General features: G+C 62.8%; 107 protein-coding genes, 2 tRNA genes and 2 pseudogenes (1 of these 111 only partly in view). 60 read left to right on the top strand and 51 right to left on the bottom strand.

What is annotated here, in order from left to right:
* On the bottom strand, positions 1-231 hold a 231-nt coding region (locus tag NCHOL11_RS18595), incomplete at its 3' end, for a hypothetical protein (RefSeq protein ID WP_255254807.1).
* Positions 232-469: 238 nt separating this feature from the next.
* On the opposite strand from NCHOL11_RS18595, the gene NCHOL11_RS10700 reads away from it, so the two are divergent.
* From NCHOL11_RS10700 to NCHOL11_RS10715, 4 genes are all read left to right on the top strand, one after another.
* The gene (locus NCHOL11_RS10700; RefSeq protein ID WP_097092292.1) at positions 470-1,087 is read left to right on the top strand and encodes a ribonuclease D; all 618 of its coding nucleotides are present in this window, start codon (positions 470-472) and stop codon (positions 1,085-1,087) included.
* An 18-nt stretch (positions 1,088-1,105) separates the two neighbouring features.
* Entirely contained in the window at positions 1,106-1,753 is a 648-nt protein-coding gene (locus tag NCHOL11_RS10705; protein ID WP_097092293.1) for an LPS export ABC transporter periplasmic protein LptC, read from the top strand.
* Positions 1,753-2,295 (top strand): LptA/OstA family protein, encoded by a 543-nt coding sequence (locus tag NCHOL11_RS10710; protein WP_097092294.1) that lies wholly within the window; start codon positions 1,753-1,755, stop codon positions 2,293-2,295. Before NCHOL11_RS10705 ends, NCHOL11_RS10710 begins: the two co-directional genes overlap by 1 nt.
* A 285-nt stretch (positions 2,296-2,580) precedes the next feature.
* On the top strand, positions 2,581-3,255 hold the full coding sequence (locus NCHOL11_RS10715; RefSeq protein WP_255254808.1) for a hypothetical protein: 675 nt from the start codon (positions 2,581-2,583) through the stop codon (positions 3,253-3,255).
* Positions 3,256-3,409: 154 nt separating this feature from the next.
* On the opposite strand, the gene NCHOL11_RS10720 is transcribed toward NCHOL11_RS10715, so the two are convergent.
* From NCHOL11_RS10720 to NCHOL11_RS10735, 4 genes are all read right to left on the bottom strand, one after another.
* Positions 3,410-4,000: a histidine phosphatase family protein gene (locus NCHOL11_RS10720; protein WP_097092295.1), complete on the bottom strand. Its 591-nt coding sequence runs from the start codon at positions 3,998-4,000 to the stop codon at positions 3,410-3,412.
* 4 nt (positions 4,001-4,004) lie between these two features.
* Positions 4,005-4,799 carry a 3-deoxy-manno-octulosonate cytidylyltransferase gene (gene kdsB, locus NCHOL11_RS10725; RefSeq protein ID WP_441339501.1) on the bottom strand — a complete coding sequence of 265 codons (795 nt, stop codon included), beginning with the start codon at positions 4,797-4,799 and terminating at the stop codon, positions 4,005-4,007.
* 8 nt (positions 4,800-4,807) lie between these two features.
* Complete coding sequence (locus NCHOL11_RS10730; RefSeq protein ID WP_097092889.1) at positions 4,808-5,815, bottom strand: KpsF/GutQ family sugar-phosphate isomerase; 1,008 nt, start codon at positions 5,813-5,815, stop codon at positions 4,808-4,810.
* Between the two features lie 289 nt (positions 5,816-6,104).
* On the bottom strand, positions 6,105-7,103 hold the full coding sequence (locus tag NCHOL11_RS10735; RefSeq protein ID WP_097092297.1) for an NAD-dependent epimerase/dehydratase family protein: 999 nt from the start codon (positions 7,101-7,103) through the stop codon (positions 6,105-6,107).
* A 191-nt stretch (positions 7,104-7,294) separates the two neighbouring features.
* Here NCHOL11_RS10735 and NCHOL11_RS10740 point away from each other — a divergent pair, with 191 nt between their 5' ends.
* Both NCHOL11_RS10740 and NCHOL11_RS10745 read left to right on the top strand, forming a co-directional pair.
* Positions 7,295-8,425: a GNAT family N-acetyltransferase gene (locus tag NCHOL11_RS10740; RefSeq protein WP_097092298.1), complete on the top strand. Its 1,131-nt coding sequence runs from the start codon at positions 7,295-7,297 to the stop codon at positions 8,423-8,425.
* Positions 8,422-9,282 (top strand): cupin-like domain-containing protein, encoded by an 861-nt coding sequence (locus NCHOL11_RS10745; RefSeq protein ID WP_097092299.1) that lies wholly within the window; start codon positions 8,422-8,424, stop codon positions 9,280-9,282. Before NCHOL11_RS10740 ends, NCHOL11_RS10745 begins: the two co-directional genes overlap by 4 nt.
* Here NCHOL11_RS10745 and NCHOL11_RS10750 read toward each other — a convergent pair.
* The 3 genes from NCHOL11_RS10750 to NCHOL11_RS10760 all read right to left on the bottom strand — a co-directional run bounded on the left by NCHOL11_RS10750 (position 9,260) and on the right by NCHOL11_RS10760 (position 11,787).
* On the bottom strand, positions 9,260-10,330 hold the full coding sequence (locus tag NCHOL11_RS10750; RefSeq protein WP_097092300.1) for a GNAT family N-acetyltransferase: 1,071 nt from the start codon (positions 10,328-10,330) through the stop codon (positions 9,260-9,262). The two genes, NCHOL11_RS10745 and NCHOL11_RS10750, sit on opposite strands and share 23 nt — an antisense overlap.
* 36 nt (positions 10,331-10,366) lie before the next feature.
* Positions 10,367-10,753: a DUF962 domain-containing protein gene (locus NCHOL11_RS10755; protein WP_097092301.1), complete on the bottom strand. Its 387-nt coding sequence runs from the start codon at positions 10,751-10,753 to the stop codon at positions 10,367-10,369.
* Between the two features lie 62 nt (positions 10,754-10,815).
* Positions 10,816-11,787: a serine hydrolase gene (locus NCHOL11_RS10760; RefSeq protein WP_097092302.1), complete on the bottom strand. Its 972-nt coding sequence runs from the start codon at positions 11,785-11,787 to the stop codon at positions 10,816-10,818.
* A gap of 84 nt (positions 11,788-11,871) precedes the next feature.
* Between NCHOL11_RS10760 and ung the strand changes: the two genes are divergently transcribed.
* Positions 11,872-12,564, top strand: coding sequence for a uracil-DNA glycosylase (gene ung / locus NCHOL11_RS10765; RefSeq protein ID WP_097092303.1), 693 nt, complete (start codon positions 11,872-11,874; stop codon positions 12,562-12,564).
* A 270-nt stretch (positions 12,565-12,834) separates the two neighbouring features.
* Here ung and NCHOL11_RS10770 read toward each other — a convergent pair whose 3' ends face one another.
* Positions 12,835-13,506 carry a spermidine synthase gene (locus NCHOL11_RS10770; protein WP_176502228.1) on the bottom strand — a complete coding sequence of 224 codons (672 nt, stop codon included), beginning with the start codon at positions 13,504-13,506 and terminating at the stop codon, positions 12,835-12,837.
* A gap of 141 nt (positions 13,507-13,647) precedes the next feature.
* Between NCHOL11_RS10770 and NCHOL11_RS10775 the strand changes: the two genes are divergently transcribed.
* On the top strand, positions 13,648-14,094 hold the full coding sequence (locus NCHOL11_RS10775) for a hypothetical protein (RefSeq protein ID WP_097092304.1): 447 nt from the start codon (positions 13,648-13,650) through the stop codon (positions 14,092-14,094).
* 368 nt (positions 14,095-14,462) lie between these two features.
* Here NCHOL11_RS10775 and rpoZ read toward each other — a convergent pair whose 3' ends face one another.
* A complete protein-coding gene (gene rpoZ, locus NCHOL11_RS10780) occupies positions 14,463-14,807 on the bottom strand; it encodes a DNA-directed RNA polymerase subunit omega (protein WP_066526813.1) in 345 nt (114 codons plus the stop codon).
* Between the two features lie 87 nt (positions 14,808-14,894).
* Between rpoZ and NCHOL11_RS10785 the strand changes: the two genes are divergently transcribed.
* Positions 14,895-16,133, top strand: a complete 1,239-nt coding sequence (locus tag NCHOL11_RS10785) for a phospholipase D-like domain-containing protein (RefSeq protein WP_097092305.1) — start codon at positions 14,895-14,897, stop codon at positions 16,131-16,133.
* Positions 16,134-16,163: 30 nt separating this feature from the next.
* Here the strand turns inward: NCHOL11_RS10785 and NCHOL11_RS10790 are convergent, their stop codons facing one another.
* A complete protein-coding gene (locus NCHOL11_RS10790; RefSeq protein WP_097092306.1) occupies positions 16,164-16,994 on the bottom strand; it encodes a sulfite exporter TauE/SafE family protein in 831 nt (276 codons plus the stop codon).
* A gap of 205 nt (positions 16,995-17,199) precedes the next feature.
* A complete protein-coding gene (ald, locus tag NCHOL11_RS10795; protein WP_097092307.1) occupies positions 17,200-18,315 on the bottom strand; it encodes an alanine dehydrogenase in 1,116 nt (371 codons plus the stop codon).
* A 228-nt stretch (positions 18,316-18,543) separates the two neighbouring features.
* Here ald and NCHOL11_RS10800 point away from each other — a divergent pair.
* A tRNA-Ser gene (locus NCHOL11_RS10800) sits at positions 18,544-18,634 on the top strand.
* A 762-nt stretch (positions 18,635-19,396) separates the two neighbouring features.
* On the opposite strand, the gene NCHOL11_RS10805 is transcribed toward NCHOL11_RS10800, so the two are convergent.
* Positions 19,397-19,885 carry a MarR family winged helix-turn-helix transcriptional regulator gene (locus NCHOL11_RS10805; protein WP_097092308.1) on the bottom strand — a complete coding sequence of 163 codons (489 nt, stop codon included), beginning with the start codon at positions 19,883-19,885 and terminating at the stop codon, positions 19,397-19,399.
* Between the two features lie 151 nt (positions 19,886-20,036).
* On the opposite strand from NCHOL11_RS10805, the gene NCHOL11_RS10810 reads away from it, so the two are divergent.
* The 5 genes from NCHOL11_RS10810 (at position 20,037) to NCHOL11_RS10825 (ending at position 25,643) form a co-directional block, all read left to right on the top strand.
* Positions 20,037-21,452 (top strand): MmgE/PrpD family protein, encoded by a 1,416-nt coding sequence (locus NCHOL11_RS10810; protein WP_097092309.1) that lies wholly within the window; start codon positions 20,037-20,039, stop codon positions 21,450-21,452.
* A gap of 33 nt (positions 21,453-21,485) precedes the next feature.
* A complete protein-coding gene (locus tag NCHOL11_RS10815) occupies positions 21,486-22,268 on the top strand; it encodes an SDR family NAD(P)-dependent oxidoreductase (protein WP_097092310.1) in 783 nt (260 codons plus the stop codon).
* Entirely contained in the window at positions 22,246-22,566 is a 321-nt protein-coding gene (locus NCHOL11_RS18600) for a hypothetical protein (RefSeq protein ID WP_255254771.1), read from the top strand. Before NCHOL11_RS10815 ends, NCHOL11_RS18600 begins: the two co-directional genes overlap by 23 nt.
* 129 nt (positions 22,567-22,695) lie before the next feature.
* Positions 22,696-22,971 (top strand): transposase, encoded by a 276-nt coding sequence (locus NCHOL11_RS18605; protein ID WP_255254809.1) that lies wholly within the window; start codon positions 22,696-22,698, stop codon positions 22,969-22,971.
* A gap of 374 nt (positions 22,972-23,345) precedes the next feature.
* Positions 23,346-25,643, top strand: a complete 2,298-nt coding sequence (locus NCHOL11_RS10825; RefSeq protein WP_097092311.1) for a TonB-dependent receptor — start codon at positions 23,346-23,348, stop codon at positions 25,641-25,643.
* Positions 25,644-25,743: 100 nt separating this feature from the next.
* Here the strand turns inward: NCHOL11_RS10825 and NCHOL11_RS10830 are convergent, their stop codons facing one another.
* Positions 25,744-26,622 (bottom strand): SDR family NAD(P)-dependent oxidoreductase, encoded by an 879-nt coding sequence (locus tag NCHOL11_RS10830; protein WP_097092312.1) that lies wholly within the window; start codon positions 26,620-26,622, stop codon positions 25,744-25,746.
* A gap of 250 nt (positions 26,623-26,872) precedes the next feature.
* Here NCHOL11_RS10830 and NCHOL11_RS10835 point away from each other — a divergent pair, with 250 nt between their 5' ends.
* Entirely contained in the window at positions 26,873-27,304 is a 432-nt protein-coding gene (locus NCHOL11_RS10835; RefSeq protein WP_097092313.1) for a VOC family protein, read from the top strand.
* A gap of 34 nt (positions 27,305-27,338) precedes the next feature.
* Here NCHOL11_RS10835 and NCHOL11_RS10840 read toward each other — a convergent pair whose 3' ends face one another.
* From NCHOL11_RS10840 to NCHOL11_RS10855, 4 genes are all read right to left on the bottom strand, one after another.
* Entirely contained in the window at positions 27,339-28,307 is a 969-nt protein-coding gene (locus NCHOL11_RS10840; protein ID WP_141397850.1) for a helix-turn-helix transcriptional regulator, read from the bottom strand.
* Complete coding sequence (locus NCHOL11_RS10845; RefSeq protein WP_097092315.1) at positions 28,304-29,518, bottom strand: helix-turn-helix transcriptional regulator; 1,215 nt, start codon at positions 29,516-29,518, stop codon at positions 28,304-28,306. The genes NCHOL11_RS10840 and NCHOL11_RS10845 overlap by 4 nt, the downstream gene beginning before the upstream one ends.
* Positions 29,519-29,688: 170 nt before the next feature.
* Entirely contained in the window at positions 29,689-31,047 is a 1,359-nt protein-coding gene (locus tag NCHOL11_RS10850; RefSeq protein WP_097092316.1) for an MFS transporter, read from the bottom strand.
* Positions 31,044-33,221 (bottom strand): acetate--CoA ligase family protein, encoded by a 2,178-nt coding sequence (locus NCHOL11_RS10855; RefSeq protein ID WP_097092317.1) that lies wholly within the window; start codon positions 33,219-33,221, stop codon positions 31,044-31,046. The genes NCHOL11_RS10850 and NCHOL11_RS10855 overlap by 4 nt, the downstream gene beginning before the upstream one ends.
* 155 nt (positions 33,222-33,376) lie before the next feature.
* Here NCHOL11_RS10855 and NCHOL11_RS10860 point away from each other — a divergent pair, with 155 nt between their 5' ends.
* Positions 33,377-34,330 carry a phytanoyl-CoA dioxygenase family protein gene (locus tag NCHOL11_RS10860; RefSeq protein WP_097092318.1) on the top strand — a complete coding sequence of 318 codons (954 nt, stop codon included), beginning with the start codon at positions 33,377-33,379 and terminating at the stop codon, positions 34,328-34,330.
* Positions 34,331-34,541: 211 nt separating this feature from the next.
* Here NCHOL11_RS10860 and NCHOL11_RS10865 read toward each other — a convergent pair whose 3' ends face one another.
* The 5 genes from NCHOL11_RS10865 to NCHOL11_RS10885 all read right to left on the bottom strand — a co-directional run bounded on the left by NCHOL11_RS10865 (position 34,542) and on the right by NCHOL11_RS10885 (position 41,410).
* On the bottom strand, positions 34,542-37,127 hold the full coding sequence (locus NCHOL11_RS10865) for a TonB-dependent receptor (RefSeq protein ID WP_097092319.1): 2,586 nt from the start codon (positions 37,125-37,127) through the stop codon (positions 34,542-34,544).
* Positions 37,128-37,397: 270 nt separating this feature from the next.
* Positions 37,398-37,844, bottom strand: a complete 447-nt coding sequence (locus NCHOL11_RS10870) for a nuclear transport factor 2 family protein (protein WP_097092320.1) — start codon at positions 37,842-37,844, stop codon at positions 37,398-37,400.
* The gene (locus NCHOL11_RS10875; protein ID WP_097092321.1) at positions 37,841-38,905 is read right to left on the bottom strand and encodes a hypothetical protein; all 1,065 of its coding nucleotides are present in this window, start codon (positions 38,903-38,905) and stop codon (positions 37,841-37,843) included. The genes NCHOL11_RS10870 and NCHOL11_RS10875 overlap by 4 nt, the downstream gene beginning before the upstream one ends.
* The gene (locus tag NCHOL11_RS10880) at positions 38,902-40,662 is read right to left on the bottom strand and encodes an N-acyl-D-amino-acid deacylase family protein (RefSeq protein ID WP_097092891.1); all 1,761 of its coding nucleotides are present in this window, start codon (positions 40,660-40,662) and stop codon (positions 38,902-38,904) included. The genes NCHOL11_RS10875 and NCHOL11_RS10880 overlap by 4 nt, the downstream gene beginning before the upstream one ends.
* Complete coding sequence (locus NCHOL11_RS10885) at positions 40,649-41,410, bottom strand: TetR/AcrR family transcriptional regulator (protein ID WP_217991066.1); 762 nt, start codon at positions 41,408-41,410, stop codon at positions 40,649-40,651. Before NCHOL11_RS10885 ends, NCHOL11_RS10880 begins: the two co-directional genes overlap by 14 nt.
* Positions 41,411-42,413: 1,003 nt before the next feature.
* Between NCHOL11_RS10885 and NCHOL11_RS10895 the strand changes: the two genes are divergently transcribed.
* The 6 genes and pseudogenes from NCHOL11_RS10895 (at position 42,414) to NCHOL11_RS10920 (ending at position 51,009) form a co-directional block, all read left to right on the top strand.
* Positions 42,414-43,484: a hypothetical protein gene (locus NCHOL11_RS10895; protein WP_097092323.1), complete on the top strand. Its 1,071-nt coding sequence runs from the start codon at positions 42,414-42,416 to the stop codon at positions 43,482-43,484.
* A 33-nt stretch (positions 43,485-43,517) separates the two neighbouring features.
* Positions 43,518-45,464: a flavin-containing monooxygenase gene (locus NCHOL11_RS10900; protein ID WP_255254772.1), complete on the top strand. Its 1,947-nt coding sequence runs from the start codon at positions 43,518-43,520 to the stop codon at positions 45,462-45,464.
* A gap of 104 nt (positions 45,465-45,568) precedes the next feature.
* The gene (locus NCHOL11_RS10905; protein WP_097092324.1) at positions 45,569-46,876 is read left to right on the top strand and encodes an MFS transporter; all 1,308 of its coding nucleotides are present in this window, start codon (positions 45,569-45,571) and stop codon (positions 46,874-46,876) included.
* 180 nt (positions 46,877-47,056) lie between these two features.
* Positions 47,057-47,513: pseudogene (locus NCHOL11_RS18870) on the top strand (hypothetical protein).
* 408 nt (positions 47,514-47,921) lie between these two features.
* Entirely contained in the window at positions 47,922-49,667 is a 1,746-nt protein-coding gene (locus tag NCHOL11_RS10915) for a type I secretion system permease/ATPase (protein WP_097092325.1), read from the top strand.
* Position 49,668: 1 nt separating this feature from the next.
* Positions 49,669-51,009: an HlyD family type I secretion periplasmic adaptor subunit gene (locus NCHOL11_RS10920; RefSeq protein ID WP_097092326.1), complete on the top strand. Its 1,341-nt coding sequence runs from the start codon at positions 49,669-49,671 to the stop codon at positions 51,007-51,009.
* Positions 51,010-51,077: 68 nt separating this feature from the next.
* Here NCHOL11_RS10920 and NCHOL11_RS10925 read toward each other — a convergent pair whose 3' ends face one another.
* Positions 51,078-51,929 (bottom strand): SDR family NAD(P)-dependent oxidoreductase, encoded by an 852-nt coding sequence (locus NCHOL11_RS10925; protein ID WP_097092327.1) that lies wholly within the window; start codon positions 51,927-51,929, stop codon positions 51,078-51,080.
* Between the two features lie 309 nt (positions 51,930-52,238).
* Between NCHOL11_RS10925 and NCHOL11_RS10930 the strand changes: the two genes are divergently transcribed.
* Positions 52,239-53,543 carry an NtaA/DmoA family FMN-dependent monooxygenase gene (locus NCHOL11_RS10930; protein ID WP_097092328.1) on the top strand — a complete coding sequence of 435 codons (1,305 nt, stop codon included), beginning with the start codon at positions 52,239-52,241 and terminating at the stop codon, positions 53,541-53,543.
* 266 nt (positions 53,544-53,809) lie between these two features.
* Entirely contained in the window at positions 53,810-54,256 is a 447-nt protein-coding gene (locus NCHOL11_RS10935) for a nuclear transport factor 2 family protein (protein WP_097092893.1), read from the top strand.
* Between the two features lie 6 nt (positions 54,257-54,262).
* On the opposite strand, the gene NCHOL11_RS10940 is transcribed toward NCHOL11_RS10935, so the two are convergent.
* The 4 genes from NCHOL11_RS10940 to NCHOL11_RS10955 form a co-directional block, all read right to left on the bottom strand.
* Positions 54,263-56,131: an ABC-F family ATP-binding cassette domain-containing protein gene (locus NCHOL11_RS10940; RefSeq protein WP_097092329.1), complete on the bottom strand. Its 1,869-nt coding sequence runs from the start codon at positions 56,129-56,131 to the stop codon at positions 54,263-54,265.
* A gap of 290 nt (positions 56,132-56,421) precedes the next feature.
* Positions 56,422-58,701 carry a beta-glucosidase BglX gene (gene bglX, locus NCHOL11_RS10945; RefSeq protein ID WP_097092330.1) on the bottom strand — a complete coding sequence of 760 codons (2,280 nt, stop codon included), beginning with the start codon at positions 58,699-58,701 and terminating at the stop codon, positions 56,422-56,424.
* A 70-nt stretch (positions 58,702-58,771) separates the two neighbouring features.
* Positions 58,772-59,092, bottom strand: coding sequence for a DMT family transporter (locus NCHOL11_RS10950; protein WP_097092331.1), 321 nt, complete (start codon positions 59,090-59,092; stop codon positions 58,772-58,774).
* 112 nt (positions 59,093-59,204) lie between these two features.
* A tRNA-Tyr gene (locus tag NCHOL11_RS10955) sits at positions 59,205-59,291 on the bottom strand.
* A gap of 106 nt (positions 59,292-59,397) precedes the next feature.
* Between NCHOL11_RS10955 and NCHOL11_RS10960 the strand changes: the two genes are divergently transcribed.
* Positions 59,398-60,138 carry a TrmH family RNA methyltransferase gene (locus NCHOL11_RS10960; RefSeq protein ID WP_097092894.1) on the top strand — a complete coding sequence of 247 codons (741 nt, stop codon included), beginning with the start codon at positions 59,398-59,400 and terminating at the stop codon, positions 60,136-60,138.
* 49 nt (positions 60,139-60,187) lie between these two features.
* The gene (locus tag NCHOL11_RS10965; protein WP_097092332.1) at positions 60,188-60,922 is read left to right on the top strand and encodes a hypothetical protein; all 735 of its coding nucleotides are present in this window, start codon (positions 60,188-60,190) and stop codon (positions 60,920-60,922) included.
* Between the two features lie 21 nt (positions 60,923-60,943).
* Here NCHOL11_RS10965 and NCHOL11_RS10970 read toward each other — a convergent pair whose 3' ends face one another.
* On the bottom strand, positions 60,944-61,261 hold the full coding sequence (locus tag NCHOL11_RS10970; RefSeq protein WP_097092333.1) for a 2Fe-2S iron-sulfur cluster-binding protein: 318 nt from the start codon (positions 61,259-61,261) through the stop codon (positions 60,944-60,946).
* Between the two features lie 77 nt (positions 61,262-61,338).
* On the opposite strand from NCHOL11_RS10970, the gene NCHOL11_RS10975 reads away from it, so the two are divergent.
* From NCHOL11_RS10975 to NCHOL11_RS10985, 3 genes are all read left to right on the top strand, one after another.
* Positions 61,339-61,956 (top strand): DNA-3-methyladenine glycosylase family protein, encoded by a 618-nt coding sequence (locus NCHOL11_RS10975; RefSeq protein WP_097092334.1) that lies wholly within the window; start codon positions 61,339-61,341, stop codon positions 61,954-61,956.
* 4 nt (positions 61,957-61,960) lie between these two features.
* Positions 61,961-62,188 carry a DUF2188 domain-containing protein gene (locus tag NCHOL11_RS10980; protein ID WP_097092335.1) on the top strand — a complete coding sequence of 76 codons (228 nt, stop codon included), beginning with the start codon at positions 61,961-61,963 and terminating at the stop codon, positions 62,186-62,188.
* Positions 62,189-62,256: 68 nt separating this feature from the next.
* Entirely contained in the window at positions 62,257-62,694 is a 438-nt protein-coding gene (locus tag NCHOL11_RS10985; protein WP_097092336.1) for a response regulator, read from the top strand.
* On the opposite strand, the gene NCHOL11_RS10990 is transcribed toward NCHOL11_RS10985, so the two are convergent.
* Together NCHOL11_RS10990 and murA are read right to left on the bottom strand one after the other, a co-directional pair.
* The gene (locus NCHOL11_RS10990) at positions 62,639-64,162 is read right to left on the bottom strand and encodes a sensor histidine kinase (protein ID WP_097092337.1); all 1,524 of its coding nucleotides are present in this window, start codon (positions 64,160-64,162) and stop codon (positions 62,639-62,641) included. The genes NCHOL11_RS10985 and NCHOL11_RS10990 overlap by 56 nt on opposite strands.
* Entirely contained in the window at positions 64,155-65,438 is a 1,284-nt protein-coding gene (murA, locus tag NCHOL11_RS10995; RefSeq protein WP_097092338.1) for a UDP-N-acetylglucosamine 1-carboxyvinyltransferase, read from the bottom strand. Before murA ends, NCHOL11_RS10990 begins: the two co-directional genes overlap by 8 nt.
* A 215-nt stretch (positions 65,439-65,653) precedes the next feature.
* On the opposite strand from murA, the gene NCHOL11_RS11000 reads away from it, so the two are divergent.
* A complete protein-coding gene (locus tag NCHOL11_RS11000; RefSeq protein ID WP_097092895.1) occupies positions 65,654-66,388 on the top strand; it encodes a Crp/Fnr family transcriptional regulator in 735 nt (244 codons plus the stop codon).
* Between the two features lie 30 nt (positions 66,389-66,418).
* On the opposite strand, the gene NCHOL11_RS11005 is transcribed toward NCHOL11_RS11000, so the two are convergent.
* On the bottom strand, positions 66,419-66,985 hold the full coding sequence (locus NCHOL11_RS11005; RefSeq protein ID WP_097092339.1) for an HNH endonuclease: 567 nt from the start codon (positions 66,983-66,985) through the stop codon (positions 66,419-66,421).
* A gap of 96 nt (positions 66,986-67,081) precedes the next feature.
* Here NCHOL11_RS11005 and gluQRS point away from each other — a divergent pair, with 96 nt between their 5' ends.
* The 5 genes from gluQRS to egtD all read left to right on the top strand — a co-directional run bounded on the left by gluQRS (position 67,082) and on the right by egtD (position 71,137).
* The gene (gene gluQRS, locus NCHOL11_RS11010; RefSeq protein WP_097092340.1) at positions 67,082-67,993 is read left to right on the top strand and encodes a tRNA glutamyl-Q(34) synthetase GluQRS; all 912 of its coding nucleotides are present in this window, start codon (positions 67,082-67,084) and stop codon (positions 67,991-67,993) included.
* 9 nt (positions 67,994-68,002) lie between these two features.
* Positions 68,003-68,236 (top strand): twin transmembrane helix small protein, encoded by a 234-nt coding sequence (locus NCHOL11_RS11015; RefSeq protein ID WP_097092341.1) that lies wholly within the window; start codon positions 68,003-68,005, stop codon positions 68,234-68,236.
* A 7-nt stretch (positions 68,237-68,243) separates the two neighbouring features.
* Positions 68,244-68,813, top strand: coding sequence for a cob(I)yrinic acid a,c-diamide adenosyltransferase (locus tag NCHOL11_RS11020; protein ID WP_097092342.1), 570 nt, complete (start codon positions 68,244-68,246; stop codon positions 68,811-68,813).
* Between the two features lie 92 nt (positions 68,814-68,905).
* Complete coding sequence (gene egtB / locus NCHOL11_RS11025) at positions 68,906-70,174, top strand: ergothioneine biosynthesis protein EgtB (RefSeq protein ID WP_097092343.1); 1,269 nt, start codon at positions 68,906-68,908, stop codon at positions 70,172-70,174.
* Between the two features lie 3 nt (positions 70,175-70,177).
* Positions 70,178-71,137 carry an L-histidine N(alpha)-methyltransferase gene (gene egtD, locus NCHOL11_RS11030; RefSeq protein WP_097092344.1) on the top strand — a complete coding sequence of 320 codons (960 nt, stop codon included), beginning with the start codon at positions 70,178-70,180 and terminating at the stop codon, positions 71,135-71,137.
* Between the two features lie 3 nt (positions 71,138-71,140).
* On the opposite strand, the gene NCHOL11_RS11035 is transcribed toward egtD, so the two are convergent.
* Complete coding sequence (locus tag NCHOL11_RS11035) at positions 71,141-72,193, bottom strand: DUF1176 domain-containing protein (RefSeq protein ID WP_097092345.1); 1,053 nt, start codon at positions 72,191-72,193, stop codon at positions 71,141-71,143.
* A 128-nt stretch (positions 72,194-72,321) separates the two neighbouring features.
* Positions 72,322-74,139, bottom strand: a complete 1,818-nt coding sequence (gene typA / locus NCHOL11_RS11040) for a translational GTPase TypA (RefSeq protein ID WP_097092896.1) — start codon at positions 74,137-74,139, stop codon at positions 72,322-72,324.
* A 191-nt stretch (positions 74,140-74,330) separates the two neighbouring features.
* Here typA and NCHOL11_RS11045 point away from each other — a divergent pair, with 191 nt between their 5' ends.
* Genes NCHOL11_RS11045 through NCHOL11_RS18195 form a run of 3 tightly spaced genes read left to right on the top strand, consistent with a single transcriptional unit; the run spans position 74,331 to position 76,434 of the window.
* Positions 74,331-75,545 (top strand): toxic anion resistance protein, encoded by a 1,215-nt coding sequence (locus NCHOL11_RS11045; protein WP_097092346.1) that lies wholly within the window; start codon positions 74,331-74,333, stop codon positions 75,543-75,545.
* Positions 75,546-75,549: 4 nt separating this feature from the next.
* Positions 75,550-76,260 (top strand): hypothetical protein, encoded by a 711-nt coding sequence (locus NCHOL11_RS11050; protein ID WP_097092347.1) that lies wholly within the window; start codon positions 75,550-75,552, stop codon positions 76,258-76,260.
* Between the two features lie 18 nt (positions 76,261-76,278).
* Positions 76,279-76,434, top strand: coding sequence for a hypothetical protein (locus NCHOL11_RS18195; protein WP_176502231.1), 156 nt, complete (start codon positions 76,279-76,281; stop codon positions 76,432-76,434).
* A gap of 3 nt (positions 76,435-76,437) precedes the next feature.
* Here the strand turns inward: NCHOL11_RS18195 and NCHOL11_RS11055 are convergent, their stop codons facing one another.
* The 6 genes and pseudogenes from NCHOL11_RS11055 to NCHOL11_RS11080 all read right to left on the bottom strand — a co-directional run.
* Positions 76,438-76,749 carry a PilZ domain-containing protein gene (locus NCHOL11_RS11055; protein WP_097092897.1) on the bottom strand — a complete coding sequence of 104 codons (312 nt, stop codon included), beginning with the start codon at positions 76,747-76,749 and terminating at the stop codon, positions 76,438-76,440.
* A 101-nt stretch (positions 76,750-76,850) separates the two neighbouring features.
* A complete protein-coding gene (locus tag NCHOL11_RS11060; protein ID WP_097092348.1) occupies positions 76,851-77,585 on the bottom strand; it encodes a class I SAM-dependent methyltransferase in 735 nt (244 codons plus the stop codon).
* Positions 77,585-78,712 (bottom strand): peptide chain release factor 2, encoded by a 1,128-nt coding sequence (gene prfB, locus NCHOL11_RS11065; RefSeq protein WP_097092349.1) that lies wholly within the window; start codon positions 78,710-78,712, stop codon positions 77,585-77,587. Before prfB ends, NCHOL11_RS11060 begins: the two co-directional genes overlap by 1 nt.
* Positions 78,713-78,922: 210 nt before the next feature.
* Entirely contained in the window at positions 78,923-79,267 is a 345-nt protein-coding gene (locus NCHOL11_RS11070; RefSeq protein ID WP_097092350.1) for an endonuclease domain-containing protein, read from the bottom strand.
* A gap of 141 nt (positions 79,268-79,408) precedes the next feature.
* Positions 79,409-81,925 carry a penicillin-binding protein 1A gene (locus NCHOL11_RS11075; protein ID WP_097092351.1) on the bottom strand — a complete coding sequence of 839 codons (2,517 nt, stop codon included), beginning with the start codon at positions 81,923-81,925 and terminating at the stop codon, positions 79,409-79,411.
* Between the two features lie 82 nt (positions 81,926-82,007).
* Positions 82,008-82,844: pseudogene (locus NCHOL11_RS11080) on the bottom strand (N-acetylmuramoyl-L-alanine amidase family protein); the annotation flags it as partial.
* 573 nt (positions 82,845-83,417) lie between these two features.
* On the opposite strand from NCHOL11_RS11080, the gene NCHOL11_RS11085 reads away from it, so the two are divergent.
* The 8 genes from NCHOL11_RS11085 (at position 83,418) to yihA (ending at position 91,788) form a co-directional block, all read left to right on the top strand.
* The gene (locus NCHOL11_RS11085) at positions 83,418-86,087 is read left to right on the top strand and encodes an Rne/Rng family ribonuclease (protein WP_255254773.1); all 2,670 of its coding nucleotides are present in this window, start codon (positions 83,418-83,420) and stop codon (positions 86,085-86,087) included.
* A gap of 148 nt (positions 86,088-86,235) precedes the next feature.
* Positions 86,236-87,585, top strand: coding sequence for a M48 family metalloprotease (locus tag NCHOL11_RS11090; protein ID WP_097092898.1), 1,350 nt, complete (start codon positions 86,236-86,238; stop codon positions 87,583-87,585).
* Positions 87,582-88,352, top strand: a complete 771-nt coding sequence (locus tag NCHOL11_RS11095) for a DsbA family protein (protein WP_097092354.1) — start codon at positions 87,582-87,584, stop codon at positions 88,350-88,352. The genes NCHOL11_RS11090 and NCHOL11_RS11095 overlap by 4 nt, the downstream gene beginning before the upstream one ends.
* Positions 88,353-88,537: 185 nt before the next feature.
* Positions 88,538-88,672: a 50S ribosomal protein L34 gene (gene rpmH, locus NCHOL11_RS11100; protein WP_007683189.1), complete on the top strand. Its 135-nt coding sequence runs from the start codon at positions 88,538-88,540 to the stop codon at positions 88,670-88,672.
* Between the two features lie 32 nt (positions 88,673-88,704).
* Entirely contained in the window at positions 88,705-89,163 is a 459-nt protein-coding gene (rnpA, locus tag NCHOL11_RS11105) for a ribonuclease P protein component (RefSeq protein ID WP_097092355.1), read from the top strand.
* The gene (yidD, locus tag NCHOL11_RS11110) at positions 89,160-89,372 is read left to right on the top strand and encodes a membrane protein insertion efficiency factor YidD (RefSeq protein ID WP_097092356.1); all 213 of its coding nucleotides are present in this window, start codon (positions 89,160-89,162) and stop codon (positions 89,370-89,372) included. The genes rnpA and yidD overlap by 4 nt, the downstream gene beginning before the upstream one ends.
* A gap of 37 nt (positions 89,373-89,409) precedes the next feature.
* A complete protein-coding gene (gene yidC, locus NCHOL11_RS11115; RefSeq protein WP_097092357.1) occupies positions 89,410-91,110 on the top strand; it encodes a membrane protein insertase YidC in 1,701 nt (566 codons plus the stop codon).
* 30 nt (positions 91,111-91,140) lie between these two features.
* A complete protein-coding gene (gene yihA / locus NCHOL11_RS11120) occupies positions 91,141-91,788 on the top strand; it encodes a ribosome biogenesis GTP-binding protein YihA/YsxC (protein WP_097092358.1) in 648 nt (215 codons plus the stop codon).
* Between the two features lie 236 nt (positions 91,789-92,024).
* Here yihA and NCHOL11_RS11125 read toward each other — a convergent pair whose 3' ends face one another.
* Positions 92,025-92,582, bottom strand: coding sequence for a 2'-5' RNA ligase family protein (locus tag NCHOL11_RS11125; protein WP_255254774.1), 558 nt, complete (start codon positions 92,580-92,582; stop codon positions 92,025-92,027).
* Between the two features lie 114 nt (positions 92,583-92,696).
* Here NCHOL11_RS11125 and NCHOL11_RS11130 point away from each other — a divergent pair, with 114 nt between their 5' ends.
* The 4 genes from NCHOL11_RS11130 (at position 92,697) to NCHOL11_RS11145 (ending at position 95,879) form a co-directional block, all read left to right on the top strand.
* A complete protein-coding gene (locus NCHOL11_RS11130) occupies positions 92,697-93,131 on the top strand; it encodes a pyridoxamine 5'-phosphate oxidase family protein (protein ID WP_097092359.1) in 435 nt (144 codons plus the stop codon).
* A complete protein-coding gene (locus NCHOL11_RS11135; protein ID WP_097092900.1) occupies positions 93,109-93,582 on the top strand; it encodes a DoxX family protein in 474 nt (157 codons plus the stop codon). The genes NCHOL11_RS11130 and NCHOL11_RS11135 overlap by 23 nt, the downstream gene beginning before the upstream one ends.
* A 66-nt stretch (positions 93,583-93,648) precedes the next feature.
* Positions 93,649-95,697, top strand: coding sequence for a carbon starvation CstA family protein (locus tag NCHOL11_RS11140; protein WP_097092360.1), 2,049 nt, complete (start codon positions 93,649-93,651; stop codon positions 95,695-95,697).
* Positions 95,694-95,879 carry a YbdD/YjiX family protein gene (locus NCHOL11_RS11145; protein WP_097092361.1) on the top strand — a complete coding sequence of 62 codons (186 nt, stop codon included), beginning with the start codon at positions 95,694-95,696 and terminating at the stop codon, positions 95,877-95,879. The genes NCHOL11_RS11140 and NCHOL11_RS11145 overlap by 4 nt, the downstream gene beginning before the upstream one ends.
* Before the next feature lie 9 nt (positions 95,880-95,888).
* Here the strand turns inward: NCHOL11_RS11145 and NCHOL11_RS11150 are convergent, their stop codons facing one another.
* Both NCHOL11_RS11150 and NCHOL11_RS11155 read right to left on the bottom strand, forming a co-directional pair.
* The gene (locus NCHOL11_RS11150; protein WP_097092362.1) at positions 95,889-96,806 is read right to left on the bottom strand and encodes an XdhC family protein; all 918 of its coding nucleotides are present in this window, start codon (positions 96,804-96,806) and stop codon (positions 95,889-95,891) included.
* Positions 96,807-96,961: 155 nt separating this feature from the next.
* A complete protein-coding gene (locus NCHOL11_RS11155) occupies positions 96,962-97,636 on the bottom strand; it encodes a S24 family peptidase (RefSeq protein WP_097092363.1) in 675 nt (224 codons plus the stop codon).
* A gap of 115 nt (positions 97,637-97,751) precedes the next feature.
* On the opposite strand from NCHOL11_RS11155, the gene NCHOL11_RS11160 reads away from it, so the two are divergent.
* Together NCHOL11_RS11160 and NCHOL11_RS11165 are read left to right on the top strand one after the other, a co-directional pair.
* On the top strand, positions 97,752-97,937 hold the full coding sequence (locus NCHOL11_RS11160) for a hypothetical protein (protein WP_097092364.1): 186 nt from the start codon (positions 97,752-97,754) through the stop codon (positions 97,935-97,937).
* Positions 97,934-98,299: a hypothetical protein gene (locus tag NCHOL11_RS11165; protein WP_097092365.1), complete on the top strand. Its 366-nt coding sequence runs from the start codon at positions 97,934-97,936 to the stop codon at positions 98,297-98,299. The genes NCHOL11_RS11160 and NCHOL11_RS11165 overlap by 4 nt, the downstream gene beginning before the upstream one ends.
* Before the next feature lie 10 nt (positions 98,300-98,309).
* Here the strand turns inward: NCHOL11_RS11165 and NCHOL11_RS11170 are convergent, their stop codons facing one another.
* Both NCHOL11_RS11170 and NCHOL11_RS11175 read right to left on the bottom strand, forming a co-directional pair.
* Positions 98,310-99,125, bottom strand: coding sequence for a hypothetical protein (locus NCHOL11_RS11170; protein WP_097092366.1), 816 nt, complete (start codon positions 99,123-99,125; stop codon positions 98,310-98,312).
* 35 nt (positions 99,126-99,160) lie between these two features.
* Positions 99,161-100,390, bottom strand: a complete 1,230-nt coding sequence (locus NCHOL11_RS11175; RefSeq protein WP_097092367.1) for a TIGR04063 family PEP-CTERM/XrtA system glycosyltransferase — start codon at positions 100,388-100,390, stop codon at positions 99,161-99,163.
* A gap of 200 nt (positions 100,391-100,590) precedes the next feature.
* Between NCHOL11_RS11175 and NCHOL11_RS11180 the strand changes: the two genes are divergently transcribed.
* From NCHOL11_RS11180 to NCHOL11_RS11195, 4 genes are all read left to right on the top strand, one after another.
* On the top strand, positions 100,591-101,958 hold the full coding sequence (locus NCHOL11_RS11180) for a putative O-glycosylation ligase, exosortase A system-associated (protein WP_097092368.1): 1,368 nt from the start codon (positions 100,591-100,593) through the stop codon (positions 101,956-101,958).
* Complete coding sequence (locus NCHOL11_RS11185; RefSeq protein ID WP_097092901.1) at positions 101,958-102,668, top strand: hypothetical protein; 711 nt, start codon at positions 101,958-101,960, stop codon at positions 102,666-102,668. The genes NCHOL11_RS11180 and NCHOL11_RS11185 overlap by 1 nt, the downstream gene beginning before the upstream one ends.
* Positions 102,669-102,882: 214 nt before the next feature.
* Entirely contained in the window at positions 102,883-104,055 is a 1,173-nt protein-coding gene (locus NCHOL11_RS11190; RefSeq protein WP_097092902.1) for a mechanosensitive ion channel family protein, read from the top strand.
* 89 nt (positions 104,056-104,144) lie between these two features.
* Positions 104,145-104,543: a hypothetical protein gene (locus NCHOL11_RS11195; protein WP_097092369.1), complete on the top strand. Its 399-nt coding sequence runs from the start codon at positions 104,145-104,147 to the stop codon at positions 104,541-104,543.
* Here NCHOL11_RS11195 and dgcA read toward each other — a convergent pair.
* A complete protein-coding gene (gene dgcA / locus NCHOL11_RS11200) occupies positions 104,537-105,514 on the bottom strand; it encodes an N-acetyl-D-Glu racemase DgcA (protein WP_097092370.1) in 978 nt (325 codons plus the stop codon). The genes NCHOL11_RS11195 and dgcA overlap by 7 nt on opposite strands.
* Before the next feature lie 104 nt (positions 105,515-105,618).
* Between dgcA and NCHOL11_RS11205 the strand changes: the two genes are divergently transcribed.
* Complete coding sequence (locus NCHOL11_RS11205; protein ID WP_097092371.1) at positions 105,619-106,905, top strand: class I SAM-dependent methyltransferase; 1,287 nt, start codon at positions 105,619-105,621, stop codon at positions 106,903-106,905.
* Positions 106,906-106,963: 58 nt separating this feature from the next.
* Entirely contained in the window at positions 106,964-108,751 is a 1,788-nt protein-coding gene (locus NCHOL11_RS11210) for an ABC transporter transmembrane domain-containing protein (RefSeq protein ID WP_097092372.1), read from the top strand.
* A gap of 24 nt (positions 108,752-108,775) precedes the next feature.
* Here NCHOL11_RS11210 and NCHOL11_RS11215 read toward each other — a convergent pair whose 3' ends face one another.
* The 5 genes from NCHOL11_RS11215 to NCHOL11_RS11235 form a co-directional block, all read right to left on the bottom strand.
* On the bottom strand, positions 108,776-109,093 hold the full coding sequence (locus tag NCHOL11_RS11215) for a PilZ domain-containing protein (RefSeq protein WP_097092903.1): 318 nt from the start codon (positions 109,091-109,093) through the stop codon (positions 108,776-108,778).
* A 191-nt stretch (positions 109,094-109,284) separates the two neighbouring features.
* Entirely contained in the window at positions 109,285-109,707 is a 423-nt protein-coding gene (locus NCHOL11_RS11220; RefSeq protein WP_097092373.1) for an ExbD/TolR family protein, read from the bottom strand.
* Positions 109,708-109,726: 19 nt separating this feature from the next.
* The gene (locus NCHOL11_RS11225; protein ID WP_097092374.1) at positions 109,727-110,215 is read right to left on the bottom strand and encodes an ExbD/TolR family protein; all 489 of its coding nucleotides are present in this window, start codon (positions 110,213-110,215) and stop codon (positions 109,727-109,729) included.
* A gap of 112 nt (positions 110,216-110,327) precedes the next feature.
* On the bottom strand, positions 110,328-111,086 hold the full coding sequence (locus tag NCHOL11_RS11230) for a MotA/TolQ/ExbB proton channel family protein (RefSeq protein ID WP_176502232.1): 759 nt from the start codon (positions 111,084-111,086) through the stop codon (positions 110,328-110,330).
* Positions 111,087-111,157: 71 nt separating this feature from the next.
* The gene (locus NCHOL11_RS11235) at positions 111,158-111,817 is read right to left on the bottom strand and encodes an energy transducer TonB (protein ID WP_097092376.1); all 660 of its coding nucleotides are present in this window, start codon (positions 111,815-111,817) and stop codon (positions 111,158-111,160) included.
* A gap of 267 nt (positions 111,818-112,084) precedes the next feature.
* Between NCHOL11_RS11235 and NCHOL11_RS11240 the strand changes: the two genes are divergently transcribed.
* Positions 112,085-112,142 carry the beginning of a hypothetical protein gene (locus tag NCHOL11_RS11240; protein WP_255254775.1) on the top strand. It continues 782 nt past the right edge of the window, so the window shows 58 of its 840 coding nt (coding positions 1-58); its start codon is at positions 112,085-112,087; its stop codon lies off the right edge, out of view.

Raw genomic sequence — 112,142 nt, forward strand, 5'->3', positions numbered from 1 at the left:
ACCGCCGCCGCCGCCAAAGCCGCCGCCGCCGCTGCGGAAACCACCGCCGCCACCGCCGCCGCCGAAGCGGTCACCGCCGCCGAAACCACCGCGATCGCCACCGAAACCACCGCGATCAAAACCACCGCCGAAACCGCCACGATCATTACCGCCGCCGTAAAAATTGTCGTCGCCGAAACCGTCGCGCTTATCCTTGCCGCGCCCGCCGCGGCGACCTCTATCAAAACTCATGCCCTGTTGGTCACTTTCGCTTCGCCCAGACTATACCGGATAAACATGCCGGGCGAATGACATGAAGAATCCACCGCAGATATGCGGGTTTGAGAATCACTATATCAACTTTTCAGCCATGCGCGAATGATTTTAGCCCGATTGCCGCCACAATTCGGGATTGCCCCGTAATGAGGCTTTTCGTTCACGGCCAAAAGGGTCGATTGAGTTGCCGCCGCTTTCGCCATAGAGGGGTCGAATGACCGTTCACTTTCATGAAGAGGACCTGCCCGCAGACGTCCTCGCTCCCGGCCCTGTCGCCGTCGATACCGAAACCATGGGCCTCATCACGCCGCGCGACCGCTTATGCGTCGTTCAGATCAGCGATGGACAGGGCGACGAGCATCTGGTGCGCTTCATGCCCGGCAGCGATTATGCCGCGCCCAACCTGCGCGCGGTGCTGGCGGACCGGGCGCGGTTGAAGCTCTATCATTTCGGGCGTTTCGACATAGCGGCGATCCGCCACTATCTGGGCGTGGTGGCAGCGCCCGTCTATTGCACCAAGATCGCGTCGCGCCTGATCCGCACCTATACGGACCGGCATGGACTGAAGGAGCTGGTGCGCGAAATGCTGGGGCAGGAAATCAGCAAGCAGCAGCAGTCGAGCGACTGGGGCGCGCCCACCCTGTCCGACGCGCAAAAGGAATATGCGGCGTCGGACGTGCGCTACCTGCACGCGCTGAAGGCCGAACTCGACAAGCGGCTGATCCGCGAAGGGCGGATGGAACTGGCGCAGGCCTGTTTCGATTTCCTTCCTCACCGGGCGGAGCTCGACCTGGCGGGATGGCCGGAGATCGACATCTTCGCGCATATGTGAGGGACGTAGCGCTTTTCCATGTCCATACAGGCCGATCAGCAACGTCATGCCAGGCGCGATTGGGCGCGGCCAGGCGGCAGCCATGACAGGCTGGTCGCGCGGCTCAAGAACTGGTTGCCGGTGTTCGTCGGCGTGCTGGCGGCCTTGCTGGTGATGGCGCCCTTTACCGGCGGGGACAAGGTGAGCTTCGTGCTCGACAAGAACAAGGTCGAGGTGGCGAAGGAGCGCATGCGGGTGAGCGAGGCGCTGTATCGCGGCGAGGACAGCAAGGGGCAGCCCTTTTCCCTGCGGGCGGGCAGCGCGGTGCAGAAAAGCTCGCGCGAGCCGATCGTGGACCTCAATGACATGTCGGCGCGCGTGCTGCTGTCCGAAGGGCCCGCCGTGCTGAACGCGCGCAAGGGGCGCTATGACATGGAGAAGGAGCGCGTAGCGGTGGACGGGCCGGTGCAGTTCGAAGCGGCGGGCGGATACAGGCTGACGACGCGGGACGTGGGCATCGACCTCAAGACTCGGCGCATGCGCAGCGCGGGCCGCGTGGACGGGCGGATACCGATCGGCACGTTCAGCGGCGACCATCTGGAAGCGGACCTCGCCGCTCGCACGGTGACGCTGAATGGCAGGGCGAGCTTGCGCATCGAACAAAATGGCATCAAAGGGCGGAAGTGATGAAGAGATCGCTGATCCTGCTGTCGAGCGCTGGCGCCCTTTGCGCGGCGATGGTCTTTGCTGGCGCCGGGGCGCAGGTGCTGAAGAATCATGACAGCAACGCGCCGGTCAACTTCACCGCCGACCGGATAGAAGTGCAGGACCGCGCCGACCGGGTGGTCGTGTCCGGCAATGTCGAAGTGACGCAGGCGGGCATGAAGCTGAATGCCGCGCGGATGACGGTGGCCTATCGCAACGGCGCGGGCAGCGGCGTGGAGGTCGATCGGATCGATGCTTCGGGCAATGTCGTCGTGACCAAGGGCAATGAGACGGCGCGCGGCAATGTGGCGATCTACGACCTTAACAGCCGCCTGATCACGATGCTGGGCAATGTGACGCTGACGCAGGGCAGCAATCGCTTGTCGGGCGGGCGGCTGGTGATCGACCTGACGAGCGGGCGGTCGACCGTGGACGGGCGGTCCTCTGGCGGCGCTCCGGGTGTGTCGGGCGGATCGGGAGGCCGTGTGTCGGGCACCTTTACCGTGCCGCAGCGGAACAACTGAGCCTTTTTTCGAAAAGCTTTGCAGTGGGTTGGAGGCGTGGGTTTCCGCGCGGGAAGCTGCACGGCTGCATCAATAAATATGGCGTTTTGAAGGCAAAATGTTACAATGTATGCAGCGGGGTCGTCTCTCGATTCTGCGAGGTCCATCATGTCACGCTTGCTGATGGCGGCGACAGCTGCCTGTTGTTTTGTTGCGCTTTCTTCCGGTCAGGTAGCCGCCTCCGGTCCAAATCAGTGCTGGCAACCTTATGAAATCGAAGCCGCGAAAGTCCGGGATCTGCACGTGATGCTGATGCTGGGGACTTTGCGATGCAAGGCGGTGAACAAGGAGATCGAGGCGAAATATTCCGCCTTTGTCGACAAGAAGATCGGACTGCTGAGCAGTTACAATAATGTGCTCAAGACACGGTTCATGCGGGTCAATGGCATCGCCGAAGGGCAGCGGGTGTATGAACAGTTCAACACGAAGTTGGGCAACGGCCATTCTGGAATGGCGCAGGCGGGGAGCTATTGCCAGACGATCGAGACGCTGCTGACGCTGGCGACCGAGGCGCAGGATAAGGAACTGCCGCAACTGGCGACGACCTTTTCCGAAAGCGCGATGGGCATCGACGCGGTGTGCGAGGCGCCGCCGGTGGTGACGGCGGCTGCTCCGGCGGCGTCGGCTCCGGTGGTGGCGTCGGCTCCAGCAACGGGGACCGGCGAGGTGGCGCAGGTCAATGCGCCGCATGAGGCAGTCACGGCTCCCGGCGTGGCCGTCACGGCAGAGGCGACGGTCGGCCAGTCCAGGTCCGCAGCGGCGGCGCTGGAGGCGGCGGCAGTGGCGTTGCAGAATGCCGCGGCGAGCCTGAAGGCACAGGCTGCGGCTCCGGAGGCGGTGCCGGACAAGCCTGCCGCGGCGCCCGAGGCGAAGCCGGCCGTGCTGCAACCCATAACAGCGAGCGCGGCACCGGTGGGATGAGGAGCAATCGGGGGTCCCCTCCCCTGAAGCCAAGACGCTTTCAGCTAGAGCGCGCTGCGTTTAATCGGACGCAGGTCGCGCGCTCTAGCTTTTTATTATCGCCTCGTTTTAGGCGCAAAACCGGTTCCCACTTTTGCGCACGATGCTCTAGCCCTCAGGGCCGTTGATCCCAATGTCGCAGCATGACCTTGCCGTCCGCAGCGATGGTGAGTTCGCCAAAGGCGCCCGTGCGCAGCTTGAGCGACGCGGGTGAGAGGCCGAGCGCGATCAGGGCGAAGCGGGCCGCGCCGTTGCTGGTGACGAGAAGGTCCGTGCCCTCCCCACCTTGCGCGAAATAGCTTTGCCAGGCGGCGATGCGGGAAGGCGCGTTGACGATCCAGCCGGGGGGCGGAAGGGCCTGCTCGTCCCATGCGCCAAGCGCCTGTGCGCCGATGCGGGCAAGGACTTCGGCCTCCGGGCGGCCTTCGTCCGGGCCATGGTCGATCTCGTCGAGCCAGGAGAGCGTGCCTGTCACCGACTGGTCGAGAGCGGCGGCGATGCGGCTTGCGGTCTCGCGGGCGCGGCTGAGCGGGCCGCTCTGGATGCGGGACGAGGCGAGGCCTTGCGCGGCGAACCATTGGCCGAGGCGGTCAGCCTGGGCGCGGCCGCTTTCGACGAGCGGCAGGTCGGTGCGCGCGCCGATGCGGCAAGCGGCGGCGCTGCTTTCGAAGGTGTTGCCATGGCGAATGATGAAGATGCGGCGCATGGAATCAGGTGGGTGTAGGATCGCCGTGCGTAGCGATGAGGGCCTCTACGCGCTGGATGTCGGCTTCGGTGTCGATGCCGGAACTGTCGAAGATCGGCGGATCGATAGCGACGGTGGTGACCGGGATGCCGAGTTCTAGGAGGCGAAGCTGCTCCAGCCCCTCCAGCTGCTCAAGCGCGGTGGGGGACGCAGCCTCGAAACGGGTGAGCGCGTCCAATGTGTAGCCATAGAGGCCGACATGGCGCCAGACCGGGGAGAGCCGCTGGGTGACGCGCAGCGCCTGCTCGTCGCGGATGGCGGGAATGATTGTCTTCGAGAACCAGAGAGCGCGGCCATCGGGAGCGCGGGCGCAGGTAGTGCCGCTGAAAGGCGAGCGCAGCTTGTGATCGCGGAGTGCGTCGAGCGCGCTCCAGTCGAGGGCGATGACCGGGGTCGCGACTTCAGCGCCCGAATGAAGCGCGGCGACGACGGCGCGCAACGCCCCTTGAGGCTGGAAGGGGGAATCGCCCTGCAGATTGACGATAAAGCGCGGGGATTCCGGACGCTGGAGCGCGGCAGCGAGCGCTCGGCCGGAGCCGGTCGCGATGGCGCTTTCCGTTATGGCTGCGGCACAGCCAACAGCGTTGGCGTGATCGGCGATTTCACTGTCGTCGGTCGCCACGACCAGCTCAGCATCCGCGATGCCCGCGATGGCGGCGCGGGCCATGGCGATGGTCCGGTGCAGCAGCGTGCGCCCGGCGATCAGGCGCAGGGGCTTGCGCGGCAAACGGGACGATCCCGCCCGCGCCGGAATGACGATGAGGCTATTCAGGCGACCCCGGCGTGCAACAGGTCGTGCATATGGACCGCACCCATCAACCGCCCGCCTTCGCAGACGAAGAGCAGGGTGATGTTGTGCATGTGCATGAGCCGCAGCGCTTCGGATGCCAGTTCGTCGGGACCGACCGACAGCGGCGGCACGGTCATGAACTGGCCGACCGCTTCGGTCAGTTGCCGCGTACCGGTGAGCGTGCGCCGCAGGTCACCATCGGTGAAAGCGCCGATCAGTTCGCCGCTGCTGTTGACGATCGCCGTGCCGCCAAGACGCGCGCGGGTCATTTCGATGGTGGCGTCGAGCAGCGAGGCGTCTTCGGGCACACGGGGCACATTGTCGCCCGAGGCCATGAGGTCCCGCACCTTCAGCAGTTGCGCGCCAAGACGGCCGTTGGGGTGGAATTTGTGGAAGTCGTCGGCGGAGAAACCGCGCATCTCCATGAGCGCGATGGCCAGCGCATCACCGAACGCCATCTGGACCGTGGTGGAGGTCGTGGGCGCCAGTTCGTTGGGGCAAGCTTCGCGCACGGCAGGCAGGAGCACGCACACGTCCGATGCCGTCGCGACGGTGCTTTGCGCACGTGCGGTGAGGCCGAGCAGAGGTATGCCGAAGCGCTTGCAGTACTGGATGATGGGGCCGAGTTCGCTGGATTCGCCCGAGTGAGACAGCATGAGCACGATGTCGTCAGGCGTCACCATGCCAAGGTCGCCATGGCCCGCGTCGGCCGGGTGCATGAACAGCGCGGGCGTGCCCGTGGAAGTCAAGGTCGCGGTCATCTTGCGCGCGACGATCCCGCTCTTGCCCATGCCGGTGACGATCAGGCGGCCCCGCACGCTCATGATCATGCTGACGACGCGGAGGAATATCGCGGAAAAATCCCGGTCGGCGAACTTCGCTTCCAGCGCGTTCAAGCCATGGGACGCGACAGACAAGGTCCTGCAGGCTGTTTCCACAATCCGGCTGCCAGAACCAAAAGGCACAATTTTCGTTACTGTCGACACAAGTTCGCCCTTTTTTCCATGACGTCCAGCCAGGTTTTCCTGATCCGTGCAGCATGGCAGCAGCCGCCCTATCAGCGTACTGCCCTCCAATTCATTAGCGACCCATCCGGCTGCAAGCCGGCCCGGCGAAGCAGATAGGATAGTTGACAGCTGAATGGCAATTTAATTTGCCAAGAGGTGCGAAAATTTGCGCGCCTTTATTGCCACATGCGGCACAAATCGATGCTTCTTTGTAGGTAGCCGGAACTTTACGCCAAGCCACGCGTAGTGCGGCGAATTTTCGACCGCTTCAGCTTGCGTGATAGTCGCGATACCATGACACGAAGCGCGGTACGCCCACCTCTATGCCGGTCGTCGGCGCAAAGCCGATATCCTCCGCGATCGCGCTGATATCGGCAAAGGTAGCGGGAACATCGCCGGGCTGCATGGGCTGGAAATCGATCTCCGCCTTGCGCCCGATCGCCTGTTCCAGCACCGAAATGAGGTGCATCAATTCTTCGGGCCGGTTGTTGCCGATATTGTAGAGCCTATGGGGCGAACGGCTGCCACCTGCCTTGGGCGCTCCATCGTCGGCCGGGGCATGGTCGAGGCAGCCGATCACGCCGCTGACGATATCGTCGATATAGGTAAAGTCGCGCTGCATGCGGCCATGGTTGAAGACCGGGATGGGATCGCCCGCGAGGATCTTCTTCGTAAAGATCCACATCGCCATGTCAGGCCGTCCCCAAGGGCCATATACGGTGAAGAAACGCAGGCCGGTCATCGGTATGCGGAAGAGGTGGGCGTAGGTCTCGCTCATCAATTCGTCGGCGCGCTTGGTGGCGGCATAGAGCGATACGGGATGATCGGCGCGGTCCTCGACGCGGAAAGGCAGGCTGTCATTGCCGCCATAGACGGACGAGGAGGACGCATAGACGAGGTGCCGCACCCGCCTTTCGCGCGCCAATTCCAGCATGTTTACATGACCCGCGAGGTTGGAGCGCACATAGGCATGCGGGTTGATGAGCGAATAGCGAACCCCCGCCTGCGCGCCCAGATGGATGATCGCTTCCACCGCCTGATCGGCAAGCGCCCGGTTCAGCGCATCAAGATCGGCAAAGTCGAGTTCGGCGAAGGTGAACAGCTTGCCATGCCGCTGTTGCAGCGCGGCGATCCGGTCGCGCTTCAACGAGACCTGATAATAGTCGTTCATATTGTCGATGCCGATCACCGCCCGTCCGGCGGCGAGAAGCTGATCAGCGACGGCCATGCCGATGAAGCCCGCGGCCCCCGTGACGAGGATGGTCATGCGGCCACCATGGAGCGTGACTGGATGGAGGAGGTCGCCATGGGATTGTCTTTCAGCCGTCGAAGGTTAGCCGCCTGTAAACAGACAATCCGGCGGGCGATGTAAAGGGCTTTCCCCCAAAGAGGCGGTCTGCTGCCCCAAATGAGGCAGTTTAGTCTTTCCCTAATCATTGAAGATTATGCGCTTGTGTCATGGACATGGCATCGCATCCCCTGCCCAGCGGCACCCGTGCCTATGGCCCAGCCCAGCGCGCGCGCTGGACCGCATTGGCGGCGGAGGCGGCGGAGGCCAACGCCTTTTACGCGCCCGACATGCTGTGCGCCGCGCTGGACCATCTGGCGGGGACGCCGGGCGTGCGCATCATCGAGGCGCAGGCGGGAGGCGAACTGATCGGCTTGTTGCCGGTGACGGTGGCTGCCCGTCACGGCCGCCTGCCGCTTTCCTGCGTCACCAACTGGATGCATGAGCATTGTTTCTTTGGCGCGCCGCTGATCCGGCGGGGTGCGGAGATGGCGGCCTGGCGCGGGTTGCTCGCGCAGTTGGATGACGCGCATTGGGCGGCGGGATTCCTGTACCTGCGGGGGCTGGACGCAGCGGGGGCCAATGCCGCTGCGCTGGAGGCCTTGTGCGTCGAGCAGCGGCGTGGGCGGCGCGAGGTGCATCGCTATGACCGCGCCATGCTGCGGTCCGATCTGGACGCAGACGCCTATTGGGAAACTCACGTGCGCGCGAAGAAACGCAAGGAGATCAGGCGGCTGCAGAAACGGCTGGCAGACCTTGGCGCGGTGGAGCAGCGTCTGTTGGCGGACAGGGCCGAACTGCCGCACTGGTGCGCCGATTTCCTGGCGCTGGAGGCTTCGGGATGGAAGGGGCGCGAAGGGTCGGCGCTTGCCTGCTCACCACGCGACGCAGCCTTTTTCCGAGCGGCCTGCGCGGCGGCTTTCGACGCGGGGCTGCTGCATTTCCTGCGCATCGACCTTGATGGACGGCCGATCGCGATGCTGGCGAATTTCCGTCACGGCGATGGCGCCTTTTCGTTCAAGATCGCCTTTGACGAGGAAATGGGCCGCTTTTCGCCTGGCGTGCTGATCGAGCTGGCGAACCTGCATGCGGTGCAAGGCGATCCGGCGATCGGCTGGATGGACAGCTGCGCCGCGCCAGATCATCCGATGATCGACAGCCTGTGGGCCGAGCGGCGGACGATCGTGCAATATCGCGTGGCGCTGCATGGCCGGGGGTTGGGCCGGGTGGGGCGCGCGGCGTCCTTCGCTATCGCCAATGGCATAGAGGCGATCGCGAGCCATATGAAAGGACAAGGATGACCGCTCACTCAGCCATCAGCGCGCAGATTTTCGATGAGGACGCGCAGCGGATATTCGCGGGCGCCTATCCCGACGTGCCGGTGAAGCTGCATCATGGGCTTGCCGGGCATCCGCTGCTGGCGATCGAGGCGCTGGCGGGGCTTGCCGAGCGGATGCCGGCGGCGTCGGTCGAATATAATCTGGGCAAGCTGCCGCTGGGCGTCCGGCCGGAGGATACGCCGTCCAATGGGCTCAGCCTGGGCGAGACGATCCGGACGATCGAAAGCAATGGCAGCTGGGCGGTCTTGAAGAATGTCGAGCGGGATGCGGCCTATGGCGCTCTGCTGGACGCGGCGCTGGCGGAGCTCGCCCCGATCGTTGATGCGCGGACGGGGGCGATGCTGAATCGGGAAGCCTTCATATTCCTGTCATCGCCGGGCAGCGTCACACCATTTCACATGGACCCGGAGCATAATATCCTGCTGCAGATCATGGGTGAGAAGGTCATGACCGTCTTTCCGGCGGGGGACGAGGAGTTGGTGCCTGCGGTGCAGAGCGAGGCCTTTCATGCGGGCGGGCATCGCAACCTCCATTGGCGGGAGCATTTTCGCGAGCGGGGGACGGCGGTGAGGCTGCTACCCGGTGACGCGATCCATGTGCCGGTGAAGGCGCCGCATTTCGTGGAAAATGGCGCGGGTGTGTCGATCAGCCTGTCGGTGACCTGGCGGTCTGAGCGGAGCGTTGCCGAGAGCGAGTTGCATGGGCTGAACGCGCTGCTGCGGCGGCGGGGACTGCCGGTGGGGCGGATCGGCACTGCGCCGGAGCGGCAGGGCGCGCGGCGGCTGGCCTACCGAATCATGCGGAAGCTGGGCGTTTAAGCAACCGGCGGAGCAGCGCTTCGGCTTCAAGGGCAGGCGAGAAGCGTTCCAATATCACCCATTCCAGCGCCTCTTCGCAGGTGGCGAGGCTTTGCTTGTAACGGTCCTTGCCTGCGAGGAGCGAATAGAGGTTGAGGCCCTTGCCCGCATAATGGGCGACGGCGGCGGTGTGGCAGAGCAGGCCAGGCTTGTCCTTGGCCGTGCGCGGGGCGGCAAAGCCGGACTGATAATTCATCGCCTGGCCGCGATGGATGAAATTGACGAGCAGGCCGACGGTGCCGCCTTCGTCGGTGAAGCGGAGCAGTTCGACCTCGCCGGTTAAAATGCCCTTTTGCGTGAGAGTCAGGAGGAAGCGGCGGAAGGCTGGGTCTGCCCAGGCATTGTCCGCGTGCCGGCCTTCGTTCAAGGCGCGCATGTCATCGAGCCATGCGGCGGCTTCGTCCGGAGTGGCGGCGGCGGTGACGGTGGGCAGGCCGCCATGATCCTTCATCGCGCGGCGAATCTGGCTGCGGGTGTTGGCACTGAGGAGCGAGAGATAGCCGCTATTCGCGGCGCGGACGGCGGCGAGATCAATCTGGTAGACGGGCGAACTGTCGACGCGGGTGGCGCGGCGAATGGGCAGGCTGAGCAAGGGTGAGCCGGGGGCAATGCCGCTGAGGCGAAGGGCGCGCCAGTCGGTGCGGCGCTGGAGAGCGGCGTGGAACGCTTGGGCCGACTGCGTCTCCGCACCGCGCCGAGCGAGCAGGCCATTATATTCGACATAGGGCCGATCGGCGGCCGGATCGCCCGACTGGTTGAGAGAGAGGGTGGCGCAGCGGCCGAGCAGGCGCGGCTGCAGTGCATGGCCGGTGAGTGCGAGCGCGATGTCCCTGCCCCCCTCATCGGTGACGCACAGCAGGTCGGGGCGGACGCCGTAGCTTTCGAGCCAGCTGCTGGTCCAGGTCCAGCCGAGGAAGAAGGAGGCGTCCGATGCCGCCTCAAGCGCCTGCCAGCGGGGAGCGAGCGCGGCGAGATCGGGCAAGGGGGAGAAGTGGGCGGAAAGAGCCATCGCCGCCCTTGTGACAGAGCTGCAAGGGCGGTCAAGTCAATGGCGCGGAGAGACGCCTAGAAGGGTGAGGCGCTTGGCCGGGTCGATCGATCCATCCGGGCGCACGCCTGCATGGGCGAGATCACGGCGCATGCGTCCTGTGAGAAAGCGGAACCACATGCGGAAATCGGCGCGCAGGGACCAGAGCGGATGGCGAAAGGTGGCGGGCCTGTTGCGCTCGATCAGGGCATGCGCCGCCCAAGCGAAGCCATAACCGGCAACGGGTAGTGCTGGAAGCAGCCACCAGCGGCCGGTCAGGGGCATGGCGGCGAGCAGCAGGATGACGGCGCTCGTCCCCGCATAATGCAAGGCTCGCGTCCCAGGACGCGCATGTTCCTGAAGATAATATGGCCAGAACTCGCTGAACAGTGCGATGTTGCTCATGCCAGGTCCCTTTCAGGGCTGCACAGCTAAAGACAGGCTTGCTCCAAGTTAAGCCAGATGCGTCAGACCGTGTGCGATTCAGGGGCAAAGAGGAAATAGTCGTAAGCCGCACGGGCCACTTCAGCCATGATGCGGTCACGCGCGGCATGGCCGCGATGATCCTTCATGACGAAGACCGAGATGGCGATCGGGCGGCCATCGGGCAGGGTGATGATGCCGGTGTCATTGCCCAGGCCATTCAATGTACCCGTCTTGTGCGCGACCGGCGTGCCGGGCGGGAGCATGCCGACGAGGCGCGCCTTGCCCGTCTTGCAACGCGCCATGATGCCGAGCAGCATGGCCGTGCTGTCCCTCTTCAACGCCTTCCCATGCTGGATGGTCGATAGGAGGTCGTTCATCGCGCGGGGCGTCGACGTATCGCGCGGATCGGCGGCGAAGGCGATGTTGGGCATGTCCATCGCATCGCGCGCCCGCGCCGAAATGGGGGTTTCGGCCTCATCCCCTGCCCCGCCTGCTCCCACCTTCGCGCGGGCGAGAAGTTGGGCGGTGTTGCTGTCCACCCGCTGGCCACGGATGCCGAGCGACTGGAGCCAGCCATTCACCGCCTGCGGCCCGCCCGCGCGGGCGACGAGCGCATCGGTCGCTTCATTGTCGCTGCGGGTGAGCATCAGGTCGAGCAAGGCCGTGACCGGCATCGCCGTGCCGAGCCGTGGCAGCTTCTCATCGAAGCGCAGCATGCCCGCATCGGCGAGCGACAAGATCTTCCCCGCCACCGCGACCTTGTAGGTGCTGGCCATCGGGAAAAGCGTGTCGCCATTCAGTTCCAGCGTCTCGCCGCTGCGCAGATCGCGCACGGCTATGCCGACGGTGCCGTCGCTGAGGCTTGCGAAACGGGAGAACTCGCCGAGCAGGCGCGATTGCGCCGTTTGATGCACCACATTGGGCTGAGGACCGAAGGCGTCAGCGGTTGGCAGGGGCGCGAGAAACAGGCCAAGGCCCGCCACGAGGGCGGTGGTGAAGGAAAGGCGCGGCATGATTGCCCTTTCCCTCATTTGCGGACGCGGAGCAAGACTGCCGTGCGGTTGACAGGCTGTTGCCGGGCAGGTCATCACGCGGGCATGACCGCAACGATCAAGCTCGACGAAAGCTGGCGCGCGCCGCTGCGCGAGGAGTTCGACCGCCCCTATATGCAGGCGCTGAAAACATTCCTGGAAGAGGAAAAGCGGCAGGGAAAGCGCATCTTTCCCAAAGGCAGCGAATATTTCCGCGCGCTCGACCTGACGCCGCTCGGCAATGTGAAGGCGGTCATATTGGGGCAGGACCCCTATCATGGCGAAGGGCAGGCGCATGGGCTGTGCTTCAGCGTACGGCCGGGGGTGCGGACGCCGCCGTCGCTGGTCAATATCTACAAGGAGCTTAAGAGCGACCTTGGCATCGATCCGCCGCGCCATGGGTTCCTGGAACATTGGGCGCGGCAGGGCGTGCTGCTGCTGAACAGCGTGTTGTCGGTCGAAATGGGCCGCGCCGCGTCACATCAGAAGCGCGGTTGGGAGGAATTTACCGATGCCATCATCCGGCTGGTCAATGGCCAGGAGGAACCGGTCGTGTTCCTGCTGTGGGGCGCCTATGCACAGCGCAAGGCGGCCTTTGTGGATCAGACGCGGCATCTGGTTTTGAAGGCGGCGCATCCTTCGCCGCTGTCGGCGCATAATGGGTTTTTGGGGTGCCGCCATTTCTCGCAGGCGAACGCGTTCCTGGAAGCGAAGGGGCGTGGGGGGATTGATTGGGCTTTGCCGGAATGTGGAGTTTGATCGGGCGCGATTTGTCGTCATGCCAGCGGAGGCTGGCGTCTGTGTCGATGGCGTTCAGCCCGGCGGCATGAGATTCCAGCTTTCGCTGGGATGACGGGATGAGATGGGCACTTCTAGCCCTCGCCCGTTTACGGGAGAGGGAGGGGCCCGCCGCGACAGCGGTGGGAGGGTCAAGGTTGGGTGGCCGCCCTCATCCAATTTCGCCTAGCCAGCGAGCTGGCAAGGCTGCGCCTCCTTCTCACGCCAGCGGGAGAAGGAGGCTGGCATTCATTACCGCTTCTGGGCGAACCAGATGACGTGGCGGGGGCCTTTGCCGTTGTCCCGGGCTTTGACCGCCACCTCATCGACCAGAAAGCCAGCGTCGCGCAGGCGGCGGGTGAAGGCCGCGTCGGGGGCGGCGGACCAGATGGCAAGGATGCCGCCCGGCTTCAGCGCGGCCTTGGCGGTGGCAAGGCCAGCCGACGAATAGAGCCGGTCGTTGGCGGGAGCGGTAAGGCCGTCGGGGCCGTTGTCCACGTCAAGGAGGATCGCGTCGTAGGCTTGTCGGCTCGCGGCGATCTCCGCCGCGACATCGCCTTCGATCAGGGTGACGCGCGGGTCATCAAGGCAACCGGCCGCCAGTTCCGCCATGGGACCCCGCGCCCAGTCGATAATCTTGGGCACCAGTTCGACGACCGTGGCGCGCCCGTCCTGCCCCATGCCCGCCAGCGCCGCGCGCAGGGTGAAGCCCATGCCGTAGCCGCCGATCAGCAGATGCGGCGCTTTTCGCCCCCTCAGCCGCTCAAGCGACATGATCGCAAGCGCCTTTTCCGAACCGCTCATGCGGCTGCTCATCAACTCGTTCCGGTCGAGCACGATCATGTGATCGCTGCCCCGCCGATAGAGTTTCAATTCCTGTCCGCCCGGCACGGCGGCGGTGTCGATGAGTATACGAGGGGTCACTGGCAGGTCCTTATATGGGCGCCCCGCATGGCAGCTTGCTTCACGCGGCGCAAATCTTCAAAGGCTGGCGCAAGTGACGCCCTGCCCCTATGTCGCGAGCAGCCCCCTCCCCTCCTCTTCCAGCAGGCAGTCCGTTCGTCCATGCGCTATTTCCTCGATACTGAGTTCAACGGATTTGCAGGCGCGCTGATCAGCGTGGCGCTGGTGCCGGAATTTGGCGACGATGAATTTTACGTCTCGCTGCCCTTGGATGAGGAGCCGCATGGCTGGGTCCAGCGCAACGTCATCCCCTATCTGCGCCACGTTCCTCCGGGTATCGACATGGAATTGAGCCGCGTCGAGGCGGCGCATCATCTGGCGGATTATCTGGCGGGCGATTCCGACCCGGTGATCGTCGCCGACTGGCCGGAGGACCTGGCCCATTTCTGCGCGCTGTTGGTCACTGGCCCGGGGCAGATGGTCGACATGAACGGGTTGCAACTGCAGCTGGTCAACGCGGCGGGATTCAGCGCGGCGGCGAATAGCAGGATTCCGCATAATGCGCTGCATGATGCGCGGGCTTTGCGGGATTTCTGTTTGGGGAATTGAGGGAGTGAGATGTTCCCTCTCGCCTTCAGGGAGAGGGGAGCGAGGGTTGCCTGTTTACAGTCCCCTCTTCCGCCGTCGCTTCGCTCGGCCCCCTCTCCCCTGAAGGAGAGAGGGGATGGCATTCTCGCCTTTGCTTCGCTTGGCACCTCCGCCAGAGTCACATGCCTTTGGCCGACCCCTGAAGGGAAAAGGGGATAAACAATTCTCGTCATCCCAGCGAAAGCTGGGATCTCGTGAGGTTGGGCCACGCGTATGGCATGAGATGCCAGCTTCCGCTGGCATGACGAAATCTACCCCTAAAAACGGATCGAGGCCCGGTCCTGCTTGCGCAGGCCGAGCCTCATTCCCTCTCCAAACCGATGGACGGATCAGCCGTCGTAGTCGCCGCCGACATTCTGGTTGCGCGGCGGGGCTGCGGCGGTGAGGCGCAGGGCCTCTGCCGACTGGGCGATCGATCCGATTTCGTCCGGCGTATCGTCGTCGTCGATCTGCACCTTCTGCAGCGAACCGACGAGCGAATCATGCAGATCCGCCGGGAGAACGGTTTCTTCAGCGATCTCGCGCAGGGCGACGACCGGGTTTTTATCGCGGTCGCGGTCAAGCGTCAGTTCGGCGCCACCGGAAATTTCACGGGCGCGCTGCGCCGCAAGCAGGACGAGGTCAAAACGGTTGGTAACCTTGTCGACGCAATCTTCGACGGTAACGCGGGCCAAACGGGCGCTCCTGGCAAAAGGATGGAAATTATGAGGTTCGCGCCTATCAGCGGCTGGGAGAGGAGTCAATGAAAAGCCCATAAATCCATGGCGCGTCACGGCAATTGGGGGCATGAACGGGATATGGCGACGAACCGGCAGCCCCCAGAAAAGAGCGGCGAAGCCGGAATCAACCTTTCGATCCGGGGCCATCGGCTGGGTGTGATAGAGAATGGGCCAGCCCTGCGGGACGCCCTGATCGCCCTGATCGATGGCGCGCGGGAAAGCCTGAAGCTCTATTATTATATCTTCGCCGACGACCAGAGCGGGCGGATGGTGCTGGACCGGCTGATCGCTGCTCGAGGACGGGGCGTTGCGGTGACACTGATGATCGATGCGTTCGGATCGGCCGACACGCCCGCCGCCTTCTTTGACCCCCTGATCAGCGCAGGAGGTCGGTTTGGCCGATTCGGGGCGCGCCGTTCGACCCGCTATCTGATCCGCAACCATCAGAAGATGACCATCGCGGACGACCGGCGGCTGCTGCTGGGCGGCTTCAACGTGGAGGATGCCTATTTCGGATTGCCGGAGGATGATGCCTGGGTGGACCTGGGCCTTCTGATCGACGGACCTCAGGTCGCGGCGATGACCAACTGGTATGGACAACTGTGGCGCTGGGTATCGACCAGGCATCAGCGTTTCCGGACATTGCGGCGCATGGTGCGGCATTGGCACCCGCCGCTTCACCATGGCGCCGATGAGCCGATGCGATGGCTGATCGGCGGACCGACCCGGCGGCTGAGCCCCTGGGCACAGGTGGTGAAGCATGACTTGGAACATGCCCGGCGGGTGGACATGGTGGCCGCCTACTTCTCGCCGGGGCGCGGCATGCTGAAGCGCATCGCGCGCGCGGCGCGGCGGGAGGGCGCGCGGCTGATCCTGCCGTCCCGGTCCGACAATGGCGCGACGGTTGCGGCAGCGCGGCTGCTGTACGGACCGCTGCTGCGACGCGGCGTTGAGATATGGGAATATCAGAAGTGCAAGCTGCACATGAAGCTGATCGTCATCGATGACGCCGTCTTCATCGGTTCAGCCAATTTCGACATGCGCAGCCTTTTCCTGAACCTGGAGATCATGCTGCGGATAGAGGACAAGGCGCTGGCTGATGAAGCAAGGGCGTTCATCAGCCGCCGGGCCGGGGAAAGTCGGCAGATCACGCTGGAGCGATACAAGGCCCAGCGCGGCGTGCTGACCCTGGTGAAGCAATGGATCAGCTATTTCCTGGTCGGGGTGCTGGATTACACCGTGACCCGGCGGCTGAACTTCCGCAATCCCGATGCGGACTGACCGGCGATCCATCCGTCCGCCCGGCCCCGATCACATGTGGATGGCATTGCGGAACATGATGAAGGCGATGATGACCAGATAGACGCCGAAGACGCGCTTCAATAGATGCGCGGGCAGGCTGTGCGCGGCCGCCACGCCCAGTGGCGCGGTGAGGATCGACATCGAAGCGATCGCCAGCGTCGCGGGCATGTTGACGAAGCCCAGCGATCCCCACGGCAGGCCCGTTTCTTTAAGACCGATCAGGGCGAAACCGATGGCGCTGGGAATGGCTATCAGCGTGCCTACGCCCGACGCCGTGGCGATCGCCCGGTGGATCGATCGGCCGCACAAGGTCATTACCATGATCGCGATCGTACCACCGCCAATGCCGAGCAAAGCCGAAAAAGTGCCAAGCCCGCCCGCTATGCCGACACGCGCGATGCCGGACGGCATGTCCTCGCTGATCACCTTGCCGCCGACCTTCGGCAGTAGGAAATTGAGCGACATGAGGAACACGCCCGACGCGAAGATCATCGTCAGCACCCGGCCGTCCACATGCCCTGCGAGCAGCACCCCTACCCCATCGCCCAATATGATCCACGGCGCCCAGGCGCGCAGCACTTCAAATTCCACCGCGCCGCGCTTGGCATGGGCCAGGAGAGAGCGGATCGAGGTCACGATGATTGTCGCGGCCGATGTGCCGATGGCAACATGGGCGATCGCCTCATGCGTGCCGCCCAGCAGCGGCAGCACAACGAACAGCGCTGGCACGACGACGAAGCCCCCGCCGATGCCGAAAATGCCCGCTGCGAAACCGGCGAACAGCCCCGCTCCCAGCACGGCGATCAAGGGCACGAGCCAAGTCATGAGATCGCCATGCATCACAGCGCCTCCCTGCTGCTGGAATGAAGCGCACGCGGCAGCACGGCGGCAAAGCGGATAGGATGGACCATGACGTGAACCTGGGCCTCTCTTCGACGGATGTGTTTGTCTGGGGGCAGGGAACCAACTGCCCCCGGCAAACAAGACGAACGAGGCCGGGGAACCCGCAGGGGGTCCGGACAAGATTACAGGATGCGAGCCGACGTCAGCCCAGCGCTTCTTCCGCTGGGCTGAATGGCAGGCCCAGCGCCTGGGCGACGGCCTGATAGGTCACCTTGCCGTCCCAGACATTGAGCCCCGCCAGAAGATGCGGATCGGACTGCAGCGCCTTCTTCCACCCAAGGTCTGCGATACGCAGGGCGTGCGGCAGGGTGACGTTGTTGAGCGCATAGGTGCTGGTGCGCGCGACCGCGCCCGGCATGTTTGCGACGCAATAATGGACGACGCCATCGACCACATAGGTGGGCTCCGCATGCGTGGTGGGGTGGCTGGTTTCGAAACAGCCGCCCTGATCGATCGCAACGTCCACCAGTACGGAGCCCTTCTTCATGCTCTTGAGCATGTCGGCGCTGACCAGCTTGGGCGCGGCGGCTCCGGGGATCAGCACGGCGCCGATGACAAGGTCAGCCTCCGCCACGCATTCGGCGAGATTGGCCCGGTTGGAAAAGCGCGTCTTCGCTCGCGCTTCGAAGTAGATGCCCAGCCGTTCTAGCACTTCGGGGCTGCGGTCGAGGATGGTGACGTCGGCGCCAAGGCCCGCCGCCATCTGTGCTGCATTGAAGCCGACGACGCCGCCACCGATGACGCAGACCTTGGCCGGAAGCACGCCTGGGACGCCGCCCAGCAGCACGCCCCGGCCGCCATTCGCCTTTTCCAGCGCAGTCGCGCCTGCCTGGATGGACATGCGTCCGGCAACCTGGCTCATGGGCTTGAGCAACGGGAGGCCGCCGCTTGCGTCGGTGACGGTTTCGTAGGCGATGCAGACCGCGCCCGACGCCATGAGGTCGCGCGTCTGGTCCGGGTCAGGCGCGAGGTGGAGGTAGGTATAGAGTATCTGGCCGGGGCGCAGCATGGCGCGCTCCTCCGGCTGTGGCTCCTTCACTTTCACGATCATTTCGGCGGCTTCGAACACCTCGGCTGCGCTTGCCACGATTTCGCCGCCTGCGCCGGCGTACAGCGCGTCATGCGCGCCAATCCCCTCCCCCGCGCCGCTTTCCACCAGCACGCGATGACCATGGGCTGCCAGTTCATGCACGCTTTCAGGCGTCAGGCCGACGCGATATTCGTGATTCTTGATTTCCTTTACCGTGCCTACGATCATGTTCAGCCTTTCCGTCCCAAGCAATCACGCCGAGGACATGGCATCGCCCGACATGCGGCGATTGTTCCGAAAATGCGCTGCCGACCCTGACAATCTATCCGCGAAAGCCCGTTGGAAGGCAACCATGGCGGGGCGTCTTGGGAGGGCGGACGATATTGCAAAGGAAAGTCCCGCCACCCCTTGCCACCCGCCGCGCGCCGCGATAGGGAGCCGCCTTCCAGTGCATGCGGAGCGGTGGCCGAGTGGTCGAAGGCGCTCGCCTGGAAAGTGAGTATACGTCAAAAGCGTATCGAGGGTTCGAATCCCTCCCGCTCCGCCACCTAGTCTCAGCTGATTGCAAACGTTAGGGAATCTGCCGGAAAGCGGCGTAAATTCGCGCGCCTTCAGTTCAGTTCGGTACTGCAGAGAGTCAGATGCGAACCAAAGATACGGAATTTGGCCCCGCTTTCTCTGCTGCTACTCCCCGCACTACGGAATGCACTTTTGCATCAAAAGCATATTGATGGTTTGGAATCCATTCCGCTCCGCCAGCTAGTCTCAAGATGCCACTCTGTTATGAGATTCCGCCGAAATCTGGCGCGAACCCGTGTGCATTCACTTCGATTCCGTAGTGCAGAGAGTCCGATCAGGACGAACATAGGCAAATTCTGCGCCACATTCTCTGCTGCCCAGCCCACCACTACCGAATGCTGACACTCCCTTGCAGCAGGCCGCGCCGTGGGCCTTGTGCGGGTCTGACGGCAAGCGCGTTGCCAAGAGCCGCCCCGGTCGGATGATCAATATGGTTCAGGCGGTTGTCGGTGGCGGTAGATCACGCTTTAGAACGTCATGGAACTCAGTGGGACTCGAATTTGGCGCAGGCGTATTCAGATACACTCAGTAGGCAGGAACTTTCGGCTCACCGAGCTCTCTGAGTGGCATTTGCGGCGAGCTGATCCCGTACCCTTGCGGGTCTGCATCTGGCGGAGATGATCTGCTCAAGGCGCGACGCGCCGCGTTACTGCGAGATCGTAGATTCATTATGCAATATCTGTATGATGCAATCTTCTATTCTGAATATCTCGGTTGGCGCTGGTCCTGGTCAGTGGCCGTGTTCATTCATCTTTAGAAGCGCGCGCCCTGCAGTGCTGACGGCAGCGATATATTCCTCCAGCAGCTCCGCAAACATTTCCATACGCTCTGGCGTAAAATGGCTCTGCACCTCACGCATCATCGCCTCGCGGGAGTCGACTATAGTCTGAGCCTGCCGGAGCCCCGCAGACGTTGGGAACAGCCGCATCATCCGTCGGTCCTGCTCCCCGGGACGACGCTCAATCAGCTGGAGGTTGAGCAAGGGAACGACCGTGCGGCTTACCGTTGAGGCGTCGACGCCCAGCGTTTGGGCCAGTTCGTTCATGCGCTGACCGGGCCTGGCCACGACGACCTCAAGGATATCCACCTGCACCGGGGTCAGCTCATGGTCACCGACGGAATAGATTTTGCGCTGGATCGCGCGATTCTGAGGGTTGCGCCGCAGGTCGATAAGCGCCTTGCCGATCCGCTGGGCGGCTTGGGAGGGACGTTTTTTCATACCTCCCTCTGCCCGCTTCGAGCCGGCTTGGCCAGGGATACATGCACCATACAAACTTTTCGTTGCCACCTATATGAGTGTATTATACAAGCAGTTGCTCAAGCGAGACAATTCCGTTCACAGTTCACCCAAACCCTAGGCGGGAATTTCCATGACACTATCGCCGATCCCTCCGCTGGAAGACGCAGCTTTCACCTTTGCCCGACACGCCGCTCGGCTTTCCTACGAAGATATTCCAGCTGACGTGGTCGATATGACCAAGAAGGCCATCCTCGATACCGTTGGCGTTATCATTCCCGCCAGTACGACCTCTCCCGAAGCGCGCGAACTAGTCGATCTGATGCTCGACGCTGGTGGCAAGGAAGAGGCGACCATCCTTGGCTTCGGCCGCAAGTTGCCCGCTTGGCATGCAGGCTATGTCAACGGAGCCATGGCTAATTGTCAGGATTTTAGCGACCTCCACCCGGACGCCGCCCATATTTCCTCGCCCGTGATGCCCGCCGCCATCGCCATGGCTGAGCGGCTCGGCAACATCGATGGCAAGGCGTTCATCACTGCAGTGGCGCTGGGCGTCGATCTGCAATGCCGCATGACCTTGGCGGCGGGCAAGCCAGGCGGCAAGATGGCCCCGTGGCACCCCGCGCCCGTGTTCGGCGTGTTCGCGGCAACACTGGCCTGTTGCAAGTTGCTGGGTCTCGACTGGGACAGGACGGTCAATGCGCTTGGCCTCGCCTTCATCCAGTCGGCGGGCACCCATGAAATCGTGTTCGGCAAGGATTCCACCATACGCGGATTCGGCCATGCCGTTCCTGGCGAAGTGGGCGTGCGCGCCGCACTCATGGCCCAGCGCAACATCAGCGGCGTCCGCAATAGCCTTGAAGGGCCCGCGGGCTTCTGGAGCGTCTATTATGGCGGGGACTATGATCGCGAAGTGCTGGTCGGCGAACTCGGTCAACGCTGGGACGTGCGCAGGGATGGCTTCAAACCATGGCCGTCTTGCGGCTTCACTCATGTGCATATCGACATGATCCGCGAACTGACCCGCGAGCATGATCTGTCGCCAGATGACGTTGAAGCGATCACCGTTACCGTCGGGGACTTCGCGCGCGGCCAGACCGAGCCGCTTGATGAATGGCGTCGGCCGCGTAACGGCATGTTGGCAAAGCTCAGCATTCCCTTCTCGGTCGCGATCGCGATGCAGCGGGGAGACGTGACCATCCGCGACTTCTTTGAAGATAATCTTCGCGACGAGCAGCTGCTCGCGATGGCGGACAGGGTCCATTCGCGGTACGACGAAAGCTACAATTTCCTGCCCGGATCCGGCTTCCCTGGCGGTGAGTTGGAGATCATCACGCGAGACGGACGCACATTATCCCGACGCCAGCCGCGCGCCTACGGACATCCTGAAAAGCCGATGACTTGGGACGGTTTGATCGCGAAGTTCAAGAACTGCGCATCCTATGCGGCACGACCGGTGCCTGCCAAAAGGCTTGATCGGGCGGTGCACCAATTCAAGAACCTCGAAGAGGTCAGCAACGTAGCGAATGTTTTTGCCTCGGTCGGCTGAGGCTGACCTTTTCACCGAAAGGGACGAACAATCATGCAACTCAAAGACAAGGTCGCCGTCATCACCGGCTCAGCATCCGGCATAGGTCGCGAGGCCGCCATCCTCTTTGCAGCAGAGGGGGCAAAGCTCATCATCAGCGACATGAATGACGAAGCCGGAGAGGCTACGGCCAGAGATATTCGCGAAGCTGGAAATCAGGCCGCCTATTGCCGCTGCGATGTTACCGTCGTGAGCAATCTTGAAAGGCTGATGGCCTTCGCCGTGCAAACCTATGGCGGCGTCGACATCTTCTGGCACAATGCAGGTACCGCCAGCAAAGCAGTCTCAGCCGAGGAAGCCGGTTATCATCGCCACCTGACGGAGGAAGACTGGGACCAGCAGATGAACGTCCACCTGAAGGCCGGCTTCTTCGGCGCCCGGCTTGCAGTTGACGAAATGCTAAAACGCGGCGGCGGATCGATCCTGTTCACCAGTTCAGCCGCCGCGCTCAAGCCGCCGGTGGGCAGTGCGCCAACCTATCCGATCGCCAAGCACGGACTGATCCTGCTGACGAAGATGATGGCCGTCGAACTCGCCAAGAACAACATACGGGTCAATGCAATCTGCCCGGCATCGATCAGAACCCCTATGATCGAGGGCTTGCTGGCCAATGAAGAGACGAAGCATATTGTCGATCAGCTCGTCAGGCAGATGCCCATGGGCCGGATACTTGAAATCGAAGAGGTCGCGAAAAGCGCCCTGTTCCTGGTGTCCGACAACGCGTCCCCTCTCACGGGCACGATCCTCGCGATCGATGGCGGTCGAACCTCGCTTTGATCAATTCAAGGGCGCGAAGCAGCATCTCCTGCTGCTAACATTGGCATATGCGCTTCCCAAAGCGCGCCGCGCGGCGCTGCCAGACCAAATGCACCTCTCGTTAGAAAGGCGGTGCCACCCAAGTGCCATGCCTCGCCCCAGCAAACATGCCGGCCCGTTCCGCTACTTCAACTCCTCTCCGGAGATCATCCGGCTGGTGGTGATGATGTATGTGCGGCTCCCACTCCGCCTGCGGAACGTGAAAGACATGATCTTCGAGCGCCGCATCGACATGAGTCACGAGACGGTACGCTACTAGTGAACCAGGTTCGGCCCCCTGTTCGCCAGCGACATTCGGCGACAGCCGATAAGCCGCACGCGTGGATTTCGTCACTGGCGCTGCACCTCCACGAAATTACGTGAAGGTGAACGGCGAGATGATATATATATCTGGCGCGCAGTCGATCATGCAGGCGGGATCCTGGAGAACTATGTGACCAGAAGCCGCGACAAAGCGGCTGCCCTGACTTTTATGAAGAAGGCGCTCAAGCGCCATGGATCGCCGAAGGCATCACCACTCATGGCCTCTGAAGCTATGGGGCGCGATGCTCGAGTTTGGCAATCAAGCAAAGCAGGAAGTCGGTCGCTGGGTCAACAAGCGTGGGAAACAATCACCCGCCCATCCGAAGACGGGAACGGGCGATGCTGCGCTTCAGGCAGCTGAATGCGCTACAGAAGTTCGCTTTCGTTCACGCGAACGTCCACAACCACTTTCCTCTGACAACATCTGATGGATCGAAAGACTTTCAAGGAGAGACGCTCAGCTGCGTTGCCTGAGTGGCAGTTCCTGGTCAGCTGACCCCCTACCCTTGCAACCCGAAGCGCATCCCCTGGGGAGCAGTTTGCTTTTGCCTGATAGCACCTAGCCTAGTCCTGCCGGACTACGACATACTGAAGCGCCATCCATTAAATCAACCACGCCGAAATCATGGGCACCGCACTGCGCTGCTACGGAGGAGGACGCCAGAATAGCGCTGGCATCAACCGGACGGCAAAAGAAACAGGCCCTCACGAACGGAAAAGGGGCAGGGAGATCGGATGATGAGAGCATATTGGATGATTGCCTGCAGCGCGATCGCAATGGCCGCTGCAAGCCCGGGCACCGCCCAGACTGCCGATGCCACGGCGCAGGAAACGGCCTCAGCTGCAGGCCACGGGGTTGGCGCCAGCGATATCGTCGTTACCGCCCGGCGGCGCGAGGAGCGGCTGAATGACGTGCCGGTGGCCGTCACCGCGCTCGGCAACGACACCCTGAAGGCCGCACAGGTCGCAACCCCCAAGGAATTGTCGCAGTTCGTGCCGTCGCTGAACGTCAACACCGGCAATGTGCGCGAAGGCAACCGCTATACCTTGCGCGGCCAAGGGGCGACGCTGGCAGCGGGTGAAGCGGTCGTCACCTATCTGGCCGAAGCGCCGGTGCCCTATCTCTCGGCGGGCGCCGCGGGCATGATCTTCGATCTGGAAAATGTGCAGGTGCTCAATGGCCCGCAGGGCACGCTGTTCGGCCGCAACACGACCGGCGGCGCGGTGCTGTTCACCCCGCGCGCGCCGAACGACGTCAATGGCGGCTATATCGAGGGCGGATACGGCAATTACAACAACCGGGAATTCAGCGGCGCATTCAACGTGGCGATCGTCCCGGACAAGGTGATGCTGCGTGTCGCGGGCACCTGGCGCCAGCGCGATGGCTTCACGCATAATGTACTGGCCGGTGCGCGGCAGGACCGCCTTGACGACCTTAACTATTATGGGCTGCGGGCCACGCTGCTGGTGAAGCCTGCTGACTGGCTCGAAAATTCGACGATCGTCCAGCGCAGCCAATCGAACCCGAATGGCACCGCCTTCTTCATCGAACAGGTCAATCCAACGCCGCCCGCCTTCAAGGCCGCACTCGACGCAGCCTTTGCACGCCAGCAGCAGCTCGGACGACGGGAAGTGGAAAATAATCCCACCTTCTATCTTCAGCGCACGACCGCCGCAATTAACACGACCACCTTGTCACTCAGCGATGACATGCGCCTGAAGAATATCTTCAGCTATTTCGTCAGCCGGTCCAAGAATGGTTTCGATATCGACGGGTCGGCGATAACCGGCCTTTTCGATGAAATCGACTGGCCGGCCGCCGCCAACACGTCCGCCAACGGCCTGTCCAACGAAAAATATTTGACCGAAGAGCTGCAATTTTCCGGTGAGTTTTTCGACAGGATGCTGACCGTGCAGGCTGGCGGCTTCTACCTGGATTATAAGCCCAATGGCTATTCGGCCCGCCAATATGTGCTGTTCGGCGGCCGCCGCATACAGGGCCAGGGAGAAGCAGGCACCAGCAAGGCGCTTTACGCTCAATCCACCTTGAACCTGGGCGCCTTTACGCCGGCGCTCGATGGTCTGAGACTGACGGCTGGCTATCGCTACACGTGGGATCGCAAGCAGGCGTTCATCGACACCTATAATACCGCAACCAACGCCTGCATCAGCCGTCCCACGGGCGTCAATCCCAACTGCCGCGTCGATTATGCCGACAGCTGGTCAAAGGGAACATACACCCTGGGCATCGATTATAAGGTGACCCCCGACATCATGGTCTATGCGACGACACGGCATGGCTACAAAAGCGGCGGGTTCAACACCAACGCCGATCCGGAGGGACCGTTCGCCGCCTTCATCGCTTTCAACCCGGAAACAATCACCGATTATGAAGTCGGCCTGAAAGCGGCCTATAGAGCGGGCAATGTGCGGCTGAACACGACCCTTGCTGCCTATACCGCCAATTATAGTGATATTCAGCGTACCCAGACGATCGCCGTCCCGGGAACGCCGCCGTCGGTAACCAATCTGGTGACGAACGCAGCAGCCGGCAAGATCTCGGGCGTCGAGCTACAGCAGGTCGTCAGCATCGGCGGCTTCACGCTGGACGGTAATGTTTCCTACATGGACGCACATTATAAAAAGTTCATCCTGCCGGGGAATATCGACATTTCCGGCCAGGAACTGCCCTATTCGCCCAAGTGGAAATGGGGCCTCAATGCGTCCTATCAGATGGACACGGGCGCTGGCGACCTGACGGTCCGGGCAGGTTATAGCTGGTCGGGCACGGTGCGGTTCAACGATCCTGCGCAGCCGGGCAACTTCTTCGGCGGCTATGGCCTGATGAACGCCAGCGCCACGCTGACCCGGGTGGCGGGATCGCCGCTCGATATCGACCTTTACATGACAAACGTGCTGAACAAGACCTATGTGCAGCAGCGCACGCCCTATTATTATGCATTCGGCTTTGTGTCGGCCTTCTACACCGAACCGCGCATGTATGGCTTCCGCCTGCGCTACAATTTCGACTGACGCATGAAATAAGCCCGGTTGGCGGTGACATTCACCGCCGCCGGGCTTATTTGTGTCAGGAGACTGCCGGAATTTGACGCCGTGGCAGCCTAAAGCGCTGTTATGTCGCAACCGGCATGTCCGCGAAGATCGGCATCAGGTCATCGGCCAGACGCGGGCGGGACTGATCCCGCAGGAAGGATATGCGGGCGTCGAGGAACGTTCGCGTCATGCGGGGCTGCGTTGATACCCAAAAGGCACCGGCAGCAAGCTGATCAACGATCCGTTCGGAAGCCTTCGCCAGATCCATGCCTCCGGCCGCCATTACTTCACGCATGGCGGTACGATGCGCCACGGCGACGGCGCCTTCATCAGCTTCGGTGGCGTCGAAAATATGGGTGCGCACCATACCGGGAATGACCGATGCGATGTGGATCGGCGCTCCAGCAAGCTCTATTTCCAGTGACAGGCATTCGGTAAAGGACTGCACCGCATGCTTGCTCATGATATAGGATGTCTGGATCGGCATCTGCCCGAAGCCTCCGACAGACGCGAGATTTGCGACCCAAGCTTCCTTGCCGCTGGCGATCATCCGCGGCAGGAAGGCACGGCAACCGTGGACGACGCCGTGTATGTTTATGTCGAGCGTCCTGTCCCACCGGTCGGCGGAGATCTCCCAGGTAAAGCCGACAGTCTCTATGCCCGCATTGTTGACGAGCACCCGCACGTCGCCGAAGCGATCATGGACGGATGCAGCCAGGCAGCTGATATCCTCGGCGTTGCCGACATCCACCGTCATGGCGTGGGCTCGTCCGCCCGCCGCCTTGATCGCCGCTACCGTCAGGGCGGCCCGGTCACGGGATATGTCGGCGGCCACCACCGTCATGCCAAGCGATCCGAACCGCTCCGCCAGGCCCAATCCTATGCCTGACCCCGCGCCGGTGATGACGGCCACGCCGTCGCGGAACAGCTCAGCGGCGCCGCGTGTTCCGCCGGTCATCAGAGCAATCCTCTTGACGATTCAGCCGGGCTTGACAGCAGGGCAGTTGCGTTCACGCGCATCCAATATTCCTTTCCTCGCAGGTGGCTGATTTGGCTGCCCAAGTTTCGGGCTTGCCGAGCGGAGCGCCTCACCACCTTTTCCGGATTGGTATTGCCGCGAGCCAAAGGGCCACTCATCGTCCGACAGGACTAAGCGCATCAGCACGCTCTGCTTTAATGCCCATCGGGATCACGGAGAGGAGAGCGCTATGACGGCAGTAAGTTGGAAACTCCACAAGATGGAAAAGGTCGATTGTTCCCAGTTTGGCTTCACCAAAATCATCGTTGCAGATGTGGAACGCGCCTTTGCCTTCTACCGGGACGTATTCGGGCTTGAAGAAGTTGCCCGCGTTCAAATGGGAGAAGGGCATGAGCAGATCGACGAGATCATCGCCAAGCCGCCCAACATGCCCCACATCCCCTCAGTCGTGCTGAAATGTTATGTCAACCGCACGCCCCCCGCCCCCGGTGAACTGCTGCTGGGTTTCAAGGTGCCCGACGTCGATCAGATCTTGGAACGTGCCGTCGCGCATGGCGGCGCCGTCGCCAAGGAAGCGGTGGACCGGCCCGAATATGGGGTTCGCGTCGCCTTCCTGACCGATGTCGAAGGGCATATGATCGAGATCGTTCAGCCGATCTGACGCAAATGCCGGGCCTTTTCCGCAAGGCCCGGCGTCAGGCGTGCGTGCGGCCTTGCGCGAGCGGACCAGTGCCCGACGAGACGAGGTGGATCATCTCCGACAGGCGGCCCACTCCAACCTTCGCATAGATGGAGCGCAGATGCGCGCGCATCGTATTGTGGCTGATGCCGCGCCGCTCTTCCGTCTCCTGCACCGATCCGCCATTTACGAGGTCGCCGACGAGTGTCGCTTCGGTGCCGGTCAGTCCGTACAGGTCGCGCAGCGCATCGACCGATTGAATAAGGCCGGCGCCCGAATCCCGGATGGAAACGACAAGGCCGATCGCGCCGCCGCCCACTGACGCTGGCGGCCGGTTGATGGCCAGGCCCAGCGCGGGCCGGCCGGACGGGCGCGACAGGCTGATCGCGCCGCTCGGCAGTTCATTATCCGCGACCGCGCGCAATAGCGCGTCGAGCGCGCGCTTGTCTGCCGCGCTGGATGCAGTAAGACGGTCGCCGACAAGGGAAAGTCCATCCCGTTCCTTCAGGATGGCGTTGGCGCGGGCGTCCGCCTGGATCAGGCGTCCATTGCCGCGAACGATCATCGCCCCCATTCCCAGACGGTCGATCGTTCCCGACACGGCATGCACCGCCGCGCCATTCTCCAGCAGCCGCTCCCGCAACCGCATCGCCCGGCGGACATGGGCGGCGCATTCCAGGAACACATCTTCCGCCTGCTCGTCGAAAGGCGCCTCCGCCAGACGGGCGCAGTCCAGTTCCCAGCCCTCTCCTGCCGCGGTCAGTATCACGACGCGATTTAAACCCGAATCATCGAACAGATCTTCCCGGCCGACGATTTCCGCCAGCCAGGCACCAGCCCCCGTCGCTATCGAGAAACGGAGCATCACCGCATCCGCCCCGAGCAGTTCACTCATGGTTTCGAGCGCGCGCCGCTCGGGCCGGATGGCAACCAGATCGTCATAAAACATGTCGATCAGTTCGTCCGGAAGGAGCGGATCGTTCACGCCGGGATACATGCGGCTTGGTAATGCGGGTGGCGACTTTTGCTGGACATTTCCGGCCGTGCATCGCGCCGCAGAGCAAGGTAGGCCGGGCTGTTGATAATCAGCCGCAGCAGATCGGCCCGGCTGTCCACATCGCATTTGGCGAAGACAGAGCGCATATGCGCCCGCACTGTATTATGGCTGATGCCCATCGCTTCGCAGATCATCGGCGGAGCCAAACCATCGGCGAGATGGACGCAGACTTGCGCTTCGGCCTTCGTCAGCCCGAACAGGCCCTGCAATATGTCCGGCTGGATCGACGACATGGCCTCGCGGTCGCGCATATAGACGGCCACCCCGCGCGATGCGCCGCCGCCCGGGGCGAGCGAAGCCACCAATATCTCCAGCGGCGCCTTGCCCGATGGCCGCCAAAGGGCCATCGCACGCGGCCGACCCCGCGCGCTTCCGCTGGCAAGCTGCTGGATTATCTCCTGAAGACGGCGGTCGTCACCGGGGGCGGACGCGCAAAGTCGCCGGCTGTGAACCAGCCCATCCTTCTGCGCGAGGATATGCTCGGCGGCGGCGCTCATTTCCACCATGCTGCCCTGGCGGTCGAGGATGGCCACGCCCACGCCAAGCTGATCCAGACCCATGGACAAACAGCGATTCATGGCATCGGCCGCCAACAGCCGCGAGCGCGCACGGAAGGCGGTCCGGAAATGCGGGACCATATGGCCAAGCGTGGCGCGTTCGCCCTCGCTGAACGGATCCTGCTGCGGCGCGCGCGTAGCGAAGAATAGATAGCGCCAGTCCTCATCCCGATAGCAGGTCGCCAACATCATGTGGCGGATGCCCAGTTCAGCGAAATAATCCCGCAGGTTGGCCTCGTTGGGATTGCCGCGCAGCAGGTGGTAGAGGTCGATCGACTGGCTGAACTGGCCGCAGGCGGGTAGCTCGATGCTCCAGGCAGCTCCACGCGCCGCGCTCTTGCTCAAGGTGACGATCTGGTCCTGCACCTGCTGCTGCGGCTTGAACCCGGCGTTCAGTATATAGCTGAAGCGGTCGCGGGTGCCGCCCACGAGCATCTGGACCCCGACGAAGCGCGCGCCCAGGCTGTCGCGCAGCATCGCCGCACTGACGGCGGTCGGCTCGACACTGGAAAGATCTTCATAAACATGGTCGATCATCCGGTCGACCGAAGGATTGGCTGGAGCGCGGTACGCAAACTGCATCAATCTCTCCTGAGCGATCCGCCTGGCACCGCCAATGGCAGATCGACCCTCTACGTGCTGGCGCTTCTGCGAGCGCTCTATCTACTTGGCCTGTCGGCCCTGCCGCCGACAGTAAGCAATCCCCGGATGCCGTCAAGCGGAGGCCTGCCCTGATCCGGCGATGTGGATTTTCAGCGGTCAGCGCCGCCCTCCGTCGCGGCGATGGCGTCCCGCATAGGGCGGAGGGCGCAACCCAGCGCCAGCATCGCGGCGGGCAGAAGCACCGCGGAAGTGAGGGCGATCGACCAGCCCAGCATGGCGTCGTCGGCAAATATATAGGTCGTCATCGCGCCCACCACCAACGGCCCGAGACCGATCCCCAAAAGCGTGAATATGACAAGATATATAGCCGATACCTGCCCGCGATATTCGCTGGGCGTGACGATCTGGAGCGCGGCTGCGGCGGCGCCCGTATAGGATGCCAACGCCATGAAGATGCCGGTCAGGATCATGAACAGCACAAGCGAGTCCGTCCACATAGCGGCGGCGGTCACGCAGATCTGGACGGCAGCGAATACAATGAAGAGACGCAGATGCGCGTCGGTCCTGCCGCGCGCGAACATGCGGTCAGCAAGCGCGCCGCTGCCCACCGTGCCGCCTACGCCAAAGACCAGCGCCACGGTGGCGATCAACACGCCGACCGTGGTGATCGGCAGATCGAATTTGCGGATAAGATAGGTGGGCAGCCAGGCACCATAGCCATAAGAGGTTGCCGCGAGCAGGCCATAGCCGATGAAATGCCCGGTGAAGAAGCGCCTGTGCCGCTTCACGAAGCGCAACGCGTCCCGATAGGAAGAGCCGGACGCCACGGGCTTGCTGCGCGGCGGATCGGTCAGGGTCCAGACCAGGAAGGCGATCAGCAACCCCGGCAGGCCGGTGGCGATCAGCACGATCCGCCACGCTGCCGTCTGGCCCAGCAGCGGCAGCACCAGCCCTTCGGGTGGCATGGCGCTAATCATGAGCGCTCCGAAAATCTTCGCCAGCACGCCGCCAATGAATGCCCCCGCCCCGAACACAGACAGGGCCGTCGCCAGTTTCGTACTGGGCACGCTGTCCGCCAGTATCGAATAGGCCGCCGGGTTCAGCGCCGCTTCCCCCGCCCCAACGCCGAACCGCGCGAGCGCAAACTGCCCGAAATTGCGGGCAAGGCCGCAAGATGCCGCGGCGATCGACCAGATCGTGACCCCCGCGAAGATGATCCCGCGCCGGGAAAAGCGATCCGCCGCCCATCCGAACAGCAGGCCGAAGGTCACGTAGAAAAGGGCAAAGGCCAGGCCGTGAAGCAGACCGACCTGGAAATCGGTAATGCCCAGATCGGCGCGAATATCCTGAACCATCAGCGAGATGATCTGACGGTCCATCAGCGACAGCGAATAGAGCAGGGTCAGGACGAAGACCGACCACCAGGCTCCCATGCCGGTTCGTGGACTGCTCGCTATTGGCACGGGCGGGTCCATCTCCAACGCCGCCTGGCCCGCCATGCCGCTCATGCTCTGCGCTCCGAAGGCGTGATATCCATGGCAGAGGATCGGGCGTCCTCTGCCGACGCCAAAATAACCAAGGCGTCCGCCACGACCGCGCGGCCATGGGCGATGCGCACCGGATTGGCGTCTACCTCAGCGATTTCGGGAAGTTCGCGAGCCATCTGGCCAAGGCTCATCAGTAGTCCGACAACGGCATCCACCTCCTGCGCATCAAGGCCGCGACGGGCGTGAATGATCCGGCCGTCGCTCAAGCTTTCCAGTGCCTTGCGTGCGGCAGCGCGGTCGAAGGGCGGACGCAGCATGACGGCGTCGGCAAGGATCTCGACCAGCAGGCCGCCCAGCCCCAGGACGACGACCGGGCCGAAGACCTCGTCGCGCTTTATCCCCGCCGTCAGTTCGATGCGGGCGGGCACCATTTCCTGCACCAATATGCCCTCGACCTGCGCCTGCGGCGCCAGCCGCGCGACGTCGGCGAGCATCGCGGCTGCTTCTTCCTCGGCGCGATCTGCCGTCACGCCCAGACGCACGCCGCCCGCATCGGACTTATGTGGCAGGTTGACGCTCATCGCCTTGAGCGCCAGCGAGCCGCCGATTTCGCGCGCCGCTGCGGCAGCTTGGGCCGGTGTCGCGGCCAGTCGCTCCTGCGTCACGCCAATGCCATATTCAGCGAACAGCCGCTTGCCTTCATGCTCCATGAGGACGGTGCGCTCTGCAACGTCAGGCAGCATGGCACGGGCGCGCGCGGCGCGGGTCATGTCGATGGGTTCGCCGCGACAGGGCGCCGGCCGATCCAGCGACTGCCGGGCGAGCGCGCCCAGCGTCCGCACGGCCCGACCCGGATCAAGGTAGAGCGGCGTACCAGCCTCGCTGACGAAAGGAACGATGCCGGTGCACAGAAGCGAGAGGGGCTTTGGGCTGCGCTGGTCCAGAGCAACGATCACCTCAAGATGTGTCGCGGCCTGTTCCCATGCGACAGTGGTCATCATGTCTATGGAGGGGCTCCGCTCCAGCCGGAAGAGCAGATTGCCCATGGCCTCGGGCTTGCTCATTACCTGCGCGGTGGTGTCCACCGGGTTGGACAGGTTGCCGTAGAAAGGCTGGGGCATTTCGGCGAGCAGCGCATCCTGTTCCTCCTGCGGCAGCTCCGGCACGGACAGTCCCGCGCGCGCGGCTTCATCGGCGAGCAGAACGCCCGCGCCGCCGGACGAGGTGACGATCGCCAGCCTGCGGCCGGCGGTGCGCTTGCCGGTTTCGAACATCAGCCCCATGTCGAGCATGTCCTGCATCGATGCGGCGACATGCACACCATATTGGGCGCATACCGCGTCCAGCACTTCGGCCGATCCCGCGATCGCGCCTGTGTGGCTCAGCGCGGCGCGGGCGGCGTCGCCGCTTCGGCCCGCCTTCAGCAGGATGATCGGCTTGTCCAGCGCCAGCGCCCGCTCGGCGGTTTCGATGAACAGCTCGGGGTGCCGCAGCGTTTCAACGGCGGCGAGCAGCACTTTCACTTCGGGCTGTTCAACCAGATGGCGCAGCGTCATGGCAACGCTCATGTCCGCTTCGTTGCCCGTGCTGACGAACCAGCCAAGCCCCAGCCCCGCCTTGATCGCCATCGCGGCGATATAGGAGCCGAACCCGCCGCTCTGCGACACCAGCGCCACCCCGCCCGCGCGCGGCAGGGGCGCGCTCGGGTCGATTGAAAAATTGGCCATGACACCGCCATGGACGTTCATGAATCCGATGCAGTTGGGTCCGATCAGGCGAACGCCGGCCCGGCGAGCAATGGTAGCAATCCGTTCCTGGAGCGCGGCGCCTTCCCCGCCCATTTCCGCAAAGCCCGAAGTCACCACCACGGCGCCCCCGACGTTAAGCGCCGCCGCTTCCTCGATCACAGCCGGGACCGCATGGCCGGGCACGGCCACCACAGCCAGGTCGACCGGCGCGCCAATCTCCGTAAGCGAGGCGAAGGCAGGAACGCCCATGATCTCCGCATCGGACGGATGAACCGGATAGAGCGGTCCGTCGAACGCCCGTTTCAGGTTGGCGAAAAGCTGTCCGCCGATCCGCGGCAATTGATTGGACGCTCCGACCAGCGCGATCGATCGGGGCGACAACAGCCTGGTCATAGCGTCACGGGTCATGTCCCTGCCGGGGGCGTCCAGAATCTCGGCGTCTGACATGGGGCTCCTCTACCTTATTCCGTAATGCCCGGCAGATATAACGTCGGGGCGAAAGACGCATAGTCCTGCGGGACTATGCGCCGGCGCGCCTTTTCAGGATGATCGCAGCAGCCATGGTCCGCGCGGACGATGCAGTGGGTTGCCGCGCCGGATAAATGCGTGACAGCAAGATGTGGAAGGGAAAAGGATTGACCGTGGATATTGTGAAGCTGCCCGAAGGGCCATTTCCCGTGGCGACCCCGGATTGGGAGCAGGTCAAGGCGGATCTGCGCGAGTTCGGCTATGGCATCGCCAAGGGCGTGCTCTCCCCCGAAGAGGTCCGGACGATGCGCGCCATCCTGACCCGGGAAATCGAAAAGGACGAGCAAGCGGGAAAGATCAAGGAATCCTACACGGACCGCGATGCCGTCAATCGTCGCCTGTCGGTGCTGAGCGACCGGCACCCTGTTTTCCGCGACCTTGCCGAACATCCTTTTGCGCTGGAGATGGCGGCCGAAATCCTTGGCCCCTCCTATCTGAACGAAACTTTTCTGCTGCACGGGCTTAGCGCCAATGTCACCCGGCCGGGCAGCAGCGACATGGGGATCCATGGCGACACAGATTTCATCCGCCCCTATATAAACGCACCGCTGTTCGCGCGGATGATCTATTTCCTCGATGATTTCGACGAGGAAGTCGGCGCCACCCGTGTCGTGCCGAAAAGCCATATTTGGGGTCACCTGCCGTTGAAGGACGGTTCGGTGAAATATGAGTCACTGCCGGCACTGGGTCCGGCCGGATCGGTACTCGTCTATGACGGCCGCCTCTATCACGGCACCGGCGCCAACCGCAGCAAGGATCGGGAGCGGGCGGGCGTAATTGCCGGCTATGTCCACAGCTGGATGCGGCCGCTCGTTCCCTTCCCCATGATTCTCGATCCCAAGGTGATGGAGGGCGCGTCCGAACGCTGTCGGCAACTGCTCGGCTATGGCACGGTAAACATGGGCTTCGACCTGCCATGGACCCAGGCGCCCGAGGAGATCGCAGCCCTGACAGTCGGCCAGAAACGCGAAATAACCGACATGCGCCGGGAGGTGCGTCAGGATACGCCGCAGCAGCCAGCATCCTGAACCGGGTGGGAGGGCCGCGTCCCTCCCACCCCCTATCACGACATGGACCTGCTCATTGTTCGCAGGCACTGCTCCCGGCAGCGAAGCGGCACAAGGACTAGGTAAAAGGATTACCCCTGCAATCTCCTCGAACTCCGCCAGTCGGGACGCGAATTTCATTCAACGCAGAATTATGCGCCTCCGATAGGTGCAGGGCAGACCTCCTAGGGCCTCAGCGTCCCCAGCTATAGCGCAGTTTCACGCCGAACATCCTGGGTTCACCGTACAGCGTGCTCTGGACGAAACTGCTAGAGGACACGTTGTTGGAGCTCACCCGATACAGCTTGTTCGTGAGGTTGGTGCCGAAGATGGCTAGATCAACGCCGGTTCGACCAACGTTTCTCCAGTTTAGCGAGGCGTTCAGGAGCCCATAGCCTTCAAGAGCGCCGCCAGGCTCGGTGGGACGGGGAGCCGTCCATTGCGAGCTCACATGCGCATAGCTCGCATACAGGCTCATCTCGCCCATATCTTCCGGAAGCGGCAGATCAATTGTCGCATTGATATTATATATCCAGGGCGTCAGAAACTGGAACCGGGAACAGGATAGATCCAGACTGCCTCCCGCTGGAACCACGCCGTTGCAGCCTACGCCGCCGAGCGGAGCTGGAACTTCATATTGCTTGTAGTCCCCGTCCGCATGGCTAACTGTGGCGCCGATCGCGATAGCCTCAGTAGGCCGTATGGAACTCTCGATCTCAAAGCCCTGGATAGTAGCGGTTGCCGCATATACCGCCGCACCTGCGCGGGGAAGATCGATGTCGCCGGCTGAGCGCTGAATATTCTTGTAGTCGGAATAATAATAGGTCGCATTGAAGCGAAGGGGGACGCCACCAAGGCGCCAATCCGATTTCAAACCTGCTTCGTAGGATGTGAGCGTTTCCGGCTGGAACGTCGTGGTCGACGGCCTGATCGAAAAGCTATTGAAGCCGCCCGACTTATAGCCCCGATTAACCTTCGCGTAGAGCATCAGGTTCGATATCGGCTTGTAGTCGAGTCCAATGGTCCAGGTTCCCGCGCTGCTTTTAAGTGTCGCGTCGAACCTGCACAGGTCAAAGCCGTCGGTGGTATTCACATAGCGTTGAAGCGCGGGGGTGCCGAACAGGCACTGGATGTCGTCCAGGTCGGTGTCCGGATCTGAAATCGGGTTGGTTGCAGATATCGCGGTCGGGGCGTCGCTGATCGCCCAGGAACTGCTGAAGCCCTTGATCTTGTCCCAAGTATAGCGATAGCCTGCCGTCAGCCGCAGATTGGCAAGACTGGGTGACACTATGCCGAGATCCAGCGTGCCCTGACCGTATAACGCCTTCGAGCGGGTGCTGATGCCCGAATAGCCGTCCGATGGAATGCAACCCGCGGTCAGCTGCCCGGTGAAGGCCGCCGGGCAGTTGTTTACAGTCCTGGAGCGCCAAAGCTCAACGGGCCTGCTGTCGAAGAAGAAGCCGCCCACGGAAAAGTTGAGGTGGTTGTTAAGGGCAGTACCTTGCAATTGCAGTTCCTCTGTTAACTGCTTCACATGGTCGCGCGGTAGCCCGAATTCTCCCGTGCCATTGAGATAAACATTGCCTGGCGTCCCAGGCAGCCCGAATTCATCCCCGAATCCGGCGATGGGAAAGTCAGGCAGCGCGGCATCCTGGGACTGCTGATACTGCTGGAGCGGCGTACCATCGGCGTCATTCCCGTAATCCACCCTGAGCTTCTGAAAGCTGACGATGTTGCGGAGAGTTAGCGTATCGCTGAGTTCATACGCGGTATTGTTGATCACGCCCCATGTGTCGATGTCACTGAAAGAGTCTGCGGACAGGCGCGTGCGACGCGGCCCGATCTGCTGGGCGATCTCGGTCTGCCTCGCATATACAGCGCATGAAGCAACGGTCGGTGTCGGCGTCCCGTTGGTGCAGAGACCTCGTCCCACCAATCCGGCGAGGTTGAAGGCCGTGTGGATCTGCCCCGATCCATTAGTCGACGATTTGCTGCCATAGGCCATGAAATAATTTTCAAGGCGCTCGTTCAGCTTGAACAAAATGCCAATCCGGCCTGTATAATAGTGGACATCGTCGCGCCATTTATTCCAGACGATATCCTTTGTGAAACCTCGCCGGTCCCGGAACGCGCCCGCGACCCGCACCATCAGTTTGTCGTCGACGATGGGCAGGTTTATCGCACCTTCAATGGCCCGCAACTCGTAGTTGCCGAGGCTGCCTTCGACATATCCGTTGAAATCATTGGTCGGCCTGCGAGCCTGAAACAGAACCGCGCCGCCTGTCGTGTTGCGGCCGAACAAAGTGCCTTGCGGCCCTGATAGCACCTGAATATTTTCAAGGTCGATAAACATCCCCGGCCCGCCTTGCTGCGGGAGGCTGATGATGGAGGGCAAGGGAACTTCGTTCAAATATTGGACAACAGCGGGCGACGCCAGGAAGCTCGCCGCCTGACCACGGATGGTATAGGTCTGCGATTCACGGGTTGCCGTTCCGGCGTTGCCGACGACCAGCGAGGGAACCTTTCCATAAAGGTCCTGCGGCTGGGCCATGTTCAGCCTTTCCATCGCGTCCGGCGAAAAGGCGGTGACCACCACCGGAACATCCTGAGAGCGCTCCTCGCGGCGCTGCGCTGTCACGATGATGTCGGAAACATTCAGGCGGGCGTCGCTATCCGCTTGCTCTACACCCGCGGCATTTTGTGCCACCGCTGGGCCAGCAGACACAGCACTGAGCGCTACCCCGCAAAAGAGTGCCGCGACATCGCGAGTCTTGACCATCACTGTCCTCCCCTTTTCGCCACCATACCACCGTTGTGGTTCGGCAATGCTATGGCGCTATAAAAGTGCGGACCGTCAAAAACAGGGCGATGTAGAAATTTCCGTCATTTTGGAATGGTGTTTCTGGCGGCGAGGAAAATGTTTCTGGAAAGAACGAAGATGATCCATTTCGTTCTGCCAGATGAATTCTATTGCAGACACGGCGCGGGGGCCGTCTTCCATTTTTATGGTAACTTCCCTTCAGTCACCTGGATGGGATATCTATATCCATCACCATTCGATCTTATACGCTTGGTCCGGCGTGAATCGCCGCCGCCGGATGCGCCATCCTTCGTCGGTCCGCACAAGCGTCGAGCGCATATGCCCGGTCGTTACGATCTTCGCTTCAAGCGGGACGCTGCCCGCATTGCAATTGACCAGATAATAGGCTGCTTCCGCTCCCTCTTCCGTCGCTTCGATCCGGAAGTTGAAGTAGAGATGACGGTTTTTGCCTGCAGTGACCTGAGCCGAATGCTGCGCATGCTCGATATGTCCAGCCACTCCTTCAACCAGGAAGTCATGGCTATCCGTCTGGGTCACGGCGTCTTTGGTGTAGATTGACGCAAACTCCTCCCAATGCTGGAAATCAGAGTTATAAGCAGAGCGCGCGATGACCTCCTGAATATCAAGGCGATCATCCGCGCTGAGAGCGGCTTGGCTGGCCGGCGCCATCATCATGCCGCTCTCTTCTGCCGAATGTCGAGCGGGGCTTGCGGATGATAGGTCGCAGGGCTTACGGCATAGGCCCTGGTCAAGGTGGCGATGAATGCCGGATCGGACATTGGGTCCGTAGGCATTTCGAAGGGTATCCGCTGTCGCCGCAGGTCATCAATAAGCATGCCCAGCGCCTGATCACAAGTCAGGTCGTCGGTGTGGTCGTAATAGCGCTTGAGGTCCGCCATGTCGCTGAAGACATGGGCGCTGTAGTGGAACAGGAAGCGCATCTCGTTTTCGGCATAGTTAGCAAGCACGCGATCCCCATCGACGACGTTCCAGCCACTTCCCCCGTCCGGTTGTAGCACAGATTGAAGCGTCGTCCCGCTCGGCAATTCCCGCTTGTCGCGCGGTCCGCAGGCTTCCCCGCGGTGATACATATGCTGATTGTCGGTGACGATACCAGAGTTCCAGAATGGAGCGGCGAAACGCTCAGGCGCCTGATCAGGACCGTTAGGCCAATAGGTGAAGCCGCCGTCGATGTCCGAGCGGTAGTAATAGGAGATGACCTGACCGGCCTTAACCTCCCAAGCGTCGAACAAGCCGGATTTGGCCATGACGCTGCCGAGCCACGCGGGCATGTTCGTAGGATCGAGTCCGCGCCAGCTACGCCCGTCGAAATGACCCGGATCATAGCCGCCAGACGGTCCTTGGATGTTGAACTGGAACAGATAGGGCGCGCCATATTTCGCCCCGTGCATGTCCTTCACAAGGTTGAGCAGCTTATGGCTGTAGAAAACCTCGTGGATTTCGTCATGATAGCTCAGGCCATTATTTCCGAAGAAGCCACGGAAGGCGAGTGACAGGAAATCGTCAAGCGTCGGCTTGGCGCCTTCGGAATCGGGACCGCGCGAAGAGACCGCAAGCAGCTCTTCGGCGGACTTGAAGTAGATGGCGGCAATCAACCGCCACGGGCCCTTCGTTTTCAACACATGGAACAGCCGCTCATTCTCCTCTTCGGTGAAGATGTCCTGGATCAATCGTGGAGGAACGACGGGGATCAGTGATTTAGGATGTGCGGTCATTGCATCGTCTCGTGAAGCATTTTAGCTTCGACATTGATGTTGGGGTTGCGCAGCAGCCGCCCCGGCAAAGCTCCGGTTGGCACGCCGTCACGATAGGTGACGATCCCGTTCTTGATCGTTGCGACATAGCCCTCTGCATCCTGAACCAGTCGACGTCCCCCGGCTGGGAGATCGCTAATCATATGGGGCGGTCGCAGCTTGAGGCGGTCCAGATCGATGATGTTGATATCGGCTTTCAATCCCGTCGTGATGAGCCCGCGGTCGAACAAACCGATCGCTTCTGCGTTGGTACGAGACAGTGCCCGCACCGCCTTGGCCAACGGAATGCGCGGACCTTGCGTGCGGTCACGCGTCCAATAGGACAAAAGAAAACTCGTGTAGCTGGAATCGCAGATCATGCCGTAATGCGCGCCGCCATCCCCCAGGGAGATGAGCGCATTTTCATGCTCCATCATCTTCCTGACAGGTTCAAGCGTACCGTCCACGAAGTTGGAAGCTGGCAGCAGGAACAGGGCGTTTCCATCCTGCTCCAGCATCATGTCATAGGCAAGCTCATGGACGGACACACCCTTTGCGGCCGCCAATGCGGAAAGCTTGCTGGAAGGTGCGGGCTCATAATTGGGCGGATCGCCGAGCGGAAACAACTCGGGCGTTTGCGCCATGAAGTAGAGATAGGTGCTGTGGCTATGTTCGGGCTTTTCCGAAAGCAACTGCGCGCGCATGGCCGGTTTCCGCAGGGCCGCGACACGATCAGCAAGAGGCAGATGCTCAATGGCCCGATACGAGGGGTGAAAGCGGAACGGATGAAAGGACGCATCCAGTCCGAACAAAACTCCCACGCCGCGCGGAAAAACTTGGGCCTTGATGGGCAAGCCTTCGGCCGCGACCTCCGATAGCAGGGCAAGCGTCTTGTCGAGATTGTCAGGGAACTGGTTGGTGTTGAGGAGCGTGAATGACAATGGACGCCCGCCTGATTCCGCGACCAGACGGCGAAGAAGATCCATCTCCTTGACCGGATCCTTGCCCTCGTGGGCGCCCGGCAGCAACTGGAACACGCCGGCACCCGCCTCGCGCAGGCCCCGTGCCAAGGCAAGCAACTCCTTCTCTTCAGCCGTCACAGTCGGCGCCAATTCTCCGTCAGCGCCTCGATGCCCCATGCTGCGGGACGTGCTGACGCCGAACGCGCCGGCACGTACGCCCTCAGCCACCAGCCGGGTCATTTCCACCAACTCAGCGTCGGTTGCCGGCTCGCGCTCGACGCCGCGCTTCCCCATCACATGGATGCGAACGGGTGCATGGGGCACCTGCGTTGCGAAATCCACATCGGCCACGCGGGAGCTGAGAAAGTCCAGATATTCGGGGAAGCTCTCCCACTGCCAAGGCACGCCTTCGGCCATCACGACCTGGGGGATATCCTCGACTCCCTCCATGACATTGAGCAATTCCTGCCGATCTTCTGGACGGCAGGGCGCAAATCCTACGCCGCAATTACCCATCAAGACTGTCGTCGATCCATGTTGGGAAGACGGAACCAGGCGTTCTGACCAAGTTACCTGACCATCATAATGCGTATGGATGTCGATGAAACCCGGCGTAACGATCTTGCCGTTGGCATCGATCTCTTCTGTTCCTGATCCCTGCACATCGCCAACAATAGAAATGATGTTTCCATCGATCGCAACGTCAGCCTGGAACGGTTCGCCGCCCGACCCATCGTAAATCGATCCGCCGCGGATCACGAGATCATGCATCGTCATCATCCTCATCCTTATGCGCGGACTCGCCGCTGCTTCTTTGTTCAACAATACGCGCGAGGGAGGCCGCATTCGCCAGTCGAGGCTTGAGCGGGTAGTTTTCATCCGCCAGGTCGGCCAAGTCTTCCACGATCTTGCGAAAGCCAAATTCGAGCAGTTCGTCCCGGTCAAGGTCGCAGAAATCGAGCCAAAGCTCCGTCGCTAGACGCCGTCCGTCCGCATCGAGTTGGTCGATATGGGCCAAGGCCTCCGCCCTCCGCCGCTCCGGCGATGAAAGCTGAGACGAGATAAAACCGAAGGAGATATTCGTGAACCAACTCATCGCAAAGGCAAGAGCTGGCCCTTTCAACCCCTGCTGCTTCAATAAGACTGCTATTGGAAACCAACGGCGGAGCCAGCCAGTCGAAACATGATCATTCCATTTAATCAGTGCCAAAGCTTCGGGATTTTGATCGAAATGCCGAACCATAGCCCAAAGCCAAGCATGAATATTTCCTTTCCAGTCCAAGCTAAAATCCGGCATTTCAAAGCGACTGAAAACATCTTCAGACAACGCGTTGAGTAGGTCGTCGCGACTGGGAAAATATGTGTAAAGCGACATCACCCCGACCGAGAGGGCCTTTGCCAGCTTAGGCATCGAAAAATCACGTATGCCACCCTTTGCAACCATCTGGGAGGCAGCCTCCATGATCGCGGCAGAGGAAAGGCGCGGCTTGCGACCGCGACGTGAAACCAGATCCTCCAACCGCACACCCTCTTCTATTTCCCGTAATGATTACGATAATAGGAAAGCCGCGGCTGGTCAACACAGATTGCTTGTCGACAAGGTTCGAGCGCTGCGATTTGTAGGGCAGCAGACAAGCTCGCTACCGACCGCGATTCCCGCCTTAGATCATCTAGAGCAGAATCTGATCACTCCGGCTCATATCGGCAGTGAAGTAGTTCGCGCGTTCTTCAGGGGTAGAGTTGATATCCCGCTCGCCGAATTCGGTCGCGAGGAACGGCAGGCGAGCCTGCGGATTGATACCCGTTCGTTAACATACGAAGATCCTGTCCGCGACCATCGAATGGCCCAGGTATTGTACGCGAGGACCAGCTTTTCCTCGCAAATGCTTGCAACCCCGCGCGGCGCACGACGTCGGTGGGCAGCCAGGTGATCTATTCCGGTATGTAACGGCTATCGCCTCGCTCATGCCAGACCAGACCGGAGCGCGCGTCCTGTGATCTACGGGCGCCTCCGCGCGTTCGGGATCCGCCAACTCGAAGTTACTCCGCGCTTGCCTGCCGAGATAAGCGCCATCGAGATAGATATCGATCGGCTGTCGATCGTCAGTAGAGGTTCGGCCGTCCCGATGCCGCGAATGAAAGGCTGAATGCCCCCATGGTGCTGAATGCCTCGGTCATCGACAAGTTGGGAACGAGTCGCGCTGCATATATTTAAAGCTGTCAAAAATTGCGTCTCAGCGGCCTCTCAGATCCTGGTCATTGGTCGTAGGGCTCTTCATTGCCAGATTGGGACCCACATCTGAATCCACCCATCGAACGGAACGGCGGCCCGTTCGGAAGCCGGATTATTAATTGAACAACCGGTCGGAAAATAATTGAAGCCGTGGACGACCCAAGATATTCTCTCCATCAGATGCGATGTGCCGCATGGCAGAGGCAGCGTTGGTGAGCCACTCGTCAGAGACCATAGCATTAAGGCAGAGCCGAGCAAACATCGGCCAGACCCGGAACTGAGAGAGGATGATTTGATGACCGGCAACACCCCCTTCGTGATTCGCCCCATCGCGGAACCGCAGATCATCGACAATGTGTATAGCCACGATCAGGTGGAGCGGATGTTCGGCGTCATCCGCCAGCACGGCCCGTGGAAAATGGTTCTGGCCCAGCATTTCAAATCGGCCGAGGAAGTGGTGGCGACGATGTCGGGATCCATGCCGGAAGGTACCGAACCAAGCTTCGACATGTTCTTGACACCAAACTTCCGTGGATTTTTCGGGCAGAACGGCCTCTCACATTATCAGGAACTGGACGACATATTCTACAGCGTCGACCATCTCGCCCGAGTGCGGTCCTACTGGAATGCTGAATTTGCTTCGCCTGAATCAATGAACTTCATCGTCCAGGGCTCGTCGCGCAATCTTGATCCAGCGCATCTCGATGGTACCAGCTTCCGCGGTGTCGATGGACGTAACTCGCCTGTTTGGTTGCTGAACACCATGGGGAAATCAGGGCTGTTCCAGCGTTGGATGATGAAGAAGGCGCAGGTCATAAGCTGGTTTTACCAGGGAAAAATCGGCGGAGGCTTTACCTATTGGCCAGAAGGCCCCCAAGGCGCGCCCAAGCGCCTTGCTATGCCCGCGTGGAACCGTGGGGTCGTGACGCAGAACGAGATGATGTACCACCGGGGTGAAGCTTGCGGTCCAATGGACAAGCGGATGCCAGATGGGCTCGCCTTTCAGTCGCTCTGGTCGGCTGATCCCGATAGAGCCGATGGTTGGCAGATCACCACCGACGGAAAGGTGATCGAGCGCGTGGCCCCGGAAGAAGTTCGTCTAATGGTCCACTGGACCGCCCAGATCTACAAGGACAAGCAAGAACGCGATCTTGTCTTTGGACATAGCGACGATCTTACGCACGACCAGGTGTTCGAGATGTTCGTCGCCGACTTGCGGGCACGCGGCTTAACCTTCCGGATGCCCAGCGATCCGCTGACGGACCGTGATTTTATCCGCCTCCTGACCTCGACCTATGATTGCGGCCGCCCGGCAATCTATCCAATCGAAGCGCCCGGCCCGCACCAGGAGCAGATCGCCGCCTGAGACCCACCCGACATTCTTCCAAGAGGCAGGCCAATGAACATGAGAACGCAAACTTCGGCTCATACGCTGGGTGACGACAACAGAACCCTGCCGATGGTGGACAGCCCAGAGCTGCGCGCGGCACTCGAGGCGGCGAATCTTCAGACGTTGCTGATGGTATATGTTCACCTGACGCATGATGAATCCATGCTGGAAACCTTCAAGGTTCATATCCATCCGCCCTACACCAACCCCGATTACCAGATCCCGCAGGACTGCATCGAAGATCTGAGAGAAAAGCTGCTCCATGTGCTGACGACGCCTGGCGCAGCACGCCCCGAAGACCCGCCGCTCGCCCTCATGAAGAAGATGATGAGCGTCGGCGTGGGCGAACCGGTGGAGGATGAGTTCATCCCCATGGTGATGGAACAGGCGGGCTTCCAGCGGACTGCCCCTCGCAAGAACAGGCCGGACCGTACAGCCCCGCCTGCCGATTTCAAGGTGCTGGTTATCGGCGCGGGCCTCACGGGCCTGCTCGCCAGCATTGAGCTGGCACGTGCCGGATATGACCATGTCGTTATCGAAAAGAACGAAGAAGTCGGCGGCACCTGGTGGAAGAACCGCTACCCCGGCGTGGGTGTCGATACGCCCAGCCATTTCTATTCCTATTCCTTCGAGATCAGTCCGGAATGGAACCACTACCATCCCCATGGCGCAGATATGCGCGAATATTTCCGCAGCGTGGCGGACAAATATGATCTTCGCCGCAACATCCGGTTCCAGACGATGGTGCATAGCCTGGAGTTTGATGAAAAGGACGCCGTCTGGATTGTCACGGTCGAAAATCTGAAGTCGGGTGAGCGCGAAGTCATCCGGGCTAATGCGGTCTTCAACGCCTTCGGCACTGCCGACCGCTGGAGCCTCCCCGACATCAAGGGCATCGACAGCTACAAGGGCATCATCACCCATTCAGCGGGTTATGACGAGCACATCAATCTGAAGGGCAAGCGGGTCGCCGTCATCGGCACCGGCGCCAGTTCGGCTCAGATCGTGGCCACCATCGCCAGCGAAGTCAGCGAACTCACGGTCTTCATGCGCACCAGACACTGGATGATCAACAATCCGGAGGTGACCAAAGAGGTGCCGGAAGCGGTCAAATGGGCGCTGCGCCACATTCCCCATTACAAGGAATGGTTCCGGTTCCGCGTCTTCTGGTTTGCCGCCGACGGGCTTTATCCGAATGTGGTCAAAGACCCAAATTATCCCGAAGATGGCATTGCTGTGTCAGCGCTCAATGAAGGGATGCGGCAATATGCGCTGTCCCATATGCGCCACAAACTGGCCGGGCGGCCTGACCTCATGGAGAAGCTGACGCCTGACTTCCCGATTTTTTCCAAGCGTATCGTCATGGACGCTGGCTGGTATGACGCGCTGGTCATGCCACATGTGACGCTGGAGGACAGCGGGATCACGGAAATCACGCAATCCGGCATCCGCACAGCCAGTGGCAAAGAATATGAGGTGGACGTCATCATCTGCGCCACCGGCTTCCGCCACCGCAAGCTGGTAAAGGACCTCAAGATCACGGGGCGCAGTGGGCATGACCTGGCGGTAGATTGGGCCGATGAGGAAGAGCGCGCCTATATGGGCACCACCATACCTGGTTACCCCAATTATTTTATGTCGGTAGGCCCGAATGCAGGCCCGAACCATGCCGGCGGCCTCAACATCGTCAGCGAGGCGCAGGTTCATTATATGATCGAATGTCTGGATCATATGATCGCCAGCGGCGCGCGCACAATCGAACCGACGCAGGACGCCTTCGCCCGCCACAATCGTCGCATCGACGAGCGGATGAAGCATATGATCTGGACCCACCCTAAATCGAAAAGCTATTATCAAAATAGCAAGGGGCGGCCCGTGGGACCCTGGCCCTTCCGCCTGGTCGATATGTGGAATGAAATGCGCGGGCCGGTAAGGGAAGATTATCGCGTCGAGTAGCGACGCCTTCCCCGCCACTTCAGGGTTGCCGCCCGGAAGCGGCGGCCTTATCCATCTGCCCGCAACGTGCGGTTTTCGAAACGGGCTTCTCAAAGGAAGATCCGATGCACGCAATCGCCGAAAGCACCACGGGTCGGCCGTCTCATAGTCGGTCCTACGCCTTCTACATGCTCGTCCTCCTGTTGCTTGCCAGCACGCTCAGCAATGCGGACCGTCATGTGCTCTCGGTGCTGTTGCCGTCGATCAAGGCGGATTTCGGGCTCAGCAATTCCATGCTGGGACTGATTGCCGGACCGGTTTTCATCGTGCCCTATGTGCTCTTCACCATGCCGCTCGCCCGGCTTGCCGACCGCTGGTCGCGGCGGTCGGTGCTTGCGGGCGCCGTGTTCGTGTGGAGTGTAGCGGCGGCCGCCTGCGGCATGGCAGTACAGACATGGCAGCTTGTCTCCGCCCGGCTTGTCGTCGGCATGGGGGAAGCAGGCGGCGGACCGGCATCGCAGTCGCTGGTAGCGACATTGTTCGACAAGCGGCGTAATCTGGCGATGGGCGTCCTCGCGTCGGGCATATACTGCGGCATCGTCGTTGGCCTGACCGGCGGCGCGGCGATCGCGGAGGCTGCGGGCTGGCGTATGGCGTTCCTGGCTCTTGCGGCTCCGGGCCTGCCGCTCGCGCTTCTCATATGGTGGACCGGGCCCACGCGGCTGCGCAAGGTCGCCGCCGCTGCTCCTGCGGGGCCCAAAGCGGTGGGGGTCTTTGCGCGATGCATCCGAATACGTTCCCTCATTCTACTGGCGCTCGGCATGGGGACATTTAATATCTACGGCTATGGCGCTGCGACCTGGATGCCTTCTTATTTCGTCGCATCGCACGGCATGTCCATGATCGAGGCTGGCGCATGGATGGGCGTGGGCGCCGCATGCGGCGGCGTTGTCGGCAGCATCGCCAGCGGCGCGATCGTTGAGACGCTGATCCCCTGTCACAAAAGTTGGCAGCTACGGATACCTGCCCTTGGGCTTCTTCTGTCCTGGCCGCTGTCTCTGATCGTTTTCACCCTCCCCGGCGGCACTGCCTTGCACATCGGCAGCTATCCCGTTCCAGCGGTCGCGCTGCTTTCGATCGTCACCAGCTTTCTCACCTCTTTGTGGATGGGGCCTTCCTACGCCGCGCTGGCACGACTGGTACCCGCTGACCTGCGCGCGCAGACCATCGGTCTATTGGCCGTCGTCATCAACATCATGGGCAGCCTGTTCGGGCCGCCGATCGCGGGATTGGTTAGCGATCTGCTAGCCGCGCGGTTCGGATTGGAATCGCTTCGCTACAGCCTCTTGACGATGAGCGGCCTGATCCTCATCGGTGGGCTCACTGTATGGCGGGCGGCCAGTCATTATGGAGTGGAAGTCGTTGAGAACTGATGCGGTCACCTTCACCATCAGGGAACAAGCGTTCAGCGGTCTTCCGGTCGCGCGGTGGAGCACAGCGGCCGCAGCATAGCCCTGCGCCTGGGCGCGATCACCGCATCCGGGCCCTGATGGCCGCCATGGGCTTTGTCAGAGGAAAATAGCCGGCTGGTCGAGCAGCTGCTACAGCATGGCTTGAGACGCTCCAAGCCTGATAATCCGTTCCGATATCAACTCCTCGCCGGAGATCATGCGGCTGGCGGTGATGATGTACGTGCTTCCTGCTGAGCCTGCGGAACGTGGAGGATCTGCTCTTCGTACGTGGCATCAACATCAGCCATGAGATGGGTGCACTCTTGGTGGAACCGGTTCGGGCCGCTGTTCTCAGGCGACATTCGCCGATAGCGGATCAGCCGCGTGCCTGGATTTCACCACTCGCGCTGGCACCTCGGTGAAATGTACGTGAAAGCCCTTCCGAAGACGGGAACGGGCGACGCTGCGGTTCAGACCAATCAGAGCGCTACAGGAATTCGCGTCCGTTCACGCCAACGTCCACAACCACTTTTCAGTGGAACGTCACATTATCGACCGACAGACTCACAAGGAGAGACGCTCGGCTGCACTGGCCGAGTGGCAGTCTCTCATGAACTGATCGCCTGCCCTGCCTGATCGACTTGCATCGTGTGGAGAGCGGTTCGCCTTTGTCTGACAGCACCGCCAGCCCCCGGAAGATTTCGCTAAAGCAGATAGGCCTGGGCCGCACGTGCGGCCTGATCCATATTTTGTCACGCTTCACCTCAGCGGCATTGTGCTGAGCCTGGGATGGCCTGCATATTGGTCATTTAAGGGGCGGTTCTTGCGCGCTTTCCGCGCGGCATATCTGCGTAAATGTAGTAAGCAGCCGTAAGGCATTTGGTACTAGGGTAAGGCTGAGCTCGCGGGGGCGAGTGCGGCGGCGGTGAGCTGGGCATGGCGGGGAGTACGGCGGGATCTGCCCGATCATGTCTAACTGGCCTAGTTCTTCTATTCGGAAACACGCTGAGAGGGTGTGAAAGTGTTCATGTCGGGCGGGGGGCGTGACGGTGAGTTGTGGGACGCCGTCCGTAACTATAAGAAAGTGTTCATCATTGTCCTGTGCGTCAGTGCCATACTGAACGTGCTGCTGCTTGGCGGCTCCTTGTACATGATGATGGTGTATGATTCGGTTCTGCCGAGCCGATCCATCCCGACATTGGCCGGTCTCGCGATCCTGGTGATGATCGTCTACGCCTTCCAGGGCTTCTTCGAGAATATGCGGGCCGGGATGCTGGCCGATGTCGCCAATGCCGTTGAGCAGCAGCTGTCCGGCAGGGTGCAGAGCGCGATTTCGCAAATGGCGCTTGCCGGTCAGAAGTTGCCGGGCGACGGGCTGGGGCCGATGCGCGATCTTGAAAATGTGCGCGCCTTTTTGTCGAGCGGCGCTGTCGCGATGATCGATTTGCCCTGGATACTCTTCTTCCTGGGCGTGTTGTTCGCGCTCCATATGTGGCTGGGCGTAACGACGCTGATCGGAGCGGCCGTGCTGTTTTCGCTGACGCTGATCACCAATCGCGTCATGAAGCAGCCCGCCGAGCAGCTTTCGCAGCTGTCGGCTTACCGCAATGGGGCAGCCGAAACGAATCTGCGTCATGTCGAGCTTTTGACGGCCCTTGGCATGCGGGATCGCATGCAGCAGCGCTGGGCCCAGTTGAACAGCGCCTATGGAGCCGCACAGAACAAGCTGACACGTTCCGGCGCGGCATTGGGCGGACTCAGCAAAATGCTGCGGCTTGCGCTCCAGTCGCTCATCCTGACGGTAGGCGCATTACTGGTGCTGGATGACAAGGCAAGCGGCGGGGTGATCTTCGCCTCCTCGATCCTGTCCGCGCGCGCATTGGCGCCGGTCGATCAGGCGATCGCAAATTGGAAGGGATTCATCAGCGCGCGCGTCGGGTGGCTTACGCTGACAGCGATGCTGAAGCGTGTACCTGCGCCGCAGCCAGTGTCGCTGCGTCTGCCCAGGCCCGACCGGAAGCTGGAGGTGGAAAAGCTGGTCGTTTTCCCGCCGGGCAGTCGCCAGTTGACCGTCAGTGGCGTCTCATTCCAGCTGAACGCGGGCGATGCCTGCGCGGTGGTCGGCCCGAGCGGCGCGGGCAAGTCTTCGCTCGGCCGCGCGCTGATCGGCGCCTGGCGCCCCGCCAAGGGGACCATCCGCTTCGATGGCGCGTCGATCGGCCAATGGGATGCCGAGCATTTCGGCGAATGGGTGGGCTACCTGCCGCAATCGGTCGAGCTTCTGGATGGCACAATCGCAGAAAATATCGCGCGCTTCGATCCGGCCGCGACGTCGGAGGCGATCTTGGCGGCGGCCAAGGCGGCGGCTGTCCACGACCTGATCACGCGTCTTCCGCAGGGATATGAGACCCGCGTTGGGGTGGATGGCGAAGCGCTCTCGGGCGGACAGCGCCAGCGCATCGGCCTTGCGCGTGCGCTCTATGGCGATCCATTCTTCGTGCTCTTGGACGAACCCAATTCCAACCTCGACAGCGAAGGCGAAGCCGCGCTGGCCGCCGCCATTGCATCGGTACGCGAGCGCGGCGGCATCCTGGTCGTGGTTTCCCACAGAGCCGATATATTAGGCCGGGTCAGCCACATCCTGTTGATGCGTAACGGCCGAATGGAAACATTCGGTCCGGCCGCCGAAATCATGGCGCGCTTGCGGCAGAAGCCTAAGCTGCGCCAGGAAAATGTCGTGGCGATGCAGGGCGCCAGTGCGGGAAAGCCATAGGATGACGACCAATCTCCCCGCCGGGCTCATGGCCCTGGATCAACCCGCGATCCCATATGATCCGGCTGAACATGTTCAGAAGAAGGTGAAGGCCGTCCTGATCGCCATTGCAGTGCTCGTGCTGGGCTTCGGCATGGCGGCCATGCTGATCCCCATCGGCGGCGCGGTCATAGCGTCAGGGCATATAGGGCTCGCGTCGCACATCAAGAAGATCGCGCATCCGGCGGGGGGCGTGATCGAGGACATCTTGGTCGACAACGGCACCCATGTCCAAAAGGGACAGGTGCTGATGCGGTTCGACGATCGCGTGACTGGAGCGGATGCGCAATATTCGAGCCTCAGCGTCGATCAAATGCTGGCGCAGCGCGCCCGGCTGGAAGCGGAACGGCTGGGCGCAAGCACCATCACCTTCCCCAAGGAACTGGCGCCGGGCGATGCTGCTGCGCGGCAAGCCATGGCTGACGAGACCAAGCTGTTCCAGATCAGGCAGGCCGAGCAAGCTGGCACAGCGGCCCAGCTACAGGCGCGCATCCGCCAGCATCGGCAGCAGATAAGCGGTTATCAGGCGCAGATCCGCGCGCTGGAGCAGCAGGCCGTGCTGATCGAACCGGAACGCAAGGGCGTAAGGCAGCTGTGGGACAAGGGCCTTGTCACGATCAGCAGATTGAACCAGCTGGAACGCACCGCCGTCGACCTGCAGGGTAGCGTGGGTGCCTTGCGCGCCAGCATCGCCCAGACCGAGGCGCGCATCACCGAAGCGCAGGAGCAGATGATCCAGCTTGGCGCAACCCGGCGCTCGCAGGCAGGCACGGACCTGGCGCAATTGAACGCCGCGCTGAACCAGCAGCAGATGCGCAGCGTGTCGGCCATGGACGCGCAGGACCGCAGCGTGGTGCGCGCGCCCTATGGCGGCGTGGTCGACAAGCTCGCCTTCAACACGATCGGCGGGGTTGTGAAACCAGCCGAAGTCATCATGGAAATCGTGCCGGACAGCGATCAGCCTCTGGTCGAAGGAGCGGTCTCCCCTGCTGACATCGATCATGTCCATGTCGGCCAAGCCGCGCGCATCCGCTTCACCGCCTTCAACAATGCAGCGTCGCCGGAAATTCGGGGCAAGGTGACCTTCGTAGCGGCCGACCGGGCCACCGACCCGCAAGGACAGGTGAGCTTCTACCCCGTGCGGGTCGAGATAGACGAGGCGCAATTGAAGAAATATCCCGAGCTGAAGCTGAAGCCCGGCATGCCTGCGGAGCTGTTCATCGAAACCGGAAACCGGACGATGATCTCTTACCTCACGAAACCGCTACGGGATCAGTTCGCAAGGGCATTCCGGGACGAGTGAGCAGCAGCCCAAGGTTTCGGCCGCGCATCATAGATGGCAGAGGCTGACGATTTGAGGCAACTGTCAGATCAGATGCCGGTGGCCGGGAAGCGTGGAACGATGCCATTATCTTCAAAGAAGGTAGAGGCTTGGTGCAGCGTGGGTCCGGAATAAGCTGGCGCGTCGGGCGAAGCAATCATCCAGGCGACCGTGCGCCCAGTGTCGGCGGGGGTGTAAGACGGCAGTCCGCCGCCAAAGCCCTTGGCGGCTTCGCCATATTGCGCAGTCATGGCTTCGGTGATGGTGAGGCCGGGCTGTATGTGGAAGCTCGCAATTCCCTGATCCCGATATTCCAGGTCGACAAACTCCGCGAGTTTGCTGAATGCTGCTTTCCCCGCGGCGTACAACATGCCCCAACCGCCCTCGCTGAGTTTTCGTTCGCACAGCATGCTGCCCGCGCCGCTGGTGATGAAGACGATCCGGCCGCCGCCTTGCTTCAGCATGGGGTCCAGCACCCGTTGCGTGATGTGCATTTGACTGACCATCAGCCCGCGCATGGCCGTCTCCGCGACGTCCGCATCGATCGCGGAAATGGGCCACATGATGGCGGGAGATTGAAAGATCGCGTTATTGAAAAGCCCGTCGATCCTGCCCCATTTGGCGAGGACGGCATCTACCGCAGCATCGATGGATGCTCGGTCCAATATATCCATCTGTATGCCCAGCGCCTCGCCGCCCGCGGCCTCTACCTCGCGCACGGTTGCTTCGATGCTGCCGGGCACGGTGATAGCCTCCGAACCGCTGGGGCTCGCCAGCCGCCCCTCCCCCTCGCGCAAGGTGCGGCCGGTCACCGCGACGGCAAAGCCGCTCCTTGCTAGTTCAAGTGCGGCCGCCTTGCCAATGCCGCGAGTGGCACCGGTCACCATTGCAACCTTACGCATGGCCAAAGCTCCTGATGATCGTAGGGGGGGCAGATTTTGCCCGTCGTTGTTCCTGCAAATCGGTGCCCTGGCAAGCCAAAGCAGGACCAGCCGACGCGCGAGCAATTTACCCGAACCTTTTTTGTAACGCTGTCGAACCGAAACGCTTCTGCCACTTGACAAAGGTTGATCATTGTCAACTATTAGGGGCAGGTGGGCCGGCAGTCGCGCGCTTCCCGGACGCGGCTTTGAAGGAGAAGCTGCCGGAGTCGCGGCTACATCGCACCATTGAGACGCAATGAGAGAAACCTTTAGAGAGAGTATCAGGCTATGGCCCACACGAAATTCCACCTTGGCTATTTCACCAAGTTCGGCGCCACCTCATGGCCGGGCGACGGCAAGGAATTCGGCTCGCAATGGGCGGATGGGTCCTACCATAAAGAACTGGCCAAGATGCTGGAGGCCGCGAAGTTCGACTTCGTCTTCTTCGAGGACAGCCTGATCGTCGGCGATCGTTACGCCAACTCCATGGAACTCGACCTCAAGAACGCGACGCTTTCACCCAAGCTCGATCCGCTACCGCTGCTGCCTCTGATGGCGCAGGATACGTCGCACATCGGCCTGATCGCGACGGCTTCAACCACTTTCTACCCGCCCTACCTGCTCGCCCGGCTGCTTTCTACGATCGACTCCCTGACCAAAGGACGCGCCGGGTGGAACATGGTCACGTCCAGCGAGCGGAATGCCGCCATGAACTTTGGCATGGACAAGCTTCTGCCGCCCAACGAGCGCTATGACATTGCCGATGAATTTGTCGAATTGTGCAAGAAACTGTGGGATAGCTGGGAAGAAGGCGCGCTGGTCGCGGATACTGAGACAGGCGTCTATGTCGACCACAACAAGGTTCACACCGTCAATTTCGAGGGCAAGCATTTCCGTTCGCGCGGTCCGCTGAACACGCTGCGATCGCCGCAGGGCTATCCCGTCCTCGCGCAAGCGGGCGCTTCCGAACGCGGAAAGCAGTTTTCATCGAAGAACGCCGAAGTCGTGCTGGGCATGATGACAGGCGGCGTTCCGGGTATGAAGGCATATCGTCAGGAAATCCGTGACCGCGCTGAAAAGCAGGGGCGCAATCCTGACGACATCAAGGTCTTCTTCCTGACGCCGGTGGAAATTTTCCCCGAAGGTGGAGAGCGGCCGGAAATGACCGAGGCCGAAAAGCAGTCGGCGTTCGAGCATAATATCGTAATGGCATCCTCTTCGCTAGACGTCGACTTCTCCCAATATGACGTGGATGCGCCGGTGCCGCAGGACATTACTGCTGGCGGCCACACCAGTGCCCTTGAATATATGAAGAAGGCGGGCCGCGAAGAGGGCAAGTCCCTGCGCGACCTGTTCTCCGCAGGCAAGGGTGCGAGCGGCATGGACTTCAGCGGCACCGTCGAGCAAGTTGCCGAAAAGATGATGGCGGTGATGGACGAAGTGGGCGGCGACGGCTTCCTGATCGAAGGCTCGGGCTACAACCGCCAGCTGCCAGACCTCGTCAACGGCGTCATCCCTGCCCTGCAGAGGGCAGGTGCGGTGCGCACCGAATATGAGGGCACGACGCTACGCGAGATCCTGCGCGAATTCTAAAGCGACTGGCGTGGCGCGGTACGCTGTTCCGCGCCGACGCTTCGAATTTTGGAGCTGGAGCGCGCCCGCACATGCCGGCGCGCTCCAGTTGTTTTTGGCATGTGCTGGTCCCAGCGGAAATCCCAGCCGCTGTCCATGTTACGAAGCAGCATGACGATTTTCACGACCTCATCTTTCGGGGAAAAGCCTTGCTTGGAACGCGGCACCCGCTGCTTTAGGGTTCTCGCAACCGGCCTGAAAGTCGTGGGCCGATGAGGGAGGAATGCGTGACTGAAACCGACAAGATCGTAGCGACCTTGGCGATATATGCCCTGAAAGCACGCTACTTCCGCTCCATGGACAACAAGGATTGGCCCGCCCTGGAGGCGGTCTTCGCGCCCGACCTAGTCGCAGATTTCCGCGACGCCGCAGGGGAACGCGACGAGAGCATGCTGATCCACGGCGCTGCGCCCTATGTGGCGCGCCTGGCGCCGATGCTGGAGAAGGTCACGACCGTGCACCACGGCCATATGCCCGAAATCCACATCGAAACGGACACGCAGGCCAGCGGCATCTGGGCGATGGAGGACAAGCTGTGGGTTCAGGAAGGTTCACCCCTGCCCTTCCGCTGGATGCATGGCTACGGCCATTATCATGAGCGCTATGTGCGGTTGTCCGATGGCTGGCGCATCAGCGAAATTCGCCTGACGCGCCTGCGCATCGACGCGGGCTGACGGCCCTTACAGTTCCTCCAGCGCCGCGCTGGCTTCAATCCAGCTTTCCTCGATCGCCTCCAGCTTCTTTTCGACCGAGGCGCGGCGCACCATGAGGTCGGTCGTCGTCATCTTCGCCTCGGCACCCGTCGCCGCCTTGGGATCGAACAGCGCCTGATCGATCCGGCTGCGTTCGGCGGAGAGCGTCGCCATCTCCTTTTCCGCCTTGCTGACCGCTGCCTTTAAGCTCTTCTGCTTTTCGCGCCACTCGGCTGCGTTGCGCTTTTCCGCCTTGCGATCCGCCTTTGGCGCATCCCCGCCGCTGCCGCCGCCATCGGCCTTGCGCAATATGATGTCGGTATAATCGTCCAGACTGCCGTCGAACGGCTGGGCCGTGCCGCCGTCCACCAGAACGAGGCGGTCGGCCACCAGTTCGATCATGTGGCGATCGTGGCTGACGATGACGACGGCGCCCGAATATTCATTGAGCGCCTGCACCAGCGCCTCGCGGCTGTCGACGTCGAGGTGGTTGGTCGGTTCGTCGAGGATCAGGAGGTGCGGCGCATCGCGCGTGATCAGCGCCAGCGCCAGCCGTGCGCGCTCGCCACCAGACATGGAGCCGACCTGCTGCGTCGCCCGCTCGCCGGAAAAGCCGAAACGGCCGAGCTGCGCGCGCACCGCGCCCGGCGTCGCGCCTTTCATCACGCGCGTCATGTGCTGGAGCGGCGTGTCGGCAATGTCGAGTTCCTCCACCTGATATTGGGTGAAATAGCCGACGTTCATCTTGGCCGAACTGTTCATCGACCCTTCCATCGGCGCGAGCTGCGCCGCGATCAGGCGCGCAAGCGTCGTCTTGCCGTTGCCGTTGCGGCCGAGCAGCGCCAGGCGGTCGTCAGGATCGATGCGCAGGTTCACCCGGCGCAGCACGGGCGTGTCGCCATAGCCCACCGCCGCCATGTCCATGGTGATGAGCGGCGGGCGCAGTTCGGGCGGGCTGGGAAAGGCGAAGGACAAGGTGGGGTCCTCGATCGCGGCGGCGATGGGCTGCATCCTTGCCAGCGCCTTGGCCCGCGATTGGGCTTGCTTGGCAGTGGAGGCACGGGCGGAGTTGCGGGCGATATAGTCCTGCAACTTCTCGCGCTCCGCCTGCTGCCGGGCGCGGGCCGCTTCCTGCTGCGCCAGCCGTTCGGCGCGCTGCCGCTCGAACGCGTCGTAGCCGCCCGGATAGAGCGTCACCTTGCCGCCTTCCAGATGCAGGATATGGTCGACGACATTGTTGAGCAGATCGCGCTCATGGCTGATCACGACCACGGTGCCGCGATAATTTTTGAGGAAGCTTTCCAGCCACATCGTCGCTTCAAGGTCGAGGTGGTTGCTCGGCTCGTCGAGGAGCAGCAGGTCGGGCTCGGAAAAAAGCAGCGCGGCGAGCGCGACACGCATTTTCCAGCCGCCCGAATAGCTGTCGAGCGGCCGCCCCTGCATTTCTTCGTCGAAGCCAAGGCCCACCAGAATACGCGCGGCGCGGGCAGGCGCGGTATAGGCGTCGATCGTCGTCAGCCGCTCATAGATATGGCCGAGCCGGTCCGGGTCCTGCGTGGTTTCGCTTTCCGCCATCAGGGCGGCGCGTTCCTTGTCGGCTTCAAGGACGGTTTCGAAGGGGGTCGCCGTCCCGGCGGGCGCTTCCTGCGCGATATAGCCAAGGCGCGTGTCGCGCGGCATGTCGCAGCCGCCATCGTCCGGATCGAGCTGCCCGATCATCACCTTCATCAGCGTGGACTTGCCAGCGCCATTGCGGCCGATCAGGCCGACGCGACTGCGCGGCGGCAGCGCGGCACTGGCGCGGTCGATGATGGTACGGCCACCCAGCCGCACGGTGATATCCCTGAGATTCAGCATGGGACGCCCTCTAGCAGAGCCGCGCGGAGTGGTGAAGGTGCAGGCGGGGAGTTTTGCAGTCACGCAAGACGTTGCGAAGTTCACACTGTTGTGGCCGACGCATTTGCGTGAGTACGGACGGGTGGCGTCGATTTCGCAATAGGAAAATTTTTGCGAAATGACGCCCCGGACCCATGGGGCGGGGAAGGTTCACGGTAGGAAAGAGCCAGTGGCATCATGCCATGGACCAGCCGCTGTAGGAAAGCGAGTTGGAGCGGCGCGCCTGTTCGGCCTTCGCGGAGATGACCGGCTTATCGGGCGGATGCGGGCGCAACTGCCTCCGCATAGAGGGTGAACTGGGCGTGGAGCCCACCCTCCGACGATTGCCCAAGCCACAGGTCGAACAGGCCGGGCTCCGCAATGATGCGATTGCCCGATCCGACAAATTGCAGGTCGGTGCGAGACAGGGAGAAGCGCACCGTCCTGCTCTCTCCGGGATCAAGCGTGACGCGTTCGATGCGCTTGAGTTCGCGCACCGGGCGGGTGCGGCTCGCCACGCGATCGCGGATGTAGAGTTGCACGACTTCGCTGCCCCGCCGGTCCCCCTTGTTCGTCAACCGGGCCGTCACCTCTATCGCCCGATCCCAGCGCAGGGCGGTGTCGGACAGCTTGAGATTCTCCAGCGCGAATCTTGTGTAGCTGAGGCCATGGCCGAAGGGATAGCGGGCGCTGTTGTCCGTGGTCATGTAGCGCGCGCGATATTCGGTGCGGTTGTCGATCACCGGGCGGCCGGTGGACTTGCGGTCGTAGAAGAAGGGCTCCTGTCCCGATTCCCACGGGAAGCTGACCGGCAGCTTGGCGGACGGATCGACCCGGCCGAACAGGATGTCGGCGATGGCATGGCCCGCTTCCGATCCCAGGAACCAGGTGGCGAGGACAGCCTGCGCACTCGCGACCGACCCGTGCAGCGCCAAAGCGCGGCCGTGGCGCAGCAGAATGACGACAGGCTTGCCGGTGGCAGCCACCGCGTCGGCCAGCATCTGTTGCGGCGGAGGCAATTCGATGACGGTGCGCGACTGCGCCTCGCCGGACATGTCCTGCGATTCGCCGAGCGCTAGCAGCACGATGTCCGCTGCCTTGACCGCCTCCACCGCTTGGGCGACCCCGCCGTCGATCAGCGCCATGATGTCGCATCCCTTGCCAATGCTGAGCAGGGCAGGATCGGGCATGGCTGCGCGCAGCCCGGCGGCGATGTCGACGCCCTTGCCCTTCTCCCCGTAAAATGCCCAGGGTCCGTAGAGATTGTCCCGATCCTCGCCAAAGGGGCCGATCAGCGCGATCTTCTGGCGCTTGGCGGGATCGAGCGGGAGGATGCCGCTGTTCTGGAGAAGAACGATCGACCGCCCGGCGGCTTCCCGCGCCAGGGCATGACGTGCGGGCGTGGCGATGCGGGTCCGCTCCGCCTCTTCGCTGATGGAGCGGTAAGGATTGTCGAACAGGCCGATCGCCATCTTCACATAGAGGATGCGGCGCACGGCAACGTCGATCGTCCCCATCGGCACCGCGCCGCTCTTCACCAGATCGGGCAAATGGCGGATGTAGAGGCCGCTTTGCATCGACATGTCGACGCCAGCCAGCACCGCCAGGCGCGCGGCATCGCGCTCATCCTCGGCAAAGCCATGCGCGATCAGTTCTTCGTCCGCCGTGTAGTCGGAGAAGACGAAGCCGCGAAACTTCATCTCGCCGCGCAGCAGGTCGGTCAGCAATTCCCGGTCGGCGGTGGCGGGAACGCCATTGATCTCGCTGAAGGCCGCCATGGTGGTAAGCGCGCCCGCCGCAAAGGCAGAGCCGAAGGGCGGCAGATGGGTTTCGCGCAGCGTCTCTTCGGAAATATCGACGCTGCCATATTCAAGGCCAGCCGCGACCGCGCCATAGGCGGCGAAATGCTTGGGACAAGCCAGAAGCGAATCGTCCCGGCGCAGGTCGCGCCCCTGAAATCCGCGCACGCGGGCAGCGGCGAACAGGCTACCAAGATAGACATCCTCCCCGGAGCCTTCGACAACACGGCCCCAGCGCTGGTCCCGCGCCACATCGACCATAGGCGCGAAGGTGAGGTGCAGCCCGGCCGCGCTTGCCTCCTGCGCCATGGCGCGCGCGGTGCGTTCGGCCAGCGCCGGGTCGAAGCTCGCGGCCTCGGCCAAGGGCACGGGAAAAATGGTCTTGAGCCCGTGGATGACATCACCCGCCAGCAGCAAGGGAATGCCAAGGCGGCTTTCCTTGACGGCTATCTCCTGCGCGCGGCGGGCGCCTGCCACGCCGATGCCGTTGAACAGACAGCCTACCCGGCCCTTGCGCACCTCTTCCGCCAGCCGCTTCTCATCCTGGATCCCGACCTGCGGATTGGGCGGGTTGTAGGGCCGAAAGCTGTCGGTAAGGCAGGTCATCTGCCCCGCCTTTTCCTCGACGGTCATCCGGGCGATCAGCGCGTCGACGCGTTCGACCTCCGTCGCGGCGAGCGCCCGGCCAGCAAATGGAAAGGCGAAGGAGCCGGATAGAGCGGCAGCCAGGAAGGCGCGACGATCGATGGTCATTGCACGGCAGCGTAACGGATGATTGGTGCGGGGCCAACGCCCCGCTCCGCCATATGGTGCCGCCGCGCGATCAGCCGGGGGCGAACAGCTTCGTCCCCATGACGCCAATGACGATCAGCGCCATGAAACCGGCCTGCACGGGTGCGATGCGGTCGCCGAACAGGATCATGCCGCCAATGATGACGCCGACGGCGCCAAGGCCGGTCCAGATCGCATAGGCGGTCCCGGCGGGCAGTCCCTTCATCGCCAGGGCAAGCAGGCCCATATTGAGGAAGCTCAAGGCGATCGGCACGGACGACGCCTGCCAGCTGCCGATGGTTGCCGCCCATTTGAGGCTGAGCGCCCAGCAGATTTCGGTGAATACAGCAATGCCAAGCACAAGCCACGCCATGACGAGCGGTCCTTCTTTTCAGACGGGCTCGAATGGGAAGCGCGCTGGCCGGAAACCCGAAAGAGGCGGCGCGCCGGAAGGGGACAGATACCCGAAGGCCAAAGCCAAAGGGTGGTGGACAGGGCTGGATTCGAACCAGCGTACGGGAAACCCGGGCAGATTTACAGTCTGCTGCCTTTAACCACTCGGCCACCTGTCCAGTGCCCTGACGCGGCAGGCAAAACTGCCTTTTACCGCGCTGGAGGCGCGCTCAATGGCGAATGGAGGCTTGCCTGTCAATGGCCGGATGTGAAAAGAGCGCTTCCATGAAAAAAGGACATCGCGGCGCTAAGCCCAAAGGCAACTTTCCCCGCTTCTACGGACGGCACGCCGTCATCGCGGCCCTGGCCAATCCCAACCGGGTGGTCCGGAAAATCTGGGGCACGCGCGACGCGCTGAACGCGCTCGACCTGCCGCCGGTGCTGCCCATCGTCTATGCCGATGTGGCTGACCTTGGCCGCATGGTGCCCTCCGATGCACCTCATCAGGGGATCGTCGCTGAAGTCGAGCCGCTGGATGATGTGTGGCTGGGCGACGCGCTGGAAGCGGGCGTGGACGACAAGCGGCCCGTGCTGGTTCTTGATCAGGTCACCGACCCGCACAATGTCGGTGCGATCCTGCGGTCGGCGGCGGCGTTCGATGCGCTTTGTATCGTGACGCAGGACAGGCATGCGCCGCCGGAGTCGGGTGTGTTGGCCCGGTCTGCATCAGGCGCGCTGGAAATCGTGCCGTGGGTGCGCGTGGTGAACCTCGCCCGCGCGCTCGATGAGATTGCCGAGGCGGGATATTGGCGCATCGGCCTGGATGGCGAAGCGGATACCATATTGGGCGAGGCGATCGGCGAATCGCGCGTCGCGCTGGTGCTCGGCGCGGAAGGCGAAGGGCTGCGTCACAACAGCATGGCCCATTGCGATATTTTGGCTAAACTGCCGATCAGCCCGCGCATGGAGAGCCTCAATGTCTCCAACGCGGCTGCCATCGCCCTGTACGCCGCCGCAAGCCGGTAGCAGGGCAAGGCTGCGCTGATGAGGCAGCGCAGGAAAGTTGGGGGACGACATGGCTGTTTTTCTTCGCGCCGCCAGCGCACTTGCCTGCTGCCTGATGCTGGGCGCCTGCCTGGTCACGCCGGGCAAGTTCGAATCCACCCTCGACATCCGCGCGGACCGGCAGTTCAGCTTCACCTATAAGGGTGAGATCATATCGTCCGACATGAAGGGGTTCGGCTCCTCCAGTGGGGATTCCATTGGCGATGGCGCCCCGGAAAAGAAGGATAGCGCCCTTCACAAGACGGCGATGCAGAAGGGCCGTGAAGAAGGATTTGGCGCAGGCGGAGCATCCGGCGACGAGGCGCAGATGCAGGCGATCGCCGCCGCCCTGTCCAAGGAGAAGGGATTTCGTTCCGCCCGCTATCTGGGCAATCACCGCTTCGAGATCGACTATGCGATCAGCGGGCGGCTGACCCACAGCTTCCTCTTCCCCTTCAACAGCGACGCCGAAATCGTCCTGCCCTTCGTGGCGGTCGAGCTGCGCGGCGGCGACAGGGTGCGGGTGAAGGCTCCGGGCTATTCCAACGGCTTCGACAAGAGCCGTGAGCCGATGGGGCAAAGCGGGCCTGGAGAGGATGCGGCAAAGGCGCTCGACGGCCACTTCACGCTGACCACCGACGCCGAAATCGTGAGCCAGAATCAGGAAGACGGCGCGCAGAGCATCGCAGGCGGCAGGCGGATCGTCTGGCGGATCACGCCGCTCACCAGCGAGGCGCCCATGGCGACGCTGCGCGTCAACCAGTGATGGGCGCCCGGATGAGAAGGATCAGTCTTCCGGCGCGATGGTGACGCGCAGACCGTCCAGATCCTCGTTCATCACCAGCTGGCACGACAGGCGGCTGCTTTCGTTGCGATGATCCGAACTGTCCAGCAGGTCGTTTTCGTCTTCGCTCAGCGCAGGCAGCTTGTCTGCGAAGGCGGGATCGACATAGACATGGCAGGTCGCGCAGGAGCAGCAACCGCCGCACAGCGCCAGCAGCTCGTCAAAGCCATTGTCGCGGATGACTTCCATCACGGACAGGCCGCTGTCGCCCTCGACAGCCTGCTCTTCACCCGCACGGTTGACCACTATCAGTTTAGGCATGTACCTCGATCCTAAAATTTCCACCGCCGCTCATAGGCGGGGGAGCCGATAAATCAAGAGCCGGAAACAAGCAGAGCATGGTCACCACCCCTGAGCAGCTGCGCGACAGCCTGGACGCGATCGCCGTCCTCGAACCCGGCTTTGCCGCTGCCCTGGCGCGCGTCGGCTATCCCCTGCCCCGCATGCGGGAGCCCGGCTATGAGACGCTGCTGCGCACCATCGTCGGCCAGCAGGTGAGCGTAGCGGCGGCCGCAGCCGTCTGGCGCAAGCTGGAGGCGGAGCTTGGCGAGGGGTGCGCGCCGGACCAGCTGCTCTCCCGCGATTTCGACGCACTGCGCGCCTGCGGCCTTTCGCGCCAGAAACAGGGCTATGCCCGGAGCCTCGCTGAACTGGTCACGAGCGGCGAGATCGACCTGCATGCCCTGCCGGAGGATGACGAGGAGGCGATCGCGCTCCTTACCCAGGTCAAGGGCATCGGGCGCTGGTCAGCCGAAATCTACCTGCTGTTCGCCGAAGGGCGACCCGATGTCTGGCCCGCTGGCGATCTTGCCGTGCAGATCGAGGTCGGCCGCATCCTTGGCCTGCCCGAACGGCCGAGCGAGCGGCAGACCCGCGCCCTTGCCGAAGCGTGGCGGCCCCACAGGGGCGCTGCCGCGATCATGGCCTGGCATCATTATAACACGGAGGTTCTCTAAGCTCATGTCCCTGCCCCATGCCCGCTACATCGTCCTGGAACATGAGGGCGTCTGGAAGATCAATCTCGACAACCGCTATTATGGCCCATTCGCCACCCGTGAAGCCGCAGTCGAAAACGCCACCGATACTGCGCGAAAGGCTGGGGACGGCGGCTATACCGCCAGCGTGCTGCTGATGCAGGGGACCAAGTTCGAGACGCTCTGGACCAATCAGCCTGACGAGACGGCCTGAAAATTTTCGGATTTTGGGAACCAGATGGCGGTTTGGACATTGTCGGCTCCAGTTCCGCGGGCTGAGGCATGAGTAAGAAGGTCTTAATCGTCGAAGACGAAATTTTCGTCGCACTCGAGATCGAGCAGATCGTCGAAGACGCAGGTTTTGCGGTCAGCGCGATTGCGGCTGATCGCGAAAGCGCGCTCATTGCTGCCAATGATTGCGACATCGCGCTCGTCGATCTCAACCTGCGCGACGGGCCGACCGGCCCTGGCATCGGGTTGGAACTTGCCGCTCAATATGGCGTCCAGGTGATCTACGTCACCGCCAACCCGGCTCAGATCGGCGCCGCTGCCGAAGCGGCCCTTGGCGTGATAACCAAGCCTTTCCGCGCGCATAGCATTGCCGAGACGTTACGCCTTGCCGCGTCGGGACAAAGGGATCTCGAAACAGCCGAGATTTTCGGCTTTACGCCATTTCGACTTTCGCCCGGCTCATGGAGCGGAATGGAATCCGCAGGCTGATACGAAGGCCCTCGGGCCGCCAGTCGCGCTCCATGCGTCCGCCCAGTTGCCGCTCAGCGCTCAGCTGCATGAGGCGGCTGCCAAAGCCCTCGCGGTCTGACGGCTTTACTGGTGGACCGCCTTCTTCCCGCCATTCGATGCAGATGTCTGCGCCCTCGCGCTGGACATCGATGCGCACTTGCCCCTGCGACACCGACAGCGCGCCATATTTGGCCGCATTGGTCGCGAGTTCGTGGAACAGCAGCGCAAGCGGCGTGGCGGATCGATCATCGATCGCTGGATTCTCGCCGGACAGGATGATGCGGTTTCCACCAGCGTCATTATAGGGCGCGAATATCTGCTCCAATATGCCGTGCAGCCGCCCCTGCTGCATGTCTTCGCCGGTTTCGATGCTGTGCGGCCTGATGAAATCATGCGCCCGGCCAAGAGCCATGATCCGGTCCCGCAGATCATCCGCCGCCACCCGGATTGCGGGGTTCTGACGCGCCGACAAACCGATCAGGCCCGCGATCACGGAAAAGATATTCTTGATCCGATGGGAAAGTTCGTGCGCGATGATCTCACGCTCTTCCATCATCAGCTTCTGTTCGTGAATTTCGGTGCAGGTGCCGATCCAGCGCGTGATCCTGCCTTCATCATCGCGGATGGGCAGCGCCCGGCCCAAGGTCCACCGATATTCGCCGCTATGATGGAGCAACCGATATTCTATCTCGTATGGCTCGCCGGTTTTCAGCGAATGCCGCCACCGCTGCCATGCCCGCTCTTGATCGTCCGGGTGGAAGGTGCCGTTCCACCCGTCGCCATCCGTGGCGCCATCCGACACGCCGGTATATTCATACCAACGGGCATTATAATAATCATGATAGCCGTCCGGCAGCGTCGACCAGACCATTTGCGGCATGGTATCGGCCAGGGTGCGGAAGAGCCGGTCGCTCTCCGCCACAGCCTCCGCATCCTTGACCTGGCGGGCGATGATGTCCTGATCGCGCCGCCGCCCCTCCAGCTCCACCATCACCTGGCGCGCCAGCAGGAACAGGCCCTGCCGCTGAACCGGCGTCAGGTCCTCCCTTGGCTTGTCATCGATGACGCAGAGCGAGCCCAGCGGCACCCCCTCCCCATTCAACAACGGCGCTCCAGCATAGAAACGGATGTGCGGTGCGCTCGTGACGAGCGGATTTGCCGCAAAGCGCGGATCGGCGCTGGCATCCTGCACCACGAAAATGTCGCTGCCGTGCATGGCATGGGCGCAGAAGGACACGTCGCGCGACGTCTCTTCGGCATCAAGGCCCGTGCGCGCAAGGAAGCGCTGACGCTCTTCCTCAACGATGCTGACGAGCGCGATCGGCGCCTCGCAAAGCGCAGCGGCGAAGTCGGTGATCTGGTCCAGCGTGCGAAAGCCGCCGGCATCCAGATCATAGCGCGCCAGCAAGGCCGCCCGATCCGTCTCCAGCCCCGTGCCGTCAGCCATCGCTTACCCGTTCGATGTCCGCGCCGACGGCCGACAATTTTTCCTCCAGCCGCTCATAGCCGCGATCGAGATGATAGACGCGGTTGACCTGCGTCTCCCCTTCCGCCGCGAGCCCGGCGAGAATCAGGCTCATGGAGGCACGCAAATCCGTCGCCATCACCGGCGCGCCGACCAGACGATCCACGCCGCGCACCACGGCCGTGCGGCCGTTCACGCCGATGTCCGCCCCCATGCGAGCGAGTTCAGGCACATGCATGTAGCGGTTTTCGAAGATCGTCTCGGTCAGGACGGATGCGCCGTCCGCCTTCGTCAGCATCGCCATGAACTGGGCCTGCATGTCGGTCGGGAAGGCGGGAAAAGGTGCGGTGGACAAGGTCAGCGGCTTGAGCTTGCTGTCTGCCGAAACCCTGATGCCGTTCTTCAGCTCATCGACCTGAACACCCGCGTCGCGCAGGGCGGCCAGGATGGCATGCATGTCGTCGGCACAGGCCCCGGCCAGTTCAAGCGAGCCCCCGGTGATCGCCGCCGCGCAGGCGTAGCTGCCTGCCTCGATGCGGTCCGGCATGACGCTGTAGGTCGCGCCATGCAGCCGGTCCCGGCCATGGATGATCAGCTTGTCGGTCCCGACCCCTTCAATATCCGCGCCCATGGCGATCAGCAATTTGCAAAGATCGACGATCTCCGGCTCGCGCGCGGCATTTTCAAGGACGCAGGTTCCCTTTGCGAGCACCGCCGCCATGACGGCATTTTCGGTCGCGCCAACGGACACCACAGGGAAAGTATAGATGCCACCGGGCAGGCCGCCATCAGGTGCGGAGGCGCGCACATAACCCGCGTTGATCTCGATCACCGCACCGAAAGCCTCCAGTGCCTTCAGGTGCAGGTCGATCGGGCGGTTGCCGATGGCGCAGCCGCCGGGCAGCGAAACCCGCGCTTCGCCCGCACGCGCGAGCAGGGGGCCGAGCACCAGAATGGACGCCCGCATCTTGCGCACGATGTCGTAGGGCGCCTCGGTCGATGTGACCCGGCCCGCGCGCATGGTCATGACCCGCCCGAAATCCTCCGGCCGCGCGCCTTCGATCATCGTCGATACGCCAAGCTGGTTCAGCAAATGACCGAAACTGTCGACGTCCGCCAGACGGGGCAGGTTGCGCAGCGTCACCGGTTCATCGGTCAGCAATGCGCAAGGCAGCAATGTCAGCGCGGCGTTCTTCGCACCGGAGATGGGAAGGCGGCCGCTCAGCACTTTGCCGCCGCGAATATGAATGCGGTCCATCGGCTGGGTTCTTAACGTTAATTGCGTTCGGCGCAAGGCGGGAGCGACCAGCGTGCCCAAGCAGCCGCATGTGATCGTTGGGATACGCTGGGGAAACATTTGCACTTTCGGGCCAACGAAATTGATCGAGTTTAGTGCGCGGGCCCAAAATGCAGCCAAAAGACGTAAGGGGCGTTTTGCCACCGTAACGACAAATTTGATAAAAGGTGCTTTGGGTGGCGACAGGTTGTTTCGCGGACAGGCTCGCAAAGCATGTGCCATTGTCCGACGAGGAAAAGAACGCGCTTACCAGACTTGAGGAAAATCCGCGCAAGGTGAAGCGGGGGGCGATGATTCAGCGCGTCAATGAAACGGTGACCGAATTGTTCGTGCTGCGCGAGGGACGGGTGATGAGTTTCGTCATCCTGCCCGATGGCAGTCGGCAGATCCTGAGGGTCTATTTTCCCGGCGATTTCATCGGCTCCGCCAGCACCATCTACAGCAAGGCGCCCGAATCACTGGTGGCGCTTTCGGACGCGATCGTCTGCCCTTTCGACAAGCATGCCTTGCGCCGGTTGCTGGAGGAATATCCGCGGGTCGCAGCCCTGTTGTTCCTGCTGTCCAACACGGAAAGGGTGGCGCTGACCGACCGGCTCGCCTCCCTGGGCCGCACGTCGGCCAAGGCGCGGGTCGCGTCCTTCCTGCTCGACATTTTCGACCGGCTGCGCGTCACCGATGACGGTGTCACCGACAGCTTCGACCTGAAACTGACGCAGGAAGAAATTGGCGACGCCATCGGCCTGACCTCCGTCCATGTGAACCGGATGGTGCGGCAGATGGAGCAGGAAGGCCTGATCAGCCGCGCGAATGGTCGCATCACCCTGCTGGATATGCAGCGGCTGGAAGAGATCGGCCACTACACGAACAGGCACAAGGATGTGGATCTCGACTGGCTGCCTGGTTACATCTGACCGGCTCTTGGCGACCCGGCGGGCCAAGCATCAGGCGAGCAGTTCGACATCCCAATAGAGCCAGTCGTGCCAGCTTTCGTGCAGATAGTTGGGCGGAAAGGCCCGGCCATGTTCCTGCAACTGCCAGCTGGTCGGCCGGATCGGCTCGACATGCAGCCGCATGCCCGCTTCCCTGGGCGTGCGGCCGCCTTTCTTGAGATTGCAGGGTGAACAGGCCGTGGCGACATTTTCCCAGGTCGTCCGGCCACCTGCCCGGCGCGGTATGACATGGTCGAAGGTCAGATCGTGCGGCGATCCGCAATATTGGCAGGCGAAGCGATCCCGCAGGAACAGGTTGAACCGGGTGAAGGCGGGGTGTTCGGACGGCTTCACATATTGCTTGAGCGCGATCACCGACGGGATCTTCATCTGGAGGCTTGGGCTGTGCACCTCCCGCTCATAATTGGCGACGATGTCCACCCGCTCCAAAAAAACCGCCTTGATAGCGGTTTGCCACGGCCAGAGGCTCAGCGGATAATAGCTTAACGGCGTATAATCAGCGTTCAGGACCAGCGCCGGACAGTTTTCCGGATGTCGTATCAGGTCGGGATGGTACATAAGAACCCTCGAACCCCCAATTGCCAGGATCCTGATCGATCAGGAACGTGACGGCAACATGACAGCATTAACCACCCCGACCCGTCAAGGGCCTGTATGATCCAATCGTCCCCGCCACAGCATGTGGTAACGCGCTTCGCACCCAGCCCCACCGGCAAGCTGCATGTCGGCCATGGCTGGTCGGCATTGCTGGCGATGGATTTTGCCCGCGCAAATGGCGGCTTATTTCGGCTTCGGATCGAAGATATCGATGGCACGCGCAGCCGGCCGGAGCATGTCGCGGGCATAGCGGAGGACCTCAACTGGTTGGGGGTGACGTGGGACGGCGAGTTGGTCTTTCAATCGGAGCGGCTCGACCTTTATGACGCGGCGCTGGAGAGATTGCGGCACATGGACCTTCTCTATCCCTGTTTCTGCACGCGCGCCGACATAGCCGCCAGCGCCAGTGCGCCGCATGGGCCGGAGGGGCCTGTGTACCCGGGCACCTGTCGCGCATTGCCTTCGCCCGAACGGGAACGGCGGGTTGCGGCAGGCGAACCCCATGCGTGGCGGCTGGATATGGCCAAGGCGATTGCGACTATAGGTGAATTGCATTGGAAGGCCGCTCCCTTCCCCCCGCTCGGGCTGAGTGCCGGGGATGGAGGGATGATCAAGGCGGAGCCCCAGACCGCGGGCGACGTGGTCCTCGCGCGCAAGGATGCGCCCGCCAGCTATCATCTGTCCTGCACGCTGGACGATGCGGCCATGGGCGTCACCCATGTGCTGCGTGGGGATGACCTGTTTGCCGCGACCCATGTCCACCGGCTGCTTCAGGCGCTGCTCGACCTGCCGACACCCGTCTACTGCCACCATCCGCTGCTCGTCGGCGCCGACGGAAAGCGCCTGGCCAAGCGCGATGGATCGGTCGCCCTGGCGGACCTGCGCACGCAAAGCGCCGATCCCGCAGTCCTTGCCGCCGATCTGCGGGGCGGTCGCTTTCCGGTTGGCATTTCACTGGCCAAGGCCTAGATTCAGGCCATGAACATCATTCTCGTCATTGCGCTTGTCCTTGCCATGGCAGCGACGCTTTTTGCGCTCGTCCGGGGCATCATCGCCTTTCTGCAGACGACCAAGGAGCAGCTGAACGCGCCGGACGGCACGCCCAGCCCTTCCAGCCTGAAGCAGAACAAGATGATGATGAACCGCATCCTGTTTCAGGCGGCGGCCGTCATCATCGTGGCCATCCTGCTGCTGATGAAGGGCAACGGCTGATCCGCCGATGGTGAAGCTGAACAAGATCTACACCCGCACCGGCGATGCGGGGACCACCGGCCTTGTGGATGGATCGCGCCTGCCCAAGCATGCGCCGCGCATGCAGGCGGTCGGCGATGTCGATGAAGCCAACAGCGCGATCGGTCTCGCCATCCTCGCTATCGGCACAGCACCCGAAGCGGACTGGCTGACGACGATCCAGAATGATCTTTTCGACCTCGGCGCAGACCTCGCCACGCCAGTGCCGGAGGGGGAGGACGAACCTTGGGCGCTGCGCATCGTCGCCACCCAGGTGAAGCGGCTGGAAGACCAGATCGATGCGATGAACGCCGATTTGCAGCCGCTCGACAGCTTCATCCTGCCCGGCGGGTCGCCTGCCGCAGCCGCCGTCCATCTCGCCCGCGCCATCACGCGCCGGGCCGAACGCAGCGCCACGGCGGCTGCGGCGGAGGTCGCGCTCAATCCTCAGGCCCTAGCCTATCTCAACCGATTGTCGGACCTGCTGTTCGTCATGGCCCGGCGCCTCAACGGCAATGGCGCGGCCGATGTGAAGTGGGTGCCCGGCGCCTCGCGCTAGCTTCAAAGAAGCTCCGCCGCCCAGCGGAACCGAAATCGCCTCCCATGCGCTTGTTTTTGCGATTGCAGCACAAGCCTATGGGAAGGGCCAGCATGGCGAAAAGCCGGGTCGCACCGGGTCAGCATGATCTGACGCAGCACTATCGCGACGTGCGGGCGCTAAGTGAAGCGCTGTGCGCCCCGCTGTCGGATGCCGATGCGACCGTCCAGTCCATGCCGGACGCTTCCCCAGCCAAATGGCATCTGGCGCATACGAGCTGGTTCTTCGAAACCTTCGTCTTGCGCGACCATGTGCCGGGCTATCGTCCGTTCGATCCGCACTATGCGTTCCTGTTCAACAGCTATTATGAAGCGGAAGGCCCCCGCCAAGCCCGCCCGCTGCGCGGCGTGCTGACCCGCCCGCCGCTTGAGGATATTCTCGCTTACCGGGCCCATGTCGATGAAGCGCTGCTGGCGGCCCTCCCTACCCTTCCTGCATCCGCGCAGTCGCTGGCCCTGCTCGGCCTTCATCATGAACAGCAGCATCAGGAGTTGATGCTGACGGACATGCAGCACCTCTTTTCGCTGAACCCGCTGGAACCCGCCTTGTTTGAAACACCAAGGTCCAAGCCAGCGGCGCTTCCGGGGTCCATCCACTGGATCGAAGGACGCCAGGGCCTTGTGGAAATAGGCGACGATGGCAAAGGCGATTTTGCCTTCGATTGCGAGGAGCCACGGCACAAGGCGCTTCTCCACCCGCATGCTCTGGCCCACCGGCTGGTCACGAACAGCGAATGGATCGCCTTCATCGAGGAGGGCGGCTATCGCGATCCCGCGCACTGGCTGTCGGACGGTTGGACATGGGTGCAGGCGGAGCGCGTGGAAGCGCCCCTTTACTGGCGCCAGGATGCTCAAGGCTGGACCCGCTTCGGTTTGGACGGCCGTAAACCGGTCAACCCCGCCGCGCCGGTCTGTCACATCAGCTTCTACGAGGCCGATGCCTATGCCCGCTGGGCCGGAGCGCGGCTGCCCACCGAAGAAGAGTGGGAAAGCGGCGCGCTGAATGTCGCACCGACCAGCGGCAATCAACTCGACGGCGCTGAATGTCCCCGCCCCCAAGCCACGGACGGCCGCGCCTCGCTTACCCAGATGTTCGGCGATGTGTGGGAATGGACCGGCAGTGGCTATCGTCCTTACCCCGGCTTCCGCGCCAGTGAAGGCGGCGTGGGCGAATATAATGGCAAGTTCATGGCCGGGCAGTTCGTCCTGAAGGGCGGCAGTTGCGCCACCCCGCGCGGGCATGTGCGGCCGAGTTACCGGAATTTCTTTTACCCCCATCAACGCTGGCAGTTCACTGGCCTGCGCCTGGCCAAGGATCTCTAGCCTGTGCTTCTGACACTCGACGCCCCCGCCGCGAGCCCCGTCGCGGACAGCAGCTTTCGCCGTGACATAGTGGAGGGACTTTCCCGCCATCCCAAGGCGACGCCACCGATCTGGTTCTACGACCGGCGCGGATCGGAACTGTTCGAGGAAATTGCCGACCTGCCCGAATATTATCCCACCCGCACCGAAACGGCATTGCTGGAACGCCATGGCGCGGACTTCGCCGATGCCGTCGGCCCCGGTCGGGCCGTCATCGAATTCGGCGCAGGCAGCGCGCGCAAGACGCCGCATCTGCTTCGGGCGATCGATCCATCCGCCTATGTGCCGATCGATATCAGCGGCGATTTTCTCCACGCGAGCAGCGCGGCGTTGGCGTCTGCATTCCCCGGCCTGCCTGTGCTGCCGCTGGTCGGCGACTTTCATGCCGACCTGACGTTGCCCAATATGGTCGATGATCTGCCAAGGCTCGGCTTTTTCCCCGGATCGACCATCGGCAACATGGAACCGTCATCGGCCGTCGACCTGCTTCGATCGATGCGCAGGCTGCTCGGAGAGGGCGCGATGCTGTTGATCGGCATGGACCAGATCAAGGACCCTGCCCGGCTGATCGCAGCCTATGACGACGCAGCGGGCGTCACAGCCGCCTTCAATCTCAACCTTCTGGCGCGCATCAACCGCGAGTTGGAAGGCGACCTGCCGATCGAAGACTTTGCCCATCGCGCGATATGGAATGACGGGAAGGCCCGGATCGAAATGCATCTGGAGGCACTGCGGCCCCTGCGTTTTCACGTTGCGGGACATGCGTTCGCGATGGAGCAGGGCGAGACCATCCATAGCGAGAGCAGCCACAAATATGGGCCGCGCGACGAACAGCTGCTGCTGCGTGCAGGAGGATGGGAACCGGCGCGGCAATGGACCGATCCCGACGGGCTCTTCTCCCTCATCCTCGCCGCTGCGGCGTGACCGCTATGGGACGACCTTGGCCGACCAGGTGGTGATCCAATGCCAGGCCCCCCGGCATTCGCCCATCGCGCTCGCGGATGCCAGGCGGAAGCGGATGCCATCCCAGACATAGCTTTCGCTGCTGCCGCAGTCGCCAATGCCCCTACCCTTCGCATAGCTTTCAAGCGACGAACTTTCTGGCGTCCAGGAGGCGTTGACCAAGGTGGGATGCGCGGCATCCTCGCTCCAGCCGGGTTGATAATCGAAGGCCGCGTGGCGGAAGCTGCGCCGTCCCGGAATGCCGGTGGCGATCACCGGAACAGCCGAATAATTGTAAGCGCCCGCGCCGCAGGGGACCAGCACCAGCGTTTCCGTCTTTGAAAGGCGATGCAGTTCCGGCGGCGACGCATCACGCATCTCGTCCGCGCAACCGGTGAATTTCCCCAGAGCCGCCAGTTCTTCGCGCCACAGGGTCACGGGCGCCGCGCCTGCCGGTATGACCGCCCGGCGGATCAAAGGAAGCGGAGGCGCCGGGCGAACCGCATTCGCCGCCAGCGCTCCTGTCGCGACCAGCGCCGCCTGCGTGCCTGCACGCCCCTGCCGCGCGTCCATATAGCGCATTGCCGCCGCCGCTCCGGCAAGGGACGGCCGGGCAATGACTGCACCGGCCGATCGCAGTTCAAGCTTCGTGCCCCGCGCCATGGCGATGGCGAGAGCGGCCGCCTGGGGCCCTTGCAGCCGGGCTTCGCCATCCCTGCCCGCGGCCGTGGCGATCCTGCGACCGTCGACCAGGAAGCTGACCTCCTCCTGCCCGCGCCCATCGCGGCTGACCCATATTTCCGGGTCGGCTGCTCCCCCCGCCTCGCGCACCAGGCCGAGCGCGACGGGCTTGTCCGGCCACTCACCGCCATCGGGAAGCAGTGACACGGCCTCGCATCGGCTGCGATTGTCGCAACCGATCGTCCAATCCTTGTAGGTTTCCAAGGCGCCGGGCCGTGGTGCCTGAGCCCCCAGCGGCGCGGATGCGATGAACGCCGACAGCATCGCCGCCAACGTGATTAAGCGTTTGTCCCCCATGAGTTAACTATAACTTAGTTTATAGTGGAGCGGTAGTGGCTTGTCGGCATGCCGCATCGCCGGACATGCACTACTGATGGGGGACCCATAACAAAAAGGCCGGTGTCCTTCGACACCGGCCTCTTGGATCAAGCCGCCTTGGCGCGCGACATGCGCTTGCGCTCGTTCGGATCGAGATAGCGCTTGCGCAGACGGATGGTCTTGGGCGTCACCTCGACCATTTCATCATCGTCGATATAGGCGATCGCCTGTTCCAGCGTCATCTTCTTCGGCGGGGTCAGGCGGACGGCGTCGTCCTTGCCGCTGGCGCGGAAGTTGGTCAGCGCCTTCGACTTCATCGGGTTGACTTCAAGGTCTTCGGGCTTGGCGTTCTCGCCGATCACCATGCCTTCGTAGAGCGCTTCGCCCACGCCGACGAACAGGATGCCGCGATCTTCCAGCGGACCCAGCGCATAGGCATTGGCTTCGCCCGCGCCGTTCGAGATCAGGACGCCATTCTTGCGGCCTTCGATCTTGCCCTTGTGGGGGCCGTACTTCTCGAACAGGCGGTTCATGATGCCCGTGCCGCGCGTGTCGGACAGGAATTCGCCATGATAGCCGATGAGGCCGCGCGAGGGCGCGGAAAAGGTGATGCGGGTCTTGCCGCCGCCCGAGGGACGCATGTCGGTCATCTCGGCCTTGCGGATGTTCATCTTGTCGACGACCGTACCCGAAAATTCATCGTCCACGTCGATGACGACGGTTTCATAAGGCTCGGTCTTGTTGCCATTCTCGTCCTCGCCGAACAGCACGCGCGGGCGCGAAATGCCGAGCTCGAAACCTTCGCGGCGCATCGTCTCGATGAGAACGCCGAGCTGAAGTTCGCCGCGGCCCGCGACTTCGAAGCTGTCCTTGTCTTCCGATTCCGTCACCTTGATGGCGACGTTGGATTCGGCTTCGCGGGCCAGGCGGTCGCGGATCATGCGGCTCGTCACCTTGCTGCCTTCGCGGCCCGCCATCGGCGAATCGTTGACGGCAAAGCGCATCGACAGGGTCGGCGGATCGATCGGCTGGGCCTTGATCGGAACGCTGACCTGCGGGTCGGCGATGGTGTTGGCGACGGTAGCGACGGTCAGGCCCGCGAGGCTGATGATGTCGCCCGCCTTGGCTTCGTCCACCGGTACGCGGTCCAGGCCCTGGAAGGACATGATCTTCGACGCACGGCCGGTTTCGATCACATTGCCGTCAGCGTCGAGCGCGTGGATCGGCTGGTTGACCTTGACCGTGCCGGACTGGACCCGGCCGGTCAGGATGCGACCAAGGAAATTGTCGCGATCGAGCAGCGTCACGAGGAAGCTGAAAGGCGCGTCCACGTCCAGCGACGGCGGCGGCACATGATCGACGATCTTCTGGAACAGCGGCTCCAGCGTGCCTTCGCGGCGCTGAGCATCTTCGCTGGCGTAGCCGTTGCGGCCCGAGGCGTAGAGTACCGGGAAGTCGAGCTGCTCGTCGGTGGCGTCCAGCGTCACGAAGAGGTCGAACACTTCGTCCAGCACTTCCTGGATGCGCTCGTCGGGACGGTCCACCTTGTTGACGACGACGATGGGCTTGAGGCCCAGAGCCAGCGCCTTGCCAGTCACGAACTTCGTCTGCGGCATCGCGCCTTCCGACGAATCGACCAGCAGGATGACGCCATCGACCATGGAGAGGATGCGCTCCACCTCTCCGCCGAAGTCGGCGTGGCCTGGCGTGTCGACGATGTTGATGCGGGTGCCGTTCCATTCGACCGAGGTGGGCTTCGCCAGGATGGTGATGCCGCGTTCCTTTTCGAGGTCGTTCGAATCCATCGCGCGTTCCTCGACGCGCTGATTGTCGCGGAAGGTGCCGGACTGGCGGAAAAGCTGATCCACCAATGTGGTCTTGCCATGATCGACGTGTGCGATGATGGCGATATTACGCAGGGACATGCATGTGCCTTTGGGATTTTCTGTTTTCCCGGCCGGCACCACGCCTGACCAGAGTATCGCGCGCGCCCCTACAGGAAATGATGCGTTGCGGCAAGGGCAGGGCAAGGATTTGCATCGGCCCGGACGCAGGACCATATTCCGGATTGAAGCGCTACTGTTATAGCTACATATAACAGCATGAAGGAGACGTTATGGCCAGCACCGCGCCCACCACGGCGACCGCCGATACGCTCAACCTGACGCCGCCCGATCCGGTGCCGCCGGTCTCGCCGGAAAAGGCGGCGGGTCTTGTCCCGATCGATGACGAGAAGCGTTCGAAGCTGGACGAGAAGGTCGATGCCTTCATCGACGACCTTGTCGCACAGGACGCCAACTCGCCCGAATTCGGCCAGCGGGTGGACCAGCTGACCAATATGGGCCGCAAGGAAATCGCAGAGGCGGCGGGCCATTCGAACCGCTTCCTTGATCGCCCCGTCCGCGCGATGGACAGCGACAACAAGGTTGGCGCGGATCTGGCTGAGCTACGCCGCACGGTCGAGGATCTCGATCCGGGCAAGCGCGGGAGCCTGCTTGCGCCCAAGAAGCTGTTCGGGATCATTCCCTTCGGTAACCGGCTGCGCGACTATTTCGACGGCTATAAAAGTGCGCAGGGTCACATCAATTCGATCCTCGGCAGCCTCGCCAGCGGCAAGGACGTGCTGATCAAGGACAATGCCGCCATCGATGTCGAGCGGCAGAATATGTGGGCGGCGATGGGCCGCCTGGAACAGATGATCCACATCTCCAAGACGCTGGACGCCCGGCTGGAGGCGAAGGCGCTTGAACTGGACGCGACCGATCCGGCGAAGGCCAAGGCGATCCGGGAGAGCGCGCTTTTCTATATTCGCCAGCGTACGCAGGACCTGCTGACGCAGATGGCCGTGACCGTTCAGGGCTATCTGGCGCTCGACCTCGTCAAGAAGAACAATGTCGAACTGGTGAAGGGCGTCGACCGCGCGAGCACCACCACCGTTGCCGCGCTGCGCACCGCCGTCACCGTGGCGCAGGCATTGGCGGGGCAGAAGCTGGTGCTCGAACAGATCAGCGCGCTCAACACGACGACCGCCAACATGATCGATTCGACCGGCGAGATGCTGAAGAACCAGACGGCGCAAATCCATGAGCAGGCCGCGTCCAGCACCATCCCCATCGCGACGCTGCAACGCGCCTTCCAGAATATCTACGACACCATGGACAATATCGACACGTTCAAGGCCAAGGCGCTGGAGAATATGAAGACGACGGTGAACACGCTGTCGACGGAGGTGGAAAAGTCGAAGGGCTATATCGCCCGCGCAGAGGGCCAGGCGCAGGCCGCGCAACAGGCGCGCGCCGACAACCCGCTACTGAGCGCGATCGAGGCCTAAGGCAGTGAGCCGATCCGACCGTGTCCTGGCCGACGCCGAAGCGGTGCTGCGCCGCCACGGCGACCGTGGGCGCAGCCTGTCGGCCCGGGCGCGGCAGAGGCGCGGCGCCGCGCTGATGCGCAAGGTGAAATGGGCCTTCTGGTCGATACTCGCCATCCTTATCGGCAGCATGGTTGCAGGCTTCTTCATCCCACTCGGCACGACTGGCGTCATGGTCGCGCTGGGTCTTGCCATCGCGGCGCTGCTGTTGATCGCCCTCCTCCCCTCCGAACCACGCGTCGGGACGCAGGCGCTTGCCACCGCCCCCATCACCGCCCTCCCGCTCCAGACCGAAATCTGGCTCGACAATCAGCGCAAAGCCTTGCCCGCCCCCGCCGTCACCCTGGCCGACAGCATCGGCGTCAAGCTGGAGACGCTCGCGCCGCAGCTCGAACGCCTCAATGATCAGGAGCCTGCCGCCCAGGAAATCCGCAAGCTGCTGTCCGATCACCTGCCCGAACTGGTCACCGGCTATGAATCCATTCCCGCCCCGCTTCGCCGCGAGGAACGCAACGGCCGCGTGCCCGAGCAGCAGCTGATCGAAGGGCTGAAGGTCATCGACGGAGAGCTCGCCCGGATCAGCGAGGCGCTGGCCAGCGGCGATATCGACAAGCTGGCGGTGCAGAACCGCTTCCTTGAACTCAAATATCAGGAAGCCAAGGAACTTGGCCGCTAGGCCAGCCGTCCTCTTGCCATGATCCATCTGACGCTGATCATCGTCGATTTCCTGACCGGCCTGCTCGCCGCCGGTGCCTGGGCGCTCGCCTCCGCCGGTGGCGCCATCGCCGCGCTGCTGGGCGGCGGTCTGGTCAGTGCTTCACTCTTCCGGAAATGGCGCAAGCGCGGCTGACGCTCAACTTCCCCGGATGACTGTGTCGATCGCTTCATCCGTCATCGGTTGGCTGAACTGAATGCCGAAACGCTTGCCTCGCGCCCATACGACGCGGCCGCTGGTTTCCACGCCAAAGGCCTTCACCTCGACATAGCTGCCAGCAGCGGGCGGTGTTTCGCAATGAGCAAGCGCCCCGGAGGTGGACAGGTCCAGGAAATGGCCGCGCATTTCGGCATTGGCCACGCATAGGGTGACGGGGCCGAACATCTTGTGCCGTGCACTGTGCCGCCGCTGTTCGGCGTTGCCCGCCAGGAATGGGCTTTGGTTGTTCATACCGAGCTTCTCCCACGGGCCATCCAACCATGAAAAGGTCAAGACGGCGCACAGAATCATGGTTAACCCGCCATTAGCTACCTTTTACCCTAGGGAAACTGCTAATTTACGTTAGTCGCACTTTTCATGGCGCAGGGTACTATGCTTTGCGGCGATGGCCGGGCCGTGACCCGGCGGAAGCGGGCGAAATAGCCGCCTGCGGTGGGCTTGGGCACCAGTTCCTCCAGACGGAAACCGACGGCTGCCAGTTCACAGACCAGCAGGCGCGGCGGCGTCCCGTGCTGCGCCGTCGGCCGATTGGCATCGACCACGATCAGTTCGCCATCACTTTTGAGCGCGGGACTGAGGTTCCACAGGAACGCATAGGGCTCGGCGATCTCATGATACATATGGACCATGAATATGCGGTCGAAGCTGTTTTCCGGCAGCTTCGGGTCTTCTGGCGCGCCCAGCCTGACACTGACATTGCGCCAATCCTCGCGCGTGATGCGGCGGGACAGCGCCTCGATCACCTCGGGCATGATGTCTTCGGCCAGCACCCTGCCCTTGGCGCCGACGCGGTTGGCGAGCCGAACGGTATAATAGCCTTCGCCAGCGCCGATGTCGGCAACGGTCATGCCGGGCCGGATGCCCGCACGATCCATGATGTCTTCGGCCTCATTGACGCGGTCGCGCGCTTCCTCGTTGGACCAGCGGGTCGAGACGATGGGCGCCACCGGCCTGTCGGCACGGGGAAAGTCCCGCGCGGCGGCGGGCCGGTCATCCTGCTTGGCGGACGACAACAGGCCGCAGCCTGCCAGCAGGAACAAGGATCCCGCCAGCGCGCCCCGCATCATCAGTCGACATCCTCCACATCGACCTTCTCGCCCGTCACCTTCTGCGACAGGGCAGCCGCCATGAAGGGGTCGAGCGCGCCGTCGAGCACGTCGTCGGGCGAGGTTGAGGTAACGCCGGTGCGCAGGTCCTTCACCAGCTGATAGGGCTGGAGCACATAGGATCGGATCTGGTGGCCCCAGCCGATCTCTGTCTTCGCCTGATATTCACCCGAAGCCGCCGCCTCGCGCTTCTGCAACTCGGCCTCATAGAGCCGGGCCTTGAGCATGTTCATCGCCGTCGCGCGGTTCTTGTGCTGCGACCTGTCATTTTGCGACGCGACGATGATGCCCGAAGGGATGTGCGTGATGCGGACGGCGGAGTCGGTCGTGTTGACATGCTGCCCGCCCGCGCCCGACGCGCGATAGGTATCGATCTTGAGGTCGCCCTCATTCACCTCGATCTCGATATTGTCGTCGATCACCGGATAGACCCAGACCGACGAGAAGCTGGTGTGCCGTCGCGCCGAGCTGTCATAGGGGCTGATGCGCACCAGCCGGTGGACGCCGCTTTCCGTCTTGGCATAGCCATAGGCATTCTCGCCCTTGAACAGGAAGGTCGCGGACTTGATGCCCGCCTGGTCGCCTGCCTGATAGTCGACCAGTTCGACCTTGTAGCCGCGCCGTTCGGCCCAGCGGCGGTACATGCGCGACAGCATCTCTGCCCAGTCCTGGCTTTCCGTGCCGCCCGCGCCCGCGTGAATCTCCAGATAGGTGTCGCTGGCGTCCGCCTCACCGGCCAGCAGCGCCTTGATCTTGTCCTCGTCCGCGCGATCGGCCAGCGCCTTCAGCGAAGCGACGCCTTCGTTGACCATCTCCTCATCGCCTTCGGCCTCGGCCATTTCGATGAGTTCGGCGGTGTCGGTCTTTTCACTGTCGATCGCCCGGGTCGCGCCAATCGCGGCTTCCAGGCGCGTGCGTTCGCGCATGACTTCCTGCGCCATCTTCTGATTGTCCCAGAGCGTCGGGTCCTCGACGCGGGCGTTCAGCTCGTCGAGGCGACGCAAGGCGCGGTCCCAGTCGAGGAAGCGGCGCAGCAGGTCCAGCGCGGCGTCGATACGATCGATATATTGCTGCGCTTCGGCGCGCATGGGGAGTCTCCAGAAACTTCGGGGCGCATCCTAAACGCGCTAAACGCCAGCCCCTATCCGAGGGATGCGATTTTGGGAAGGGCGTAGTAATCCTCCCCTGGAAGGGGAGGTGGCAGCCCGCAGGGCTGACGGAGGGGTAAAAACTGTGGAGCGCTGAGCCGAATACCCGTCCACCGTCCATGTCGTTCCACCTGCCCTTCCAGGGCATGATTAAGCTTGAACAACTATATGACGGATAACCGCCTCCACATCCCGCAACACCTCCCGGGCAGGAATACGGATCACCTTGATTCCTTCGCCAAGTAGCCAATCATCGCGCACCCGATCTCGCACAGGTCGAGCGCCATACCCATGCGCCTTACCATCCACCTCGATCGCCAGCTTCCGGGCCGGACAGAAGAAGTCCACCACATAGGGACCAGCCGGATGCTGCCGCCGAAATCGCAATCCTTCGGGCCGCTTTCTCAGTTCCTGCCAGAGCAGCACTTCAGGCAAGCTCATCGTGCGGCGCAATTCGCGAGCGCGCCGTTGCGTGGACTTAGGCCCGTAGAGCATGAGTGATCCTCCTTGAAATCCTCCCCTGCAAGAGGAGGTGGCAGCGCCGAGCGCTGACGGAAGGGTGCAGCCCAAACCGCTGCGCTATACCCCTCCACCACCTTCGGCGGTCCCCCTCCCCTTGCAGGGGAGGATTTCAGATCAATAAATCCCGCCCTGTTCCTGCAGGAAGTCGCTGTCCGTCCGCTGCCGCGTCTGGGCTCTTGCCTCACGCCGCTGGGCGGCCTGTTCCTGCGCGGCGACCTCTTCCTTGCGGATGGAGCGGCGGGGTTCGCTTTCAGGCTTGAACGCTTCCCAGATGACGGCGGGCTTGGGATCGTCGGTCGGCCACACGCCATAGACGCGCTTGCCTGACCGGCGATCTATCGTGACCATGCGGATGCCCGCGGGCGCGACGAAGGGCGTCTTGGGCATGGTTTCGAGCACCGGGGCCATGGCCGCTTTCCAGATCGGCGCGGCGACCCGGCCGCCCTGCGCCCACCCGCCCAGGCTGCGTGGCTGGTCATAGCCGATATAGACGCCAGCGACGATGTCAGGCGATCCGCCCACGAACCAGACGTTGGTCGGGCCATTCGTCGTGCCCGTCTTGCCGAACAGCGGCCGCTTGAGATCCGCAAGAACCGTCGCGGTGCCGCGCTGGATCACGCCTTCGGTGATATGCACGACCTGATAGGCGGTCATCGGGTTCATCACCTGCCGCCCTTCGAAGCCGAAGCGCGGCATGGGCTTGCCATCCCAGTTCGCCATGTTGCACCCGTCGCAGGCGCGCCAGCGCAGCGGCCATATCACCTTGCCGCGCCGGTCCTGCACATAGTCCATGACCTTGGGCGAAAGCTGGCGTCCATGGTTGGCGAGCATCGCATAGGCATTCACCATCCGCTCGACCGTGGTTTCGCCAGCGCCGAGAGCAAAGGAGAGGTAGGGCTGATAATCGCCGATCCCCATCGCCTTGATGGTGCGCACGACGCGGTCCATGCCGGTCTGGCTGGCGGCGCGCACCGTCATCAGGTTGCGTGATTGCTCGACGCCCCAGCGCATCGTCTGCGGCCCGGCGCTGCCGCCGGAGAAGTTGCGGAAGCATTTCTGCCCCAGCCCCGCGCCCTGATAGACGCACAAGGGGCCATCGACGATGATCGAGGCAGGCGTCATGCCATTGTCCAGCGCGGCGGCATAGACGAACGGCTTGATGGTCGATCCGGGCTGGCGCATCGCCTGCGTCGCGCGATTATAGGACGACAGGCGGTTGTCGAACCCGCCCTGCATGGCAAGCACCCGTCCGGAATGGACTTGCTCGGCCAACATGCCACCGGACACTTCGGGCACGTTGCGCAGCGCCCAGCTGGACCCGTTGCGCGCGACCACGATCAGGTCGCCGGGCTTCATGCTGTTGAACGCAGGCCCGCCAGCGCGGCGATAGGGCATTTGCGCGGCGCTCGCGGGCAGGGTCGCGGTGGTCCCATCGGAAAAGCCGATTTCGGCCCCGGAAGAGCTGCGGTCGATCACCGCCGCCACGCGCCAACCGGCATAATCGATGCCGATATAGCTGGCGGCGAGTTCGCGCTTCCACCCCCGCGCCAGGTCGATCTTGCCTACCGGACCAGACCAACCCTTCCCTGCGTCGAAACGCAAAAGGCCGTTGCGCAGGGCGGTGGCGACCCCTTCCTGCAGCTTGGGATCATAGGGGCTGCGGACCCAAAGGCCGCCCGCATAAACGCTGTTGGGGCCGTCTTCCGCCTTTTCGCCGAACAGGTCGATCAGGCGGCGGCGCACCTCTTCCATATAATAGCCGCCGGCGCGCGCATCGAAGCTGGAGCCATGCTGTGCGACCGTGCCGAGCGGTTGAGCCTGCGCCTCGGTCAGTTGCGCCTGGCTGATCCAGCCATTCTTGTACATCTCGCCAAGCGCCCAGTTGCGGCGGTCGAGCGCGCGCTCATGACCTGTGGGGCTTTCCGGACGGTAATTGGCCGGTCCCTTGGGCAGGATCGCGAGATAGGCCATCTCCTGCAGCTTGAGGTCCGCGACATCCTTGCCGAAATAGGCCCGTGCCGCAGCCTGCACGCCATAAGCGTTCCGGCCCAGGAATATCTGGTTCAGGTAGAGTTCCAGGATCTGCTGCTTGGTCAGAACATTTTCCATGCGGTAGGCAAGGATCATCTCCTTCACCTTGCGCGTGGGGGAATATTCGTCGCCGATCAGCAGGTTCTTGGCGACCTGCTGGGTGATGGTCGACCCGCCCTTGGCGCGCTGCCCCGATCCGATCTTGCTGGCATAGTCGAAGACTGCGCCGAAAAAGCCAGGAATATCGACGCCATGGTGATCGAAGAAGGTCTTGTCCTCCGCCGCCAGATAGGCGCGGATCAGCAGCGGCGGATAATCGCTATATTGCAGTTGGACGCGGCGTTCGCGGGCATAGCTGTGCACCGGCTGGCCATTGATGTCGCGTACGATCGTGGGGAGCGGCGGCTCATATTCCAGCAGCGTGGCGGCGTCGGGCAGGCCGCGCGCGAAGATCAGCCAGAACAGCAGTATCGCAGTGAACATCCCGCCCAGCGCAATGGCTGCCCAGCGGAACCGGCGTCGTTGCCAAAGGGGCGCCAGCCTGCCCCTCAGGCGGTCGGCGAAGGACAAGCGGGCGGTATGGGGACGGGCCTCTTCCATGACGACAGGAGGCTCTAAGGTCAAAATGCGGCCAGCGCCAGTGGGGATCGACGGAGTGCGGATCGACGGGATGCCGCGCGGCTCAGCCGCCGCTAGGCGCCAGCCTGCGGGCGAAATAGATCTCGACCGCTTTTGCCACGCCCTTGGCGATGCCGCTCCGTCCTTCAGGCGAGGCGAGGAAAGCGGCGTCGTCCTTATTGCTGAGATAGCCGGTTTCGAACAGCACGGACGGCGTGTCGGGCGCCTTCAGAACCATGAGTGAGGCATAGCGATGAAACGCAGGCCGGAACAGCATGAACGGCCTCCCCTCCCGCTGGAGAAGGCGAGCGAAATTCGCTGATTCCTTCATTGTTTCACGCTGCGTCAGATCAATGAGGATGGATGACACAGCGTCGGTTTGGCCGCTGAGGTTGACGCCGTTCAGAACGTCCGCCCTGTTCTCCCGCGCCGCCAGCCGCGCCGCTTCCCGGTCCGAGGCGACTTCCGACAAGGTATAGATGGTCGCGCCGCGCGCTTCATGATTGTCGGCCGAATCGGCATGGACCGAAATGAAGAGATCGGCGTTCATCTTCCGCGCGATGCCATAGCGTTCCTGCAGCACCAGGAAGCGATCGTCATCCCGCGTCAGCGCGACCCGCAGCCGGCCCGACTTTACCAGCTGGTCGCGGATCGCCTGCGCGATGGACAGCGTCAGGTCCTTTTCCTTCTCGCCCGTTTCGGCGCTGATCGCGCCCGGATCATGCCCGCCATGACCCGCGTCGATGACGATCAGGGGGCGCGACGCATCGGTCGACCCTTCCACCTTCGGCAGAGACAGGCCTCGCGCTACCGGCGGGATCGGCACGGTAATGCTGTGCCACCGCTTGGCAGGACGCGGCGCCATGGCCGCTGGAGGAGCGAAGAGGATGCGCTCCGACCCTTGAGGGCCGATTAGGAAAGCAGCTGCCAGAGCTAGCGCGTGAAGCATGGCGCGCTTTTGCAACGCGCCGCGCCATGACGTCCAGCCCCTTCTCCATGCGCCTGCATCCGCGCGGCGTTTACCTTTGCTTCACCATGTTAGGCGATTGAACGGCAGAATGGCGGCATTCATCCTGGACGAAACAATTTCGCCCGGGACATTGCTAGGCTGGCCTTAGGCTGCTACCCATTCACATTCCTGAAAGAAACGCCCATGTCAGATGGGCTTCTTCATCGGGAACATTTACGGCAGCATCGGCGAGCGCCCAACGCTCTGGCCCGATGCGACGAACAGGTTGACGCTGCATGAGGCATGATTTCCGTTCCACGCTGAGCCCGATGACGGGCGATGCGGCTTGGACGGAGCGGACCGGCGATTTGCCCGGCCCTGCCAATGCAGCAGAAGCGCAGTTTTTCCTGTCAAACCGGACGATAGCAACACCCGCGCCGCTGGCGGCGCGACTGCGTTCGTCCCCCCACTATCGCGTGGCAGCCCGGCCCAGTGCCGCTGGCCGCCTTCGCCGGAGAATAATGAATGACAATGCGTATGCTGATCGATGCGCGCCACCGGGAAGAAACCCGGGTCGCGGTCGTCAAGGGTAACCGGATCGAGGAGTTTGATTTCGAATCGGCCGAGCACAAGCAGCTCAAAGGCAATATCTACCTCGCCAAGGTCACCCGCGTAGAACCTTCGCTTCAGGCGGCGTTCGTCGATTATGGCGGCAATCGCCACGGCTTCCTCGCCTTCAGCGAAATCCATCCCGACTATTACCAGATCCCGCGCGAAGACCGCGAGGCGCTGCTGCGCGAAGAGCGCGAGCATGCCGAGGAAGAGGCCGCGCTGCGCGCCGAGGTCGAGGACGACGAGGATCATCACGACGATGGGCTGGAAGTCGTCGAAGCCACGCATCATGAGGATGATGAAGGCGAGGCCGCTGAAAGCAGCGAGGGCTCCGAGGGCAACGGCAACAGGGGCGGCCGCCGCAAGCGCGGTGGTGACGAAGCCGCCGACGAACTGCGCCGCAAGCGCATGGCGCTGCGCCGCCGCTACAAGATCCAGGACGTCATCAAGCGCCGTCAGGTGCTGCTGGTGCAGGTCGTCAAGGAGGAGCGCGGCAACAAGGGCGCGGCGCTGACCACCTATCTCTCGCTTGCCGGGCGCTATTGCGTGCTGATGCCCAACACCAGCCATGGCGGCGGCATTTCGCGCAAGATTTCGAACGCCGCAGACCGCAAGCGGTTGAAGTCGATCATCGCGGAAATGAACCTGCCCTCAACCATGGGCTGCATCGTCCGCACAGCCGGGCTCCAGCGCACCAAGCCGGAGATCAAGCGCGACTTCGACTATCTTGCCCGCCTGTGGGACGAGATTCGCGAAAAGACGCTGAAGTCCGAAGCCCCCGCGCTGATCCACAATGACAGCGACCTCATCAAGCGCGCGATCCGCGATATCTACAACAAGGATATCGAAGAGGTCATCGTCGAGGGCGAATATGGCTACAAGGCCGCCAAGGATTTCATGAGGCTGCTGATGCCCAGCCATGCGCGCCGGGTGCAGCAATATGCCGACGCCGTGTCGCTGTTCCAGCGGGCGGGCGTCGAGGATCAGCTGGCGGCGATGTACAATCCCGTCGTTCAGCTGAAGTCCGGCGGCTATCTGGTCATCAACCCGACCGAGGCGTTGGTGTCGATCGACATCAACTCCGGCCGTTCGACGCGCGAACATGGCATCGAACAGACCGCTGTCGCCACCAACCTGGAAGCGGCTCGGGAAATCGCCCGCCAGCTGCGCCTGCGCGACATGGCGGGCCTGGTCGTCATCGACTTCATCGACATGGAGATGAACTCCAACATCCGTAAGGTCGAGAAGGCGATGAAGGAGGCGCTGAAGGACGATCGCGCCCGTATTCAGGTCGGCCGCATCTCCGGCTTTGGCCTGATGGAAATGAGCCGTCAGCGGCTGCGCACAGGCGTGCTGGAAGCATCGACCCGCCAGTGCCCGCATTGCGAAGGCACCGGCCTTGTCCGCACCGCTTCGTCCGCAGGCCTCAGCGCGCTGCGCATGCTGGAAGAGGAAGCGGCGCGCGGGCGCGGCAACCTGGTCACACTGCGCGCGAGCCAGGAAGCGGCTTTCTACGTCCTCAACAACAAGCGCCGCGAGCTGGACGAGATCGAGCAGCGCTATGGCGTCACCATCGCGATCCTGCCGGATGGCGAGGTCGAAGGCGCACGCATGTCGGTCGAGGCCAGCGGTCCGCGTCCGGAACGGGTGGTGACCTATGCGCCGCTCGTAGAGGATGAGGATGATCTCGACATCGTCGAGGAGCTGGACGACGAAGAGATCGAGGAAGTCGAGGCTGCAGAGCGCGACGAGCGCGGTGACCGGGGCGAGGACCGCGAGGGTGGACGTCGCCGCCGCCGTCGTCGCCGTCGCCGGGGCGGTCAGCGCGACGACCATCATGGAGAGGGTCAGGCAGAAGCTGCCGCCGCTTCCGCCGAAGAGGCTGATGAAGACGCTGAAGCGGTGGCCGAAGGGGGCGAAGAACAGCCCGTCGAAGCCGATCGCGAGGGTGAAGAGGCGGGCCGACGCCGTGGCCGGCGCGGCCGCCGAGGTGGACGCCGCCGCCGCGAGGGCGAAGCGGTTTCGGACGAGGCGATCAGCGAAGCCGCCGAGGCTGCCGAACCCGCCGAGGAGCCCGCTGAGGCTGAACCGATCGCGGACGTGGTAGCAGAAGCTGCACCGGAAGCACCGGCTGAGGAAGAAGCGCCGAAGACGCGCCGCCGTCCCCGTGCGCGCAAGCCGAAGGAAGCGGAAGCTGCCCCGGTCGAGGCTGTCGAGGCTGTCGAGGCTCCTGCCGAAGTGGCCGCAGAGGAAGCGCCTGCCAAGCCCAAGCGCACGCGCCGCAAGAAGGCTGAAGCTGCTCCGGAGGCACCTGCCGAACCGCCGGTTGCGGCGGAGCCCGAAGCCGAAGCACCCGCCAAGCCCAAGCGCACACGGCGCAAGAAGGTGGAGGCCGTTGCTCAGGAAGCAGCGGAAGCCCCTTCGATCGCGGAGGCCGTGGCGCCTGAAGGTGATGCGGCACCGGCCAGCGCGAACGAGAATGCCGTCGCTGCCGTTGATGGCGGCGAGACTGCCGATGCCCAGCAGGCCGAAACGGAAAGCGCACCGCGCCGTGGATGGTGGCAGCGCACCTTCGGCCAGTAAGCAGGGACGCCCGTCTGATGAGCAACGCCGCCGCCCTGCCGGTCTTCCGGAAAGGCGGCGGCGTTCTCGCTTCAGGCGGAGTTCATCGCGGCGCTGGCAGGGGCGCGGGCATGCTGCCTTCATCCCTGCTCCATGGTGATCGGCCATGATGCGCCGCTGGCTGCGCGCGGCTGCGATCGCCATTGCATCGCTGGCACTCGTCGCCAAACCGGTGATGGCGCAGCAAATATTGCGCGACGCCGAAACCGAAGCCTTCATGGCGGACATGTCGGGACCGCTGGTGAGCGCGGCGGGGATGGAGCCGCGCAATGTCCAGGTGCTGGTTCTCAACGACCCGGAAATCAACGCCTTCGTCGCGGGCGGCCAATATGTCTGGGTTCATAGCGGCCTGATCGCCGCGGCAGACAATGTGAACCAGCTACAAGGCGTGGTCGCGCACGAACTTGGCCACATCGAGGGCGGCCATATCATCCGCTCGTCAGAGGGCATGAAGGCGGCGACGGGCATTACCTTGCTCAGCCTCGTCCTTGGCGCCGCTGCGATCGCTGCGGGCGGCGCGGAAGCGGGCATGGGCATTTTGGGCATGGGCCAGCAGGCGGCCATGGGCAAATTCCTCGCCTTCTCCCGCGCGCAGGAAAGCTCCGCCGACCTTGCGGGCGCGCGCTATCTGAGCAAGGCGGGCCTGTCCGGCAAAGGCAGCCTGGAATTCTTCAAGAAGCTGCAGAACCAGGAATATCGGCTCGCGATCCCGCAGGAGGACAGCTACGGCCGCACGCATCCTTTGTCGGGCGAGCGCATCAATGTCCTGAGGGAGGTGTACACCGTCGATCCCGCTTGGGACAGGCCGGTCGACCCGAAGCTTGAAGCGCGGTTCGAGAGGATCAAGGCCAAGCTGGTCGGCTTCGTTTCCGAACCCACCCAGACGCTGATAAAATATCCCGAGAGCGACCAGTCTCTTCCGGCGCATTATGCGCGCGCCTATGCCTGGCATAAAAGCGCCTACCCCGACAAGGCGATCGCCGAGGTGAACGCCTTGCTCGCCGCGCAGCCGCATGACCCTTATTTTCTGGAGTTGAAAGGCCAGGTGCTGTTGGAAAGCGGCAGGCCCGCCGACGCCATTCCTCCTCTGCGCGAAGCCGTGCAGCTCACCCAGCAGCCCTTGATCGCGACGATGCTGGGCCATGCGCTGATCGCGACGGAAGATGACAAGAATTTCGCTGAAGCCGAACAGGTGCTGCGCAACGCCGTCGCGCGCGACCGGGAAAATCCCTTCGCCTGGTATCAGCTGGGGGTCGTTTATGAACGGCGGGGCGATACGCCCCGTGCGGCGCTCGCCACGGCGGAACGCTACGCGCTCATGGGTCAGGACCAGATGGCGTTGCGCAGCGCGGACGCGGCCATGCAGGCGTTAAAGCCTGGCACGGTTGACTATCTGCGGGCGCAGGATATCGCCATGGTTTCACGTGCGGCCATCGAGCAGAAGCGAAAGAAGAAATGACCGAAACCTCTCGGCCCGGTTTTCGCGCCGCACTTTCAAACAGGACCATCCAGATGACGATTGGCGCCCTCGCCTTCATCGCCGCCACTGCCGCGGGCGCGGCCCTCGGCATGCAGAGTACAGGCAGCGTGGCGGCGGGAGACAAGGCGGCGATCGAGAAGATCGTGCGCGACTATATCCTCGAACATCCCGAGATCATTCCCGAAGCGGTCGAACGGCTCCAGGCGAAGCGTGTCGCCGACAGCATCGGCGAAAGCCGCAAGGCGATCGAGACGCCCTATGCCGGTGCCTGGGAAGGCGCGGCCAATGGCGACGTCACGCTGGTCGAGTTTTTCGACTATGCCTGCGGATATTGCCGCGCATCTTTGGCGGACCTTGCCAAGCTGGTCGGCGAGGACAAGGGGTTGAAGGTCGTCTATCGCGAGTTGCCGATCCTGTCCGACGCGAGCGCGGATGCGGCCAAGGTGTCGCTGCTGGCGGCGGAGAAGGGCCAATATATGCCCTTCCACCGGGCGCTGTATGATAGTGGCAAGGTTACTCGGGAAGCGATCCTCGGCGCTGCCGCCAAGGTCGGCATCGATGCCAAGGCTGCGGAGGCGGCCATGGCCAGCAGCAAATATGACGCGGAGATCCAGTCCAACATCGCCCTGGCGCAAAAGCTGCGCGCGACCGGCACGCCGACCTTCGTCGTGGGCGATCAGGTGCTGAACGGCGCGGTGGGATATGATGCGCTCAAGCAGGCGGTGGCGACGGTCCGGGCGAAGTAGAGGCGCTGAACTCCCCCTCCCCTGAAGGGGAGAGGGAACATGTTGCGCATCCTCTTCGATCACCCTCCTCCGCCATTGACTCGTCCACCGCTTTTGCCTATCGGACGCCCCCTGACATGCGGCCGCCCAACGGCGGCCCTTTTTTGTCACGCCCGATTTTGACGTTTTGCTTTGAGGAATGAACGATGAAGCGCACCTATCAGCCGAGCAATCTGGTTCGGAAGCGCCGTCACGGTTTCCGCGCTCGCATGGCGACGCCCGGCGGCCGCAACGTGCTGCGTGCCCGTCGCGCTCGCGGCCGCAAGAGCCTGAGCGCCTGAACGACGCGCCGCCGGATCGCGCGCCAGCCGTCATGCGGCGGCGCGCTGATTTCCTGGCGGCGAATCGTGGGCGGCGCGCGCCAATGCCGGGCTTTGTCCTGCTGGTGCGCGAACGGGCTGATGGCGATCCCGCGATGCGTATCGGCATCACGGTGACGAAAAAGATTGGCGGCGCTGTCATCCGCAACAGGATGAAGCGCCGTTTTCGCGTTCTGGCACGCGAGCTGCTGCCGGTCCATGGCGTGGCGGGGGCCGATCATGTGCTGATCGGCCGGTCCGAAGGGATCGAGCGGGACTTCGCCCTGCTGCGCGCGGAGCTGGAAAAGGCGCTGGGTAAGGTGATGAGCCGACCGGTCGGCGACGCACCGCGCAAGGCAAAGAAGCGGCCCGCCCGCGCAAAGGATCAGAAGCATAGTCCTGACGCAGCGATGCCGGGCAACAGCAGCACTGGTTTCCCCGCTTCGCAGAAACAGGGCGAGTCGAGCTCATGATCGCCCGCCTCCTCATACTCATCGCACGGTTTTGGCAGATCGGCCCGTCCCGCATATTGCCGCCAAGCTGCCGTTATGCGCCGTCCTGCTCGCAATATGCGATCGAGGCTGTCCGTAAATATGGTGCGGTGAAGGGTAGCTGGCTCGCCACGAAGCGGCTAATGCGATGCCACCCTTGGGGCGGATCGGGTTACGACCCGGTGCCCTGACACGAATTTTCACTAAAAGACGGCGGAGCCGACAAGCGTGGACGACAAGAAGAATATTGTTCTGGCGGTGCTGCTGACCGCAGCGATCCTGTTCGGCTGGCCCTATATCGCCAATCATTTCTTCCCCGCCGCCAATCCGCCCGCGACCAAGATCGAAGGTGGCAAGACGACGCCGGTGGCGCAGGGATCGAGTCCCGTGGCGAGCAGCCCCGCCGCGATTCGCGACCGCGCCCTCGTCCTGAAGGAGAGCCCGCGCGTCGCGATCCGGACTCCCAAGCTGGTCGGCTCGATCAACCTGAAGGGCGCGCGCATCGACGACATCGTGCTGCCCACCTACAGCGAGACGATCGCGAAGAATTCCCCAGCGATCCGCCTTTACAGCCCCTCTGGCACGAAAGACGCCTTTTTCGCGGGCTTCGGCTGGCAAGGTGAAGGATTGAAGGCGCCGGACGCCAACGCCGTCTGGACTGCCGACGGCAAGGAGCTGACGCCTACCAGCCCCGTGACGCTGCGCTGGGACAATGGCGCAGGCCAGACCTTCGAAATCCGCCTGACGGTCGATGAAAACTACATGATCACCGCGCAGCAGAAGGTCGCGAACAGCGGCACTGGCGTGGTGGGCGTGAAGCCATTCGGCTATATCAGCCGGACCGGCATTCCCCAGGATCCCGACACCTGGACCATCCATATAGGGCCCATGGGCGTGTTCAACGGCGCGGCCAATTATGACGTGAACTACAAGGATCTGGACAAGGGTCCCTCCAGCCAGAGCTTCCAGTCCACGGGCGGTTGGATCGGATTTACGGACAAATATTGGCTGTCCGCGCTGGTGCCTGACCAGAAGGCCGCTTTTGAAGGCCAGTTCCGTAAGGGGGCAGGCACGCAATATCAGGCCGACTACAGCCTTGCGCCCACCATGCTGGCTCCCGGCAAGGCCGTGACGCAGACCGTGCGCCTGTTCGTCGGTGCGAAGGAAGTGAAGACGCTCGAAGCCTATCAGGACGCGGGCATTCCGCTGTTCGACCGGGCGATCGACTGGGGATGGTTCTACTGGTTCGAAAAGCCGATCTTCGCGCTGCTGCACTGGCTGTTCGAACATATCGGCAATTTCGGCGTCGCGATCATCTGCCTGACCTTCGTGGTCCGCGCATTGATGTTCCCCGTCGCCCAGCGCCAGTTCGCCAGCATGGCGGCGATGCGCGCGGTTCAGCCGAAGATGAAGGCGCTGCAGGAGAAATATAAGGACGACAAGCCCAAGCTCCAGCAGGAGATGATGGAGCTCTACAAGCGCGAGAAGGTAAACCCGCTCGCCGGCTGTCTGCCGATCTTCATCCAGATCCCGATCTTCTTCGCACTCTACAAGGTGCTGCAGCTGACGATCGAAATGCGTCACCAGCCCTTCGTCCTCTGGATCAAGGATTTGTCCGCACCCGACCCGCTGCACATCCTCAACCTGTTCGGCCTGTTGCCCTTCACCCCGCCGTCCTTCCTGGCGATCGGCGTGCTGGCGCTGCTGCTGGGCATTTCCATGTGGCTGCAGTTCAAGCTGAACCCGGCGCAGATGGACCCGATGCAGCAGCAGATCTTCTCGATCATGCCGTGGATGATGATGTTCATCATGGCGCCGTTCGCGGCAGGCCTGCTGGTTTACTGGATCACCAACAACTGCCTGTCGATGTTGCAGCAGTGGTGGCTCTACAAGCGCCATCCTGCATTGAGCGCGGCCCCGGCGAAATAGCGCATAGTCCACGAGACGAACGGAAATCACGTGACCGACAGTGTCGACCCCGAACTGATCGAGGAAGCGCGCAAGGTGTTCGCCGGGCCGATCGCCTTCCTTAAATCGGCGCCGGATCTGAAATTCCTGCCCGACATGTCGGTCAATGAAGTGGCCTTTGCGGGCCGTTCGAATGTGGGCAAATCGTCGCTGCTCAACGCTCTTACCGGGCGGAACAGCCTGGCGCGCACGTCCAACACGCCGGGGCGGACGCAGGAGCTCAACTTTTTCGATGTGGGCGATCCGCTGCGCTTTCGCCTCGTCGACATGCCCGGCTATGGCTATGCCCGCGCGCCCAAGGACATGGTGCGTAAATGGCGCTTCCTGGTGAATGATTATCTGCGCGGCCGGGCGAAGCTGAAGCGGACGCTCGTGCTGATCGACAGTCGCCACGGCATCAAGGATGTCGACAACGACATTCTGGACATGTTGGACGCAGCAGCGGTCAGTTATCGCATCGTGCTCACCAAGGCGGACAAGGTGAAGGCAAGCCATCTGGCCGAAATCATGCAGGCCGCGAGCGATGCCATCCGCAAGCGGCCGGCCGCCCATCCGGAGATCATCCCGACATCGAGCGACAAGGGGATGGGCATAGCCGAACTTCGAGCCGCCGTGCTGGCCAGCGTGACCGAGGGCTGAGAAACTCTCCACCTGCGGCTATCTGGCAGCGTTCATACTAACCGCACATCTGCACGCTGCTCCACGGCATAACCATCGATACCGAGCTACGGCCTCAAATCTTGTGCTTCATACCGGCACCACGCCGTTCGCCCTGAGCCTGCGGAGGGGCTCTACTTTTCAAGAAGAGGGCTTTTTTCGGCAAGCTCAGCTCGAACGGCTCGAGCGATTCTGTTAGACGCACTTTCGCTTGAGCATCAGAACAACTCATACTGCCCGTCGCCTTTAAGCGTCCACGTGCCCAGAATATCGTGCCGCGTGCGGCCGACATGGCTGCACACCAGGACAAACCGGTCGAGTGACCATGAAAAGCCATCGATGCTCTGCTGCGATGGCGGACCGTCCCTGTAAAATAATGTCTGATGGGGGCTGAAGCTCCAGCCCGGACGCAAGGCCACCCCTGCCCTCCACATCGCATCGGCAATCGAGCGCTGTAGCTGATTGAGCAGCGGCACGGATCGGGACGGACGCAGTGCAACCGACCGGTTGGTGAAGCTCACCTTGTCGAGCCGCATGTCGAAGGGTTCAGCCTCCACGCTCGTGCCCGCGCGCAGCAATGCCTTGATCACTGCATAGGGATATTCGACATAATCGGCCGTGACGGCGAGCGTCATATGTTGATGTTCCAGGCGGATACGCCGCTCGCCGCCGCCTAATTTTTCCGCAAGATGATCGGTCTGCCGCGCCACCGTTACAGGCGGCTTCAGCGCGAAGAAGAGACGATACAAAGTTCCGGCGCGCATATCGTGGCGCATGGCTCATCCTTTCCGATTCGTGTGTTCACTATATGTTCTTATAGGGCGGTTGACGAGTCCGGAGCTTATTTCGCGGCGGGACGTTGGCATGATCTCGTCAAAGGAGTGTGCTGGATGGTTCAACTGACGCTGCCGCAGCTGGCAAAGAAGATGAAGGACATCGACTTCGCCATGCTTTCCACCCGCGCTGAAGGCGGCCAGATCGCCGCTCGCCCGATGAGCAACAATGGTGACGTCGATTATGACGGCGACAGCTATTATTTCACGACGGACGATACCGTCATGGTTCGTGATATCGAGCGCGACCCAAAGGTTGGATTATCATTCCAGGGGGCGGCCGGATTGCTGAAGCAGCGCCCCTTGTTCGTGGCGGTCGAAGGGCGCGCTGACCTGATCCGTGACAAGGCGCAGTTTGAGGCGCATTGGAACAGCGATCTTGACCGCTGGTTCGACGAGGGCGTCGACACGCCGGGCCTGGTGATGATCAAGGTACGCGCCGAAAGGGCGCATTATTGGGATGGCGAAGATGAGGGGGAGATCACGCTCTGACGGTGGCAAGGCGCGAGGCGATGGCAATAATGTAAGGACGGCCTCGCGCTGGCTGCTTTCTGCATTCTACCTGATCGCCGGGATCGCCCATATAGCCAAACCAGGCGGCTTCATCGCCATTACCCCGCATTGGGTGCCATATCCGGCTGACATCATCGCGCTCACGGGGATCGCTGAGATTGCGGGCGCTATTGGATTGCACATCCCGCGATTCCGGAGAGCGGCCGGGATAGGCCTTGCGCTTTACGCCCTGTGCGTTTGGCCCGCCAATATCAATCACGCGCTGAACGACATTCCGTTGGGCGGCGTGCACCTTGGCTGGTGGTATCATGGCCCGCGCCTGCTGTTGCAGCCGCTGATCATATGGTGGGCGCTCTGGGCCAGCACCGCGATCGAATGGCCGTTCAATCGCAAAGCAGCGGGCCGGCCACATCGGTGCCCATATCGGTGATTGTCTTTGGAGGGCGCGGCCCTACTGTGGCGGCCAACACTGCGACAATGACAGAGAGAGAGAGCGATGACCCGGCACATCCCCTGGATCCTGATGGCGATAGCCGGGGCGGTGGCGCTGTCTGTGGTTGCCGTATCGCGCGGGGAGGCGGTCAACGCGCTCTGGATCGTCGTGGCTGCGGTCAGCAGTTTCCTCGTCGCCTACCGCTATTATGCGCTGTACATCGCCCGAGCCGTGATGCGGCTCGACCCCGCACGGCCGACGCCCGCAATCAGGCGGGCGGACGGGCTGGACTATGTCGCGACGGATCGGGTGGTGCTGTTCGGGCATCATTTTGCGGCGATCGCCGGTGCCGGTCCCCTCGTCGGGCCGGTTCTTGCCGCGCAAATGGGCTATCTGCCCGGCACGCTCTGGATCATCGTGGGCGTGGTGCTGGCGGGCGCCGTGCAGGACTTCATGGTCCTGTTCATTTCCATGCGCCGCGACGGGCGATCCCTGGGCGAGCTCATCCGCATGGAAATGGGCCAGGCCGCCGGGACCATCGCGCTGTTCGGCGCCTTCATGATCATGGTGATCATCCTGGCCGTGCTGGCGTTGATCGTGGTGAAGGCACTGGCGGAGAGCCCCTGGGGCATGTTCACCGTGGCGGCGACGGTGCCGCTCGCCCTGCTGATGGGTGCCTACACGCGCTGGATCAGGCCGGGGCGCATTGGCGAGGTGTCGCTGATCGGGCTGGTGGGGCTTCTGGCTGCGATCATCTATGGGCAGGCGATTGCGGAATCACCCTTGTGGGGTCCGATCTTCACCTTCACGCCGGTGCAGCTGTGCTGGATACTGATCGGCTATGGCGCGGTGGCGTCGGTACTGCCGGTCTGGCTGCTGCTGGCGCCGCGTGACTATCTGTCCACCTTTCTCAAGATCGGGGCGATCGCCGCGCTTGCCATCGGCATCGTCATCATGGCGCCCCCGCTCAAGATGCATGCCGTCACGCAGTTTATCGACGGCAACGGCCCGGTGTGGTCGGGCGGGCTCTTCCCCTTCCTCTTCATCACTATCGCCTGCGGCGCGGTGTCGGGATTCCATGCCCTCATCGCCAGCGGCACCACGCCCAAGCTGATCGCGAGCGAGAGCGACGCGCCGCTGATCGGCTATGGTGCGATGCTGATGGAAGCGTTCGTTGCGATCATGGCGCTCGTGGGGGCGTCGATCCTAGATCCTGGCATCTATTTCACGATGAACAGTCCAGCGGCGGTGATCGGCGCCGATGCTGCTAGCGCATCGGCGGCGGTCACGGCGATGGGCTTCCCCATCACGCCCGAACTCATCACCCAGACAGCCAAGGATGTTGGCGAACATAGCATCATATCGCGCGCAGGCGGCGCGCCGACGCTGGCCGTCGCGATGGCGGAAATCTTTTCCCATGTGATCGGCGGGCCCGCGATGAAGGCCTTCTGGTATCATTTCGCGATATTGTTCGAGGCGCTGTTCATCCTGACGGCGGTGGACGCAGGGACGAGAGCGGGACGCTTCATGTTGCAGGACCTGATCGGGCTTGCCGTGCCTCGTTTCAAGGATACGTCCGGCATCGGCCCCGGCCTTGTGGCAACGGGTCTCACCGTGGCGGCATGGGGCTTCTTCCTTTATCAGGGCGTCACCGATCCTTTGGGCGGCGTGAACACCTTGTGGCCGGTGTTCGGCATCTCCAACCAGATGCTGGCGGCGATCGCGCTGATGCTGGCAACGGCGGTGCTGTTCCGCATGAAGCGCGACCGCTACGCCTGGGTGACGATGATCCCGGCGGCGTGGCTGCTGGTCTGCACCTTGTCGGCCGGGCTGCTGAAGCTGTTTTCGGCCGACGCGAAGGTCGGCTTCCTTGCGCATGCAGCCAAATTCTCCACGGCGGCGAATGAAGGCAAATTGCTGAGCCCCGCCAAGTCCATGGCGGAGATGCAGCAGATCATCTTCAACGATCGGGTGGATGCGGCCCTGGTAGGCATCTTCCTTCTGGTGGTGCTGTCCCTGCTGTTCTTCACCATCCGCACCTGCATGGCCGCGCGGCGCGTTGATGCACCCACCGCACGCGAAATCCCCGCATCTCTGGTGCCAGCGGAATGACCCGGCTGTTCGCCAAGCTTCGCCGGACAGCGCTGATGATGGTCGGCATGCCCGACTATGACGGCTATGTCGGCCACATGCAGGCGCACCATCCCGGCGCCCCTGTCATGACCCGCACCCAGTTTTTCCGGGAACGGCAGGAAGCCCGCTATGGCGGCAAGAAGGGCGGAAAATGCTGCTGACCGTTGGGGTCAGCCGCGCGCGTTGAAGCCTGCGATCATGCCAGCCGCGATCGACAGGGCGATTTCAGCCGCACCCACCGCGCCGATGTCGATGCCCGCCGGGCCGTCGATCCGGCGCAGTTGCTCTTCGGAAAACCCCATGGCGGAGAGCCGCTCAAGCCGCGCGGCATGGCTCTTGCGCGATCCCAGCGCCGCGACATAGCCAGTCGGCGCGCGTAAGGCCTCGGCCAGCGCAGGGTCGTCGATCTTGATATCATGGCTGAGCGTCACGACCGCCGTCGCTTCACCCGGCCTTCGCGCTGCAATGGCTTCATCGGGCCAGCGATCGTCCAACTCGACGCCCGGGAAACGCTCCTGCGTCAGGAAGCGGCCTCGGGGATCGATCACCACAGGCCTCACTCCCATGGCTTGCGCGAGCGCGCATAAGGATTGGGCAATCTGCACCGCGCCTACGATCAGCAACTGGCGCGGCGGATCGTACCTGTTCTGGAACTGACCCTCGACCACGCCCTCACGGGTGATGCCTGTGCCAAGGTCGGTGGAAAGGGTGAGCGCCCGCCCCTCATCCCGCGCCTGCGCAATCCGGTCGAAGAGCAGCGGCGCGAAACTCTCCTCGGACACCGGCTGCACCAGCACGCTGATCTCGCCCCCGCATGGAAGCCCCACGGCCCACGCATCGCCATCGGCAACGCCATAGCGTTCGACATGCGCAGCACGCCCGGCGATGACGTCCGCGGCGCGTTGCAGCACGTCCGCTTCGACACAGCCGCCCGAAATGCTGCCTTCGAAGCGGCCATCGCCATGGACGATCATATGGCTGCCGCGCGGCCGGGGCGCAGATCCCCATGTCGATACGACCGTGGCCAGCGCCATCGGCTGGCCATGCCATTCGATCGCCTTGCGGATCACCGCGTCATTGTCGTTCAATCGGAGCCTCCTTGCGCCGTCCGCACATAGGAAGCCTTCGCCATCGCGCCAAGCTAGAGCATCGTGCGCAAAAGTGGGGACCGGGTTCGCGCTTCAAACGATGCGATAACAAAAACCAGAGCGCGCGACCTGCGTCCGATTAAACGCGGCGCGCTCTAGACCAGCCGCCGCCCGGTCCAGACGACCCTGCCAACGATGGCCACCAGCGCCGGATCGATATCCACCCAATCGGGATAATGGACATTGTCGCTGAGCACGCTGAACAATCCCCGGCGCGGCCCCATGGCGATCCGCTTCACCATCAGCACGCCATCCAGCCGCAGCACATAGACGCCGTCGCGCAGCCGCATCGCGTCATCATCATGATCGACCATGATCTCATCGCCATCATTGAGCGTGGGCGCCATCGATTCGCCGTCCACCCTGATGATCGAAACGCGCTGTGGCCGCACGCCCAGATGGCGCAACCATTTCGCGTCGAAAGCCATCACGCCGGCCGCGCGCTCGTCCTCGTCAAGCGACCCGGGGCCAGCCGAAGCGCCCAGGGAGAGGCGCGGCACCGGCACCACGGCAGGCAACGGCCGCGATTTCCGTTCCACCATGAACTCCTGCCGCGCCGGTCCGCCCAGCACGTCCTCGGAAACGCCAAAATAGCGGGCGAGAATCCGCCGGTCTTCCTCATCCAGCTTGCGCGGTGTCCCGCGCTTGATGAATTGCTGAATATAGGAGGGGTTGCGCTTCAGCCGCCGGGAGAGGTCAGAATAATTCTCCCCTCGTTCGGCGATCAGCCGTTCCAGCACTATGCGCGGATCTTCCAAATCAACGGCCATGACAGAATCCTATCTATAGGATTTTTCCTAGACAAGTAGGAAATGCAGGAACAGATAGGAAACATCCTAGAGATTCGCGGCGGGCGAATCCTGTTGCAGAGGGAGATTGAAACGCATGTTGATTCGCGCCGTAGAGAAGTTCCTGCGGGACAACGGCATTCCAGCAACCCGCTTTGGCCGGGAGAGCGTCCGCGATCCGCGTTTGGTATTCGACCTGCGCCAAGGGCGGGAGCCGGGGGAACGGATCAAGAGACGTATAGAACATTTCATGAACACATATCGCAGGAGCGCGGGCCAATGACAAGTATGGATCATCTCCGCCAGAGCCGAGGTCCGGTCGCAAACGAAGGAATGCGCCGCACTGACCCGCTGCCACGGCTGCTCGCGCAACTCATCGAACGCGCAGGCGAGCCCGCCAGCATTGAGCGGGCGACCAGCCGCCCATGGGCCAGCGCCTTGTTTCAGGGACGTCGGCACGTCATCGCCCTGCGGATGACTGGGCCGGACGCGAAGGAAAGGCGGGCACGCTTCGCCTTGGGGCTGGAGGATGCCGAGTGGTCCCTGACCCGGCATTTCGTTGCCGACATCAAGATTGACGGCGGCCGCTCGGCTGCCGATCAGGAACGGATCGAGCTTTCCGCGCTCACCATCGAAGACTGGTGAGCGGCGGGGATCAGCGCGTGCGGTCTGCCATGGCCCTTAATGTGCCGAGCGCGGCCCGCAGCGCCTGATCGACGTCATCCTCGACATGATCCCGCACCGGGACGCGCTGTTCGACGGGCATGTCCGCAATGACGTCGGCCTCGAGAGCCGTCCTGCTTCCCCGCACGCGTTCGGCTAGCCCCCTTTCGAACCGGGCCGTCAACTCGGCAAGGGACGGCATCGCCGATACGGGAGCCTCCGTCCGAGTCGCTTCTACGGGAGCAGGAGGAGCAATATCCTCGAACTCGGCATAGGTGGGCTCATCGTGGCCAGCTTCTTCAAAAGAGGATAGGCCCGGCTGGATGATCGCCTGCTCTTCGACCTCAGGCACTTCCGGTTGCTCCCCGCGCGCGGGCGCGATCCGGGGGAAGATCTCCAGCCCGCCAAAGTCCCGGCTGGCGAAGATCGGCGTACGTGCAGGCGCATCGGGATGCGCGTCAGCACGGCGCGCCAGCGGGCGCGATATTCTGGACGCTCCGGTCGCCCGGCCGCGAGACAGCCAGTTCAGCTTCGGCAATGCAAAACCCATATCACTCACTCCCGTGACGCTGTGACGGCGTCGATCCTTTTTCATCGGCACTGGCGCAGCGCCCAAACATGCAACGCCTGTCGCCATCAGCGCGCCGAACCCGGCGAGCAGCAAGCGTGCCTTCAACCCCAATGGCGGCGCGGCAGCGGGCATGGCCTCGCTCAGGCCGCTGGACGCCACGATCGTCTCGACCAGCCCGGCGGGCATTGTCAGCAGGATCATGCCCACCGCGATCCCCGCCAATATGGCCGGGGTCATCGCTTGATGAGATCGTCCTACGATTAAGCTCCCACTCATGCGGCGGCACGGACATGCGCGGGCCGCTGCGCCAGCAACCGCTCATAAACCGGCTGATAGCGCAGAATATTTGACGACCAGTTACGTTCCCGCTCGACAAAGGCGCGCGCCGTTGCACGGCGATCATCCCAGAAGCCCCGATCGGCGAACATCTCCGCCAGTGCAGACGCGATCGCGGCCGGATCACCAGGCGTGAACAGCGTGCCGGTCACCCCATGCTCGATCAATTCGCGATGGCCGCCCACATTGGAAGCCGCCACCAGGCGCCCCTGCGCCATCGCCTCCAGCGGCTTGAGGGGAGTCACAAGATCGGTGAGCCGCATCGCCTTGCGCGGATAAGCGAGCACATCGACCTGCGCATAATAATCCTCGACCTCGTCATGCGGCACGCGTCCGACGAAGACGATATGGTCGGCAAAGGGCGAAGCTGTCGCCTGATCCCTCAGCGCCTGTTCACAGGGTCCGCCACCGACGAGCAGCAGCTTCACCCTGGGGCGGGCGCGGACAAGGCGGGGCATGGCGGCGATCAGGTCGTCCAGCCCTTCATAATCATAGAAGCTGCCGATGAAGCCGACGACGTCCGCGCCATCCAGCCCCAGCCGGGTCGTCAGCGCCGGGTCCCGAGGCACGGGCGTCCCGAATTGCTCCATGTCCACGCCATTGGGCGAGACGATGATCTTGGCGGGATCGATTCCCCTTGCCACCAGATCGCCGCGCAGCCCCTCGCAAATGACGGCTACGGCATCGGCTGCGCGCACCGCGTGGGTTTCGAGTTGCCGAGTCAGCCAATAGCGCGGGCTTCCCTCGGTGCCGGTGCCGTTGCCGACCGCTGCATCCTCCCAGAAGGCCCGAATCTCGTAGATCATCGGAATGTCGTGCCGCTTGGCCGCGCGCTGGGCAGCCATGGCGTTCAGGACCGGGGAATGGGCGTGGATGACGTCCGGCCGCCACTGGCCGATCAGCGAATCGATCGCGTCCGCATGCGCGGCGATGTCTCGCCATTCGCGCAGCAGGGGGTTGCCCGTTGCCGGATGGCCCGGCGTGCGATGGAAATGGAGGCCATCGACGACCTCCTCCACTGGTCCCTTGGCGCCGTGGCGCAATCCGGTGATGCCCCGCACGTCCCAGCCCTGCGCCATTTGCGCCCGCAGGATCGCACGCGTCCGGAAGGTGTAGCCGCTATGCATCGGCAGGCTGTGATCGAGCACATGGAGTATCCGACTCATGACGCTTCTTGTGCCGGAAAAGGTTTAACGGCCCGTCAACTCTGCCGCGCTAGGAAAAGGCCGTGGCCATGGAAGAACCCTTAGCGCGATGATTGACGCCCTTTCCCTGCTGGTCAGCCATGGCGTGATCATGCTGGCGGCCTGGCGGCTGCTTTCGCGCCCGGACCTGGATGACGAATCGCAGGCGGAGCAATCGCCCGATGCGTGACCTGTTCTTCCTCGCTTTTCTTGGCGCCTTCTTCCTGCTGGGGTTGCGGCGTCCATTCCTGCTGGTCGCCGTCTATGCCTATATCGACATCGTCTCGCCGCAGCGGCTGTCCTATTTCCTGCTTAACCGAATCCCGATTTCCGCCATCGCCTTTGCGCTGGCGGTCGGTGCCTGGCTGCTGGTGGACAAGAAAACGGACTGCCGCTTCTCCATGCGCCAGCTCCTGTTGCTGATCTTGCTGGCCTGGTGCGGCTATACGACTGCGACGGCCGACTTCCCGCTCAACGCTCACACGAAATGGGAATGGGTGTGGAAGGCGATGATCTTCGCCATCTTCCTGCCGCTCACCTTGCGCACCCGGCTGCGGCTTGAGGCACTGGCGCTCTTCATGGTGCTGTGCGCAAGCACGATCATCATCAATGGCGGCATGAAGACGGCGCTGTCGGGCGGCGGCTATGGCGTGCTCAACCTGATGGTCGACAATAATAGCGGCCTTTATGAAGGCAGCATCATCAGCTGCGTTGCCATCTCGCTCATTCCGCTCATCCTGTGGCTGGCGAAGCATGGCACCATCTTTCCCCCCGACTGGCGGGTCCGCGGCTTTGCCTATGCGCTATGCTTTGCCTGTCTGCTGATGCCGATCGGGACGGAAGCCCGCACGGGCCTCGTCTGCATCGTGATCCTCGCCGGCATGATGCTGATGCGGTCGAAGCGGCGGTTTATCTACGGCCCGCTCATGGCCGTGGCAGCGCTGGCCGCCATCCCCTTCCTGCCTGCCAGCTTCACCCAACGCATGTCCACCATCGAAAATCATCAGGGCGATGAGAGCGCCTCTACGCGCCTGGCCGTGTGGAAGTGGACGCTGGACTATGTGAAGGAGCATCCCGGCGGAGGCGGCTTCGACAATTACCTGCAGAACAGCTTCACCTATTTCACGCAGGAACGGGTGATCGACAGTGGGGGATCGCGAGTCGAGCGGCGGCTCGTCACCGACAAGGGCCGCGCCTATCACAGCGCTTATTTCGAAATGCTCGGCGAGCAAGGCTATTTCGGCTTCGCGCTCTGGCTACTCATACATCTGATCTGCTTCATCCGGACCGAAGCGATCCGGCGGCGCTATCGCGGCCGCGACGGCCCCAGCGAGGCGTGGGTCGCGCCTTTCGCGCTGGCGCTTCAGCAGGGGCATGTCATCTACATGATCGGATCGCTGTTCGTCGGCATCGCTTACCAACCCTTCATCTTCATGATGCTATCGCTGCAAATCGGCCTCGACACCTATCTCGCGCGCAAGCAGCGGGAGACGGTGCGGAGCCCGGCCATGGCGTTGCGGCCGCTGAAGCCGGTCACAGGGGGAGTATGATGAGCGGAGAACTCCGCATTCTGGGCATGGCGCACGGCTTGCTGCTGGGCCTTGTCTTAGCGTCGCCCATGATAGGCGAGGCATTCCTGCCCTGGGGCGTTGAGGCATTGTTCATCATCGCGGCGTTCCAGCTGCGCCTGGCGGACCGGCGATGGGATACGCGCGCTGGACTGCGGGGCTGGGTCAGCCACATACGCATGGCGCCCGGGCGCCTCGTCCCATGGGCGGCGACGGCGGTCGTGGCGGTTATCGCGGGTCCCGAGCAGGCGACCCTGGCCGGATCGATCCTGGCGGCGGTGCTGATGGCAGAGCTGCTGCTCTATCCTGCCGGTGCCTATCTGCTTGGCCGACTGCCGCGCGCGGGAATCGCGCTGCTCATAATTCTGCTGATCATCGGCTGCGGACTTGCCGGACAGGGCCAGCCCGCCCGGCTCGCCATGGCGTTCGCGCTAGGCGTGAGCGGCTGCGTATTCTGGATGCGCGGCCCGGATGGCGAAGCGCAGGCTACCCTGCTCACGGCAGCGGCAGCTGTCGGATGCTTCGGCGCCGCCCTCCTTATTCCCGGCGCCACGATGATCGCCATGCCCGCCGCCCTGTTGGCGACGACCCTGACGCTCGCCCATCTGTCCGTCATTCGCCGTCATCCGGACCATTGGCGGCTGCGCAGCAGCGGCACGTTTCGCTGGCCGTTCCTGACCCACATGGGTTAGGGCCGGGAACGTAAAAGCGGCAAGGCGGGTTAGAGGCTCTTGAGAAGGAGCCCATGCTGCAAAGCCTCGCCCACGGGCGGGGCTTCGCTTGCCGCGCAGTACGCGCTATCTGACCCGTTACGAACGTGGTTTGATCGCCTTTCTGGAAGAGCGCGGGGGCCAGCCCCTCTCTTCCCTTGGCGGCCTGACCGCTCTTCAATTTTCAGGGATCCCCATGGCCGCGAAGAAAGAGCCTGCATTCACCGAAATCACCGTTCGCCCTCCCAACCTTTCGGAAATGTGGCATGCCACGGCGAACTGGTTCGCGGTTCACTCGTTGCAGATAGTGATTGCCTTCGGGATCGGCATAGCCATCTATCTCGGCCTCGCCGCATTGCGCGAATTCGGAAAGCGCTTCCGTGGCAAGCCGGGCAGCACCCTGGCCGTCTCCAACGTCGTTGGCCGCGCGATCGCCCGGACCACCCATTTCTTCATGGCCCTCGTCGCTGCCCGCTTGGTGGTGAGCTATGCCAATCCTCCGCTGATGGTGATGAAGACGGTAGGTTTCCTCTTCACCATCGCTGCGGTTTTCCAGGCGGCGATCTGGGCGCGCGAGATCATCCTGGGCCTTGTCGAACGCAAGACGGTCGGTGAAGACGCCCATGGCGAAACCCTTGCCAACGCGATGGGGCTCATCCGCGTCCTGGTAACTTTTGGCCTGTTCGCCATCGCCGCAGTGGTCGTGCTCGACAATCTAGGGGTCAACGTCACCGGGCTGGTGGCTGGCCTCGGCATCGGCGGCATCGCGATCGGCCTTGCGGCGCAGGGCATATTTTCCGACCTCTTCGCCGCGCTGTCGATCATCTTCGACAAGCCCTTCCGTCGGGGCGAGGTGATTACCTATGACCAGACGACCGCGCGCGTCGAACGCATCGGCCTTAAAAGCACGCGCCTGCGCGCGATGACGGGCGAGAAGAAGGTCATTTCCAACGCCAACCTCCTCCAGAAGGAGATCACCAGCCTTCAAACGCTGGAGCAGCGCCGGGTGACCTTTTCCCTCGGCATCATCTACCAGACGCCCGATGAAAAGGCCGATGCCATCCCGGCCCTGCTTGAAGAGATCGTGACTGCCGAAGGGATGAACTTCGTCAACGCGGGCCTGGTGCGTTTCGGCGCGAGTTCGCTCGATTATGAGCTGAATTTCGACGTGCCCTACCCTGACCAGCATGATTATTTCCAGTCGCGCCATCGCATCGGCCTGGCGATCTGGAAGCGGTTCAAGGCGGAAGGCATCGAATTTGCCTATCCCACCCAGACGAGCTTCACCGCCGCGCCGGACGGACGCACGATCATGCCCTATCCCGATCCTCTGCATATCGACCATGAAGGGACCGCGCGGCTCACCTGAACCGGTTTTCGATTCGCTTCATCTTCCCCTCGCTTGCCTCGTCCCTGCCAGCGGGTCAGGCAGCGGCAAATCCGATCGGGGACATAAAGATGATTTCACGCGCTACACTCGCCGCCGCCGCTTTGGCGGCATCCCTCGCCACCGCTCCCGCCGTCCATGCCGAAGGGCTTGGAGCCGAAGCCAATTACGGCCGGGCAAACGGACATTGGGGCTCTGAAATCGGCGCAGGCTATGCACTGGACGTGGCCGGGTTCAGCCTGACACCCGGCGCGGGCGTCTATCTGCGCGACGGCGCGGCGAAGCTTTATGGCCGGGTCGAAGCGACATACGCCCTGCCCGCCTTTGCAACGGTGGGCGCTGGCGTCCGCTTCAGCAGCGACAAGGCCAGGCCCTATGCTACCATCGCAATGCCGATCCTTCCCAAGCTGCGCGTGAAAGGCAATGTCGGTCCCAAATATTATACCGCTGGCCTGACGCTCGGCTACTGACCCATGCCCCAAAGGCTTCCGGGTTGCAGCAGGCCGTTCTGCAAGGACAAGCCGCCCTCCCGGTCCTTGGCCAGCAGCAGCGCTCCGTCCAGGTCTATCCAGTCCGCGCCCTGCGCCACCAGCGCGGCGGGAGCGATGCCGAGCGACGTGCCAAGCATGCAGCCCACCATGATGCGGAAACCCCGCTCCCTTGCGGCGCGGGCGAGGGCCAGCGCTTCCGTCAGGCCCCCCGCCTTGTCCAGCTTGATATTGACCGCATCGAAGTCCCCCAGGCGATCCAGGTCGGCGCGCGTATGGCAGCTTTCATCGGCGCAAAGGGGCAATGGGGACTTGACGCCCGCCAGCCTGTCCTCACGCCCGTGAAAAACCGGCTGCTCCACCATTTCGACGCCAAGCGCCGCAAGCGCTTCCGCTTCAGCCGCGATATCGATGTCGTGCCAGCTTTCATTCGCATCGACGATCAGGCGTGCGCCCGGTGCACCGGCACGAACCGCTGCGATCCGTTGCCGGTCGCCCTCTCCGGTCAGCTTGCACTTCAGCAGGGCAAAGCCTCTGCCCGCGGCAGCACGTGCATCCTGTTCCATTTGGACCGGGTCGTTCAGGCTGATGGTGAAGGCTGTCGGCAGCGGCGTCGGCGGCTGCACGCCCGCCAACTGCCACACCGGCATGCCTGCCTGCTTCGCTTCCAGATCCCAAAGAGCGCAATCCAGCGCGTTGCGGGCAGCACCTCGGGGCATCGCCCTCAGCAAGGCCTCCCGGTCGAGAGGCCCCTCATAGGCGTTGATGGCAGCGGCGCAGGCCTCGGCTGTCTCCCCTTCATAATAGATGGGCGTGCCCTCGCCCCTGCCCACATGCGCTCCATCGCCGACGGTACAGACGACGACATCGACCGACGTCTTCGCGCCCCGGCTGATGATGAAGGCGCCAGCGACTGGCCAGCGTTCGACGGTAGCGGAAATTATGCGGTTCATCGGCGTTTCCTGAGCGGCGGAACAAGGGCGGACACAAGGCTCTATGCGAAAATCGCGCAGCGCCGCATAGTCCCGCCGAATTCTAATATGAGGATGGGTGCATCGTGACCTCCCGTGAGTTGACTGGTTTTCTTTCTTTGGCCGAGCAGGAAGCCGGGGCAGCGCAAAGCCGCATGTCGGACCTTGCCTGGCGCATCGGCTTCGGCGCCATCAGCTGGCCCTGGCTGCTCGCCAGCCTTTCGGGCGGCCGGAAGGCTGACAAACGCGCTCTGCTGGATGAGCTCAAGCTGCCGCATGACGCGCTCCCGCATCTTGGCAGCTGGAAAGCGGATGTCGGTTTCCTGCGGCATATCGTCCGGGAAATAGCGCGTCTGCGGCCCGCCCAGGTGGTGGAGCTGGGCGCAGGGGCGTCCACCTTGATCGCGGCAAAGGCTTTGGCGATGCATGGCGGCGGCCGCCTGACCAGCTTTGACCAGCATGGCGGCTTTGTTGACGCAACCCGGACCTGGCTTTCCGACCATGGCCTCCACGCCGATCTGCGCCACGCGCCGCTGGCATCGGAAAGCAGCGATTGGCCGGGGCGCTGGTATGCGCTGGACGATCTGCCCGAGCGCATCGACCTTCTGATCATCGACGGGCCGCCATGGTCCGTTCACCCGCTGGTGCGGGGCGCAGCGGACAGCCTGTTTGCACGGCTGTCGCCCAACGCCGTTGTCCTGCTGGATGATGCGGCCCGGCCCGGCGAACGGATCGTGGCGCAACGCTGGCGCCAGCGCTGGCCACACATCGATTTCCGCCTGATGCATGACGGCACCAAAGGGACGCTGGTGGGCCGCAGGCGAGACATGTCGATTCCTGTCGCCAACGACAATGAAAGCGGACGCGGCTGGCAACATCTACGCCGGACCGCCGCGATCGCCGCCCTGCTGGCGACTGGCTGGATCGCGAGGGGCGCGCTGGGCGAATTTCCGCAGGCGGCTCAGGCGAGTCCCTTCCTTGACGAAGCCGCCGCGTCCCACCGTGCCGGCCTGTTGCGCCAGAACATGGCGTCCCAGGTGGAGAGCGCGACCCTCAACAGCGAGGAGATACGCCGTTCGACCGGCATCATCCTACCCTCTTTCCCGCGCAGCTGGCGCGTCACTGACGTTCAGCTTTTCCCGACACCGGACAGTCCGGCCATTGCCATATCTCTCGTGACACCGGCGGGCGAACAGCTCTCTTTCTTCGCGGACAAGGCGGAAACCCCTGCCGAAGCGCGGCCGCTGATCGCCCGGCGCGCGACCGACATCATCGCTTATTGGGAAGCGGGCGACATGGCCTACGCCCTTACCGGCCGCACCGCTGCCCGCCGCATCATGACGCTGGCGGCGGAGATCACGCCCGCCAGCTGAGCCCCCGCTCTACTGATCCTCGTTGAGGCTTGCGCCCCGGGCTGCTAAGCGCGCGCGCATGCAAGATGCGGAACAATCCATGTCGCGCGGCGGCGCGCGTTCGTCCCTTGGCAGCCTCGCCATGCTATGGCGCTTTGCCTCGCATTATCCCGGACGGATCGCAGCCGCGCTCGCCGCGCTCATCGTTTCTTCCGCCGCCACGCTCGCCATTCCCAGCGGCTTCCGCCTGGTCATCGACCGCGGCTTCATGGGTGGTGGCGACATCAGCCGGTGGTTTCAATATCTGCTGTTGATCGTGCTGATCCTGGCCCTTGCCACGGCGGCGCGCTTCTACTTCGTGTCCTGGCTTGGCGAGCGTGTGGTTGCCGACATCCGGTCGGCCACCCAGGCTAATCTCCTGCGCCTGGAACCGCGCTTTTTCGAAGAGAACCGCCCGTCGGAGATCGCGTCGCGCATGACGGCCGACACCGCCATCATCGACCAGATCGTCGGCTCCACCGTGTCCGTCGCCTTGCGCAATCTGGTAACGGGGATCGGCGGCCTCATCTACCTGTTCGCGCTGGCGCCCAAGCTGGCGGGGCTCCTGGTGCTCGGCATACCCATCATCCTCGTCGTGATGATCAGCCTCGGCCGCCGCGTCCGCCTGCTGTCCCGCGCCAGCCAGGACAGGCTTGCCGCCGTCGGCAGCGTCACCGCCGAAGTGCTGGGAGCCATGAAGATCGTTCAGGCATTCGGGCAGGAATCGCGCGAAGCCGCTCGCTTCGACGCAACCGTAGAAGCCGGGTTTGCGACGGCCCGTCGCCGCATCCTCCTCCGCGCCGCCATGACCGCCGTGGTCATCGCGCTGGTCTTTGGGTCGATCACTGCGGTGATGTGGCAGGGCGCGCTAGACGTCGCTGCGGGCCGTCTGTCAGGAGGCAGCATCGCAGCCTTCGTTCTGACAGGCGGCCTTGTGGCAGGCGCATTCGGCGCGCTTTCCGAAACATGGGGCGACCTGCTGCGAGGCGCGGGCGCCGCAAGCCGCCTGCATGAGTTGATGACGGCGAAGCCCGACATCGTTGCGCCCGCCTCACCCCGGCAAATCCCGCAGCTTCCAACGGGCGCCAACCTCCAATTCGATGATGTGCATTTCAGCTACCCGACCCGGCCTGACGAGGCGGCCGTGCACGGCATATCGATCGACATCGCGGCGGGTGAGACGGTTGCGATCGTCGGACCGTCAGGGGCTGGCAAATCGACGCTGATCCAACTCGCCCTTCGCTTCTATGATCCTGATGCGGGCGAAATCCGGTTGAACGGCATTCGTCTGCCCGAAGCAGATCCGGCAGCCGTTCGCGACATGATGGCGATGGTGCCACAAGACAGCGTGATCTTCGCTGCCTCCGCCAGGGACAATATCCGTTTTGGCCGGTGGGATGCGTCGGACGACGAGATCTGGAACGCAGCGCGCGCCGCGAATGCCGAGACTTTTCTGCGCGCGCTGCCCCAAGGGCTTGATACATTTTTGGGCGAAGGGGGTGCTCGTCTGTCCGGAGGTCAAAGGCAGCGGCTTTCGATCGCTCGCGCTCTGCTGAGGGATGCGCCTATCCTGTTGCTGGACGAGGCGACATCAGCTCTGGACGCGGAGTCGGAGCGGCTGGTGCAGGACGCCTTGACGCGTTTGATGTCGGGCCGGACGACGATCGTCATCGCCCATCGTTTGGCGACGGTGCGTGCCGCGGACCGTATCATCGTGCTTGATGGAGGCCGGGTCGTCGAGCAGGGCAATCATGCCGCGCTCATGGCGGAAAAGGGCTTGTACGCGCGGCTGGCGAGCCTTCAGTTTCAAGATGTAGCGCCGGCCTGAAGGCTTCCACCACTCGCCGCTCGACTAGTCGCTGATCCGCACGATGTGATCGAGGATGGCGGGGTGGAGCGGCCGTTCGAACTGGCAACCTGCTTCGTGGCCCCGCGTCCAGAGGACATGGGCACGGCGCCCTTCGAAACCTGGCAACATGACCCAGAGGCAATCGCCCGCAGCAAGCTTCATGAAGCTCTGCAACCGGAAGCCGCTGACGGAGAGATCGGCGACGCGGCTTTTGAACCAGGTTTCACCCGGCCGCCTCACCTTTACCGGCACGTGGACATAGCGCCGCTCCGATAGGCGGCTGCCGTTTGCGCTCGGCTCAATGTGAATTTCTGCGCCCATGGTCAGATGCGTCCCTTGCGGCGCATTCTCGCTGATCGCGGTTAAGAAGTGTTGAAGACGAGCGGGCAAAAAAGAAGGGCCGCCGAAGCGACCCTTGATCAATTGCCAAAAGCTGATTGCGTCACCCCAGCCCGCGCCCGGAAACGGGAAGTCGAACATTCCCGGCCAGACGGCGGCGGCGTAGCCAGCCTTTAGAAATTTCCATATTGTTCGTTGCCGACGAAGCCCAGCTTCGTGACGCCAGCGCGCTTGATCTCCGCAAGCACCTCATCAACGACCACATAACGGGTGGCCGCGTTGGGCTGGAACTGCAATTCGGGTTCGACCGGCAAGCGCAGCGACTGCTGCAGATACTGACGCAGGGTCAGCAGGTCGATGGCCGAACCGTTCCAGGTGATGATACCACCGGCATCGATCGCGACCTTGTTCTTGACAGGGTCGATAACGCTGTCGGTCGGCGGCGCGTTTTGCGGCAGGTCGATCTTGACCGCGTGGGTCTGGATCGGGATCGTGATGATGAACATGATGAGGAGAACGAGCATGACGTCGATCAACGGCGTCGTGTTCATCTCCATCATCGGCTCGCCATCATCTTTTCCGGCACTCATTGCCATGGGGCGATACTCCTAAAACTTAGAGCCGCTGCGTCTGCGAACCCGGTTCGGGTTCGGAGATGAAGCCGACCTTCGGGAAACCGGCGCGCTGCATCGTATAGATGGTGCCGCCGATGCACCGGTAGGGCGTATTGATGTCGCCGCGGATATGCACTTCAGGCAGATCCTCCGGCGTCAGGTTTTCAACGCCGCCCGCCTTCTTGATGTCCGCTTCGAGCTTCGCGACCGCACGGTCGAGCAACTCGTCCGAAGACACCTTGGTCAGGTTCCAGTAAACCGCGCAGCTGCCGTCTCCGGCTTGCGTGATCGACAGCGAGACATTCTCCGGCTTCGTCGTCGTCGGCTCGAACGCGACCTTGGGGAGCTGCAGCTGAACCGTCTGGACGACGACCGGGACCGCGATGAGGAAGATGATGAGCAACACCAGCATGACGTCGACGAGCGGCGTCGTGTTGATGTCGGACATCGGCTTTTCATCACCGCCGTCGGAGCCAACACTCATTGCCATTGATTAATTTCCTAACATGCGTGTCGATGGTGCCCCTTCTCGTGGGGCCCATAGCCGGTGAGGAAACAGTAGCCGCAGCCGCCTACGGATCCGCACCGGCTCCTTGACCCTATCAGGCCTTGGTCGGAGCAGCAGCCGGCTTGGCGGCAGGCGCAGCCGGAGCAGTCGCGAACGAAGGCTTGACGGCGCCGTTCGACACCAGGTGAGCCAGCAGATCGACGGTGAAGCCATTCAGCTGTTCGGCGATCGACTTGTTGCGGCGCTGCAGGAAGTTGTAGGCAAGCACCGCAGGAACGGCCACGGCCAGACCCAGCGCGGTCATGATCAGAGCTTCACCGACCGGGCCGGCGACGGCGTCGATCGATGCCTGACCGGCAGCACCGATCTTGATGAGCGCGCGGTAGATGCCGATAACCGTACCGAACAGACCGATGAACGGCGAGGTCGCACCGACGGTCGCGAGGAACGCCAGGCCACCGCCGAGCTTCGAGTTGATCGACGCTTCCGAACGGGCGAGCGAACCGTGCAGCCAGTCATGAGCTTCGACCGGGTCGGTCAGCTTGGTGTGTTCTTCCTGAGCCTTGATGCCGTCGTCGACGATCTGCTTGTAGGCCGAGTTCTTTTCGAGCTTGGCCGAACCTTCCTTCAGGGTCGCGGCGCGCCAGAAGGTTGCGCGAACCTTCTTGCCCTGATTGAGAACCTTCTGCTGTTCGATCAGCTTGGTGAACAGGATGTAGAAGGTGCCGACAGACATGGCGACCAGGATGATGAACACGGTCCATGCGATGGTGCCGCCCTGCTCCAGGGCTTCCATGAGGCCGTAGGGATTTTCCGGCTTGGGCGCCGCAGCTGCTGCGAGATACATCAACATTTTCAAGACTTCCCTCTCAAAAGGATCAATAAAAGGGGAAGGCGGCAGCAGCGCCAGCCTTCCCGTTACAATTATTCAGGCAGTCGCCAGGTGATGCGACCATTGTAGGTGTCGGACATGGGTCCGCCTCCGGCTGCCGTAGCGGGCTTGAACTTCGCACGGCGCGGCAGGAGACGGCACGTCGCCTCGTCAAGGTCGGGATGACCCGTAGAAGAGGTGATGGTGCAGCTCGTGACACGACCGTCAGGTCCAATCTCAAGCCGGAAACCAGCCGTACCCGAACGTTCTTCGCGCTGTGCGCGGCTCGGATAGTCGGCATCGCTGAGCCAGCTGCCCGGCGAGCTGCGCGGCGTAGCGCGCGAAGCCGGAACGGCTGGCGGCGGCGGCGGAGCAGGCGGCGGCGGAGCGGCAACCGGCACCGGGTTGAATACCGGCGGCGGCGTACGCACCGTCTGGATGGGCGGCGCAGGAGCCGGCGTCTGAACAATCGGCGGGGGCGCGACGACCGGCGGCGGTTCGACCGGCTGGTCTGGCGGCGGCGGCGGCGGTTCCTCGTCTGGTGGCGGCGGTTCCTCCTTCACGTCGATCACGTTCAGCTGTTCCGCCGCCTTTTTGACATATTTCATGCCAAGGCCGGTAACAAAGGCATAACCCAGAACAGCGTGAATCAGGGCGACGATGATAATCGAGATCGTGCGACTCGATCCTTGCGAGTGGTCAGCATAGGCCATTCGGCAACGACACTCCTTAACTCAACTTACCATTGTTATAAGCAAACAAGCCAAAAGCGGCCCCAGTTGACCAGGTCGTCCCTGGCCACCTTTGGCCCCCATCCGCGCATTTGCTACCGTCGAAACTCCTATCGCGGCGCATCGTGGCACGCAAACGCTTTATCGATAGGTTGATTTCCGATGAGCATTTTAAAACAGAATGACTTGCCTGTGACAACATTGTCACGGATGACTTTAGGCAGGACGAACATGAAAAGAAAATCCTCCATGACCTTGAAGACCGCTGCTGCAGCATGCCTCATTTTGGCCGCATCTCCGTTGGTTT

It is taken from the genome of Novosphingobium sp. Chol11 (genome assembly GCF_900218065.1).
Lineage (GTDB): Bacteria > Pseudomonadota > Alphaproteobacteria > Sphingomonadales > Sphingomonadaceae > Sphingobium > Sphingobium agri.

Excerpts from the sequence above, each read along its gene's own strand:
- NCHOL11_RS10905 (WP_097092324.1), top strand. The coding sequence starts at position 45,569 with ATGCACGCAATCGCCGAAAGCACCACGGGTCGGCCGTCTCATAGTCGG.
- NCHOL11_RS10710 (WP_097092294.1), top strand. The coding sequence starts at position 1,753 with ATGAAGAGATCGCTGATCCTGCTGTCGAGCGCTGGCGCCCTTTGCGCG.
- NCHOL11_RS10805 (WP_097092308.1), bottom strand. The coding sequence starts at position 19,885 with ATGAAAAAACGTCCCTCCCAAGCCGCCCAGCGGATCGGCAAGGCGCTT.
- NCHOL11_RS10700 (WP_097092292.1), top strand. The coding sequence starts at position 470 with ATGACCGTTCACTTTCATGAAGAGGACCTGCCCGCAGACGTCCTCGCT.
- NCHOL11_RS11085 (WP_255254773.1), top strand. The coding sequence starts at position 83,418 with ATGACAATGCGTATGCTGATCGATGCGCGCCACCGGGAAGAAACCCGG.
- NCHOL11_RS10790 (WP_097092306.1), bottom strand. The coding sequence starts at position 16,994 with ATGCATGGCGATCTCATGACTTGGCTCGTGCCCTTGATCGCCGTGCTG.
- typA (WP_097092896.1), bottom strand. The coding sequence starts at position 74,139 with ATGTCCCTGCGTAATATCGCCATCATCGCACACGTCGATCATGGCAAG.
- NCHOL11_RS10850 (WP_097092316.1), bottom strand. The coding sequence starts at position 31,047 with ATGAGCGGCATGGCGGGCCAGGCGGCGTTGGAGATGGACCCGCCCGTG.
- NCHOL11_RS11075 (WP_097092351.1), bottom strand. The coding sequence starts at position 81,925 with ATGGAAGAGGCCCGTCCCCATACCGCCCGCTTGTCCTTCGCCGACCGC.
- NCHOL11_RS10915 (WP_097092325.1), top strand. The coding sequence starts at position 47,922 with ATGTCGGGCGGGGGGCGTGACGGTGAGTTGTGGGACGCCGTCCGTAAC.
- NCHOL11_RS10875 (WP_097092321.1), bottom strand. The coding sequence starts at position 38,905 with ATGACCGCACATCCTAAATCACTGATCCCCGTCGTTCCTCCACGATTG.
- NCHOL11_RS11090 (WP_097092898.1), top strand. The coding sequence starts at position 86,236 with ATGCGCCGCTGGCTGCGCGCGGCTGCGATCGCCATTGCATCGCTGGCA.
- NCHOL11_RS10950 (WP_097092331.1), bottom strand. The coding sequence starts at position 59,092 with ATGGCGTGGCTTGTGCTTGGCATTGCTGTATTCACCGAAATCTGCTGG.
- NCHOL11_RS11045 (WP_097092346.1), top strand. The coding sequence starts at position 74,331 with ATGGCCAGCACCGCGCCCACCACGGCGACCGCCGATACGCTCAACCTG.
- NCHOL11_RS10845 (WP_097092315.1), bottom strand. The coding sequence starts at position 29,518 with ATGCAGTTTGCGTACCGCGCTCCAGCCAATCCTTCGGTCGACCGGATG.
- murA (WP_097092338.1), bottom strand. The coding sequence starts at position 65,438 with ATGGACCGCATTCATATTCGCGGCGGCAAAGTGCTGAGCGGCCGCCTT.
- NCHOL11_RS11140 (WP_097092360.1), top strand. The coding sequence starts at position 93,649 with ATGACCCGGCACATCCCCTGGATCCTGATGGCGATAGCCGGGGCGGTG.
- NCHOL11_RS10975 (WP_097092334.1), top strand. The coding sequence starts at position 61,339 with ATGGTCACCACCCCTGAGCAGCTGCGCGACAGCCTGGACGCGATCGCC.
- NCHOL11_RS11215 (WP_097092903.1), bottom strand. The coding sequence starts at position 109,093 with ATGGGCGCAGAAATTCACATTGAGCCGAGCGCAAACGGCAGCCGCCTA.
- NCHOL11_RS10920 (WP_097092326.1), top strand. The coding sequence starts at position 49,669 with ATGACGACCAATCTCCCCGCCGGGCTCATGGCCCTGGATCAACCCGCG.
- ung (WP_097092303.1), top strand. The coding sequence starts at position 11,872 with ATGACCGCAACGATCAAGCTCGACGAAAGCTGGCGCGCGCCGCTGCGC.
- NCHOL11_RS11160 (WP_097092364.1), top strand. The coding sequence starts at position 97,752 with ATGTTGATTCGCGCCGTAGAGAAGTTCCTGCGGGACAACGGCATTCCA.
- NCHOL11_RS11135 (WP_097092900.1), top strand. The coding sequence starts at position 93,109 with ATGAGGGGGAGATCACGCTCTGACGGTGGCAAGGCGCGAGGCGATGGC.
- NCHOL11_RS11005 (WP_097092339.1), bottom strand. The coding sequence starts at position 66,985 with ATGTACCATCCCGACCTGATACGACATCCGGAAAACTGTCCGGCGCTG.
- NCHOL11_RS11035 (WP_097092345.1), bottom strand. The coding sequence starts at position 72,193 with ATGGGGGACAAACGCTTAATCACGTTGGCGGCGATGCTGTCGGCGTTC.
- NCHOL11_RS10785 (WP_097092305.1), top strand. The coding sequence starts at position 14,895 with ATGGCGCGTCACGGCAATTGGGGGCATGAACGGGATATGGCGACGAAC.
- NCHOL11_RS10760 (WP_097092302.1), bottom strand. The coding sequence starts at position 11,787 with ATGCCGCGCCTTTCCTTCACCACCGCCCTCGTGGCGGGCCTTGGCCTG.
- NCHOL11_RS10720 (WP_097092295.1), bottom strand. The coding sequence starts at position 4,000 with ATGCGCCGCATCTTCATCATTCGCCATGGCAACACCTTCGAAAGCAGC.
- NCHOL11_RS10865 (WP_097092319.1), bottom strand. The coding sequence starts at position 37,127 with ATGGTCAAGACTCGCGATGTCGCGGCACTCTTTTGCGGGGTAGCGCTC.
- NCHOL11_RS10825 (WP_097092311.1), top strand. The coding sequence starts at position 23,346 with ATGATGAGAGCATATTGGATGATTGCCTGCAGCGCGATCGCAATGGCC.
- NCHOL11_RS10705 (WP_097092293.1), top strand. The coding sequence starts at position 1,106 with ATGTCCATACAGGCCGATCAGCAACGTCATGCCAGGCGCGATTGGGCG.
- NCHOL11_RS11180 (WP_097092368.1), top strand. The coding sequence starts at position 100,591 with ATGCGTGACCTGTTCTTCCTCGCTTTTCTTGGCGCCTTCTTCCTGCTG.
- NCHOL11_RS10835 (WP_097092313.1), top strand. The coding sequence starts at position 26,873 with ATGACGGCAGTAAGTTGGAAACTCCACAAGATGGAAAAGGTCGATTGT.
- NCHOL11_RS10985 (WP_097092336.1), top strand. The coding sequence starts at position 62,257 with ATGAGTAAGAAGGTCTTAATCGTCGAAGACGAAATTTTCGTCGCACTC.
- NCHOL11_RS18195 (WP_176502231.1), top strand. The coding sequence starts at position 76,279 with ATGATCCATCTGACGCTGATCATCGTCGATTTCCTGACCGGCCTGCTC.
- NCHOL11_RS11145 (WP_097092361.1), top strand. The coding sequence starts at position 95,694 with ATGACCCGGCTGTTCGCCAAGCTTCGCCGGACAGCGCTGATGATGGTC.
- NCHOL11_RS10980 (WP_097092335.1), top strand. The coding sequence starts at position 61,961 with ATGTCCCTGCCCCATGCCCGCTACATCGTCCTGGAACATGAGGGCGTC.
- NCHOL11_RS10740 (WP_097092298.1), top strand. The coding sequence starts at position 7,295 with ATGGACATGGCATCGCATCCCCTGCCCAGCGGCACCCGTGCCTATGGC.
- NCHOL11_RS11220 (WP_097092373.1), bottom strand. The coding sequence starts at position 109,707 with ATGGCAATGAGTGCCGGAAAAGATGATGGCGAGCCGATGATGGAGATG.
- NCHOL11_RS10815 (WP_097092310.1), top strand. The coding sequence starts at position 21,486 with ATGCAACTCAAAGACAAGGTCGCCGTCATCACCGGCTCAGCATCCGGC.
- NCHOL11_RS11190 (WP_097092902.1), top strand. The coding sequence starts at position 102,883 with ATGGCCGCGAAGAAAGAGCCTGCATTCACCGAAATCACCGTTCGCCCT.
- NCHOL11_RS10925 (WP_097092327.1), bottom strand. The coding sequence starts at position 51,929 with ATGCGTAAGGTTGCAATGGTGACCGGTGCCACTCGCGGCATTGGCAAG.
- NCHOL11_RS10830 (WP_097092312.1), bottom strand. The coding sequence starts at position 26,622 with ATGACCGGCGGAACACGCGGCGCCGCTGAGCTGTTCCGCGACGGCGTG.
- bglX (WP_097092330.1), bottom strand. The coding sequence starts at position 58,701 with ATGACCATCGATCGTCGCGCCTTCCTGGCTGCCGCTCTATCCGGCTCC.
- NCHOL11_RS10745 (WP_097092299.1), top strand. The coding sequence starts at position 8,422 with ATGACCGCTCACTCAGCCATCAGCGCGCAGATTTTCGATGAGGACGCG.
- NCHOL11_RS11155 (WP_097092363.1), bottom strand. The coding sequence starts at position 97,636 with ATGGCCGTTGATTTGGAAGATCCGCGCATAGTGCTGGAACGGCTGATC.
- NCHOL11_RS11235 (WP_097092376.1), bottom strand. The coding sequence starts at position 111,817 with ATGGCCTATGCTGACCACTCGCAAGGATCGAGTCGCACGATCTCGATT.
- NCHOL11_RS11230 (WP_176502232.1), bottom strand. The coding sequence starts at position 111,086 with ATGTTGATGTATCTCGCAGCAGCTGCGGCGCCCAAGCCGGAAAATCCC.
- gluQRS (WP_097092340.1), top strand. The coding sequence starts at position 67,082 with ATGATCCAATCGTCCCCGCCACAGCATGTGGTAACGCGCTTCGCACCC.
- NCHOL11_RS11170 (WP_097092366.1), bottom strand. The coding sequence starts at position 99,125 with ATGACCCCGGCCATATTGGCGGGGATCGCGGTGGGCATGATCCTGCTG.
- yidD (WP_097092356.1), top strand. The coding sequence starts at position 89,160 with ATGATCGCCCGCCTCCTCATACTCATCGCACGGTTTTGGCAGATCGGC.
- rpmH (WP_007683189.1), top strand. The coding sequence starts at position 88,538 with ATGAAGCGCACCTATCAGCCGAGCAATCTGGTTCGGAAGCGCCGTCAC.
- NCHOL11_RS10810 (WP_097092309.1), top strand. The coding sequence starts at position 20,037 with ATGACACTATCGCCGATCCCTCCGCTGGAAGACGCAGCTTTCACCTTT.
- NCHOL11_RS10960 (WP_097092894.1), top strand. The coding sequence starts at position 59,398 with ATGAAAAAAGGACATCGCGGCGCTAAGCCCAAAGGCAACTTTCCCCGC.
- NCHOL11_RS11015 (WP_097092341.1), top strand. The coding sequence starts at position 68,003 with ATGAACATCATTCTCGTCATTGCGCTTGTCCTTGCCATGGCAGCGACG.
- NCHOL11_RS10735 (WP_097092297.1), bottom strand. The coding sequence starts at position 7,103 with ATGACCATCCTCGTCACGGGGGCCGCGGGCTTCATCGGCATGGCCGTC.
- NCHOL11_RS11165 (WP_097092365.1), top strand. The coding sequence starts at position 97,934 with ATGACAAGTATGGATCATCTCCGCCAGAGCCGAGGTCCGGTCGCAAAC.
- rnpA (WP_097092355.1), top strand. The coding sequence starts at position 88,705 with ATGCGGCGGCGCGCTGATTTCCTGGCGGCGAATCGTGGGCGGCGCGCG.
- NCHOL11_RS10940 (WP_097092329.1), bottom strand. The coding sequence starts at position 56,131 with ATGCTGAATCTCAGGGATATCACCGTGCGGCTGGGTGGCCGTACCATC.
- NCHOL11_RS10970 (WP_097092333.1), bottom strand. The coding sequence starts at position 61,261 with ATGCCTAAACTGATAGTGGTCAACCGTGCGGGTGAAGAGCAGGCTGTC.
- NCHOL11_RS10855 (WP_097092317.1), bottom strand. The coding sequence starts at position 33,221 with ATGTCAGACGCCGAGATTCTGGACGCCCCCGGCAGGGACATGACCCGT.
- NCHOL11_RS11210 (WP_097092372.1), top strand. The coding sequence starts at position 106,964 with ATGCAAGATGCGGAACAATCCATGTCGCGCGGCGGCGCGCGTTCGTCC.
- NCHOL11_RS11175 (WP_097092367.1), bottom strand. The coding sequence starts at position 100,390 with ATGAGTCGGATACTCCATGTGCTCGATCACAGCCTGCCGATGCATAGC.
- NCHOL11_RS10930 (WP_097092328.1), top strand. The coding sequence starts at position 52,239 with ATGGCCCACACGAAATTCCACCTTGGCTATTTCACCAAGTTCGGCGCC.
- NCHOL11_RS11225 (WP_097092374.1), bottom strand. The coding sequence starts at position 110,215 with ATGGCAATGAGTGTTGGCTCCGACGGCGGTGATGAAAAGCCGATGTCC.
- NCHOL11_RS11070 (WP_097092350.1), bottom strand. The coding sequence starts at position 79,267 with ATGCTCTACGGGCCTAAGTCCACGCAACGGCGCGCTCGCGAATTGCGC.
- NCHOL11_RS10870 (WP_097092320.1), bottom strand. The coding sequence starts at position 37,844 with ATGATGATGGCGCCGGCCAGCCAAGCCGCTCTCAGCGCGGATGATCGC.
- NCHOL11_RS11125 (WP_255254774.1), bottom strand. The coding sequence starts at position 92,582 with ATGCGCCACGATATGCGCGCCGGAACTTTGTATCGTCTCTTCTTCGCG.
- dgcA (WP_097092370.1), bottom strand. The coding sequence starts at position 105,514 with ATGAACCGCATAATTTCCGCTACCGTCGAACGCTGGCCAGTCGCTGGC.
- NCHOL11_RS10775 (WP_097092304.1), top strand. The coding sequence starts at position 13,648 with ATGCGCTATTTCCTCGATACTGAGTTCAACGGATTTGCAGGCGCGCTG.
- NCHOL11_RS10860 (WP_097092318.1), top strand. The coding sequence starts at position 33,377 with ATGCGTGACAGCAAGATGTGGAAGGGAAAAGGATTGACCGTGGATATT.
- NCHOL11_RS18600 (WP_255254771.1), top strand. The coding sequence starts at position 22,246 with ATGGCGGTCGAACCTCGCTTTGATCAATTCAAGGGCGCGAAGCAGCAT.
- NCHOL11_RS10895 (WP_097092323.1), top strand. The coding sequence starts at position 42,414 with ATGACCGGCAACACCCCCTTCGTGATTCGCCCCATCGCGGAACCGCAG.
- NCHOL11_RS11185 (WP_097092901.1), top strand. The coding sequence starts at position 101,958 with ATGAGCGGAGAACTCCGCATTCTGGGCATGGCGCACGGCTTGCTGCTG.
- ald (WP_097092307.1), bottom strand. The coding sequence starts at position 18,315 with ATGATCGTAGGCACGGTAAAGGAAATCAAGAATCACGAATATCGCGTC.
- NCHOL11_RS11095 (WP_097092354.1), top strand. The coding sequence starts at position 87,582 with ATGACCGAAACCTCTCGGCCCGGTTTTCGCGCCGCACTTTCAAACAGG.
- NCHOL11_RS10900 (WP_255254772.1), top strand. The coding sequence starts at position 43,518 with ATGAACATGAGAACGCAAACTTCGGCTCATACGCTGGGTGACGACAAC.
- NCHOL11_RS10990 (WP_097092337.1), bottom strand. The coding sequence starts at position 64,162 with ATGGCTGACGGCACGGGGCTGGAGACGGATCGGGCGGCCTTGCTGGCG.
- NCHOL11_RS10715 (WP_255254808.1), top strand. The coding sequence starts at position 2,581 with ATGCTGATGCTGGGGACTTTGCGATGCAAGGCGGTGAACAAGGAGATC.
- NCHOL11_RS11195 (WP_097092369.1), top strand. The coding sequence starts at position 104,145 with ATGATTTCACGCGCTACACTCGCCGCCGCCGCTTTGGCGGCATCCCTC.
- NCHOL11_RS10880 (WP_097092891.1), bottom strand. The coding sequence starts at position 40,662 with ATGACGATGCATGATCTCGTGATCCGCGGCGGATCGATTTACGATGGG.
- NCHOL11_RS11060 (WP_097092348.1), bottom strand. The coding sequence starts at position 77,585 with ATGATGCGGGGCGCGCTGGCGGGATCCTTGTTCCTGCTGGCAGGCTGC.
- NCHOL11_RS11055 (WP_097092897.1), bottom strand. The coding sequence starts at position 76,749 with ATGAACAACCAAAGCCCATTCCTGGCGGGCAACGCCGAACAGCGGCGG.
- prfB (WP_097092349.1), bottom strand. The coding sequence starts at position 78,712 with ATGCGCGCCGAAGCGCAGCAATATATCGATCGTATCGACGCCGCGCTG.
- egtB (WP_097092343.1), top strand. The coding sequence starts at position 68,906 with ATGGCGAAAAGCCGGGTCGCACCGGGTCAGCATGATCTGACGCAGCAC.
- NCHOL11_RS10750 (WP_097092300.1), bottom strand. The coding sequence starts at position 10,330 with ATGGCTCTTTCCGCCCACTTCTCCCCCTTGCCCGATCTCGCCGCGCTC.
- NCHOL11_RS11020 (WP_097092342.1), top strand. The coding sequence starts at position 68,244 with ATGGTGAAGCTGAACAAGATCTACACCCGCACCGGCGATGCGGGGACC.
- NCHOL11_RS11130 (WP_097092359.1), top strand. The coding sequence starts at position 92,697 with ATGGTTCAACTGACGCTGCCGCAGCTGGCAAAGAAGATGAAGGACATC.
- NCHOL11_RS10965 (WP_097092332.1), top strand. The coding sequence starts at position 60,188 with ATGGCTGTTTTTCTTCGCGCCGCCAGCGCACTTGCCTGCTGCCTGATG.
- NCHOL11_RS10755 (WP_097092301.1), bottom strand. The coding sequence starts at position 10,753 with ATGAGCAACATCGCACTGTTCAGCGAGTTCTGGCCATATTATCTTCAG.